97 protein-coding genes, 2 tRNA genes and 1 riboswitch (2 of these 100 only partly in view) are annotated in these 115,343 nt (G+C 67.5%); of the genes, 64 read left to right on the forward strand and 35 right to left on the reverse strand.

The window, feature by feature from the left end; all coding sequences use genetic code 11:
* Positions 1–189, reverse strand: partial view of a glycoside hydrolase family 6 protein gene (locus tag RCH12_RS02140; RefSeq protein ID WP_327015904.1) — the start only. Its footprint begins 807 nt before the window's first position; the window shows 189 of its 996 coding nt (coding positions 1–189); its start codon is at positions 187–189; its stop codon lies off the left edge, out of view.
* Positions 190–279: 90 nt separating this feature from the next.
* Here RCH12_RS02140 and RCH12_RS02145 point away from each other — a divergent pair, with 90 nt between their 5' ends.
* The 8 genes from RCH12_RS02145 to RCH12_RS02180 all read left to right on the forward strand — a co-directional run bounded on the left by RCH12_RS02145 (position 280) and on the right by RCH12_RS02180 (position 13,075).
* Complete coding sequence (locus tag RCH12_RS02145; RefSeq protein WP_327015905.1) at positions 280–1,755, forward strand: malate:quinone oxidoreductase; 1,476 nt, start codon at positions 280–282, stop codon at positions 1,753–1,755.
* A gap of 286 nt (positions 1,756–2,041) precedes the next feature.
* Positions 2,042–4,189 carry an intein-containing Rv2578c family radical SAM protein gene (locus RCH12_RS02150; protein ID WP_327015906.1) on the forward strand — a complete coding sequence of 716 codons (2,148 nt, stop codon included), beginning with the start codon at positions 2,042–2,044 and terminating at the stop codon, positions 4,187–4,189.
* Between the two features lie 318 nt (positions 4,190–4,507).
* A complete protein-coding gene (locus RCH12_RS02155) occupies positions 4,508–6,427 on the forward strand; it encodes a hypothetical protein (RefSeq protein WP_327015907.1) in 1,920 nt (639 codons plus the stop codon).
* Positions 6,428–6,485: 58 nt separating this feature from the next.
* On the forward strand, positions 6,486–7,850 hold the full coding sequence (locus tag RCH12_RS02160; RefSeq protein ID WP_327015908.1) for a sensor histidine kinase: 1,365 nt from the start codon (positions 6,486–6,488) through the stop codon (positions 7,848–7,850).
* Positions 7,847–9,184, forward strand: coding sequence for a hypothetical protein (locus RCH12_RS02165; RefSeq protein ID WP_327015909.1), 1,338 nt, complete (start codon positions 7,847–7,849; stop codon positions 9,182–9,184). The genes RCH12_RS02160 and RCH12_RS02165 overlap by 4 nt, the downstream gene beginning before the upstream one ends.
* 60 nt (positions 9,185–9,244) lie before the next feature.
* The gene (locus tag RCH12_RS02170) at positions 9,245–9,967 is read left to right on the forward strand and encodes a thymidine kinase (protein WP_088455154.1); all 723 of its coding nucleotides are present in this window, start codon (positions 9,245–9,247) and stop codon (positions 9,965–9,967) included.
* Between the two features lie 70 nt (positions 9,968–10,037).
* Positions 10,038–10,688: a response regulator transcription factor gene (locus RCH12_RS02175; RefSeq protein ID WP_103431518.1), complete on the forward strand. Its 651-nt coding sequence runs from the start codon at positions 10,038–10,040 to the stop codon at positions 10,686–10,688.
* Positions 10,685–13,075, forward strand: a complete 2,391-nt coding sequence (locus RCH12_RS02180) for an ATP-binding protein (protein WP_327015910.1) — start codon at positions 10,685–10,687, stop codon at positions 13,073–13,075. Before RCH12_RS02175 ends, RCH12_RS02180 begins: the two co-directional genes overlap by 4 nt.
* Here RCH12_RS02180 and RCH12_RS02185 read toward each other — a convergent pair.
* Positions 13,072–13,797, reverse strand: coding sequence for a CPBP family intramembrane glutamic endopeptidase (locus RCH12_RS02185; RefSeq protein WP_327016008.1), 726 nt, complete (start codon positions 13,795–13,797; stop codon positions 13,072–13,074). The genes RCH12_RS02180 and RCH12_RS02185 overlap by 4 nt on opposite strands.
* Positions 13,798–13,938: 141 nt before the next feature.
* Between RCH12_RS02185 and RCH12_RS02190 the strand changes: the two genes are divergently transcribed.
* The 6 genes from RCH12_RS02190 to RCH12_RS18540 all read left to right on the forward strand — a co-directional run bounded on the left by RCH12_RS02190 (position 13,939) and on the right by RCH12_RS18540 (position 21,982).
* Positions 13,939–15,381 (forward strand): polysaccharide biosynthesis tyrosine autokinase, encoded by a 1,443-nt coding sequence (locus RCH12_RS02190; protein ID WP_327015911.1) that lies wholly within the window; start codon positions 13,939–13,941, stop codon positions 15,379–15,381.
* 44 nt (positions 15,382–15,425) lie between these two features.
* Positions 15,426–16,028 (forward strand): arsenate reductase/protein-tyrosine-phosphatase family protein, encoded by a 603-nt coding sequence (locus RCH12_RS02195; RefSeq protein WP_327015912.1) that lies wholly within the window; start codon positions 15,426–15,428, stop codon positions 16,026–16,028.
* A 989-nt stretch (positions 16,029–17,017) separates the two neighbouring features.
* Positions 17,018–18,502: a sugar transferase gene (locus tag RCH12_RS02200; RefSeq protein WP_327015913.1), complete on the forward strand. Its 1,485-nt coding sequence runs from the start codon at positions 17,018–17,020 to the stop codon at positions 18,500–18,502.
* Between the two features lie 262 nt (positions 18,503–18,764).
* Complete coding sequence (locus tag RCH12_RS02205; protein WP_327015914.1) at positions 18,765–19,928, forward strand: hypothetical protein; 1,164 nt, start codon at positions 18,765–18,767, stop codon at positions 19,926–19,928.
* A gap of 34 nt (positions 19,929–19,962) precedes the next feature.
* Positions 19,963–21,120 carry a glycosyltransferase gene (locus RCH12_RS02210; RefSeq protein WP_327015915.1) on the forward strand — a complete coding sequence of 386 codons (1,158 nt, stop codon included), beginning with the start codon at positions 19,963–19,965 and terminating at the stop codon, positions 21,118–21,120.
* Positions 21,121–21,241: 121 nt separating this feature from the next.
* On the forward strand, positions 21,242–21,982 hold the full coding sequence (locus RCH12_RS18540) for a glycosyltransferase family 2 protein (protein WP_442784551.1): 741 nt from the start codon (positions 21,242–21,244) through the stop codon (positions 21,980–21,982).
* 150 nt (positions 21,983–22,132) lie between these two features.
* Here the strand turns inward: RCH12_RS18540 and RCH12_RS02215 are convergent, their stop codons facing one another.
* The 3 genes from RCH12_RS02215 to RCH12_RS02225 all read right to left on the reverse strand — a co-directional run bounded on the left by RCH12_RS02215 (position 22,133) and on the right by RCH12_RS02225 (position 25,349).
* Positions 22,133–23,053, reverse strand: coding sequence for an NAD-dependent epimerase/dehydratase family protein (locus tag RCH12_RS02215; RefSeq protein ID WP_327015916.1), 921 nt, complete (start codon positions 23,051–23,053; stop codon positions 22,133–22,135).
* A 32-nt stretch (positions 23,054–23,085) separates the two neighbouring features.
* Entirely contained in the window at positions 23,086–23,811 is a 726-nt protein-coding gene (locus RCH12_RS18545) for a glycosyltransferase (RefSeq protein WP_442784548.1), read from the reverse strand.
* Between the two features lie 473 nt (positions 23,812–24,284).
* Positions 24,285–25,349: a glycosyltransferase family 4 protein gene (locus tag RCH12_RS02225; protein WP_327015918.1), complete on the reverse strand. Its 1,065-nt coding sequence runs from the start codon at positions 25,347–25,349 to the stop codon at positions 24,285–24,287.
* A 947-nt stretch (positions 25,350–26,296) separates the two neighbouring features.
* Here RCH12_RS02225 and RCH12_RS02230 point away from each other — a divergent pair.
* The 8 genes from RCH12_RS02230 (at position 26,297) to RCH12_RS02265 (ending at position 36,357) form a co-directional block, all read left to right on the forward strand.
* Entirely contained in the window at positions 26,297–27,550 is a 1,254-nt protein-coding gene (locus RCH12_RS02230; RefSeq protein WP_327015919.1) for a glycosyltransferase, read from the forward strand.
* Positions 27,551–27,681: 131 nt separating this feature from the next.
* Entirely contained in the window at positions 27,682–28,713 is a 1,032-nt protein-coding gene (gene gmd, locus RCH12_RS02235) for a GDP-mannose 4,6-dehydratase (RefSeq protein ID WP_327015920.1), read from the forward strand.
* Between the two features lie 2 nt (positions 28,714–28,715).
* Positions 28,716–29,711 carry a GDP-L-fucose synthase family protein gene (locus tag RCH12_RS02240; RefSeq protein WP_327015921.1) on the forward strand — a complete coding sequence of 332 codons (996 nt, stop codon included), beginning with the start codon at positions 28,716–28,718 and terminating at the stop codon, positions 29,709–29,711.
* Positions 29,712–29,786: 75 nt separating this feature from the next.
* Positions 29,787–31,523: a DUF4012 domain-containing protein gene (locus RCH12_RS02245; RefSeq protein WP_327015922.1), complete on the forward strand. Its 1,737-nt coding sequence runs from the start codon at positions 29,787–29,789 to the stop codon at positions 31,521–31,523.
* Positions 31,524–31,619: 96 nt separating this feature from the next.
* Positions 31,620–32,165 carry a hypothetical protein gene (locus RCH12_RS02250; RefSeq protein WP_327015923.1) on the forward strand — a complete coding sequence of 182 codons (546 nt, stop codon included), beginning with the start codon at positions 31,620–31,622 and terminating at the stop codon, positions 32,163–32,165.
* 190 nt (positions 32,166–32,355) lie between these two features.
* Positions 32,356–33,669, forward strand: a complete 1,314-nt coding sequence (locus RCH12_RS02255; RefSeq protein WP_327015924.1) for a UDP-glucose dehydrogenase family protein — start codon at positions 32,356–32,358, stop codon at positions 33,667–33,669.
* Positions 33,670–34,446, forward strand: a complete 777-nt coding sequence (locus RCH12_RS02260; RefSeq protein ID WP_327015925.1) for an HAD-IIB family hydrolase — start codon at positions 33,670–33,672, stop codon at positions 34,444–34,446.
* 711 nt (positions 34,447–35,157) lie between these two features.
* Positions 35,158–36,357 (forward strand): O-antigen ligase family protein, encoded by a 1,200-nt coding sequence (locus RCH12_RS02265; RefSeq protein WP_327015926.1) that lies wholly within the window; start codon positions 35,158–35,160, stop codon positions 36,355–36,357.
* Positions 36,358–37,071: 714 nt separating this feature from the next.
* Here the strand turns inward: RCH12_RS02265 and RCH12_RS02270 are convergent.
* From RCH12_RS02270 to RCH12_RS02280, 3 genes are all read right to left on the reverse strand, one after another.
* Positions 37,072–37,251 carry a hypothetical protein gene (locus RCH12_RS02270; protein WP_327015927.1) on the reverse strand — a complete coding sequence of 60 codons (180 nt, stop codon included), beginning with the start codon at positions 37,249–37,251 and terminating at the stop codon, positions 37,072–37,074.
* 776 nt (positions 37,252–38,027) lie between these two features.
* Positions 38,028–38,408 (reverse strand): hypothetical protein, encoded by a 381-nt coding sequence (locus RCH12_RS02275; protein WP_327015928.1) that lies wholly within the window; start codon positions 38,406–38,408, stop codon positions 38,028–38,030.
* A gap of 52 nt (positions 38,409–38,460) precedes the next feature.
* Complete coding sequence (locus RCH12_RS02280; protein ID WP_165789096.1) at positions 38,461–38,610, reverse strand: hypothetical protein; 150 nt, start codon at positions 38,608–38,610, stop codon at positions 38,461–38,463.
* A 229-nt stretch (positions 38,611–38,839) separates the two neighbouring features.
* Here RCH12_RS02280 and RCH12_RS02285 point away from each other — a divergent pair, with 229 nt between their 5' ends.
* Positions 38,840–39,805: an LCP family protein gene (locus tag RCH12_RS02285; RefSeq protein WP_327015929.1), complete on the forward strand. Its 966-nt coding sequence runs from the start codon at positions 38,840–38,842 to the stop codon at positions 39,803–39,805.
* Here RCH12_RS02285 and RCH12_RS02290 read toward each other — a convergent pair.
* From RCH12_RS02290 to RCH12_RS02315, 6 genes are all read right to left on the reverse strand, one after another.
* Complete coding sequence (locus RCH12_RS02290; RefSeq protein WP_327015930.1) at positions 39,768–40,274, reverse strand: VanZ family protein; 507 nt, start codon at positions 40,272–40,274, stop codon at positions 39,768–39,770. The genes RCH12_RS02285 and RCH12_RS02290 overlap by 38 nt on opposite strands.
* 131 nt (positions 40,275–40,405) lie before the next feature.
* A complete protein-coding gene (locus RCH12_RS02295; RefSeq protein ID WP_327015931.1) occupies positions 40,406–41,890 on the reverse strand; it encodes a DHA2 family efflux MFS transporter permease subunit in 1,485 nt (494 codons plus the stop codon).
* Between the two features lie 75 nt (positions 41,891–41,965).
* Positions 41,966–42,039, reverse strand: a tRNA-Pro gene (locus tag RCH12_RS02300).
* 58 nt (positions 42,040–42,097) lie between these two features.
* Positions 42,098–44,635, reverse strand: a complete 2,538-nt coding sequence (locus RCH12_RS02305) for a transglycosylase domain-containing protein (protein WP_327015932.1) — start codon at positions 44,633–44,635, stop codon at positions 42,098–42,100.
* 66 nt (positions 44,636–44,701) lie between these two features.
* Positions 44,702–45,670 (reverse strand): metallophosphoesterase, encoded by a 969-nt coding sequence (locus tag RCH12_RS02310; RefSeq protein ID WP_103462074.1) that lies wholly within the window; start codon positions 45,668–45,670, stop codon positions 44,702–44,704.
* A complete protein-coding gene (locus RCH12_RS02315) occupies positions 45,667–48,150 on the reverse strand; it encodes a transglycosylase domain-containing protein (protein ID WP_327015933.1) in 2,484 nt (827 codons plus the stop codon). The genes RCH12_RS02310 and RCH12_RS02315 overlap by 4 nt, the downstream gene beginning before the upstream one ends.
* Positions 48,151–48,261: 111 nt before the next feature.
* Between RCH12_RS02315 and RCH12_RS02320 the strand changes: the two genes are divergently transcribed.
* The gene (locus RCH12_RS02320; RefSeq protein WP_165787876.1) at positions 48,262–48,429 is read left to right on the forward strand and encodes a hypothetical protein; all 168 of its coding nucleotides are present in this window, start codon (positions 48,262–48,264) and stop codon (positions 48,427–48,429) included.
* Between the two features lie 2 nt (positions 48,430–48,431).
* Complete coding sequence (locus tag RCH12_RS02325) at positions 48,432–48,902, forward strand: RidA family protein (RefSeq protein ID WP_327015934.1); 471 nt, start codon at positions 48,432–48,434, stop codon at positions 48,900–48,902.
* 58 nt (positions 48,903–48,960) lie between these two features.
* Here RCH12_RS02325 and RCH12_RS02330 read toward each other — a convergent pair whose 3' ends face one another.
* The gene (locus tag RCH12_RS02330; protein ID WP_327015935.1) at positions 48,961–50,166 is read right to left on the reverse strand and encodes an acyltransferase family protein; all 1,206 of its coding nucleotides are present in this window, start codon (positions 50,164–50,166) and stop codon (positions 48,961–48,963) included.
* A gap of 134 nt (positions 50,167–50,300) precedes the next feature.
* Positions 50,301–52,262 carry an acetate--CoA ligase gene (gene acs, locus RCH12_RS02335; protein WP_327015936.1) on the reverse strand — a complete coding sequence of 654 codons (1,962 nt, stop codon included), beginning with the start codon at positions 52,260–52,262 and terminating at the stop codon, positions 50,301–50,303.
* 700 nt (positions 52,263–52,962) lie between these two features.
* Here acs and RCH12_RS02340 point away from each other — a divergent pair.
* From RCH12_RS02340 to RCH12_RS02360, 5 genes are all read left to right on the forward strand, one after another.
* Positions 52,963–54,105, forward strand: coding sequence for a TadA family conjugal transfer-associated ATPase (locus RCH12_RS02340; RefSeq protein ID WP_327015937.1), 1,143 nt, complete (start codon positions 52,963–52,965; stop codon positions 54,103–54,105).
* Positions 54,102–55,166, forward strand: a complete 1,065-nt coding sequence (locus RCH12_RS02345) for a pilus assembly protein (RefSeq protein WP_327015938.1) — start codon at positions 54,102–54,104, stop codon at positions 55,164–55,166. Before RCH12_RS02340 ends, RCH12_RS02345 begins: the two co-directional genes overlap by 4 nt.
* A gap of 318 nt (positions 55,167–55,484) precedes the next feature.
* Positions 55,485–55,685, forward strand: a complete 201-nt coding sequence (locus RCH12_RS02350) for a DUF4244 domain-containing protein (RefSeq protein ID WP_327016009.1) — start codon at positions 55,485–55,487, stop codon at positions 55,683–55,685.
* Positions 55,666–56,067, forward strand: a complete 402-nt coding sequence (locus RCH12_RS02355; protein WP_327015939.1) for a TadE family type IV pilus minor pilin — start codon at positions 55,666–55,668, stop codon at positions 56,065–56,067. Before RCH12_RS02350 ends, RCH12_RS02355 begins: the two co-directional genes overlap by 20 nt.
* The gene (locus tag RCH12_RS02360; RefSeq protein WP_327015940.1) at positions 56,064–56,426 is read left to right on the forward strand and encodes an Rv3654c family TadE-like protein; all 363 of its coding nucleotides are present in this window, start codon (positions 56,064–56,066) and stop codon (positions 56,424–56,426) included. The genes RCH12_RS02355 and RCH12_RS02360 overlap by 4 nt, the downstream gene beginning before the upstream one ends.
* Before the next feature lie 59 nt (positions 56,427–56,485).
* Here RCH12_RS02360 and RCH12_RS02365 read toward each other — a convergent pair whose 3' ends face one another.
* Entirely contained in the window at positions 56,486–56,746 is a 261-nt protein-coding gene (locus RCH12_RS02365) for a hypothetical protein (RefSeq protein WP_103432653.1), read from the reverse strand.
* 261 nt (positions 56,747–57,007) lie between these two features.
* On the opposite strand from RCH12_RS02365, the gene topA reads away from it, so the two are divergent.
* The 9 genes from topA (at position 57,008) to RCH12_RS02410 (ending at position 67,996) form a co-directional block, all read left to right on the forward strand.
* Positions 57,008–60,046 (forward strand): type I DNA topoisomerase, encoded by a 3,039-nt coding sequence (gene topA, locus RCH12_RS02370; RefSeq protein WP_327015941.1) that lies wholly within the window; start codon positions 57,008–57,010, stop codon positions 60,044–60,046.
* Positions 60,047–60,066: 20 nt separating this feature from the next.
* Entirely contained in the window at positions 60,067–60,687 is a 621-nt protein-coding gene (tmk, locus tag RCH12_RS02375) for a dTMP kinase (protein ID WP_088455188.1), read from the forward strand.
* A gap of 362 nt (positions 60,688–61,049) precedes the next feature.
* Positions 61,050–62,294 (forward strand): DNA polymerase III subunit delta', encoded by a 1,245-nt coding sequence (locus tag RCH12_RS02380; protein ID WP_327015942.1) that lies wholly within the window; start codon positions 61,050–61,052, stop codon positions 62,292–62,294.
* A 47-nt stretch (positions 62,295–62,341) separates the two neighbouring features.
* Entirely contained in the window at positions 62,342–63,874 is a 1,533-nt protein-coding gene (locus RCH12_RS02385; RefSeq protein ID WP_327015943.1) for an alpha/beta hydrolase, read from the forward strand.
* A gap of 3 nt (positions 63,875–63,877) precedes the next feature.
* The gene (locus tag RCH12_RS02390; protein ID WP_327015944.1) at positions 63,878–64,510 is read left to right on the forward strand and encodes a TetR/AcrR family transcriptional regulator; all 633 of its coding nucleotides are present in this window, start codon (positions 63,878–63,880) and stop codon (positions 64,508–64,510) included.
* A 52-nt stretch (positions 64,511–64,562) separates the two neighbouring features.
* Positions 64,563–64,635, forward strand: a tRNA-Thr gene (locus RCH12_RS02395).
* A gap of 416 nt (positions 64,636–65,051) precedes the next feature.
* The gene (locus RCH12_RS02400) at positions 65,052–66,344 is read left to right on the forward strand and encodes an alpha-amylase family glycosyl hydrolase (protein ID WP_327015945.1); all 1,293 of its coding nucleotides are present in this window, start codon (positions 65,052–65,054) and stop codon (positions 66,342–66,344) included.
* A 236-nt stretch (positions 66,345–66,580) separates the two neighbouring features.
* Positions 66,581–67,066 (forward strand): aminoacyl-tRNA deacylase, encoded by a 486-nt coding sequence (locus tag RCH12_RS02405; protein WP_327015946.1) that lies wholly within the window; start codon positions 66,581–66,583, stop codon positions 67,064–67,066.
* Between the two features lie 102 nt (positions 67,067–67,168).
* Positions 67,169–67,996 (forward strand): SGNH/GDSL hydrolase family protein, encoded by an 828-nt coding sequence (locus RCH12_RS02410; protein ID WP_327015947.1) that lies wholly within the window; start codon positions 67,169–67,171, stop codon positions 67,994–67,996.
* A 9-nt stretch (positions 67,997–68,005) separates the two neighbouring features.
* Here the strand turns inward: RCH12_RS02410 and RCH12_RS02415 are convergent, their stop codons facing one another.
* On the reverse strand, positions 68,006–68,260 hold the full coding sequence (locus RCH12_RS02415; RefSeq protein ID WP_327015948.1) for a hypothetical protein: 255 nt from the start codon (positions 68,258–68,260) through the stop codon (positions 68,006–68,008).
* A gap of 53 nt (positions 68,261–68,313) precedes the next feature.
* Positions 68,314–68,484: a multidrug transporter gene (locus tag RCH12_RS02420; RefSeq protein ID WP_103432643.1), complete on the reverse strand. Its 171-nt coding sequence runs from the start codon at positions 68,482–68,484 to the stop codon at positions 68,314–68,316.
* A gap of 60 nt (positions 68,485–68,544) precedes the next feature.
* Here RCH12_RS02420 and RCH12_RS02425 point away from each other — a divergent pair, with 60 nt between their 5' ends.
* The 8 genes from RCH12_RS02425 to RCH12_RS02460 all read left to right on the forward strand — a co-directional run bounded on the left by RCH12_RS02425 (position 68,545) and on the right by RCH12_RS02460 (position 76,071).
* Entirely contained in the window at positions 68,545–69,531 is a 987-nt protein-coding gene (locus RCH12_RS02425) for a Gfo/Idh/MocA family protein (RefSeq protein WP_327015949.1), read from the forward strand.
* 517 nt (positions 69,532–70,048) lie between these two features.
* Positions 70,049–71,476, forward strand: a complete 1,428-nt coding sequence (locus tag RCH12_RS02430; RefSeq protein WP_327015950.1) for a D-alanyl-D-alanine carboxypeptidase/D-alanyl-D-alanine-endopeptidase — start codon at positions 70,049–70,051, stop codon at positions 71,474–71,476.
* 28 nt (positions 71,477–71,504) lie between these two features.
* Entirely contained in the window at positions 71,505–72,101 is a 597-nt protein-coding gene (locus RCH12_RS02435) for an isochorismatase family protein (RefSeq protein ID WP_327015951.1), read from the forward strand.
* 204 nt (positions 72,102–72,305) lie between these two features.
* On the forward strand, positions 72,306–73,136 hold the full coding sequence (locus tag RCH12_RS02440) for a DUF4397 domain-containing protein (RefSeq protein WP_103430385.1): 831 nt from the start codon (positions 72,306–72,308) through the stop codon (positions 73,134–73,136).
* A gap of 28 nt (positions 73,137–73,164) precedes the next feature.
* Positions 73,165–73,938 carry a class F sortase gene (locus RCH12_RS02445; RefSeq protein ID WP_327015952.1) on the forward strand — a complete coding sequence of 258 codons (774 nt, stop codon included), beginning with the start codon at positions 73,165–73,167 and terminating at the stop codon, positions 73,936–73,938.
* A 153-nt stretch (positions 73,939–74,091) separates the two neighbouring features.
* Positions 74,092–74,667, forward strand: a complete 576-nt coding sequence (locus tag RCH12_RS02450) for an RNA polymerase sigma factor (protein ID WP_240632366.1) — start codon at positions 74,092–74,094, stop codon at positions 74,665–74,667.
* On the forward strand, positions 74,654–75,520 hold the full coding sequence (locus tag RCH12_RS02455) for an anti-sigma factor domain-containing protein (protein WP_327015953.1): 867 nt from the start codon (positions 74,654–74,656) through the stop codon (positions 75,518–75,520). Before RCH12_RS02450 ends, RCH12_RS02455 begins: the two co-directional genes overlap by 14 nt.
* Positions 75,521–75,594: 74 nt before the next feature.
* Positions 75,595–76,071 (forward strand): hypothetical protein, encoded by a 477-nt coding sequence (locus RCH12_RS02460; protein ID WP_327015954.1) that lies wholly within the window; start codon positions 75,595–75,597, stop codon positions 76,069–76,071.
* A 17-nt stretch (positions 76,072–76,088) separates the two neighbouring features.
* On the opposite strand, the gene RCH12_RS02465 is transcribed toward RCH12_RS02460, so the two are convergent.
* Positions 76,089–77,318 (reverse strand): amidohydrolase family protein, encoded by a 1,230-nt coding sequence (locus RCH12_RS02465; RefSeq protein ID WP_327015955.1) that lies wholly within the window; start codon positions 77,316–77,318, stop codon positions 76,089–76,091.
* 105 nt (positions 77,319–77,423) lie between these two features.
* Here RCH12_RS02465 and RCH12_RS02470 point away from each other — a divergent pair, with 105 nt between their 5' ends.
* The 10 genes from RCH12_RS02470 to RCH12_RS02515 all read left to right on the forward strand — a co-directional run bounded on the left by RCH12_RS02470 (position 77,424) and on the right by RCH12_RS02515 (position 88,154).
* Positions 77,424–77,873, forward strand: coding sequence for a MarR family winged helix-turn-helix transcriptional regulator (locus tag RCH12_RS02470; protein ID WP_327015956.1), 450 nt, complete (start codon positions 77,424–77,426; stop codon positions 77,871–77,873).
* Between the two features lie 73 nt (positions 77,874–77,946).
* On the forward strand, positions 77,947–79,428 hold the full coding sequence (locus RCH12_RS02475; protein WP_327015957.1) for an NAD-dependent succinate-semialdehyde dehydrogenase: 1,482 nt from the start codon (positions 77,947–77,949) through the stop codon (positions 79,426–79,428).
* A 108-nt stretch (positions 79,429–79,536) separates the two neighbouring features.
* On the forward strand, positions 79,537–80,334 hold the full coding sequence (locus RCH12_RS02480; protein ID WP_088455207.1) for a TrmH family RNA methyltransferase: 798 nt from the start codon (positions 79,537–79,539) through the stop codon (positions 80,332–80,334).
* 158 nt (positions 80,335–80,492) lie between these two features.
* Positions 80,493–81,761: an ammonium transporter gene (locus RCH12_RS02485; protein ID WP_088455208.1), complete on the forward strand. Its 1,269-nt coding sequence runs from the start codon at positions 80,493–80,495 to the stop codon at positions 81,759–81,761.
* A gap of 110 nt (positions 81,762–81,871) precedes the next feature.
* Positions 81,872–82,489, forward strand: coding sequence for a hypothetical protein (locus RCH12_RS02490; protein WP_327015958.1), 618 nt, complete (start codon positions 81,872–81,874; stop codon positions 82,487–82,489).
* 9 nt (positions 82,490–82,498) lie between these two features.
* Positions 82,499–83,755, forward strand: coding sequence for a thiolase family protein (locus RCH12_RS02495; protein ID WP_327015959.1), 1,257 nt, complete (start codon positions 82,499–82,501; stop codon positions 83,753–83,755).
* On the forward strand, positions 83,755–84,567 hold the full coding sequence (locus RCH12_RS02500) for an SDR family NAD(P)-dependent oxidoreductase (RefSeq protein ID WP_327015960.1): 813 nt from the start codon (positions 83,755–83,757) through the stop codon (positions 84,565–84,567). Before RCH12_RS02495 ends, RCH12_RS02500 begins: the two co-directional genes overlap by 1 nt.
* A 215-nt stretch (positions 84,568–84,782) precedes the next feature.
* Positions 84,783–85,754 (forward strand): nucleoside hydrolase, encoded by a 972-nt coding sequence (locus tag RCH12_RS02505; protein WP_198414931.1) that lies wholly within the window; start codon positions 84,783–84,785, stop codon positions 85,752–85,754.
* Positions 85,755–85,913: 159 nt separating this feature from the next.
* On the forward strand, positions 85,914–87,248 hold the full coding sequence (locus RCH12_RS02510; RefSeq protein WP_327015961.1) for an APC family permease: 1,335 nt from the start codon (positions 85,914–85,916) through the stop codon (positions 87,246–87,248).
* Between the two features lie 63 nt (positions 87,249–87,311).
* Positions 87,312–88,154 (forward strand): alpha/beta hydrolase, encoded by an 843-nt coding sequence (locus tag RCH12_RS02515; RefSeq protein ID WP_327015962.1) that lies wholly within the window; start codon positions 87,312–87,314, stop codon positions 88,152–88,154.
* A gap of 50 nt (positions 88,155–88,204) precedes the next feature.
* Here RCH12_RS02515 and RCH12_RS02520 read toward each other — a convergent pair whose 3' ends face one another.
* The 6 genes from RCH12_RS02520 to RCH12_RS02545 all read right to left on the reverse strand — a co-directional run bounded on the left by RCH12_RS02520 (position 88,205) and on the right by RCH12_RS02545 (position 94,982).
* Positions 88,205–88,519: a transcriptional regulator gene (locus RCH12_RS02520; protein WP_088455215.1), complete on the reverse strand. Its 315-nt coding sequence runs from the start codon at positions 88,517–88,519 to the stop codon at positions 88,205–88,207.
* Positions 88,519–89,424, reverse strand: a complete 906-nt coding sequence (locus tag RCH12_RS02525) for a hypothetical protein (protein ID WP_327015963.1) — start codon at positions 89,422–89,424, stop codon at positions 88,519–88,521. The genes RCH12_RS02520 and RCH12_RS02525 overlap by 1 nt, the downstream gene beginning before the upstream one ends.
* Before the next feature lie 79 nt (positions 89,425–89,503).
* Positions 89,504–90,601, reverse strand: coding sequence for an AI-2E family transporter (locus RCH12_RS02530; RefSeq protein WP_327015964.1), 1,098 nt, complete (start codon positions 90,599–90,601; stop codon positions 89,504–89,506).
* Between the two features lie 39 nt (positions 90,602–90,640).
* Positions 90,641–91,108, reverse strand: coding sequence for a GNAT family N-acetyltransferase (locus tag RCH12_RS02535; RefSeq protein WP_327015965.1), 468 nt, complete (start codon positions 91,106–91,108; stop codon positions 90,641–90,643).
* Between the two features lie 10 nt (positions 91,109–91,118).
* Entirely contained in the window at positions 91,119–93,356 is a 2,238-nt protein-coding gene (locus RCH12_RS02540; protein WP_166789307.1) for a putative bifunctional diguanylate cyclase/phosphodiesterase, read from the reverse strand.
* Between the two features lie 183 nt (positions 93,357–93,539).
* Entirely contained in the window at positions 93,540–94,982 is a 1,443-nt protein-coding gene (locus RCH12_RS02545) for a helix-turn-helix domain-containing protein (RefSeq protein ID WP_088455220.1), read from the reverse strand.
* A 148-nt stretch (positions 94,983–95,130) separates the two neighbouring features.
* Between RCH12_RS02545 and RCH12_RS02550 the strand changes: the two genes are divergently transcribed.
* From RCH12_RS02550 to RCH12_RS02575, 6 genes are all read left to right on the forward strand, one after another.
* Positions 95,131–97,017, forward strand: coding sequence for a phosphoenolpyruvate carboxykinase (GTP) (locus RCH12_RS02550; RefSeq protein ID WP_088455221.1), 1,887 nt, complete (start codon positions 95,131–95,133; stop codon positions 97,015–97,017).
* 131 nt (positions 97,018–97,148) lie between these two features.
* Complete coding sequence (locus tag RCH12_RS02555; RefSeq protein ID WP_327015966.1) at positions 97,149–98,348, forward strand: ROK family protein; 1,200 nt, start codon at positions 97,149–97,151, stop codon at positions 98,346–98,348.
* A gap of 131 nt (positions 98,349–98,479) precedes the next feature.
* Positions 98,480–99,841, forward strand: a complete 1,362-nt coding sequence (locus RCH12_RS02560) for an extracellular solute-binding protein (protein ID WP_088455223.1) — start codon at positions 98,480–98,482, stop codon at positions 99,839–99,841.
* Between the two features lie 3 nt (positions 99,842–99,844).
* A complete protein-coding gene (locus tag RCH12_RS02565) occupies positions 99,845–100,795 on the forward strand; it encodes a carbohydrate ABC transporter permease (RefSeq protein ID WP_327015967.1) in 951 nt (316 codons plus the stop codon).
* 4 nt (positions 100,796–100,799) lie between these two features.
* Entirely contained in the window at positions 100,800–101,657 is an 858-nt protein-coding gene (locus tag RCH12_RS02570) for a carbohydrate ABC transporter permease (RefSeq protein ID WP_134409448.1), read from the forward strand.
* A gap of 14 nt (positions 101,658–101,671) precedes the next feature.
* Positions 101,672–104,743, forward strand: coding sequence for an alpha-mannosidase (locus tag RCH12_RS02575; RefSeq protein WP_327015968.1), 3,072 nt, complete (start codon positions 101,672–101,674; stop codon positions 104,741–104,743).
* Between the two features lie 100 nt (positions 104,744–104,843).
* Here the strand turns inward: RCH12_RS02575 and RCH12_RS02580 are convergent, their stop codons facing one another.
* From RCH12_RS02580 to RCH12_RS02595, 4 genes are all read right to left on the reverse strand, one after another.
* Entirely contained in the window at positions 104,844–106,787 is a 1,944-nt protein-coding gene (locus tag RCH12_RS02580; RefSeq protein ID WP_088455227.1) for an ABC transporter ATP-binding protein, read from the reverse strand.
* A 120-nt stretch (positions 106,788–106,907) separates the two neighbouring features.
* Positions 106,908–107,123, reverse strand: a complete 216-nt coding sequence (locus RCH12_RS02585) for a hypothetical protein (RefSeq protein ID WP_327015969.1) — start codon at positions 107,121–107,123, stop codon at positions 106,908–106,910.
* A 150-nt stretch (positions 107,124–107,273) separates the two neighbouring features.
* Positions 107,274–108,629 carry an MFS transporter gene (locus tag RCH12_RS02590; protein ID WP_088455229.1) on the reverse strand — a complete coding sequence of 452 codons (1,356 nt, stop codon included), beginning with the start codon at positions 108,627–108,629 and terminating at the stop codon, positions 107,274–107,276.
* A 127-nt stretch (positions 108,630–108,756) separates the two neighbouring features.
* Positions 108,757–110,415, reverse strand: a complete 1,659-nt coding sequence (locus tag RCH12_RS02595; RefSeq protein ID WP_134498784.1) for a sensor histidine kinase — start codon at positions 110,413–110,415, stop codon at positions 108,757–108,759.
* A 124-nt stretch (positions 110,416–110,539) separates the two neighbouring features.
* Here RCH12_RS02595 and RCH12_RS02600 point away from each other — a divergent pair, with 124 nt between their 5' ends.
* Positions 110,540–110,908, forward strand: coding sequence for a response regulator transcription factor (locus RCH12_RS02600; protein WP_327015970.1), 369 nt, complete (start codon positions 110,540–110,542; stop codon positions 110,906–110,908).
* A 3-nt stretch (positions 110,909–110,911) separates the two neighbouring features.
* Here RCH12_RS02600 and ribH read toward each other — a convergent pair whose 3' ends face one another.
* The 5 genes from ribH to RCH12_RS02625 form a co-directional block, all read right to left on the reverse strand.
* A complete protein-coding gene (ribH, locus tag RCH12_RS02605; protein ID WP_088455232.1) occupies positions 110,912–111,385 on the reverse strand; it encodes a 6,7-dimethyl-8-ribityllumazine synthase in 474 nt (157 codons plus the stop codon).
* Positions 111,382–112,644 carry a GTP cyclohydrolase II gene (gene ribA, locus RCH12_RS02610; protein WP_327015971.1) on the reverse strand — a complete coding sequence of 421 codons (1,263 nt, stop codon included), beginning with the start codon at positions 112,642–112,644 and terminating at the stop codon, positions 111,382–111,384. The genes ribH and ribA overlap by 4 nt, the downstream gene beginning before the upstream one ends.
* Positions 112,641–113,309 carry a riboflavin synthase gene (locus RCH12_RS02615; protein WP_134409451.1) on the reverse strand — a complete coding sequence of 223 codons (669 nt, stop codon included), beginning with the start codon at positions 113,307–113,309 and terminating at the stop codon, positions 112,641–112,643. Before RCH12_RS02615 ends, ribA begins: the two co-directional genes overlap by 4 nt.
* A 9-nt stretch (positions 113,310–113,318) precedes the next feature.
* Positions 113,319–114,431, reverse strand: coding sequence for a bifunctional diaminohydroxyphosphoribosylaminopyrimidine deaminase/5-amino-6-(5-phosphoribosylamino)uracil reductase RibD (gene ribD, locus RCH12_RS02620; RefSeq protein WP_241983714.1), 1,113 nt, complete (start codon positions 114,429–114,431; stop codon positions 113,319–113,321).
* Between the two features lie 80 nt (positions 114,432–114,511).
* Positions 114,512–114,643, reverse strand: a riboswitch (FMN riboswitch).
* Positions 114,644–114,718: 75 nt separating this feature from the next.
* Positions 114,719–115,343, reverse strand: partial view of a sugar-binding transcriptional regulator gene (locus RCH12_RS02625; RefSeq protein ID WP_088457859.1) — the 3' portion only. The gene runs 278 nt beyond the window's last position; only the last 625 of its 903 coding nucleotides appear in the window; the start codon falls outside the window, past its right edge; its stop codon occupies positions 114,719–114,721.

Raw genomic sequence — 115,343 nt, forward strand, 5'->3', positions numbered from 1 at the left:
GGCGGTGGCAGCCACCTGCGCGGTCGAGTTCGGGTTGGTATAGAAGGAGCGGCCGGCGAGAGGGTTGCCGGCGGCTGCGCTGGTGGCAGTGACCGCGAAGCTGCCGATGAACAGGCCGAGCGCCACGATGGGCGCAGCGAGTGCGATGATGCCCAGGGAAAGGCCGAGACGACTACCGGTCGAGTCCATTTTGCAACCTTATCGCCCGCATCCGGCGTTCGCAGCCGGGGGCTGCTGCGCCCCGGCGGAGCGGCCCGCGCGGCGGGTTAGAGTTAGAGCGTGAATTCAGAAAAGGTCGATGTCGCCCTGATTGGCGGGGGAATCATGAGCGCCACCCTGGCCACCCTGCTCGCCGAACTGCAGCCGGACTGGAACATCCAGGTCTACGAGCGCCTCGGTGAGCTCGCGCAGGAGAGCTCCAACCCGTGGAACAACGCCGGGACCGGCCACGCCGCGCTCTGCGAACTCAACTACATGCCTCAGGCTGCCGACGGCACCGTCACGGCCGAGAAGGCCGTCGCCATCAACGAGCAGTTCCAGATCAGCCGTCAGCTCTGGTCACACCTGGTGGAGACCGGGGTGCTGCCCGAGCCGGAGAAGTTCATCAACTCCACCCCGCACATGACCTTCGTGCACGGCACCGCCAACGTGGACTACCTGCGCAAGCGCATGGCCGTGCTCGCCGGTGAGCCGCTGTTCGCCGGGATGGAATACAGCGAAGACCCCGCCGTCATCGAAAAGTGGACCCCGCTGCTGACCAAGAAGCGCGCCGCCAAGCAGAAGATCGCGGCGACCCGCATCGAGTCCGGCACCGACGTGGACTTCGGCGCCCTCACCCGCTACCTGTTCGCCTCGCTCAAGAAGCGCGGCACCGACGTGCACCTCAACCAGCAGGTCACCGCAATCAAGCAGCAGGATGACGGCTCCTGGAAGCTCAAACTGCTCAGCCTGGTGGGTCGTTACACGAACACCGTCGAGGCCCGCTTTGTCTTCGTCGGTGCCGGCGGCGGCGCCCTCGCGCTGCTGCAGAAGAGCGGCATCCCCGAAATCAAGGGCTTCGGCGGCTTCCCGATCAGCGGCCAGTTCCTGCGCACCAACAATCCCGCCATCGTCAAACAGCACCAGGCCAAGGTCTACGGCAAGGCCGCCGTGGGCGCGCCGCCGATGTCGGTGCCGCACCTCGACACCCGGGTAGTGGATGGCGAGACCTCGCTGCTCTTCGGCCCGTTCGCCGGATTCAGCCCCAAGTTCCTCAAGACCAGCACCTGGTTCGACCTGCCTTTCTCCGTGCGCGCGCACAACCTCGTGCCGATGCTCGCCGTGGCCAAGAACAACTTCGGCCTGATGAAGTACCTGGTCGGCGAGGTTTTCGCCTCCCGCACGGCCAAGCTCAACGCACTGCGCGAGTTCATGCCCACGGCCAAGGCCGAGGACTGGGAACTGATCACCGCCGGCCAGCGGGTGCAGGTCATGAAGAAGGACGCCAAGGCCGGCGGCATCCTGCAGTTCGGCACCGAGGTCATCACCTCCGCCGACGGCAGCATCGCCGGGCTCCTCGGCGCCTCGCCCGGAGCCTCCACCGCCGCGCCGATCATGGTCGACCTGCTCAAGCGCTGCTTCCCGGGCGAGTACTCCCGCTGGGAGCCGCAGCTGCGCGAGATGGTCCCGAGCCTGGGCACCAAACTCTCCGACGATCCCGCCGCGGCCGCCGCCTCCCTGGCCGCCACCGCCAAGACCCTGCACCTCACCGCGTAGATCCTCTTCTGCTGGTCGAGCTCGTCCCGTCGGTCGAGCTGGTCGAGGTTGTCGAGCCCCGTGACCCGGCCTGCGCCACGCCCGCGGCCCGCATCCGCTGCCCGACTGCGAGCTATGCGGGTCAAGCGCCGCTATGCGGGTGGCGTGCCACCCGCATAGCGGCGCGTACCCCGCATACCGCCACGGCCGGCGGATGCGCCCCCAAGCCCGCCCCCGCCCCGCCGCCCACCCCGCGTGACACACCCACCACCTTGCATCCCACTCGAACATGTGTTCGACTGGATGCATGCGCTGGAGTGGACAGGAACTAACGACCGAGCAGGCCGGCGCGCTGCCCGGTCTGGCCCGGCTGAACAACCTGGTGCGCAGCGTCCGCACCCCCGAGTTCGACGGGATCACCTTCCACGAGGTGCTCGCCAAGTCCGCCCTCAACCGGGTGCCCGGCCAGAGTGCGATGCCGTTCGGCTGGACCATCAACCCGTACCGCGGCTGCTCTCATGCGTGCACCTACTGTCTGAGCCCGGAAACCCTCATCCTGATGGCCGACGGCCGCCAGAAACCGCTCTGGGAGGTGCGGGTCGGCGACGCAATCATCGGCACCCGCGCGGAAGGCTCCTACCGGCGATACGTCGAGACGACGGTCCTCGCTGCCTGGAACACCCGCAAGCGCGGCCACCGGATCACCCTCGCCGACGGCACCGAGATCGTGGCCAGCGGCGACCACCGATTCCTCACCGAACGCGGCTGGAAGTTCGTGACCGGCGCGATGAGCGGTATCGCGCAACGCCCGTACCTCACCACGAGCAACAAGCTCATGGGCTTCGGGCTCAATGGGCTCACCGAAACGACCCAGCCGCACTTTTTTGCACCCAACTACCGGCGAGGTTACCTGACAGGGATGATTCGGGGCGACGGCATGATGATCTCCCGGGATTATCCGCGTCGGGCTCGGGGCGGCAGCACGGTGCGCCTGTTCAGGCTGGCGTTGGCCGACCCAGAAGCGCTCAACCGCTCTCGCCTGTTTCTCGAGCAGGAGGACATTCGCACGCAGACCCGCCCCTTCGCCGTCGCATCCGATGCGAGGCGGTCAATCAACTCGATCTACTCCGGGAAGGCCGAGAATTACACTCGGATCACCGATCTCATCGATTGGCCGGAATCGCCGGACCCGGATTGGCATGCAGGGTACCTCGCGGGTGTCTTCGACGCGGAGGGATCGTGTTCGCAAGGGGTTCTGCGCATCAGCAACAAAGATGTCGCGATCCTCGACAACATCCAGCGGTCCATGGGCGCACTGGGAATCGATCACGTGCTCGAAGGCCCAAGGTCAAATGGTGTCCGCTGCGTTCGAGTGACCGGCGGTCTCCCGATGCGGTCGAGGTTCTTCAACTTGACCGGCCCAGCCATCGACCGCAAGCTCGCCATCACGGGCAGGGTGGTGAAGTCGGATGCCGAGCTGCAGATCATGGGGATCGACGACCTGGGTGTCACCATGGACATGATCGACATCACCACTGGCACCGGTGACTTCATCGCCAATGGCGTGATCAGCCACAATTGCTTTGCGCGCCCCACCCACAACTACCTCGACCTCAACGCCGGCAAGGACTTCGACAACGAGATCATCGTCAAGGTGAACGTGGCCGAGGTGCTCCGGAAAGAACTCGGCAAACCCACCTGGGGCAGACATCCGGTGGCCCTGGGCACCAACACCGACCCGTACCAGCGCGCCGAGGGCCGCTACCGGCTGATGCCCGGAATCATCGCCGCGCTCGCCGAATCCGGCACCCCGTTCTCGATCCTCACCAAGGGCACCCTGCTGCGCCGCGACCTCGACCTCCTGCACGAGGCCAGCCAGCAGGTGCCGGTGGACCTCGCCATGTCCATCGCCATCTACGACGACGCCCTGCAGCAGGCCGTCGAGCCGGGCACCCCGAGCACCAAGGCGCGGCTGGCCACGATCAGCGCGATCCGCGACAAGGGCATGGACTGCTCGGTGTTCCTGATGCCGATCCTGCCGTTCCTCACCGACACCCGCTCCCACCTCGACGAGGCCATGCGCCAGGCCAAGGCCGCCGGCGCCACCGGGGTGCTCTACAGCTCGCTGCACCTCAAGCCCGGGGTCAAGGAGTGGTACTCCCAGTGGCTCGAGCAGGACCACCCTGAGCTGCTGCCCAGGTACCGCGAGCTCTACAAGCGCGGCACCTACGCACCCAAGGAGTACCGCCAGTGGCTGGCCGAGCGCATCCAGCCACTGATCCGCGCGCACGGCCTGCAGCGCCGCACCGAGGACCCGGCCACCGGCGGCATCCTCTCCACGGCCCTTACCGCCTCGCCCGTCGGCGCCAGCACCGCCGCCCCCGGCAGCCCGAACGTCCCGCCCTCCCTGATCGCCGCCGAGCTGCCCCTGGACCTGACACCGACGCTATTCTGAGCGGCTGTCGCTCCAGCCGACCATCCGCAAGTCCCTCCGCCTGGCTCGAGTTGCTCAGGTCACGCCTAGCTGCCCGCTCCCTGCCCGAGTTATGCGGGTCAGACGCCGCTATGCGGGTGGCGGGCCAGGCGCATAGCGGCGTTTACCCCGCATGACGTCCCAACCAACGGATGCGGCGCCCCGCCGAGCCGCCAACCCCACGGACGATGGATATAGCGTCATTTGTTGCGGGCGCCAACGGCGATCGATAGGCTCTCGATCGCACCGGCGTCGGCGACTAGACAGCCTGCTGGGCACGGCGCTCAGAGATGGATCCGAATGTCGACGTCGTCGCGCAATCCGGTGGCCAGATGGACCCGTCTGAGCGGAGCCGTGCTCGCGTTAGCCGGCATGAGCCTGATCGCCGTGCCGCTCGTCGCGGCCGCAGACCCGGCCGGGCCAACGATGAACAGTGTCACGATCGAAGTGATGATCTTTGACCAGGATGCCCCGGTTCCCCTGGTCGGCAGCGTCGTGACGCTGCGAAATGAGACGAGCGGTCAAAACGCGGGCACAGGTAGGACCGGATCCGATGGCCGCGTCACGTTCGACGTCGATACGGCGGCCTCGTCGCAGTACTCCGCCGACCCGCAGTGGCCCGGCGGCAGCGACGACGATGACGCCCTGTGGTGGATGCGGGCGGAGTTCCGCGCCACGACCACGAACGTCGTGCCCATCAACATTCAGCACCCCTACCGATACCTCTCCGGGCGCATCACCGCGACGGACGGCACCACCGCGCTTTCGGACCTGACCGGCGGCGCCGCTGTCCTCAGCCGCGGAGACGCCATCCTGCAAACGATCCCACTGGCCGCCGACGGTACCTTCCGCACCCCCGCTGTGCCGACCCTCGACGCTGAGCAGTACCGGCTGAAGTTCACACCGCCGCCGGCCTACAAACTCGTCGACGGGCAGGACGCCGGCAGTGCGGCGTTCTCGCTGCCGGTTGACCCCGACGGTGCCACAACCTTCGACGTGTCGCGCCAGTTCTCTGTCGTGCCGCTCGTGACACCAGCGCCGACACAGACGCCGACGGACACCCCCACGCCGACTCCGACGGACACCCCGACCCCGACGGCCACCCCGACCCCGACCCCGACCCCGACGGCCACCCCGACCCCGACCCCGACCCCGACGGCCACCCCGACCCCGACGCCGACGCCTACGGCCACGCCGACCCCCACGGCCACCCCGGCCCCGGTCCAGTCACCCGGCGGAACGGGCACCGTGTTCTCCGGCGCGACCGGACTGAGCGGCAGCCTCAACGCCGTGTCCGAGAGTCAGCTTGAGGACCTGCTGGCCGCGACCGCCCAGGCTGGCAGCGGCAACACCGTCGGGCTCACCAACGAGACCGGCCAGGTGCTCGGTCTGGCGACCCGGCCGACAGCCGCGGACGAGCTGCAGCTGCAGGCCGTGGTCAGCAGGACCGCCAGCGCCATGCCCGGCGTCACCGTGACTGGCGTGCCCCTCGCCGCCGTTGATATCGAAGGGCTCATGCGGGAGGCTCAGCTCAAGCGTGTGAAACTGACGGAACAGAAGCTCTTCGACCAGATCAAGATCATTCAGGCTGGCAATGAGACCGCAATACGTCTCAACACCGCCAGGGCGCGCGTGGATGAATACATCAACAGCCCCAACCCCACCCGCTTCGCTGAGGCCGCGGCGGCAGTTCGAGCCGCCGGTCTAGGGACCGATCCGTTCCTGACGGCATCTCCGACCGATGCGACCGGGGCAGGGCGGGCCTTGAGCGCCACACTGAAGGGCCTCATCGACACGAACTCGAACAACCAGCAGATGGACATGCTCCGCCTGCAATCGTTGAGCAACAAGGTCAACGAGGCCTACGAGACCATGTTCAACACGATGAAGAAAATCCAGGATTCCCGCTCGAGCATCATCGGCAACCTGCGCTCAGAGCCCGTCGCCCTCGGCACAGTGCAGTGGGACAACGGCACGGTGACCGGCAACTTCGACCTGACCGCGGTTCCCAACGGCAGCCACCACCTCATCCTCAACTTCGCGGATCTGGGCGTGACTATTGTCGCCGACGTTACCGTTCAACGCGGCGCTCTCGCGGCTACTGGCGCGCAGGCGGGGGCGACGCCGGCAATCGGCCTCGGCATGCTGATCCTCGGTTTGGCCGGTGTCATCGGCGGGCCGCTGCTTCGCCGGCGCGAGCCGCGACTCGTCACGGCATAGCTGCAGCGGATGCCCACACCCGCGCACACCTGAGATAATCAGACGCGGAGAGGGCGCGATGTCACTTGGGTTACCCGACCACCTGGTCAAGGCCACGCTCAGCCGTGCCCTGGCCCGGGCGTCGCACTGGTTCGGCCTGGTCTGCCTGGCCGGCGCCCTGTTCTCGGTCCTGGCGCTGAGCGTGTTCCCGGTCACCGACTGGCTGCAGATCACCGTCGCCGCCATCCTCGGCATGGGCGCCCTGCTGGCAATCCTCGCCCGCTGGCGCACGGTGCCGCTCACCATCGCCTACCTGCTGGTCGGTGCCCTGTGCACCTACCTGTTCACCAGCGCGGTGCTGGGCATGCCCGGCGTCTTCCCGTCCTCGGACATGTTCCTGATTTCCCTACCCAAAATGGCCCTGATCATGGTCGGCGGCGCCGGCACCGGCGCGCTCGTCGGCGTGCTGTGGAGCACCCTGGGCTTCCTCCTCGCCGAGGCCGCCGCCACCCTCGCCATCTCGCAGACCCCCGTGCCCGACCGCCCCGACGTGTTCACCGTGGTCACCTATCTGTTCCTGGTCGGCGTGATGCTGCTAGACGGCCTCGCCCGCCGCACCGGACGCGCCGCCCAGCCCGCCATCCACCGCGCCGTGCAAGACGACGAGTCCCGCATCCTGCGCCACGACTTCGACGTGCGCGCCATCGCCCTCATGCACGACACCACCCTCAACCAGCTGGTGTCGGTGGCCCGCGCCAAACCCGGCCCGCTCAGCCGCGGCCTCGAGGCCGGCCTCCGCGAAACCCTGCAGACCCTTGCCGAGCGCGACTGGCTCACCCACGTCGACGAGCGCACCGCCGCCGCGGCGGGCAACGACGGATGGCTGTCCAGCGCCGTGTTCCGAGCCATCGACCGCATGCGCGACCGTGGTCTCGTCGTCGACATCACCGGCGACAAAGAGGCCCTGGCACGCCTGGACCCGCAGAGCGACAAGGAACTGGGCCTGGCGGTGCAGCAATGCCTGGTCAACGTGCTGCTGCACGCCGGCATCGTCACCGCCGAGGTGGTCATCGACGCCGACGGCCAGAACGTCTCGGTGATGGTGCTCGACGCCGGCCAGGGCTTCATGGAGTCCGAGACCGGCAACGACAGGCTCGGCCTGCGCCAGTCGGTGCGCAAACGCATCGAACGGCTCGGCGGCTCCGTGGTGATCTGGTCCCGTCCCGGCGCCGGCACCTCGGTGCTGCTCACCCTGCCCGCCCCGCCCATCGTGCCGAGCACCATCGCCGCGGCCGCCGAAGCCGCCGCCGAAACCGCCCCCGCCGCCGAGACGGCCCCGGCCGCCGAGTTGCCCCCGCCCGGACGAGTTGCCCCGGCACAGCAGGGCAACTCGACCGCAGCAGGGCAACTCGCGGATGCGCCCACCGACAAGGCCACCCCGTGACCGCCCACCGCGCCACGCAGCAGCGCCTCGACCCGCTGGGCACCCTCGCCGCCTGGCCGCTGTCGCCAGCGATCGCCTCGATCGTGCTCTGCTACTCGGTGATCGCCACCGTCCTGCAACAGGACCAGATCCGAAACCCCCTGATGGCCACCCTCGCCGTGCTGGCCATGGCCGCCGCAGCGGCCACCCTGGTGATCGGCACCCAACCGGCGCGGTCGCCGTTCGGCCGCCGGATCCACCTGATCATGGCCGGCTTCGCCCTGCTCGGGTACGTCTGCGAGCAGCTCAGCCGGTGGGGCGACAACCTGCTCGTCCAAGACGACTTCGGCCCGGTCTGCATCGGCTTCCTCCTCCTGGCGCTGGCCCCCTACCGGCCGTGGCGGGAGATCGCCCTCTCCGGCGCCGTCGCCAGCATCGTCGCCATCCTGATCACGCTCCCGCAAGCCGGCTCCTATGAAGTGCATGTCCCCGTCGCCGTGTACGCGATCGTCTCGGTTACCCAGATCCTCGCGCCCACCGCCGCCGGCGCCGCGTACTCGCGCCGCATCGTGCGCTCGATCCTGGCTTGGCAGACGGATGCCCGCCGCGCCATCGTCGCCCGCACCGAAGAAGCCCGCGGCCAGATGGCCCGGGCCGTGGTGGAGCAGCAGGTCTCCGCACTGAAGTCCGGCGTCATTCCGTTCCTCGCCGAGCTCCTCGAGCGTGGCACCGTCACCGCCCTGGACGTGGCGCAGGCCGGCCAGCTTGCCGCCGAGGTGCGCCGCACCCTGGTCGCCGAGATCGACCGCACCTGGCTGGACTCCGTGGCCACCCGGGAACGTGCCGCCCTGGCCGAGCGCGGTACCCCGGGCCTGCTCGTCGTGGCCGACCCCGAGCACCGCGCCACGGCGTTTCGCGCCGAACAGCGTGCCGCCACGGCTGCCCTGATCGGGGCCCTCTGCGCGGCGCCCGGCTTCGACCCGCACAGCCTCGTCGTGCAGATCACCGGCTCGAGTACCCCCACGCCGCCCCGGCCCGCCCCGGCCACCCTCACCGCCCCGAGGCCCACCCTCACCAAAACGGCACCGCCGACATCCGTCCCGGTCGACACCATCACCATCCAGGCCGCCCTCGACCTGCCGCCGCGCAAGGTGCGCGCGCTGCTGCGCCCCTACCTCGGTGTCATCCGGGTGGTCTTCGCCAACGTGCGGGTCACCGTGCGGCGCCCCTCGCTCACCATCGAGTTCGACGGCGCCCGCGACCCGCACCAGGTGGGCCCGCCCCGGGAGGCCCTGGCCACCCCGGCCACCCCCGCCGGGGTGCGCGCCAAGCAACCGCCCCGCCAAGTACGCTGAACCTCAAGAAACTAGACGTACAAGACGTACAAGACGTATAAGAGGGCGGTACCGGCGGTAATGGCGAAACTGTATTTCCGATACGGGGCGATGAACAGCGGCAAGAGCACCTCGATGCTCCAGGCCGCCTACAACTATGAGGAGCGCGGCCACCGGGTGCTGCTGGCCAAGCCGTCGGTCGACACCAAGGGCGACCGCGGCATCCTCTCCCGCCTGGGCGTCACCCGCGGCGTCGACTTTCTGCTGACCCCCGAGACGGATGCCTACGCCCTGTTCCAGCAGCACCGGCACGAGACCGAGGCCACCACCGGGCTCGACGTCAGCGCCCTGCTCGTCGACGAGGCACAGTTCCTCACCGAAACCCAGGTCGACGACCTGCTGCGCATCGCGATCCTCGAGAACATCCCGGTGCTCGCCTACGGCATCCGCACCGACTTCCAGACCGTGGCCTTCCCCGGCAGCCGCCGGCTGCTCGAGGTGTCGCACAGCCTCGAAGAACTCAAGACCATCTGCCGGTGCGGTCGCAAGGCCGTCTTCAACGGGCGAAAGGTCGACGGGGCGTTCGTCTTCGACGGCGACCAGGTGGCCATCGACGGCGTCGAGGTCACCTACGAGTCGCTCTGCGGCTCCTGCTACCTCGAGGAGAGCCACGGCGTGCTCAACAACCGACGCCGGGAGCCGGCGGAGCGAGGGCGCTCAATCGGCGTGGATTCGCACGAAGCGAGTCCGGCCACCGAGAGCGCCCCAGCTTGCCCCCCGGCAAGTTCCCCATCATCACCCTAGGGAAGCATCCGCGGCGGCAAAAGCCGTCATTTATCAGGGCACTCGATTCCGCACGGCAGAAGAGGCAGATATGCACAGGTTCCGCGTTGCGCTGATCGACGACCACGAGATCGTGGCGCGCGGGTTCGCCGGCCTGTTCGCCACCCTGCCCGACATCGAGGTGGTGGCCACCGTCGCCACGGTCGCCGAGCTGCTGGCCGAGGTGGGGGAGACCCCGGTCGACCTGGTGATCCTCGACCTGCGCCTCTCCGACGGCTCCACCGTCACCGGCAACGTCGACCGGCTGCGGGCCACCGGCGCGGCCGTGCTCGCGTTCACCGGCGGTGACGACGCGGGTCTCATGCGCGCCGCCGCCCGCAGCGGCGTGCTCGGCGTGGTGCGCAAATCCGAACCCACCGACGTGCTGCTCGACGCGGTCACCCGGGCAGCGGCCGGCGACACCATCGCCTCCACCGAGTGGGCGGCAGCGCTGGATGGCGACCCCGACCTCTCCGATGCCGGCCTGAGCCCCCGCGAGCGGGAGGTGCTCTCGCTTTACGCCGCCGGCGCCAAGGCCCCGCTGGTGGCCTCGCACACCGGACTGTCCGAGCTCACCGTGGTCGACTACATCCGCCGGGTGCGGTCGAAGTACGAGAGGGTCGGCCGGCCGGCGAACACCAAAATCGACCTGTACAAGCGTGCGCTGGAGGACGGCATCCTGCCGGTTCCCGGCCGCTCATGACCGCGCTGACTGGCAGCACGGGCAGCCCCGGCACGCTGCAGGCCACCGACCCGACCGTCCCGATTCCCATGGTCGCCGAGCGCCCGGCCCACACGGCCACCGCCAACCTCACCCAGCTGCTCTGCATCGCCGTGGCGGCCGCGGCCGGCATCTTCGGACTGCTCTCACTGCCGTCGTACCTGGCGCAGGCCTGGCCGAACTCCGCGTTGGCTGCGGCCGCCTGGGCCGCGTCGTTCGGCCTGCCGATCGCCCTGGGCCTGAGCGCCCGGTGGGGGTCGGCGCGCATCCTGCGGGGCATTGTCACGGCCGAGGCGCTCAGCTTCGTCGGGATCCTCGGCTTCTGGCTCATCGTTCGCGGCACACCCCTGCCCGCCGGCGCCGACATCCCCTGGGTGATCACCTTCACCGGGGTGCCGTGCGTGGCCGTGGCCGTCTTCGCCCAGCCGCGTCTGGTCTGGGCGTTCACGGTGCTCACCTCCACGCTCAGCGGCTTCGTGCGTTTCACCACTTCCGCCGAGGCCAACCCGGCCCTCATCGGCCTGGCCGACGGCCTGTACTCCCTGCTGCTGGTCAGCGTGTTCGTCGCGTTCACCCTGGCCGCCCGTCGCGCGTCGGCCCGCGTCGACGAGGCCACCCTGCTCACCCGGCAGGCCGAGGCGCACCGGGCCGCGCGGGTGGCCCGCCGGCAGGAGCGGCTGAGCATCGACGCGCTGGTGCACGACAGCGTCATCTCCACCCTGTTGATGGCGGGCCTGGGCCGCACCCCGCCGTCCGTGGTGTCCGGCCACGCGTCCAAGACCCTCACCCAGCTCGATGCGCTGCGCGCCCCGCCGCCGCAGCCGGTGCTGCTGGTCTCCGACGCCGCCGCCCGCATCGGCACGCTGACCCAGCAGATCGCCCCGGATGCGGTGGTGCGCGTCGACAACCCGGCCCGCGCCGGCCAGGAGGCCGGCATCGAACGCACCGTGCCGTCGGCAGCGGTGACGGCCATCCTCGGCGCGGTCGGCGAGGCCCTGCGCAACTCGGTCAACTCGGCCGCGGGGCATGACCCCGCCCGGACGGTGCACCGCCGTGTCACGATGCTCTCCACTACCGACGGCTTTCAGGTCACCGTCAACGACGACGGCGTCGGTTTCGACCCGGCCCTGGTTCCGCCGGAGCGGCTGGGCATCGCCGAGTCCATCCTGGGCCGCATGACCCGGTTGCCCGACGGCGCCGCCCACGTGCGCTCCACTCCCGGCCGTGGCACCGACGTAGTCGTGGCCTGGGCCCCCGACCGCGAGCCCGCGAATCGCACGCCAAACCGACCAACGCCACCCCCGTCGGTCGAGCCTGTCGAGACCCCATCGGTCGAGCCCCATCCGTCGGTCGAGCCTGTCGAGACCCCCACCTTCCTCTCCCGCTCCCTCGACCTCACCACCCCCATGGCCCGCCTCATCCTGGCCCTCTTCGTCTTCGTGCACGGCCTGCTCGCCGTCATCAACATCGTCCCCGGCCGGCCGCTGGCCCTGATGCTCGGCGCCTACGTCGCGATCGTGCTCTCCGCCATCACCCTGATGCGCCCCATGAACCGCCCCTTCCCCCGCACGCAGGTGGCCGTGGCCCTCACCCTCAGCGGCGTCGGCGCCATTCTGATGTTCGGCTACCTGCCCGCCCACGACGAGGCTCCGTTCGCGCACTGGCACCTCGGCGCGATCACCCTGATCCTGGTGGTGCTCGCCGCGCGCGGCCAGATCCGGTCGGCCTGGATGGGCTACGCGGTGCTGGCCCTCCTCACGGTGGGCTGGGCGGTCGAGACCGGCCAGTCGGCCATGGTCGGGGTGGACCTGGTCAGTCGGCACGCCGGCACCCTGCTCGCCGGCAGCCTCTTCGTCGTCGGGCTCGGCCGCTCCGAACGCGACCTGCGGGTGCTCACCCAAGACGACCTGGCCCGCGCCCGGCAAGACGCCACCACCGTGGCGGCAATCCGTGAGCGCAAAGCCCAGCTGCGCCGGGTCAACGCCCTCGCCCGGCCCACCCTGCTGCGGCTCGCCGAGCCACACGCCCTCGCCGCGGATGAGCGTGCCCAGTGTCTGCTCGTCGAGGCCAGCCTCCGCGACGCCATCCGCGGCCGCTGTCTGTTCGTGCCCCCGGTCATCCACGCTGTCCAGGCGGCCCGGCAGCGCGGCGTGGAGGTCACCGTGCTCGACGACAGCGCCGACACCCCGCCCGAGCAGCTCGAGACCCTCGCCCGCACCGTCGCCGATGTGCTCGACACCATCGAACACGGCCGCGTCACCGTGCGGGTGTTGCCGGCCGGCCGAGCGGATGTGGCCACCCTCGTGATCGAGTCCGGCACCCACCGCATCCTGGGCGTCGGCCCCGACGGTGCCCTGCGCAGTCCCTAAAGCAGCGCTGGGACGACCACGAGCGCGTTGAAGGTCACATGCGCCACGATCGCCCCGCCCAACCGCCCGGTCAGCACGGCCAGCGCTCCAGCACCCAGGCCGAACAGGAACGTGGACAGCCCGATCACCACCGTTGCGGTCATCGAGCCGGTGTTGATCACGTGCACGAGGGCAAACACCACGGCGCTCACCACCACGGCCGTGCCGCCAGCGACCGCCGCTGACACACCCCGGCCGGAGGTCGCGCCCTGCACTGAACGCAGCACCAGCCCGCGAAAGAACATCTCCTCTATAAGAGGAGAGAGAACCACAGGCGCCAGAAACACCAGGAACCACCACCACAGATCCCGCACCGGCTCACCCAGAGTCGCCCCGGCCGAACCCATCTGCCCATAGCCGGCGATCTCCACGATCGTCGCCAGCACCCGAGCCACGACGCCCACGGTGAGACCCCACAGCAGATCGAGCGGGCGAAAGCGCAGTCCGATGTCCCGCACCAACGACCGGGTGCCAAACCCGAAACAGAAAATTAACACCGCCCCCAGAAACGGAACCCACGCCACGAGGTAGCCGAGCAACGTGCCCAGCTGCTGATCAAGAACGGCACCACGGGAGAGCAGGCTGTTTAGCCCTGCCACCAGCAGAACGGCCGCGACGACGCCGGCTGCGGCGATCTCCACGCCGAAGCGCGGCTGCGGTTCACGGTCAATCGCTGGAGTCATGAAGCCCAAACTATCGGTTCGAGGGGTTGCGTTTTGAGCACTTCGGTGGATGGACACCGGCCCGCGTATGGCACCATAACTATGGGGGCGAACGATTCCGGCCTCGTACCTGTACGGCAAGCACCAAGGAAAGGCCGCTGAGTGGAACTTCGCGACTACATTCGTATCCTGCGCAAGAGCTGGGTGCTGATCGTCCTCCTCACTCTTGTCGGTGTCGGCGCCGCTGCCGCGTTCTCCTTGGTGCAGACGCCTAAGTACAGCGCCACCGCCAAGGTTTTCGTTTCCACCCAATCGGGCGGGACGACCAGCGAGCTGGCACAGGGCAACACCTTCACCGTGCAACGGGTCAAGACTTACGCTGACCTAGTCGCCACACCCATCGTGCTGTTGCCGGTTATCGGCACACTTGAGCTGGGAATTCCAGCAGACGAGCTAGCGAAGCGAGTCACGGCCTCAGCGCCCCTAGACACGTCGATCATCGACATCACGGTCATCGACACCAACCCGGTTCGGGCAGCGGACACGGCGAACGCCATCTCCCAGAGCCTCACCGCGGTCGTTGAGGACATTGAAACCCCGCTCACCGACGACGCGATCTCCCCGGTGAAGCTCACCCGGGCGCAGGAATCCACCGTCCCCTCGGTACCAGTCAGCCCGAACATCCCGATGAACATCGCTTTGGGAGTCTTGGTTGGCCTCGCGCTCGGCCTCGGCCTGGCGATTCTGCGCGAGACCCTCGAAACCCGTATCCGCAACGAGCACGATGTAGAGGGCGTCACCGATGTGGCCATTCTTGGTGGCATCGTGTTCGACCCGAAGGCGCAGGATCGCCCCCTCATCGTGCATGTCGACCCGCGCAGCCCCCGCGCCGAGTCCTTCCGCACGCTGCGCACGAATCTTCAGTTCCTCGACGTCGGTCGCGCCGACCGCAGTTTCGTCATTACCTCCTCGATCGAGAGCGAGGGCAAGAGCACGACGGGCGCCAACCTCGCGATTGCCCTGGCAGATGCCGGCTCCAAGGTGCTTCTCATCGATGCCGACCTGCGTCGCCCCAAGGTCGCCGACTACATGGGTGTTGAAGGCGCCGTCGGCCTGACCGACGTACTGATCGGTCGTGCCGAGCTCGACGACGTCATCCAGCCATGGGGCCGCGCGCAGTTGTTCGTTCTGCCCGCCGGCCACGTGCCGCCCAACCCGAGCGAGTTGCTGGGGTCGGCCCGCATGACCCACTTCATCGGTGAGTTCAACCGTATGTTCGACGTGGTCATCTACGACACCCCGCCGTTGCTGCCGGTCACCGATGCCGCGATCCTTGCCAAGAACGTCGGTGGCGCGATCATCGTCGTCGCCGCAGGCCGCACCCAGAAGAACCAGCTCAAGGGCGCCATCTCCTCGCTTCAAAACGTGGGCGCTCCCATTTCCGGTCTGGTCCTAACCATGCTCCCCACCAAGGGCCCGGACGCATACGGCTACAACCGCTACGGCTACGGGTATGGCTACGGCTACGGTGACGACATCACCACCGACGAGCCCACCCGCCGGGAGCTGGCTAAGAGGGCGAAGATCAAGAAAGCCAAGGGATAGTCATGGGCGAGCAGCAGCCACACGCTCCGTTTACGGTTCTAGTCGTGTGCACCGGCAACATCTGCCGGTCGCCCGTGGCCGAACGGCTCCTGCACGCTCAGCTCGAAGGTGCCGGAATTCCGGCACGAGTCGTCAGTGCCGGCACTCAGTCGATGGTCGGCCACGACATGACCCCCGAGGCAGCTCAGCTGGCGCAGCACTACGGAGCCGACCCCCTCGGCCACCGCTCCCAGCAGCTCACCGAACAACTCATCGCTGACGCCGACCTAGTCGTCACGGCAACGCGCGAACACCGCAGTGCCGTGGTCTCCCTGCACCCTCGCGCCTCGCGCTACACCTACACCCTCAACCAGCTGGTTCGCCTACTTCCGGCAGCCCTCGAGCCCGCCACCTCGTCGGTAGAGCCCCACACGTTGGTCGAGCTTGTCGAGACCCCGCACACCGATCCCGCCACGACCCTGCGTGCCCTCCTCGTAGAAGTAGCCGCCACCAAAGGCTTCTCCCCGCCCCCGCCCCACCCCGACGACGACGACATCGAAGACCCCTACCGTCAGTCCGCCGAGGTCTACGCGCGAGTCGGCAACGTCATCCACGCCACCGTCACATCTATCACCAAAGGCTTCGCCACCGCGGTGGGTCGCCGCTAGCCCATGTCTCGCCCACCCCGTTTCAACCCCCACAAATCGTCCCGTCGTCGAATCTGGATCTACGTCGCAGTCATCGCATTCGTTGTAGTCGACGCACTCCTCATCGGCTGGGCACTAAGCGCTCGTAGCGCACACACCGCGGCTGAGCCATCCCAACCCATCCCCACTTTTGCCCCTGGCGAGGCAGAATCCACTCCAGTTCCCCAGGCCGCATCAACCATTGCGATCCCCTCGACCCGGCTGCTCTCGGCCCTGGATGGCAACACCGCTTGGCGGGCAACCACGGGGGAGTGCCCCACCGCGTCGGCTGCTCCCGAACTCTCCAGCGATTCGGGTGCCACCTGGCAGGGCACCGACGCTACGAGCGACGTGCAGGTCACGGCTCTACAGGAACTCAATGTGATCTCTGACACGTCGGTTGAGTTAATCGGCCTTTCAGACGTAGCCTGTGCTCCGCAGTTCGTCAAGTCCTTCGTCGCCGGGGATGACTACTCCGACTACCCCGACCAACTCGCCGGCCAGTGGTACGTCGACCCGGCCGATCGTTCCGTCGTGCACACACCCGCAGGCGATGCCGCTGCACCATGTCCCGCGGTTGTCGCTATCGCGCCGCGCACCGACACATCCGGCTCCAGCGTGGTCCTTTGTAGGGACACCCAGGTCTACATAACCGAAGACTCGGGTGAGACGTGGAGCAACCTAATGCAACTCCCTGGTGCAGTTAATCTGGCCGTAACCGAAAGGGGGTACGTTATAGCAGCGGTCGGTCTCCCGGAATGTGCGGGGGTGCAGCTGATCGCCCTCTCGGTCGAACCCATGGCGGCCACCCCGAAAGGCTGTCTCCCGGTAGATGCATCAGCGGAGGCAATGCAGGGCAAAGTTGCGGTATCTGAATCGGCCGACACCCTTTGGATCTGGGTTGGGGATTCAGTGCGGCGATCCACTGATGAAGGAATATCGTGGCAGTGAGTCGGGTCACACGGGGGAAAATGAGTAAGCCAGCACCGGACGATATTTCAGTTGGCACTGAGCGCACGGCACGCAACTGGCGTGATGTGTATGCCGCTCGCCTTGTGATCACCGACTTGCTTGTGCTTATTTGGGTGGTTTTCGGGGTACAGATTGCATGGTTCGGTGTTTCGTTTGCGGACGTTCGCTTTGGCGGCAACTTAACTCAGATCGCCGTTAGCTACACGGCCATCTCCGTCACAATAATTGCCGCGTGGATGCTCATGCTTGGAATCTACGGCAGTCGCGGCTACCGAGTCCTGGGAACCGGTCCGCAAGAATACCGTCAGATAGCAGATGGTACAGTGCGTCTTTTCGGTCTCGTGGCGATAGTCTCGTTCCTCTTCCAGATTGAATTTGCCCGCGGCTACATACTCATCGCCTTTCCTCTGGGTCTGGGGGTACTTATTGCATCACGCTGGATTTGGCGGATTTGGCTTGGGGCACAGCGCCTTGATGGGAAGTATTCCTCACGGGTCCTGCTCGTCGGATCGATGGAATCTGCTGAACATCTCGCTCGGGAGTTAGCGACACAGTCGGCTGCGGGCTACCTGGTCGTCGGGGCTTGTGTGCCGGGCGCAGGAAATGTCGAGTTCCTTTCCGGGACGACCATTCCCGTTTTCCTCGATATCGACAAACTTCAAGAGGCAATGTCCTCAGTCGGAGCCGACACTGTCGTGGTCAGCAGCAGTGAGGGGCTGCCACCTCAGCGCATGCGTGAATTGAGTTGGAGCCTTGAGCCGGGTCGCCAGCATTTGGTTGTGGCACCGAGCCTGACTGACATCGGTGGACCGCGTATCCACACTCGCCCGGTTGCCGGACTACCGCTGATTCACGTTGAGACGCCCCGGTACGAGGGGAAGAGACAATTTGCCAAAAGGGCATTCGACATAGTCGCTTCCAGTGCACTTATCTTATTATTTTCCCCCTTTATGGCTGGGATCGCGATCGCTGTTCGAATGAGCACACCTGGTGATGTCTTGTTCCGACAGGAACGCGTGGGCATCAATGGGACGCGCTTCACTATGCTGAAGTTTCGGTCAATGGTCACGGACGCCGAAAGTCAATTGTCTAGTTTGCGGGATCAAGACCGGACCGAAGGCAACTCGGTTATGTTCAAAATGAGGGATGACCCCCGGGTTACACCAATCGGCAAGTTTCTTCGCCGCTACAGTCTCGATGAACTACCGCAGCTATTTAACGTCTTCGGGGGAAATATGGCCTTGGTCGGGCCAAGGCCACCGTTGGCCTCCGAGGTGAGTGAGTACGAATCCCACGTTCACCGGCGCTTCTTAGTTAAGCCGGGAATCACTGGACTATGGCAGATTAGCGGCCGCTCGAACTTGTCCTGGGAGGACACCGTGCGACTTGATCTGTACTACGTCGAGAATTGGTCAATAACGGGAGATCTAGTCATCCTCTGGAGGACGGCCAAAGCCGTCCTCGGGCGGGTTGGAGCCTTTTGAACTGGGAATATGGAGCGTTGCCAACTTCGCCAGTGTCTTTCGTCACCATGTGGGATCGAAAAGTTCTAAAACCAGATGTTGGTCACCACGGGGAGTGGGTTTGGCAATGACGGTAGCGCCGTTAGAACAGCCCCGCTTCGGTAGCGTGGGGTGGAGTGTCGTGGTGCGAGGGATTTCGTTCCCGATAACAGCAGTCTGCACCTTCGCAACTACGGCGATTGCAATTCGATATGCGGGGGGTACGGCCTACGGTGCGATTGCGGTGATCTCGACGTTGTCCCAATTGCTGCCGTATGCTGACCTTGGTATCGGCGCGGGGGTGATGAATGCGGTCTCGACGTCTAAGAACGGTGACAGGGATCGTATCGGAGCCGTAGCGTCGGCTATCCGATGGCTGATTATCCCGTTTGCTGTCTTAGTAGTTGTTGGAGCACTTGGGGCCACATTATTCTCCTGGAGCAAGCTCCTCGGGATTGAAGCCTCTCAGATCGAAGGTCTGGATTGGGCTACAGCATTCGCACTGATTTTCTTTGCGATCGGAATCCCGCTTGGTGTGGGGCAACGGGTGCTAGTTGGGCTCTCGCTAAACCCATTGGCTGTGGGACTAAGTTCGCTTGTATCGATCGTGACGTTGGTCTCCACGTTAGTGATTGTTTGGACAGGCAGCCCGATTGCTGCGTTGGCGGTTGCCCCGGCACTTGGATCCCTACTGAGTGCAGGCGTGGCCTGCTTCGTTGGATTGCGGCTAGTTCAATTCAAGTTTTCGTACATCGTTCGGGTTCGCGAGTTCAGGTCGCCGGGGTTGATCTCTCAGGGAATTTCGTACCTCGTGTTGATTGCGGCCTTGGCCGCTGCCCTTCAGGGCGGACGAGTCCTCCTTGCACAGGCCAGCACGCTGAACGAGGTGGCGTCATATTCGTTGATGATGCAGCTGTATCTCCCGATCTGGTCATTCTTCTCAGTTGGAGGGATCGCCCTCTGGCCTATCTTCGCAAAGCTGCGCATGGACCCTGGTGCAAGACAGATGCCCGCGGTCGCGAAAATGGCTAGGTACTTCTCGTTGGCTGCAGTAGGTGGGGGTCTCGGAATCATATTCTTGGGCGCGTGGGTTGCTGACTTAATTTCGGCGGGGGAAATTCGTCTGGGCCCCACGCTCCTTGTCGTTTGCGCAGCTTTTCTCGTCGTGCAAGCCATTCAATTCGTGCTTGGCATGGCGCTCACGTCACCAGCAGACCTTCGTTTTCAAGCTGTGTGTGCGGTCCCCATGTCTGTCGTTGTGATCACGCTAATCTCTGTCACCGCATCACAGTGGGGAGCGGTTGCCCCCTTCTTGTGGGCTGCGGTGGGGGTGGGGCTGTTCCAAGTGCTGCCCAATGCGATTCGCATCCGGTGGAATGATGCACGCCAGGCGCAGACGACTGTGTAGTCGCGGAATGACCGACGAGGGAAAGGTGTGGTCCATGGCATACGAGACCGAGAGTTTCAACCGCAGCGAAAGAGGGAACCGGGTGGCAATGGTCCGCCATGAGCTGCCTAAGCCGTCGGAACCTTTCATCACTGATCAGACGCTCTATTTCGCAAAGTATCAGCCGGTGTTCGTGGCGCGAGCACTGTCAGGTTCCGCACTTCCTATGGAAGCCAGGGCGGTCGACATGGCCGGAATGAGCGCATGGAAGCGATACAGCTACCCAGTACTTGTCAATCCGACTCCGCTGGTAGAGATCCTTCGTCGGGAAGAAGCCGACGTCGTGCATGCTCACTTCGGGCCTGAGGGAGTGTACTCACGCACGGCAGCAAGGCGATTGGGGCTCCCGCACATAGTCTCCCTCTACGGATATGACATGACGGTGACATCGAAAGCGTTGTTGGTGACTAGGCGTGCTTCGTTTGTGCATTATGCCCTCCGGAGGCGGCAACTACTCCGGGGCGAGTCCACATTTATTTGCGTCTCAGAGTACATACGCAACAGGGCGGTTGAATTCGGATTGGATCCGTCGCGTTCTGTCGTCATTCCCGTCGGAGTCGACACCGTCGCTTTTGCCCAAACGCCGGTACCCGCCGAGCCCCATGTGGTTCACGTGGCGCGACTCGTCGAAAAGAAGGGGACGCGGGATCTCATTCAGGCGTTCAAAACCGTTAGCCAGAAGATCGCCGGCGCGCGCCTGATAATCGTGGGCGATGGGCCTCTGCGGAGCGAGCTTGTTGCATTGGTCGAGAGGCTGGGTCTGTCTCGGTCAGTTGATTTTCGCGGAACTCTTGCTCGGGCTGAATCCATCGATGAGATACGTAAGGGAGCAGTATTCTGCCTGCCCAGCGTTACGGCCGCTAACGGCGATCAGGAAGGGTTGCCTCAAGTAATCCTGGAGGCTGGGGCGCTCGGCCGCCCAGTCGTAGCGACATTTCACAGCGGCATTCCGGAGGGTGTTGTCGAAGGGCTGAGCGCTCTGCTTGTCCCGGAGGGAGCTCCGAAAGACCTCGCATCTGCGCTCATATCTGTTCTGTCCGATAGTGGTGCCGGTCAGCGGATGGGAGACGCCGGTCGAAAATTTGTCGTGGAAAACTATGACTTGCGTTCGCAGACGGCAAAACTCGAGGCCGTCTACGAATCGCATCGATAAGGCCTGCAATGCTGAATTCGAGATACAGCACCAATCCTGGAAAATGAACGAGGACCTAGACATGAATGCTCAGCTACTTGTGGTTGTCCCGACACTCGGCACCCGACCTAGATGGTTGATGATGGCAGTGCGGTCGATTGCGGAGCAGCCGGACGTCAGAGTTCGAATCCGGATCGTGTCACGATCTGCGATCGTACCTATCGACAGCGATCCGACTTGGGCTCCAATCGAATACGTCGTTCACGAGGAGCGAGGTCTTTCCTCTGCGATTAATCGGGGTCTCCAGGGAGCTCGAGAGGAGTTCGTGACTTGGCTTGGCGACGATGACCTTCTGTCTCCGGGGTCCCTAGCTGCAAGCCTGAGGTCCCTTGTTAGCAGTCCGGGGGCGCCGTTCGTTTATGGTCGGACCAGGTATATCGACGCGAACGGGGACACAATTGGTTTTTCGAGGCCTACTCGGTTCGCACAGGAATACTTGAGATTTGGAAAGAACTTCGTTCCGCAACCAGGCAGTATCCTGCGGGCATCGGACCTCGAACGAATCGGTGGGCTGCGACTTGACCTAGCGAATTCCATGGACCTTCATATGTTCATCAATTTGAGGAACCTCGCTAGAGGCGTCTATCGTCCGGTGGAGCTCGCTGCCTACAGGCTTCACAACGACAGCATCACGGTTGCCAAAGGCCTAAACGAGGAAGCTGAAGGCGTTCGACGCTCGCATTTGGGAAGAGTCGCTGGGATGACACGCGCGATCTGGAGGCCGGCCACCAGGCTTATCGATCGCCTGCTTGACAAAGCAACCAGGGTTTTGCCCTATCCCCCGATCCCACGGCGGGGTTTTTCTGAATACACGAAGCCATAGGAGTCGCCGTCTGCGGAGACGTTCGTAGGCAACTTACTCACGAGTAAGGCACGGCAGCACACGAAACCGCCCGGTCGTGGCTTGTGCCAGTGCACTGATCTCAATCCTCTGTAAGCGGTTTCCAGACGGCTGTCGTGATCCGCTTCAGAGTTACGGGAGCATTCCGGACAGGGGCAATTGCTGCAACGTATTAGCGATGCCCGTGTGCAGCGACGTTAAGTTGGTATCGCGGAATTCGTCGTGAAACCTATCGGTGTTCAGGATGACCTTGGAAACGTATGTTGCCGGCGAATCCCGTCCGACTATCTTGAACTCACGACCCAGGACCTCGCCGATAACCGTTAGAACTTCATTTACTGAAGCTCCATGTCCGCTACCCAGGTTGTACATCGAGTGCCTTGGCTCGGTATCACTCATCAGACCGATCATCCTGACTAAGTCCTCGACGTAGAGGTAGTCGCGCACCATTGAGCCGTCCCCGAGCCGGACGACGGGGTTGCCGGCGGCAATCTGTTTCAACGCAATTGGAATTAGCCCTTGACCACGGTTGCCCGTCTGTCGCGGACCATATGGGTTTGAAATCCGCAATACAACCGACTCAAGGCCCTCCGTTACTCTGAAATACCGAAGGTAGTTCTCAATTGAGAGCTTGCCTATGCCGTAAGGGGAAATTGGCAGGGTAGCGTCCTCCTCCTTGTATTCGGTCAGAGACTGATCACCGTAGATTGCACCACCAGTGGAAGCGAAATAGACCCGTCGGACACCCACTTGAACGCACGACTGAAGCAGCGCGATGGATTGTGCGACATTGGTTCTGACATCCATCGTGGGATCTGCTTGCGCAGTTGCCGGAGTTGTAGTCGATAAGAAATGATAGACAACGTCTTGCCCGAGAACTGCCCGCTTGAGGTCGGCATCGTTTAGAAAATCTCCGGCCATTGATTCGACTTGGTCAGAAACGTACGACCGGTGCTGCGAGCTAAAACGATCAAAAGCTCGGACGGTGTGCCCTCGACGGACCAGTTCATCGACAAGGTGTGAACCGATAAAACCGTTGGCTCCGATAATCACGCATTTCGTCATTTTGCCGCCGCCATCTGGGTTCAGGATATCTGCTTGTTGTCATTGGATAGAAGTGTGCGGTAGGCCGAATTCCACGCCGCTGCCACGTTGGATGATCCGTAGTTCGATTGCGTGAGCTTCTGACCGTCGGCGCCCAACTGTCTACGAAGACGATCGTTGTCGAGTAACAACCGCAACCGCTCGAGCTGTTCCTGACTGGTGGACGCGATAGCGGCGTGCGTCATGTCCAGCAATGGCATGCCCTCGAACGCCACCGGCGTCCCCAAAACGCAGAGCCCGAGAGCGAGCGACTGTACCGCTCTGTTCTTGAGGCCGGTGCCGAACCGGTCGGGGAGGATAACGATATCCGCGCTCTGGAGAACCCCAACGTAGTCCTCTGCCCAAGCCAAGATCTCAAAGTCAAGTCCGCTGACCCAGCCCTCGATCTCCGCATCGGCAGGCACCCGCCCTAACAAAATGACCTTGAAGCTGCGATCTCGCACCTGGTAAAGAACTTCCTTGCAGAGCAACCCTAGAGCGTGCCGCATCTGCGGTTGACGGAAGTCTCCGTATACAACAATCCGCAAGCAGCTGTCTCGCGCCTCACTAGTTGTCGTCGTCGAGAGCGCTCGTTGTTCGATGTCAACGGGAATTGCTACGGGGATACTCCAGGTCGGCACGTGACCGAACTCGTCCCTCAAGTAGGAGGCGTCGGCCGGAGACACAACATGCAGTGCGCCGGAGAATCCGTCGAGGTGCGATTCCATTGCGTGGTGGAGGTGAGCCGTGACAATCGACCTTAGTTTTCGAACGGAGCGTTGCTGCTGGGCAAGGCGCCGGTGTCTCAAGGAGCCAGGGTCAACCAAGCTCATCACAAAAGGTGCTGACTTGATATGACGTGCCAGGCCACACGCGCCAACTCCATCAAGATGTATGACATCGAATGATGAGTTGTTTAGAAGGCCGATGAGGCCTCTAACCGATGATCTTTGTAGCGCTGCCGGGAAGGCCGAGAGATTCAGGCCGAGGATCAAAGATGGGCCGGCCGACCGTATGAGTGCATGTAGAACCCCGACTCCAGTCTCAGCTCGAAAATCGATTTCGGAGAACGCACTCGCATCCTTCACGAATCCCAAGACAGTGACATGGTGGCCACGAGACGCGAGGCTAGCGGCGTGCAGAACAGTTGCTTGATGAAGCCCTTCGCGGGGCGGAAAAGTGATGTCGGAAAGAACGAGCGCTATGCGCATGAGAGTTCCTCCTCCAAGGCGGCGATCAAACCATCTGCCATGGTCTCTGCTGAATAATGGGCGCTTGCATTCTTAGATATCGCGTCGCCTTTTTCGGCCCAGTGAACCCGATTTTCCAACACGTTCCTCATTGTGCGCGCTAAGTCGGCGACGTTTTGAGACTCAAACGACAATGCGTTGATGCCCCAATCAGCCGCCTCGATCTCCGGAGAATGGGGCTCGGGGACGGAGATGATCATCGGTACGCCAAAGGTGAGGCTCTGTGTAATTGACAAGCCGACGTATCCTGGCGAGACGCTCACGACTGAGCGGGCATAAATGCTTCGGATAGAGGCATAGTCGTCGACGTGACCCAGGGCGGACATTCTCTGCGTATGTGAGGACGCCATCAGGCGTTTGCGCACCTCCCCTAGCGCCTCGCCATCGCCGACCATAAGGAGTTCGACGTCCGGAAAATCCCCGGCGATCAACTCAAACGCCTCGACGACGTCGAGAATGCGCTTCTCATAGGTCATTCGCCCCACGTAGACGATTGAATTGCGGGTTGAACCTGGCTCGAAACCGAACTCCCGGTGTGCATAAATTGCGTTGGGTGCGGGCGTGACTCTCTTTCCCGGATGTTTGTCTCTCAGCTCAGCGGCCTGTGTATTGGTGTACGTAACTAAGGAAGTTGCAAGGCTGCGCATTGCATTTCGGATCGAGTCGGAACGTGACGCGCGACCCGAGCGAGGCCATGCGTGACCCCAGAGTATGGTCTTGCGGTGAAGGGCACGCCGGGCAAGGAGTAGCAACCAAACTTGCGGCATCCGGGGGTTCAGGTCCAGTAGTAGTACTTTGCATGAAATAAAGCGCCAGAATGGTAGGCCTTGAACCAGGAGGTGCTTGGGGAAGTAGTAGTTCTGGACTCCCTCAAAGGCCATATCCTGATGAGCGATGGTTCGTATGGAGGAGCCAGGGGGTGCCTCTCCCGCGTAGATGTCTAGTCGTTGTCCGAAATGCGCTTGGACCAATAGGAGCGACTTGAGTCGATAGGCGCCCATAGAAGCGAAGCTCATGATGATGGTTGGCCGCCCGGGCTGACTAACGCTAGGCAACCGTGGAGACCTCCTCCGCTTGTATCGGCGCGTCAAGTGAGGAACCGAGTCCCGACAACTTCACAGCGGTGTCCTGACACGATCGAATTCTCGGGCACTATTCCTCTCACGACTGTCATCGGAAGGGCCATGGAGGATCGGCCCACGTTGCTCCCCGCAAGGACCACACATTTAGCTGTAATCCAGACACCCGCCGCGATGTGGATGGGTGCCGTAGAAAGTGCCATATCCGTTCGGTATGCGTGGGAGCCTGTCGTGAGAAACGTGTCTTGAGAAATGGACACGTCGTGCCCTACGTAGACGTGATCTTGGTTGTGAAACCACACTCCTTCACCGACCCAGGAATTGCTGCCTATGTGCAACTTCCAAGGGAACTTGACGCGGGTGCGAGGGCGAAAAATCACGCCATCCCCGATGTCCGCGCCGAATAGCCTGAGAGCCCTAGTCCGGACGGACGAACTGATCTGCCAGGGATTTGTCACGAGCAACAGTTCGACTATTGCCCAAAGGTAGACGATGCCAGCGGACCTGTCCCATGCTGTTCGCTCACCGGGCGCCTGCGCGAGCCGAATCACCGGGGTACTGGCATCTGCCTGGTTTGACGCGGTCACTGGTGGTTCATCCCCAAACACTGGTACTGCGGTACAGGCTAAACGCCTGGCGGACCCAGTCCGTAAAGGCAATCCTAAGGCCCACCTGCGACCGCTTTACATCTCTGACACGAGACGTTCACATTACGCGGGCACGCGTTGGAGCGGGTATATCTGCCCGAAACACGAGAGACATCCATGCGTTACCAATCGGCACTTTCGCGAAAATAATCACCGGTACTGTAAGGGTGCCTCTACCAAACGGGGCCGGATGGGGCCGCCACTTCGTCCGTAGGCTCAATCAGAGAGGCGGACCTGTTGGTTGACCAGCCTCGCCCAAAGATCCTGGTAATCGGTCTGAACTACGCGCCCGAGATGACAGGGATCGCCCCCTACACGAGCGGACTCGCACGGGGCCTTCGCGGCGGCGGGCAGCAGGTTAGAGTTCTGACGGCGAATCCGCATTATCCCGAATGGAAAGTCCATTCCGGCTATGGAGGTTTCCGGAATTCGACAGACGATCAGGGCGTATTGGTTACGCGCCTCGCTCACTACGTTCCCGCTAGGCCGGAGGGAATTAAACGGTTGGTTTCGGAGCTCTCCTTCGGGCTCCATGTCCTCTTCGCGCGCTGGTATGAGCCAGACATCGTCGTGATGGTCTCACCGGCGTTGTTCGCTACGGCGTTGGCTATGATCCGTGCTAGATGGGGCCGTCGCAAACCGATTGTCAACGTGTGGGTGCAGGATATTTACAGCCTTGGAATGTCTGAGACCAGCACGGGCGGTGGTCTGGCCGCGCGACTCATCACGTGGGTTGAGAAAACGACACTTGCTGCTGCTGCGGGTGTAGTGGTCATCCACGATCGATTCGGCGAGTACCTTGTTGGCAGACTCGGTGTGAGCGCGGAGCGGATTGAAGTCGTGCGCAACTGGACCCACGTTGGTGCCGGGAATTCAACAAATGTGCCTGCCACCAGGGCGCTGCATGGCTGGTCTCCCAACGAAACCATTGTGTTGCATGCCGGCAATATGGGCGTCAAGCAGGGCCTCGAAAACGTAGTCCATGCTGCCCGGCTCGCCGACGAACAGAACCGCCCCGTGCGCTTCGTGCTGCTGGGCAACGGCAGTCAGCGCGATGAGCTCCAAGCGCTCGGCGCGACAATCACCCGGTTGCAGTTCATCGCCTCGCTTGACGAGGCCGGCTTTCAGGACGCACTCTCGGCCGCCGACGTGCTCCTCGTAAATGAGAAGCCAGGCGTGTCGGAGATGGCGGTTCCCAGCAAGCTCACCTCATATTTCAATGCGGCCCGCCCAGTCATCGGGGCAACCGACCCGGGCGGGCTAACTGCCAGTGAGATTGAATCCGCCGAAGCTGGCCGAATTGTGCTCGCAGGTGACCCTCAGGCCCTTCTGGACTCTGCGTTGGAGCTGGGCTCCGACCCAGAACTGGCTCGAAGCTTGGGCGAGAACGGGTTCCGCTATCGCACCGATGTGCTCGGAGAGGCCGCAGCAATCGACCGGTTCGCGAGTTGGCTCCGCACGCTCATGAACCGTTCGCTCACGCATAGATGACGCACCCGGGTACCCCCCTGTTTGCGTCGCCGCACCCGACTCCATATGCTCGGCCTTGAAGCGAAACAGCCCGGCATCGACGACGGACGTCATGTCCGATCGCTGTGTGCCCGACACCCCTGGGGGATCAATTGACTAAGCGCGCGCTCATTACCGGTATTACTGGCCAGGATGGTTCCTACCTCGCGGAGCTTCTGCTCGCCAAGGGGTACGAGGTACACGGTCTGATCCGTCGCGCATCGACGTTTAACACCTCCCGGATCGACCACCTCTACGTGGACCCGCATGACCCGTCGGCGAAGCTGTTCCTGCACTACGGCGATCTTTCCGATGGTTCCCGCCTGGTGACGTTGCTGGCCGAGATTCAGCCTGACGAGGTCTACAACCTCGCCGCGCAGTCGCACGTGCGGGTGTCCTTCGACGAGCCCGAGCACACCGGTGACACCACCGGCATGGGCACCATCCGGCTGCTGGAAGCGGTGCGGATGGCGGGCATTCACCCGCGGTTCTACCAGGCGTCCAGCTCGGAGATGTTCGGCGCGACCCCGCCGCCGCAGAACGAGGACACCCCCTTTTACCCGCGTTCCCCGTACGGAGCCGCGAAGGTCTATTCCTACTGGGTGACCAAGAACTACCGTGAGGCGTACGACATGTTCGCCGTGAACGGGATCCTGTTCAACCACGAGTCCCCGCGCCGCGGCGAAACCTTCGTAACGCGCAAGATCACCCGCGCCGTCGCTGCGATCAAGGCCGGCACCCAGGACCACGTGTACCTGGGCAACCTGGACTCGATCCGGGACTGGGGCTACGCCGCCGAATACGTCGAAGGCATGTGGCGGATGCTGCAGGTCGACGAACCCGACGACTTCGTGCTTGCTACCGGTGGCAACTTCACCGTGCGGGACTTCGTGGAGACCTCCTTCAGCCACGCCGGTCTGAACTGGGAAGACCACGTCAAGTTCGACGAGCGCTACCTACGCCCGACCGAGGTCGACGCTCTCGTCGGTGACGCGTCCAAGGCACAGGACAAGCTCGGCTGGAAGGCCGAAGTCGACACCGCCGAGCTGGCCCGCATCATGGTCGACGCTGACATCGCCGCACTCGCATGCTCCGGTCGGCCGTGGATCGACGAAGTCAAACTGACCAGCTGGGGAACCAAGTAACCATGACCGACGCAGCGACGGACACCCGCGACCAAGTCGACTTCACCCCGGCAGCCCTCGACCGGGACGCCCGGTTCTACGTCGCCGGGCACCGCGGCCTGGTCGGCTCCGCGATCTGGCGGCGCCTGGAAGCGGAAGGTTTCACCGACCTCGTCGGCCGGAGCTCCGCCGAATTGGACCTGAAGGACCGCGACGCGGTGTTCGCGTTCTTTGCCGAGACCACGCCGCGTTACGTGGTGCTGGCCGCGGCGAAGGTCGGCGGGATCCTGGCCAACAACACCTACCCGGTGGATTTCCTCAGCGACAACCTCCGCATCCAGGTCAACGTGCTCGACGCCGCCCTCAAGTACGGTGTCGAACGCCTGCTGTTCTTGGGCTCGTCGTGCATCTACCCGCGCCTGGCCCCGCAGCCGATCCGGGAAGACACGCTGCTCACCGGACACCTCGAGCCCACCAACGACGCATACGCGATCGCGAAGATCGCCGGGATCCTGCAGATCCAAGCGATCCGCCGCCAGTACGGCCTGCCGTGGATCTCGGCGATGCCCACCAATCTCTACGGTCCCGGCGACAACTTCTCGCCCAATGGGTCGCACGTGTTGCCGGCGCTGATTCGCCGGTACGACGAGGCCGCGCAGTCCGGTGCGGCGAGTGTCACCAACTGGGGGACCGGCACACCGCGGCGGGAGTTCCTGCACGTGGACGACATGGCCGAGGCCTGCCTGCACCTGCTGGAGCACTACGACGGCCCCGAACAGGTCAACGTCGGCACCGGCAGCGACGTCACCATCCGCGAGATCGCCGAGACCATCGCGCGTGTCGTCGGCTTCACCGGCACTACGGAGTGGGACACCGACAAGCCCGACGGCACCCCGCAGAAACTGCTCGACGTGAGCAAACTCGCCCAGGCCGGCTGGACCGCAAAGATCGGCCTCGAAGACGGACTCCGCAGTACCGTGCAGTGGTACCGCGACCACGCGCATAGCCTGCGCGAATAGTCGATGGAACCTAGCTCCGCACTCCGCCCGCGGGACCGGGCTCGCAAGCGAGCCCACCGCGGCCGGAGGAAGATCGTGCTGCTGTCTATTTTGTCGGCTGTAGTGGTGGTTCTCGGCCTTACTGCGTGGGTTGGAGTGCGGGCGCTGCTCGCACGTGGTGAGCTGGAAGCGGCAATTCCTCTCGCCATGACGATGCAGAACCAAGTGGTGTCTGGTGACGGCGCATCGGCCAAACTTACCGGGGACAAGCTCGGGATCAGAGCCTCCTCCGCAGCCTCGTTAACTAGTGACCCGATTTGGCGGGCGTTTGAAGCTCTCCCTGCGCTGGGCCCAAACCTCGCGGTAGTGCGCGAGCTTGCTGCAGTGGTGCATGGCCTCGCCGAAGACGCAGTCGTCCCTCTTGCCGAGGTGGCAATTGCTATCACTGTCGACGATTTCCGTCCCGTAGACGGCAAGATTGACCTGCATCCCCTCATAAAGGCGCAACCGTCGATAGCCGATGCGACCGCAGCGATTCTTGCGGCCCAGAGTCGGGTGGAGGCGATCGACACGGCGGGGACCCTGGGTGAGGTGGAGGACGCGGCCGGTCAGCTGCAGTCCGCGGTCGATGAAGCGGCGACTGCAATCACGGCGGTCGACAGGGCGGTGAGAATCGTGCCAGCCATGCTCGGTGCCTCAAGCCCAAGGAACTACTTGCTGCTTGTGCAGAATCCTGCGGAACTGCGAGCGAGCGGGGGCATCGTAGGTGCTGTCGCACTGATCCATACCGAGAGCGGCGCGATTCAGCTTTCTCAGCAGACCTCGGGGGCGAGCTTTATGCGCCACGACAAGCCTGTGCTTGAGTTGCCCACCGAAACGAGGGGACTCTACGGAGATATCACAGGGCAATTCATGCTCAACGTCGGGCTCACCCCGCACTTCCCACTCTCGGCCCAGCTTGCCCAAGAAATGTGGCGTCTAAAATACGGAGTTCAGCCCGATGGGGTCCTTTCCATCGACCCGGTCGCACTCTCGTATGTGCTCTCCGCGACTGGGCCCATCACGTTGCCGACCGGCGACGTGCTCAATTCCGACAACGCCGTGCGTCTTTTGCTAACGGACGTGTATGAGCGCTACGAAGCCCCGGAAGATCAGGATGCGTTCTTCGCGGCAGCGGCAGCGGCCGTCTTCTCCGCAGTGGCGTCAGGCGACGTCGACCCAGTTGCACTTATTGAGGCTCTCGGGAAGGCCGGAAGCGAACGCCGGGTGCTCGTATGGAGCGCGGCGGAAGCGGATCAGAGCGCCCTGGCGGACACGACACTCGCCGGTGACCTACCGGTGAGTAGCCAAGACGCCCAGCGGTTCGGGCTCTTCCTCAATGACGCCACCGGAGCCAAGATGGACACCTATCTTGACGTGAACACCCGTATTGGCCAGGCCGTGTGCCGAAAGGACCAGCGACCCAATTACTCCGTCGAGGTCACGTTGACTAACACGGCGCCAGCGGACTCCGAGTCGACCCTGCCGCGCTATGTCACCGGAGGGGGCGTCTTCGGGGTGACCCCAGGAAATATCAAGACGATCGTCTCGGTCTACGGGACGCCCGACGTGGAAAATCAGGGAGTGTCCAAGGACGGTGTGGAAGTGCCGCATCACCCGGGAACCGATGACGGCTACCAGGTGAGTGCTCTCAGTGTGGAGCTCGCGCCCGGTCAAACGACCGTACTCCGATACGACTGGCTCGGTGGCGAAGCGATCAAGAACCGTATCGAATTGCACATGACACCCGTAATTCACAGAAATGAAACACAAAAACTGGAAATTACCTGTTAACGTGCCCTAGTCTAGGGGAAGCCTCAATCGAGGTCCGCCCCGTTCGGGGCACGCCAGTGTCGGCAAATTTGTTCGTAACAAGCAGGGGGTACCACCATGGTAAAAAAGACCTTCGCGACGATCGCGCTAGCGGTTCTCGCGGTTCTCGCAGTTCCGGCCGCAGCTAACGCTGCCGGCTACGTTCCGGCAGACGACGTCGTCGTCTCCGGCACCATCGCTCCGGGTGCAACGGTCGCCGTTGCGTTCACCGATGGAGCCTTCACCCCCGGCGAATCGGTTTCGTTCGCCGTGACCGGGTCTGGCACCGCCACCCTTTCCGCCGTCAAGGCAGCCACGGTCTCGCTGACCAAGTCGGCAACTTCCGCTGGCGCTGCCAGCGTCAACGTGGCCCTCCCGGCCGACGCCACCGGCACCTACACCACCACCGCGACCGGACTCACCTCCGGCACCGTCGGCACCGCAGCGATCACCCTGCCGACCGCTGACGCGGGCGCGGGTTCCTCCGCGACCGATGGCGGCCTCGCCAGCACCGGTTACGATGCTCCGATGCTCGCCATCTGGGCCGCCGCCGGCGCCCTGCTGCTCGGTGTTGCTCTGATGGTCGTACTGACCGTCGTGCGTCGCCAGCGCGCCAACGCGTAGTCGCATTCCGTAAGGCTAGAGGCACCACCTTCCGACACTGCGTGAGGTAGCTAGCCATGCACCACAGAAGGCCCCGAACTTTTCGTTCGGGGCCTTCTTTTTGAGAAGCCCAGTCCGCGCTTCTTATCGCCCGCAGCCCGCCGGGCACCTTAGGTGCTGCCGGTAGGCTCTTTCATATGGGGATACAAGCATGAGAATTTCTGTCATCGGCTGTGGCTACCTCGGTGCCGTGCACGCTTCGGCGATGGCCGAGTTGGGGCACGAGGTCGTCGGCATCGACGTTGACGAGGCCAAGATCACGGCCTTGAGCGAAGGTCGCACCCCCTTCTTCGAGCCTGGCCTGCCCGAGGTGCTGACCTCGGCCATGGCCTCGGGCCGGCTGCGGTTCAGCACCAACATCGCGGATGCGGCCGGTGCCGAGGTGCACTTCGTCGCCGTCGGAACCCCGCAAAAAAAGGGTAGCCACGCGGCGGACCTGACGTACGTCAACGCGGCCGTTGAAGCTCTGCTGCCGCACTTGAACGTGGGCGACCTTATTGTGGGCAAGAGCACGGTCCCGGTGGGTACAGCGGCCCGTCTCGCCGCGGTCATTGAAGCTTCCGGTTCGGGAGCCACGCTGGCCTGGAACCCCGAGTTCCTGCGCGAGGGATTCGCCGTGCAGGACACAATCGCCCCAGACCGCCTCGTTTATGGGGTGCCTGAGGGGCTGGCCGGAGACCGTGCCGTGGCTCAACTCAACGAGGTCTACGCGTCCGCCATCGACACTCAGACCCCGCTCGTCGTGACCGACTATGCCACCGCCGAGCTCGTCAAGGTCGCCGCGAACGCGTTCCTGGCCACGAAGATCAGCTTCATCAACGCCATGGCCGAAATCGCCGAGGTCTCCGGCGCCGACGTCACCCAGCTCGCCGACGCCATCGGCTACGACACCCGAATCGGCCGACGCTTCCTCAACGCCGGTGTCGGCTTTGGTGGCGGCTGCCTGCCCAAAGACATTCGTGCCTTCACCGCCCGGGCTGAAGAACTCGGCCGCGGCGAATCCGTCGCCTTCCTCAAGGAGGTTGACGCCATTAATTTGCGCCGTCGCCAGCGGGTCGTAGACCTAACGGTCTCCGCCCTCGGTCGTCCGGTCTACAACGCCAAGGTCGCCGTGCTCGGGCTCAGCTTCAAACCGCACTCCGATGACGTGCGCGACTCGCCGGCCCTCGATGTTGCTGTACAGCTGCGCGGTCTCGGCGCCGACGTGGTCGCGACCGACCCGCAGGCCATCGAGAACTCCCGTTCGCGCCACCCGCAGATCACGTATTCCACCAACATCGAAGAGACCCTTCGCGGCGCCGACGCCGTTGTTCTTGTCACCGAGTGGCCGGAATTCAAGTCGATCGATCCGTCATGGGCCGCCGAGCTGGTGACCACCCGCACGATTGTCGATGGCCGCAACACCCTCGACGCCGCAGCCTGGCGAGCCGCCGGCTGGACCTACTACGGATTGGGCCGACCCTAAATGGCATTGCAGCACCCGCGCCTAGTCGCTTTTGACCTCGACGACACTCTGGCACCCTCGAAGTCACCGATCGACCCGCGCATGGCTAAATTGCTCGTACGGCTCCTTGGAGTGGCTGAGGTTTGCGTGATTTCCGGTGGGCAGTTCGCGCAGTTCACCATGCAGGTCATCGACAACCTCACCGACGTTGACGAGTCCGCGCTGGCGCGCCTGCACCTCATGCCCACCTGCGGAACTCAGTATTACCGCCACCGCGCGGGGGAGTGGGAGCAGGTCTATGCCGAAAACCTCACCGACGACCAGAAACAGCGTGCCCTCGCCGCCGTCGAGGCCACCGCGCGTGACCTCGGTTACTGGGAAACCGAGACCTGGGGCCCGATCCTCGAGGACCGGGGCTCTCAGATCACGTTCTCGGCTCTTGGGCAGGCCGCGCCAGTGGCCGCGAAGACCCAGTGGGACGTTGACGGTGCCAAGAAGACGGCCCTTCGCGAAGCCGTGCAGTCACAGCTGCCTGACCTCGAGGTGCGCTCCGGCGGTTCCACTTCCGTGGACATCACGCGGCGCGGAATCGACAAGGCCTACGGTATGACGCGACTGGCCGAGCTCACCGGCATCCCGCTTGAAGACATGCTCTTCGTCGGCGACCGGCTCGACGAGAACGGAAACGACTACCCGGTGAAGGCTCTCGGCGTTGACTGCGTCTCGGTGGAGAACTGGGAAGACACCGCGGCATTCCTCGACCAGCTCATTCCTACGTTGATGACCGTCTCGCCTTAGGTGGGGTCTTTGGCGGAGGGTGCTCGATTGAATCTTCGAGCAGGTGTTCGTCGATGTGGGCATACATCGTGGTGAGAGGCGCGGAAACCTCGCGCTGCAACCACCGACGCAAGCCAACAAAACGGGTTGAAGACATGGGCACATCCTCTTCGGGGAGCATGTTCTTGCCGCGCCGGCAGGTCCGGCGCGTGACAGCGGCGGGGTAAGCGCCGTGATCGGTGTCAAGATACTCCGGTGGCGCCGGGAGTGCGACTCACGGAGAGAGCTGTGCGGTCAAGCCGCTAGCCTGTGCGTGGAGTAGGTCAATGCGTTCGCCTAGTCGGAGGTCTGGGCTGCCGACGGCGCACTGAGCCCAGGCGTGCAATTCGAGTTCCTCGACACTTTCGTTGGGCACCGCACCAGCACCAACTGCGCGATAGCCAATGCAGAGGCCATCTGGCGGCTCGAGCAATAGCGGCGCCTAGCAGGGAGGGACCGATACTGCATGTGTTGATTTGCAGGGGGCCCGTCGAACCTTGACGAACACGACTTATCCTCCTCGCGCCAAACCATAGACTGGCCTTACGTATCTGATCAATTTGGGTGGGCATGACGGCAACTATTAGTCGACCAACGAGTCTGCGACTCCGCGATGGAGCAGGTGCTCATGCCCCGCGAACGTCGTTCGACCCGCTTAAAATACTCATCGTTCTAACTTTCGCATGGGCCGTCGTGCCGAACGTAGTGCAGTTCCACCTTGGGTACAGGCCATCTGCCCAGCTCGGCGAGAGTTACTCTCTGGTACCCATAGCGAGTCTGTCGAAGAGCATTCTGCAATTCGCGGTCTATGCCTTCTCTGCTCTTACGGTGCTGCAGGCTTTGATCGGCCGCACTCACTACAGGAAGTGGTTTCTCGTCTATCTGGCACCGTGGGTGGCGCTGAGCCTCTCCTCGCTGCTCGCAACGCAAAGCTTCACTGCCACGAGTCTGGTCTACGTCGCAATGGGGCTCGGGATTGCCAACCACGAGGACAAGATGGCTCTACTCCGCGCCCTTGGGGGCTTGACGGCACTCCTGGCGATGGTGAGTTTGGTCATGGTCGCAACAACGCCCAATGCGTTGATGAGCCAGGCCCACCTAGCTGATGCTAAGGCGCTTGTCGGCACCTCCCTTCTGAACGGGCCGTTCTCTCACCCCAACACCCTGGGGCAGACGCTCGCCATTGGATTCCCTTTCGTGCTGATGATCAAGAGGCGTTGGATGAGAATCCTGGGTGTCGCCAGTGTTGCGTTGGCGTTGGTCTGGGCATCGTCCCGAACATCGATCCTTGCGGTGGTGATCGCGGTGGTCGTGGGGCTCGGCTGGGTTGCAGTCAAGCAGCTCGGGCGTTTCGAGAAGGTGGCCGTTGGGCTACCACTACTCACCGTCTACGCTCTCATCGTGCCGGTGGCCATAGTACTGGTGGGCATCGCCGGACCTGATTCATTTTCGAACAGGGGCGTTATCTGGGAAACCAGCCTCAACCTATGGGCTGATCGACCCGTCTGGGGGTGGGGCTCGGATGTGTACGGGAGCCTCTCCCAGAGCATGCGTAACATCGGTGTGTTGGCGTTCCACGGCCACAACATGCTCGTGAACGCGTTGGCAGTGGGCGGTCTGGTCAGTGCCGCAGCCCTCCTGGTGCTCTATGTCGTGATCATCAGGAAGTCGTGGGTGCAGGGCTACCGCGAACACAACATTGCTGTCTCCATGTTTGCCGTTGTCTTCATCTCCATCGGGTGGTTCGAAGTCCCAACGACTTTTTATACTCTCGGCGCTACCTCATGGGTCGCGTGGGCAGCGGTCGGACTCGTCCTCGCCCTGCCCCGGGCTTTGTCAGTCCCAGGCGGGCCCGATCTGTTGCCTGCAACACTTGACGGACGCCGCACCTAGTATTTGCGTAGAGCGCTGCATGGCGTTCATGCCTTACCCACTTCCAGTGGCCACGTCCGGCAGCAAGTCCCGGGCGTTCCCACGATCTGTCAGAGCGGCACCGCCCACGATCGGCACGTAGATCGATCTTTTTGGTTCGTATCATCGTTCAGCTGGGCGTAAGCAAGGTTTTGCATGAAGGCGGTGCACCGCTCGACTCGGTACTTCGCCTTGCTGCCGTGCTCGCCGGGTCCGCCCTCGTCGCAGAGCTTCTGCACCGGGCGGTCGAGGCGCCAAGGACCAGGGCCGGGCGTCGCCCTTGCGGCTCAACCGAAGGCGTCCGACGGCGCTCCTGTGGGTGGCAAAGCGCTCACGTTGCGCTGTCGTGGTTCGCAAGCCCGTATGCTCCGATCGAATACGATAGCGAAGCACAGCAAGGCGTGACCGACGAGCGACTGACCCGAACTCCAGAATCCCGCCGGGGACACACCGTTATAGAAGTTCTTCTAAGGCCCGCCGCCTAGGTGACATAATCGTCGTCTGGAACACCTTTTTGCCGCGACGCTTGAGGGGGGACCACCACGCCAGGGCGTTCGCCTGGACCGTGGCGAGGTGGTCGGTCGTTGATGCCGTACTCGCAAATCGTACTGGCGCACGAGCCGTTGGCGAGGCCAAGACGAGCCTTTGAGTTGCCTTGAACTGCTCGGAAGAGTGCGCCAAATTGAGCGCGCCGATCTACGCGTTGTGCGGTGCCCAGGCGATGTACTGGTAGCCGCCGGTGGAGTTGGACCAACCGGTCTCTGAGCGGATGCTGACTCCGGTGATGACGGTGGACTTGTTGGTGTTATTCGAATCCCAGCCGATGATCGCGGTCGGGCCGTGGCCGCTCACGAAGTCGTTGGTGCCCTTTTCCACGGGTTGACCGTGAGGGTAAGGTCGCCCGGATTTTAGTCCTCCTTCCAACCGTTCACCGAGAGCGGACCGCGAGCGAGCGGCAGGAAGGTGCCCACCTGCGTGAAGTAAGTGCGTTCGGGGAAGTAGGAGCCGACCGGCTGCGAGAACGACACGTCGATCGGGTCGATGATGGCGATGCCGAAGGCCGAGATTGTCGTTACTCGACTGGCCCGCGAATGACCGGCACCATCGTCCCGCAGGGTTGATCCAGTCCAAAATGATGGACGCCGTGATGGCGATCGGTCCGGCCGAGCCCTTTGGCGTGCCGTTCGCCGCTGCCAGGAATGGCGATGATGGCGTACACGAGGCGGATCTGCGTGGCGTCCGTGTAGAGCTGCTCGATGCGCTGGAATGTCTTGCCGGTAAGCGCCGAGTGGGAGTTGGGGTGCGTGGGGCGTCCCGCGCAGATGGGCGCGGGGAGCGCACCGGGCAGAGCGCGCCGGCATACTTCGTCTTTGCGTCGGCGGCGGCGGCGGCCATGCCGACCGTTACAACGTCCATCAGATCGCTCCCGTCACGCCGTAAGCGCTACAGCTGAACGTCCTGGTGATCCCCGAACGGGTCTGCGTGTTAACTGCGCCGTCACCGTTGTAAGTGAACGTGGTGAGGATGCCGTTCTCGTCCTGGAGGACACCGACCCGTCACCGTTGTAGGTGACGGCGAGCGTCGGGTTCGATGCTGCAAGCGTGGCAGTGTGCGTGGAGTTCCTCTGCCGCCTAATCGGAGACCCGAGCCTACTACTCTGTGAGGTCGGCCGCGACGCGTTCGCTCTGGTCTGGGCAACTCTTGGCGGCGGACTGCTCGAGCACGCGGTGCGCGAGCTCCACCCGGGATTCCTCGGAGAGACCCTCAGTGGCGTAAGTGGCCAGCACCTTGTCGACGGCGTCGTTCAGGTCGAGATCGGGTCGCTCGGCCAGGTTGGTGCAGACCACCTGGCTGTAGAGGCTCACCATAGTTTTGGTCTGCTTGTCGAGCTGCTGCGGCTCCGTGAGCGCTGTAGCGGTCGGGGTCGGTGTCGGTGACGCGGTTGGCGTTGCTTTGCCCATCGTGGTGGCAGCGGTGCAGCCCGAAAGCAGGATGACGCCGAGGAGAACGGTGGCCGGGGCTAGAAGACGCATTCGGCGAGTCTACCCACTGGGTGAAGACAGATGGCGGTGCGGCCGAGGGACGTCACATCGTTTGATAGGCGGCTACGGCGAGAGCGGCCACGCCGACACCGGCGATGATGATGACGAAGAGGCGAACGGCGAGCATCCCGTTGCTGTGTTCCAGTCGTCGGTACCAGCGCCTGAGCCGACGAGTCCGTCGGCGGATTCCCATGCAGCGAATCTAATGGACCAAAGGGCAGTTTGCACCCGCTAGTTTTCCCCCCAATTCGGGCGTGACTCGAACGCGGATCACTATCCGGGCCTGAACCGGCGGTCTATGGTGTGCGCACCGTTACCCGACCGGTCCGCAGGAGGCAACCCGAATGCCCGAAGTGCAGAATGCTCTAACGCGCCCTCAAGCTCCGCCACCGCCCCGCCACCGAGGCTGGCGGATCGTCTTTGTGCTGTTCAGCGTGTTCACTGTGGTGGTGCTGGGGGTCGCGGCGGTGACGGTGTGGAACCTGTCGCGCAGTTTCGAGTCGGTGGAGAAGATCAGCGAGGCGTTCCCGGCCGATGAGGTTGCGCGACCGCCGGTCGCGACCGGCGCCGCCGCATCCGCGATGAATTTTCTGTTGCTGGGCTCCGACAGCCGAGGCGACAGCACCGGGTCGATCGCGAACCTCAGCGGGCAACGCTCCGACACCATCGTGATCGTGCACGTGCCCGCAGACCGCAAGACCCTGTCGGTGATGTCAATTCCCCGGGACAGCTGGCTGGAGATCCCCGGCCACGGCGAAGCGAAGATCAACGCGGCGCTGTCATACGGCGGGGTGCCGTTGGCGGTGCAGACGGTGGAGGGGCTGCTGGGCTCACGGATTGATCATGTGGCGGTGGTGGACTTCGCCGGGTTCGCGGCGCTGACGGATGCGCTGGGCGGGGTGGACATCGACAATCCGATCCCGTTCGAGTCCTACCACCTGGCGGGGCGCACCTTCCCGCAGGGACTGCAGCACCTCAACGGCACCGAAGCGCTGGCCTTCGCCCGGGAACGGTATGCGTTCGCCGACGGCGACTTTCAGCGGGTGCGCAACCAGCAGCTGCTGATCAGCGCGCTGCTCAGCGGGCTGATGCACAAGTCGGTGCTGGGGAACCCGACCACGATGGGCGCGGTGATCGACGCGGTCAGCCCCAACCTGGCGATCGATGAGGAGCTCTCGGCCACCGACCTGGTGAGCCTGGGGGTGGAGCTGCGGGACGTGCGGGAGGGGGACGTGAGCTTCTTCACCATTCCTACCGCCGGCACCGGGACGTCTGCGGACGGGCAGTCGATCGTGAATCTGGACTGGGCGGCGCTGCCGGCGCTGCAGGAGGCGTATCGGAGTGATTCTCTCAGCGGGGTGCTGCCGGCGGTGCAGGCGGCGGGGTGAGGGCGAGCCGGGGGGAGCGGGCGGTGACGGCGGCTAGCAGGGTCAGGGCCAGGAGGGCGCCCAGGGCGGCGCCGGCGGTGTTGGCGAGCACGTCGAGCGGGGTGGCGAAGCGGGCGGGCAGGAAGATCAGCTGGCCCAGCTCGATCAGGCTGCTCGCGGCGAAACCGGCCAGAATGGCGACCCACCAGCGTGCCGAGCCCAGCAGAACCACCCCCAGCAGCCCCACAGGCAGGAACAGGGCGATGTTCGCGGTGAATTCGACCAGCGCGTAGTTCACCCAGTCCGGCACGCCGTGGGCGTGCAGGCGGGCCAGCAGGCTGGCGATGCCGTGGGAGGCGCCCCGATCCACCGGGGTGGGCCAGAACGCGATCAGGGTGAGCGTGAGCAGGTACCCGGCCGCCAGCCAGCGGGCGGCCCGGCGGAGGGTGGCGTGGCGTCGATCGGCCAGGGTGGGTGCCAGAGCGCTCACGTGACCTCCCAAGGGCTGCGGGTCATGGCCTCCGGCACGGTTCAGAGCGGGAGGTCATCACCGTCAACGGACCAAGCACCCAGAGTAGCGAGGCGAGGCTGGGAGGCCAAGGTGCGCCGGCCGGATGGCGCTCAGCGGCTGCCGTGTACCTCGACGCGCTTGGGCAGCAGGAACACCAGCAGCAGGGCCACCACGCTCAGCCCGGCACTGACGGCCATGGCCAGGGTGGCGCTGTGGGTGAAGCCGGCGGCGACGGCATCCGCGCCGGGGCCGGCCACCACCAGGGTGCCGAAGAACACACTGCCCACCACGGCGATGCCCGCGGCGCTGCCCACCCGCTGCATCACGCCGATCACGCCGCTGGCCGCGCCGGCCTCGGTGGGGTCGACGGTGGCGACGATGAACGCCACGTTCGGCGCGATGAAGCAACCGCTGCCCAGGCCCGCGATGAACAGCGGCGGCAGCAGGGTCCAGTTGGTGAGATCGGCGGGGGCGGTGAGCAGCAGCACCAGCCACACCCAGATCAGACCCACCGTGACCAGGGCCACACCACCGACGAGCACGGTGCGCCCCAGGCGCTCGGTGAGCCGGTTGCTCTGCGACGCGCCCAGGATCGAGCCGATCGCGAACGGGATCGAGACCAGGCCGGATTCCAGCGCGGTGTGGCCGAGGCCCGCCTGCCAGAGGATCGAGATGGTGAAGAAGATGCTCGTGAATGCCGCGAAGTAGACCAGGGCCAGGATGACGCCGCCGGTGAACGCCGGGTGCGAGAAGAGGTGCGGCGGCACGAGCGGGCTGCTGCCGCGTTTGGTCAGGGCCACCTCCCAGGCGCCGAACGCCACGATGAGCAGCACCCCGGCGGCGAGCACCAGGTAGGTCCAGAGCGGCCAGCCGCGGTCCTGGCCCTCGATCAGCGGCACCAGCAGGGCCACCAGGCCGGCGGAGAGCAGCAGCAGGCCCACCCCGTCGACGCGGGCAGCGGCCGGAGCGCCGGGCGCGGAGGCGGTGCCGGTGCCGGTGGGCAGCAGGATGGCGGCGGCGATCAGCGCGACAATGCCGATCGGCAGGTTCACCCAGAAGACCAGGCGCCAACCCTCTTCCACGCCGAACGCCTCGATGATCAGGCCACCCACGATGGGGCCGAGCGCGGTGGAGACGCCGATGACCGACCCCATGATGGCGAATGCCTTGCCGCGGGACGCCGCCGGGAACATCAGCTGGATGACGGCCGTGACCGCCGGCACGAACATGCCGCCGGCCAGACCCTGCACGACGCGGGCGATGATCAGCTGTAGGTCGTTCTGGGCGAGCCCGCAGGCCAGGCTGGCGACGGTGAAGAGTGCCAGGCCGGTGAAGAAGACCCACTTGTGGCCGATCCGGTCGCCGATGCGGCCGGCGGGGATGAGGGCCAGACCGAACGCCAGGGCGTAGCCGGAGATGATCCAGGACAGGGTCGCCTCGGAGGCGTCGAGGCTGGTGCGGATGCTGGGCAGCGCCACGTTCACGATCGTGGTGTCGAGCAGGGCCATGAACATGCCCGCCATCAGCACGATGAGGGCCTGCCAGGCGCGGCGGGACACCTTGGTGTCTGGGGCGGAAGCGGGGGAGTCGGTCATGTCGTGGCCTTTCGAACGCCGGCAACTGGTGAGAACAGAAAAACCCCCACTCGCTTGAGTGGGGGTTTATTTCTGTCGGGGTAACAGGATTTGAACCTGCGACCTCGTCGTCCCGAACGACGCGCGCTACCAAGCTGCGCCATACCCCGATGGTCCTGTGGACCTCGACAAGTATAACCCCATCGGGTACCCGGGTTTGGACCAGGCCTAGCCGGGCGGGGCGGCCTTGCCGACGACCACGGTCACCGTGCCGCCCGGTGCGGTGGGGGTGCCGGCGGCCGGGGCCATCGAGAGCACCTTGCCGTTCTGGCTCGCGTCGGTCACCGGCTGCTCGCTGGCCACCACCCCGAATCCGCTCAGCGTGCCCTTGGCCTGGTCGAGGGACTGCCCGACCACGTTCGGCAGCAGAATCTGAGAGCCGTTGCTGGAGAACACCGTGACGGTGGCTCCGGTGCTGGTGCTGGCGCCGCCGGCGGGGTCGCTGCGTGAGACGGTACCGGCCGGCAACTCCGAGTCGGTCACGCCGCCGTCGAGGAAGCCGAAGCCGGCGGCCTCAATGGTCTCGCGGGCCGCATCCACGCTCTGACCGCGCACGTCGGGCACGGTGACCTGCACCCCGCGGATGAGGTTGTTGGCGGCTTGCTCGAACTCGTCGCCGCCGTACTTGGCATTGGCCACGCTCATGATCTCCGGCCAGATGCGGTGCCGGGCGGTAGCCGCGGAACCGCTGTCGAAGTCGAGGCTGCGCTGGTTGTTGTCTTTTCCGGTGACGCTGACCACGCCCACGACGGTGGCGACCTCGGTGCTGGCCCCGCTCATCCAAGTGTCGTTGGAGCCGTCGGTGGTTCCGGTCTTACCGATCATCTCGACCCGCGGTGAGGTGTTGCGGTACGACTGCCCGGCGGAACCCTGGGTCATGACCCGCTCCATGGCGTACGCCATACCGGCCGCCACTTCGGGCTCCACCGACGCGGTGCAGGTGGACACGGGCGCGGGAATTTCCACACCGTCCGCCCCGATGATCCGGTCGATCACGATGGGGGAGCAGGTGACGCCCTTGTTGGCGATGCCGGCGAAGGCCACGGCCATGCTCAGCGGGGCGACCTCGTTGGTGCCGAGCACCGAACCGGCGCCCTTCTGCAGCGGGTCGCCATCCGCCCGGTGCACCCCGAACGACGTGGCCATGTCGCGGATCTTGCAGAGGTCCAGCCGCTTGGCCATGCCCAGGAAGCCGGTGTTGATTGAGTCGATGGTCGATTCCAAGGCCGAGTAGTTGCGGCCGGCTTCGTTGGAGTCGTTGCGCGGGTTGTAACCGGGGAAGCTCTGGGCGCCGTCGCAGTAGTCCTGGAAGGTGCCCCAGTTGGACTTGCGTGCCGAGTCAACGCGCTCGCCGAGCGGGTGGCCCTCCTTGAGCCACTCGGCCAGGGTGAAGACCTTGTAGGTGGAGCCGGGCTGGAAGCCCAGCGAGCCGCCCTGGTTGAAGTCGGTGTTGTAGTTGATGCCGGTGTACTCCGGGCCAGGAGCAACCTCCAGCTGGGTGTACAGCTTGTTCTGCGCCATCGTGAGCACCCGGCCGGTGCCCACTTCAACGCTGGTCGCCACGGCGCCCACGTCCCAGCCGTCGTAGGTCATCGGCACATTCTCGGCGATGGCCGCCTCGGACGCCATCTGCAGCTCGATGTCGAGGGTGGTGTAGATCTGGTACCCGCCGCGACGGAAGTTCGTCATGCGGGTGTCTTCGTCTGCGCCGAAAGTGGGGTCGGTCTTGAGCTGGTAGGTGACGTAGTCGCAGAAGTATGCGGCGCCACCGGCGGTCTGGCAGCCGGTGCTGGGCTCGGTGATGGCCGGTTCGATCGGGCTGGCGACGGCGGCGTCGTAGTCGGCCTGGTTGATCTTCTTGTGCTTGAGCATCTCGCGCAGGATGTAGTCGCGGCGGTCCTTGTTGGCGGCGTACCCGTTCGCGGCGCCGTTGGTCTCGCTCTCGGGCTCGTCCAGGCGGAACTTCTCAGGGTTGTTCACGATCGCGATGAGGCTCGCGGCCTGCGGCAGGGTGAGGGTGGCGGCGGTGGCCGAGAAGTAGTACTCGGCCGCGGCCTGGATGCCGTACACGGTGCCGCCGAAGCCGGTGATGTTCAGGTAGCCCTGCAGGATCTCGTCCTTGCTGTACTCCTTCTCCACCCCGATGGCCAGCCGCATCTCCTTGAGCTTGCGTTCCTCGGTGGGGTCGGTGGCCTCCTCGAAGCAGGCCTGAAGCTCGTCCGGGTCGGGCATGACCTCGCACTTTTGCACCAGCACGTTCTTGACGTACTGCTGGGTCACCGATGAGCCGCCCGAGGTGGGCCCGCCGGTGAACTTGGCCAACGCCGCCCGCATGGTGCCCTGCAGGTCGATTCCGCCGTGTTCGCGAAACCGGGGGTCCTCACCGGCAACGACGGCGTCCTGCACGAACAGGTTCATGGCCGCCAGAGGAACTTCAACCCGGTTCTGGTCGTAGAACGAGGCGAGCTCGTAGGGGACTCCGCTGTTCGGCACCGCATAGATGGTGCTCACCTGCGACAGCTCGTCGATCTTGAGGTAATTCGGCAGGTTCTCGAAGGCGTTGATGGTGCTGCTCGCGGCCAGACTGGAGATTGCAAGCGCCGGGGTGATCCCGACGGTAATCAGCAGGCCGGCGACCGCGCTCATCGCCACGAATCCGACGAGTCCCCCGATGACGCCGGAAAAAGTTCTTTTGGTTTCCCCCATAAGAGCGAGCCTAGGGGATCGCCGGGGGACCCGGACGAGCCAAGCCACCCCAGAAGGGGGTCGTGGCTACGCTGCGGTGAGGGTGAGCAGGGTCGCCTCCGGCGGGCAGGCGAAGCGCACCGGCGCGTAGATCGAGGTGCCCAAACCCGCGGAAACATTGAGGTACGCGGTGCGCAGCCCCACACTCCACAGGCTGAGCCCCTTCACCTGACGGCGGGGAATATCACAATTGGTTACCAAAGCGCCGAACTTCGGCACGCACACCTGACCACCGTGGGTGTGCCCGGCCAGCATCAGCTGGGCGCCGTGGTTGATGAAGGAGTTGAGTACCCGCTGGTACGGGGCGTGCACCACACCCACGGTCAGCGTCGAGCGCCGGCCGGCCGGTTCTTCGGGGTCCGGCCAGGTCTCCTCGGTGAGCGGGTCGTTGCCGCGCATCTCGTCGATAGCGCCGGTGATCAGGTCGAGCCGGTCCCGGCGGATGTGCGGGTCATCGACCCCGAAGATCTCCAGGTGGGTGCCGTTGATGTCCAGCGCCTCCGCGGCATTGTTCAGGTCGGTCCAACCGAGGTCGGCGAACACCCGGTGCAGGTCGTCGGTGTCAAGCTCGACGTGCCGGCTGCGCAACATCGACGGGCCGCCGAAGTACTTCAGCGGGTTCTTCGGCTGCGGGCCGAAGAAGTCGTTGGAGCCGTTCACGAAGATGCCCGGGATGCCCTTGAACGGTTCGAGGGCGTACTCCACGCCCGCGATGCCGTCTTCGTGACCCAGATTGTCGCCGGTGTTCACGACGAGGTCGGGCTTCAGCGCGGCAAGACCGCGCACCCAGTCCTGCTTGTCGCGCTGCCACGGGGCCATGTGCAGATCGGAGAGGTGCAGCACCGTGATCGGGTCGGACCCGGGCGCGAGCACCGGAACCGTCACCTCACGCAGGGTGAACCGGCGGCGTTCCACGAGGGAACCCCAGGCGAACGCCGCCAGCCCCGCCGTGGTCACGGCGGCGGCGGAGGCGACGATGGCGCGTGCGGCGCTCAACCTGCCGCTCCCATCTTGCCCACCACGAGGGCGACCGAGCTGCCCCGGGATGCCGGGGTGCCGGCGGTCGGGGTCATCGCGATCACCTTGTTGTTCTGGTTGGGGTCGGTGACGGCCTGGTCGGTGGTCGTCACGGTGAAGCCGGTGAGCGTTCCCCTGGCCTGATCGAGGCTCTGGCCGGTCACGTCGGGCAGCAAAATCTGGTTGCCGTTACTGGAGAACACCGTGATCGTAGCGCCGTTGCCGGCCGACGCGCCGGAGGCGGGGTCGGTGCGGGCCACGCTGCCGGCGGGCAGCTCGGAGTCGATCACGCCGCCGTCGGCGAACTCGAAGCCGGCGCCCTCGAGCGCGGCCTGGGCATCCGCCATCGACTGGCCACGCACGTCGGGCACGGGCACCTGAGCGCCCTGGATGACGTTGGTCGAGGCCTCAGAGAACTCGTCTCCGCCGTACTTGGCGTTGGCGACGCTCATGATGTCCGGCCACATGCGGTGCCGGGCGGTGGCCGCGGAGCCACTCTCGAAGGCGTAGTCGCGGGACCGCTGGTTGGCCTCACCGGTGACGGCGACGACGCCCACAACGGTGGCGACCTTGCTGCTCGCGCCGGTCATCCAGGTGTCCTTGGCTCCGTCGGTGGTTCCGGTCTTGCCGATCATCGGCACCTTCGGGTAGGTGGAGTCGTTGGACTGGGTTGCGGAGCCCTCGGTGAGTACCCGCTTCATGGCGTACGCCATGCCGGCGGCCACGGATGGTTCAACCGACTGCTTGCAGGTGGAGGTGGGCGGTGCGATCTCGGCGTCGTCCGGTCCGACGATGCGGTCGATGACCACGGCCGAGCAGGTCTTGCCGGCGTTGGCGATGCCGGCGAAGGCCACGGCCATGCTCAGCGGGGCGATCTCATTGGTGCCGAGCACCGAGGAGGCACCCTTCTCGAGCTCGCCGCCATCCGCCCGGTGCACCCCGAAGGACTCAACGGTGTCGCGGATCTTGCAGAGGTCAAGCTTCTTGGCCATTCCGATGAAGCCGGTGTTGATCGAGTTGATGGTCGACTGCAGGGCGGTGTAGCCGGTGCCGGGCTCGTTCGCGTCGTTCTTCGGGTTGTAGCCGGGGAAGGTCTGCGGCCCGTCGCAGTAGTCCTGGAAGGTGCCCCAGTCGCTCTTGCGGGCCGAGTCGACGCGTTCGTTGAGCGCGTGACCCTCCTTCAGCCACTCGGCGAGGGTAAAGACCTTGTACGTGGAGCCGGGCTGGAATCCGCTCGAGCCGCCCTGGTCGTAGTCGGTGTTGTAGTTGACGCCGGAGTACTGGGCGCCGGTGGCCTGCACCTCGGGGTCCTGGCTGTAGGTCTTGTTCTGCGCCATCGTGAGCACCCGGCCGGTGCCCACCTCAACGCTGGTGGCTACAGCGCCAACATCCCAGCTGGCGGTCTGCGGCACGTTCTCGGCCATGGTGGTCTCGGTGGCCAGCTGCAGGTCCAGGTCGAGGGTCGTGTAGATGTCGTAGCCGCCGCGACGGAAGTTCATCATGCGGGTGTCTTCGTCTTCGCCGAAGGTCGGGTCGCTCTTGAGCACGTGGGTGACGTAGTCACAGAAGTAGGCGCTGCCGCCGGCGGTCTGGCATCCGGTGCTCGGCTCGGTGATGGTGGGCTCGATCGGGGCCGCGATGGCCACGTCGTACTCCTCCTGGGTCACCTTCTTGTACTGCAGCATCTCGCCCAGGATGTAGTCGCGGCGTTCCTTGTTGGCGGCGTACCCGTTCGCGGCGCCGTTGGCTTCGCTCTCGGGCCGGTCCAGACGGAACTTCTCCGGGTTGTTCACGATGGCGATCAGGCTGGCCGACTGGGACAGGTTGAGGTTCGCCGCGGTGGTGTTGAAGTAGTACCCGGAGGCCGCTTCAATGCCGTACACGCTGCCGCCGAAGAGGGTGATGTTCAGGTAGCCCTGCAGGATCTCGAGCTTGCTGTATTCCTTCTCAACACCGATGGCCAGACGCATCTCCTTGAGCTTGCGCTCGGGAGAGGTTTCGGTGGCCTCGTCGTAGCAGGCGTCCAGCTTGTCCTGGTCGTTGAGCACCTCGCACTTTTGCACGAGAACGTTCTTGACGTACTGCTGGGTGATGGATGATCCACCCTGGGTGCCGCCGCCGGTGACGGTGGACAGGGCGCCACGAATGGTGCCCTGCAGGTCCACGCCGCCGTGCTCCTCGAAGCGGGGGTCCTCGCCGGCGACCGCGGCATCCTGCACGTACTGGCTCATGCTCGTGACCGGCACTTCGACGCGGTTCTGGTCGTAGAACGACGCCAGCGCGTACGGGGCGCCGTTGCCGTCGATGGCGTAGATGGTGCTCTTCTGGGAGAGCTGGTCGACCGTGAGGTAGTTGGGCAGGTTCTCGAACACGTTGATCGTGTTGGTGGCCGTCATGCCCGATACGGCGAGGGCGGGGGTCACGGCAACGGTGACGAGGACACCGGCGACGGCGCTCATCCCAATAAAGCCCAGGAGGCCTCCGAGCGCTCCACTAACCGTACGTTTTTTGGCAGACATACAATTGAGCGTAAGGGACACAACCTGAAAAATCGCCTGAATCGGAGCCGCATGACTGCCTGGGAATACCTCACCACCCCGCTGATGATCCACAACACAGCCGCCATCCTCAACAACTGGGGCTCGGAAGGTTGGGAGCTTGTGCAGGTCGTCACCGGCCCGGAAGGTGGACTTGTCGCCTACCTCAAGCGCCCCGTCGCCGGCTCGACCGGCGCCTGATCGTGTCGCAGATCGAGGCCCGTCTGGCCGAACTGGGCATTGAACTCCCGACGGTGGTGCCGCCCGTGGCCTCGTACGTTCCCGCCGTGGTGAGCGGGTCGCTGGTGTTCACCTCCGGCCAGCTGCCGATGGTGGCCGGCGTGATGCCAGCCACGGGCAAGGTTGGGGATGGCGAGGGCTTCGTGTCGGCCGCGGACGCCCAGGGCTACGCCCGGCAGTGCGCGCTGAACGCGCTCGCCGCCATCCAGAGCGTGATCGGCTCGCTTGACCGGATCACCCAGGTGGTCAAGGTCACCGGGTTCGTCGCATCCGCCCCGGACTTCACGGGCCAGCCCGGCGTGGTCAACGGTGCCTCCGATGTTCTCGGCGAGATCTTCGGCAGCATCGGTGTGCACGCCCGCTCCGCGGTGGGCGTGGCCGTGCTGCCGCTGGACTCGCCCGTCGAGGTGGAGCTGACCGTCTCCTTCGCTTGATTTCACCGTCGCGAGCTGTGACTTAAGCACCTTCCCAGAGCGTTTTTCGGTGCTTTTCTCACAGCTCGCGACTTTGTCGTACAGCCTCGGGGCGCGGATGCGCGGCCGAGAACCTGGCGCCGACCCGACCCGCCAGCGTCTGCGCGGGCAACTCCACCCATCGGTACATCAGCTGGGCAAGCACCAGGCTCAGCGGCACCGAGACCAGCGCGCCCCACCACCAGTGCTCCGGCCCGAACAGCTGCGCGAAGGTCACCACGATGGGGAAGTGCACGAGGTACAGGCTGAAGCTGATGGTTCCGAGCCAGGCCAAGAGGCGCCCGCTGAGCATCCGCTGCACCGGTGGCCACAGCGCCACGGTCGCCACGATCAACACCGCGCCCGGCACCCGCAGCGACAGGCCCACGCTGTTCCACGGCTCGGTCAACGCCGGCCGCAGCAGCCAGTACGCGATGAGCAGCACCGGCCCGAGCACGGCGATCGCCGCCCAGGCCAGGGTGCCGCCGCGCCGACTGACCAGCCGGGTCGACCAGGCCAGGAGTGACCCGTGGTTGGCGGCGAGCAGGGCACCCAGGCCGAACGCCGGCAGGTACATCAGCGGCTCGATCTTGAGCAGGTACCCCGCGGTGGACGTGGCCAGCAGCAGCGCCACCCAGGCCAGGGTCCACCGGCGGGTGGCCACGGCGAAGATCACGCCGATGGGCAGCAGCAGCGAGAACCACATCTCCCAGGCCAGCGACCAGAGCGGCGGGTTGACGTCGGGCCGGCCGGTGAAGCCCAGGATGCTGGCTTCGCGCAGCAGGTTGCCGATGCCGAGGTCGGGGCTGCCCTGCTTGGCCATCCACGCGCCGCCGGCGCCGGTGCGCGGCACGAGCAAGATCCACGCGGCGGCCAGGCCCACCGAGACGACCACCGGGATGGCCAGCCGGACGATGCGGCGCGGGTAGTACGCCAACCAGTCGTAGCCGGGTGCCTCCGCAGCCGGCCGGGTCCACTGCAAGCGTCGCAGCGGGGTGAGCACCAACACGAACCCGCTGAGCACGAAGAACACCAGCACGAACTCCGGGCCGGCGAAGAGGATCTTCAGCGGCGACAGGGTGACCCACCAGGCGGGGGAGAACACGGCCACGTCGGCGCTGGAGGTGTACGCGGCCGAAATCGACGGCGCGGTCATCGACACGTGGTGCACGAGCACGATCACGGCGGCGACCCCGCGCAGGGCGTCGAGTCCGCCCATCCGGGTGCGGGAGTTATCTCGAGACATTTGGCCCACGGTATGGGGCGTTCGTGAACGTTTACTCCGAGCGCACCCGCCCGAAGGCTCGCGAACTGTGAGAAAAGCACCTTCCCGGGCGTTCGGAAGGTGCTTAACTCACAGTTCGCGAGCGAGGAGCGCGGCTAGCGCATGCTCTCCGAGATGATCTGCATGATCGAGGTGTCGGCGAGGGTGGTGGTATCGCCGATCTCGCGGCCCTCGGCCACATCGCGCAGCAGCCGCCGCATGATCTTGCCCGAGCGGGTCTTGGGCAGCTCGTTCACGATGTGGATCTCCCGCGGCCGGGCGATCGCCCCGATCTGCAACGTCACGTGCGCGCGCAGCACGGCGCTGATGTCGGCGTGCGACGCCGCATCCGTCTGGCTGAACTTGATGATCACGAACGCCACCACGGCCTGCCCGGTGGTCTCATCGTGCGCGCCCACCACCGCGGACTCGGCCACCATGGGGTGCGCCACCAGCGACGACTCGATCTCGGCGGTGGACAGCCGGTGCCCGGAGACGTTCATCACGTCATCGACCCGGCCGAGCAGCCAGATGTCGCCGTCGCGGTCGAGCCGGGCACCGTCGCCGGCGAAGTACAGCGGACCGTTCGGGGCATCCTGGAACTTCTCCCAGTAGGTCTCGATGAAGCGCTCCGGGTCGCCCCAGATGCCGCGCAGCATCGACGGCCACGGTTCGGTGACCACGAGCAGGCCGCCGTTGCCGTGCCCCACGTGCTCGCCGTCTTCACCGATCACGTCGATGGAGATGCCGGGGATGGCGACCTGCGCCGCGCCGGGCTTGGTCTCGGTGAGGCCGGGCAGCGCGGAGATCATGATCGCGCCGGTCTCGGTCTGCCACCAGGTGTCCACCACCGGGGTGACGTGGTTGCCGATCACCTCGCGGTACCACATCCACGCTTCCGGGTTGATCGGCTCACCGACAGAGCCGAGCAGGCGCAGGCTGGTCAGGTCGAACTTCTGCGGCTCCTGTCGGCCGATTTTCATGAACGTGCGGATGGCGGTGGGCGCCGTGTACAGGATGCTCACCTTGTGCTTCTCGATGATTTCCCACCACCGGCCGGGGTGCGGGGTGTCGGGGGTGCCCTCGTAGAGCACCTGGGTGGCGCCGTTGGCCAGCGGCCCGTAGACCACGTAGCTGTGGCCGGTGATCCAGCCCACGTCGGCGGTGCACCAGAACACGTCGGTCTCGGGTTTGAGGTCGAAGACGTTCTTGTGGGTGAAGGCCACCTGGGTGAGGTAGCCGCCGCTGGTGTGCAGGATGCCCTTGGGCTTACCGGTGGTGCCGGAGGTGTAGAGGATGAACAGCGGGTTCTCGGCCGGGAACGCCTGCGCCTCGTGCTCGCCGGAGACGGCGGCGAGCTCCTCGTGCCACCACTTGTCGCGTTCGTTCCACTCCACGTCGCCGCCGGTGCGGTTCACCACGAGCACGGTGCGCACCGAGGAGTCGCCGCTGGCCAGGGCCGCGTCGACCGCGGGCTTGAGCGGGGTGGCCCGGCCCTTGCGGTAACCGCCGTCGGAGGTGATCACGACCACCGCTTCGGCGTCGTCGATACGGGAGCGCAGGCTCTCGGCGCTGAAGCCGCCGAAGATCACCGAGTGCACGGCGCCGATGCGGGCCACGGCGAGCATCGCCACGACGGCCTCGGGGATCATCGGCAGGTAGATGGCCACCCGGTCGCCGGCGCGCACGCCGAGGCCGAGAAGCACGTTCGCGGCACGCTTGACCTCCTCGGTGAGCTCTGCATAGGTGATCGAACGGGTATCGCCCGGCTCACCCTCCCAGTGCAGCGCCACCCGGTCGCCGTTGCCGGCGAGCACGTGCCGGTCGAGGCAGTTGTACGCCACGTTGAGCTCGCCGTCGTCGAACCACTTGGCGAACGGCGGATTGGTCCAGTCGAGGGTGCGGGTGAACGGTTTGTGCCAGTGCAGGAGGTCGCGGGCCTGCTCGGCCCAGAAACCAAGCCGATCTGCTGCGGCATCCGCGTAGAGAGCCTCGGTCGCCACTGATGTCGCGGCAAACTCCGGAGACGGCGGGAATCGGCGGGTTTCGTGGAGAAGATGGTCGATTTGCACGCTCATGATGGTTCGCTCCTTTGCGAGTTCAGGCGGTGGCGGGGCGCCGCGGCGGACCCGTCCCTGAACCCTACACGGCGGATACGCCCGTTCCGAGGACAAATTTGCCCGGAAGAACGGCCGGTTTTCTGCTCTGGATATTTTTGAAATCGTGCTCTCACGGGCTCATATTTTCGTGTCCTCATTTAGGGGGACCCGGAGGACTTGCGGATCTGATTTTCCCAAGTATGCTTATCAATGTCTGAACGAAAGTTTTGACCTGTGGTGTGTTGGTTCCCCCCAATCAACGCACTGCCGAGGCGGCACCTGTTCCCCCCAATAGGTGCCGCCCCCCTCTTTTAACAGCACGCTCTGCGCCTCTCAACGACGCACCCGTGCTTTCCCCGCCCGGCTCTGGCGCCCCCCGCGTGAACCGTGCAAACTGCGTGACCCGCTGTACCGCAATATCGCTGTATCGGCCCCCTCCAGGCAGAACCGTTGCCCGGCCGGACAACTGCGCCCCGCACACCGGGCGCAGAAGTCCGTCCGGGCAACAGTTGTCTCTGCACCCTGCCCGCTCCCGCCTCGTCGGTCGAGCTTGTCGAGACCCCGTGGCGCGCGTGTGTGCCGTGCACCGCCGCTCCTCCACAGCCCCGTCCTCACCGACCACCGCACACCACCGGATGCGCCACGGTGCCCGCACCCGCCCGCCCGCTAACGTGCCCGCATGCCAGAGCCCTTCGTCGCGGTGCCCTCCTTCCTCAACCGGTCCAGCGCCCTCACCGTCAGCACCGACCCGAATCGGGTAACGTCCGGGGGAGAGCGGCCGCAGCCCTCCTATCCAGACACGTGGCTGGACGCGGAGACAGACCCACCTCGCGACCGCGCCCTTGACCGCAGCCTCGACCCCATCCCGCCGCTACCTCCCCGCACCGACCTCTCCGTGCTCGGTCCGCTCAGCCGGTTCGCCCGCGACCCCGCCGTCACCGACCTCTTCGTGAACGGGGATGCCGGCCTCTGGCTCGACGCCGGACGCGGGCTGGTACCCGCGCCGGACTGGCACGGCGACGAGCGGAGCATCCGTGACCTGGCGGTGCGGCTGATCGCCCTGGGCGGCCGGCACATCGACGAAGCCAGCCCCTGCGTCGACGTGCGGCTGGCCGACGGCATCCGGGTGCACGCCGTGCTGCCCCCGGTGTCGAGCACCGGCACGCTGCTGTCGATTCGGTTGCCGCGAACCGAGCGGCTCAGCCTCGACGCCCTCGCCGCCGGCGGCCTGTTCGGCCACGGTGAGGACGCGGCCGCCCAGCTGGGCCGGTTGCGCGCGGCGGTGCTCGACCGGGAGCACCTGCTCGTGACCGGTGCCGCCGGCAGTGGCAAGACCACCCTGCTCGCCGCGTTGCTCGGCGAGGCGCCCGCGGCCGAACGCATCGTGGCCATCGAGGACGTCGCCGAGCTGCGCATCAACCACCCGCACGTCGTGGCCCTGGAATCCCGGCAAGCCAACCTCGAGGGCGCCGGCCGCATCGGCCTGGACAGCCTGCTGCGCGAGGCGCTGCGGATGCGTCCGGACCGGTTGGTGCTCGGCGAGTGCCGGGGCGTGGAGATCCGTGAGCTGCTGGCCGCCCTGAACACCGGCCACGACGGCGGCGCCGGCACCCTGCACGCCAACTCCCTCACCGACGTGCCCGCCCGGCTAGAGGCGCTCGGCGCGCTCGCCGGGATGAGTCCGGCGGCGGTGGCCCGGCAAACCGTGAGCGCGATCGGGCTGGTGCTGCACCTCGAGCGCCGGGGCGGCCGGCGGCGCCTGGCGCAGGTGGGCCGGTTCACCCTCGACGCCGCCGAGCGTCTCGCGACGGTGCCCGCGTGAGCCGCCGAGGCGCCGCTCCGCCGCCGCCGATCGAGGAGGTGGCCCGCATCGCCGAACGGCTGGCCGTGCTGCTGTCGGCGGGGGTGTCGCCGGTGTCGGCCTGGGACTACCTGCTGCCGCCCGGGCCGGCCGGCCGTGCCGAGCCGTTTGACCCGTCGGTGGTCGACCGTGCCGGGCCACCGGCGCCGCCGGCGGCGCGGGGGACCCGCCGCGTGAAGGCCCGGGCCGATGCCGAGCGGGCGCAGCACAGCATCCTGGCGGCCGCGGGACGCGCCGCCCGCAACGGCGACGACGTGGCCGACGCCATCGCGGACGCGGCCGCCGGGCTCCCTGACCAGCTGGGCGACGCGTGGCGGGCCCTCGCCGCCGCGTGGGACGTCGCCACCCGGGCCGGTGCACCCCTGGCCGGGTGCCTGCGCGACCTGGCCGCCGCGTTCCGGGAGCTCGGCCAGCTGCACCGCGACCTGACCGTGGCCCTCACCGGCCCGCGCGCCACGGCCCGACTGGTGATGGTGCTGCCCCTGGTGGCGCTGCTGTTCGGCAGCCTGATGGGCTTCGACACGCTGCGCACCCTGTTCCTCACCGGCCCAGGGTTGGCCTGTCTCGCCGCGGGGTGCCTACTGATGGTCGGCGCCGCCCGCTGGAACCGGTACCTGGTTGCCGCCGCCGGCCGCCAAGGGCCCGCGCCGGGACTAGAGCTCGACCTCACCGCCATCGGTATGGCCGGTGGCGGGTCGCTCGACCGGGCCCGCGCCAGCGCGCGGCGCAGCGCCGAACGGTTCGGCCTGCGCGCGATCGGTGTGACCGACTCCGCCGACGTGGTCATCGAGCGAGTGCTCGACCTCTCGGCCCGAGCCGGGGTGCCGGCCGGTGAGCTGTTGCGCAGCGAGGCCGCGCAGGCCCGGCGGGATGCCCGCACTGCGGGCCACCAACGCGCCGAAACCCTTGCCGTGACCCTGATGATCCCGCTAGGAGTGTGTGTGCTCCCGGCGTTCATGCTTGTCGGTGTCGCCCCGCTGCTGCTCAGCGTGCTCGTCGCCACCCTCGGCAGCGTCGAGTGACGGTGCTCGGGTGCTCCCGCCCTGGTGAACTCGGGCGCTCCTCCACAGGCTGCCGTTTCGAACTTTTGTGCACCGATGGGCTGCCGTCGTTGATGCGCCGGGTGTCGCCGCGACAGGCTGGCTGCACTCGCGCCGCTTGCACCGCGTCTTGTACGCGAAAGGAGATCCATCATGACCACCCTCAGCAGCCCGCCCGCCCCGCCGACAGAGCATCACCCGCAAGCCGAGGAGAGCACCGGAAGCGCGGCGGCCGCCGACCGTGCCGCCGCTCCGCTACGGCACGATCCCAGCGCGGGTACCGGAATACCCAACGCACTCGTGCGCACCCGCGCGGTGCGGTCCAACAGCATTCGCGCCCTCCTGCGGTCGCGTGACGATCGCGGGGCGGCCACCGCCGAGTACATCGTGGCTACCATGGCGGCCGTCGGGTTTGCCGGCTTGCTCATCGTCATCCTGCGCGGTGACGAGGTGCGCGGCATCCTCACCGAACTGGTGCGCAGTGCGCTCACGGTGGGGTGACCGAGCCGCGGCACGGCTGGCACACCGACTCCACCGGGACCGGGGCAGCGTCACGGCCGAGTTCGCGGCCGTGCTGCCCGCCGTGCTGGTAGTGCTGGCCTGCTGCCTGGGTGCCGTGCAGGTGGTCGGGCAGCAGGTACGCATTACGGATGCCGCCGCCGACGTGGCCCGGCTGCTGGCCCGGGGCGACGGCGCGGGTCCGGCATCCGGGCTGCTGGCCGCGGTGGCGCCCGGCACCGCGCTCGCCGAGGAACGCCAGGGGGAGTTCGTCTGCGCCCGGCTCAGCGCGCCGAGCGCCTTCGCGCCGTTCGCCGCCGCGGGCCTCACTCTCGCCGCCCGGTCCTGCGCTCTCGCCAGCGACACTGCGAGCGACGACCCGTGACGCGCCCACCCATCCGCCGGCCTACCTCTGCTCGCGAGCGGGGATCCGGTTCGGTGCTCGCAGTCGCGCTGCTCGGCACGCTCGTCACGATGACCGCCGTGCTCGTGCCGCTGCTGGCCCTGCTGCCGGTCAGTCAGTCCGTGCAGGGTGCGGCGGATGCGGCGGCGCTCGCCGCGGCCGACGTCGCCTCCGGCCTCATGCCGGGCGTGCCCTGTGCCACGGCGGCGCGGGCGGCGGAGCTGAACGGGGCCCGCCTGGTCACCTGCTCGGTGGACGGCCTGATCGCCACCGTGGCGGTGTCCCGCACGGTGGGCGCATTCCCGATCGGTTCCCGGGCGCGGGCCGGCCCGGCGCCCTAACGATGGTCAGGCCAGTCTTCGAGCTCGCCGCCAGAAGTGCAGCATCCCCGATCGCCGGGCTAAGTGGTCGCCGGGGGAGTGTCGAAGAGCGCCTCGAGGTAGCGGTAGTCCACGGCGGAGGGCTTGTCGGGATGCTCGGTGGAATCGAACTCGAGACCGGCGGCGCGTGCATAGAGGTACCGCTTGCCGGCTGCGTCGGCGGGTATCTCGATTCGCGGCCGGGGATCCCCGGATTCGAGGAACTCGGTGGTGACGGTTTTTCCTTCGAGGGGGCCGTCCGTCAGTTTCGCGGTGTACGTGCCCTGCGCTGCAGTAACCATGTCTCTATTGTGCGGCTGTGCTCCGCGGAGGCAACCCCTAATCCGCAAACCGAGGCTCACCGGCCGCGTGTCGGGCGATGCCGCCGCGAATTCCGCGAACACATGTGCACACTCGTTTCAGCCTTGCCCTGCGCCGTGAGCGAGCTACCGTGGAGTCAATTCGGGGCACTCCCGCGCCGTCACCGTCGGCGCGCACTCGATTCCTGTGTGTATGGTGTGGCTTGGTCGTTTCACAGACCGTTACCTATAAAGAGGAGTCTGGTGCCAGGCACTAAGAAGCTGGTCATTGTCGAGTCGCCGACCAAGATGAAGTCGATCGCCGCCTATCTGGGCGACGGATACGAGGTTTTGTCGTCGGTCGGGCACATCCGAGACCTGATCGAGCCCAAGAATCTGCCGCCGGAACTCAAGAAGGGCCCGCTCGGCAAGTTCTCCGTCGACGTCGACAACGGCTTCGAACCGTATTACGTGGTCTCCGACGCGAAGAAGAAAACCGTCAGCGACCTCAAGCGGGCGCTGAAGAACGCCGACGAACTCCTCCTCGCAACTGATGAGGACCGCGAAGGCGAGGCCATCGCGTGGCACCTCCTGCAGGTCCTGCAGCCCAAGGTTCCGGTCAAGCGGATGGTGTTCCACGAGATCACCAAGGACGCCATCATCGCGGCCACCCAGAACACCCGCGACCTCGACACCGCCCTCGTCGACGCGCAGGAGACCCGGCGCATCCTGGACCGCATCTACGGCTACGAGATCTCGCCCGTGCTCTGGCGCAAGGTGGGCCCCGGCCTGTCCGCCGGCCGCGTGCAGTCCGCCGCCACCCGTCTCGTCGTCGACCGCGAACGTGAACGCCTCGCGTTCGTGTCCGCCGGCTACTGGGACCTCATCGCCCAGCTCGTTCCCGGCGCCTCCGCCGAGAACGGCTTCCAGGCCAAGCTCGTGCGCCTCGGCGGCGAACGCATCGCCACCGGCAGCGACTTCGACGACACCGGCAAGCTCAAGCCCAAGGTCGTCGCGGCCACCCTCGACGAGGCATCCGCCCTCGCCCTGGCCGACGCCCTCAAGGTGCCCGGCGTGCCGATCACCGTCACCAAGGTCGCCTCCAAGCCCTACCGCCGCAGCCCCGCCGCGCCGTTCACCACCTCGACCCTGCAGCAGGAGGCCGCGCGCAAGCTGCGCTTCACCGCCCGGCAGACCATGAGCGTGGCCCAGTCGCTGTACGAAAACGGGTACATCACCTATATGCGTACCGACTCGCCGTCGCTGTCGCAGCAGGCGATCACCGCCGCCCGTAAGCAGGCCGCGTCGCTGTACGGCGCCGAGACCGTGCCCGCGAACCCGCGCCTGTACAAGGGCAAGAGCAAGAACGCGCAGGAGGCCCACGAGGCCATCCGCCCGTCCGGCGACACCTTCCGCACCCCGTCCTCGCTGTCCAGCTCGCTGCGCGGCAACGACTTCAAGCTCTACGACCTGATCTGGAAGCGCACCGTCGCCAGCCAGATGGCGGATGCGACCGGTTCGACCGCGTCGGTGACCATCGCCGCGGGCCCCACCGGCCAGGCCGCGCACCCCGCCGCCTCCGAGGCACTCGCCGAATTCGCCGCCAGCGGCACCGTCATCACCTTCCGCGGTTTCATGCTCGCGTACGAGGAGTCCAGGGACGAGGAGCGGAACGCCTCCACCGACCCCACCGAGTCGAAGCTGCCGCCGCTGGAAGAGGGCCAGACGCTGACCCTCGTCGAGGTGGAGGCCAAGGGCCACGAAACCACCCCGGCCGCCCGGTACACCGAGGCCAGCCTGGTGAAGAAGCTCGAAGAGCTCGGCATCGGCCGCCCCTCCACGTACGCGTCGATCATCTCCACCATCACCGACCGTGGCTACGTCACCCCGCGCGGGCAGGCCCTGATCCCCAACTGGATCGCCTTCTCCGTGGTGCGGCTGCTCGAGGAGTTCTTCACCGACCTGGTGGAATACGACTTCACCGCCGAAATGGAAGACGACCTCGACCGCATCGCAGGCGGCACCGCCGACCGGGTGGACTGGCTGACCAGCTTCTACTTCGGTTCGGAGAAGCACCGCGGCCTGCGCCAGGTCGTCGACAACCTCGGCGAGATCGACGCCCGCTCGATCAACTCGATCCACATCGTCGATGACATCACCCTGCGCATCGGCAAGTACGGCCCCTACCTCGAAGTCGCCGACCCCACCGCCGACCCGGATGCCACCCCCCGCCGGGTGAACATCCCGCCGGATCTGGCACCCGACGAGCTCACCCCTGCCAAGGCCCGTGAACTCGTGGATGCCCCGGTCGTCACGGACCGCGTCATCGGCGTGAACCCGGACAACGGCAAGGAGATCGTCGCCAAGGACGGCCGCTTCGGCCCGTACGTGACCGAGCTCGAGCCGCCGGCGGACACCGACGGTCCCGGCGAGTCCATCGACCCGCTCACCGGCGAGGTCACCTCGCTGGCCGACGCCGGAGCCCCGGCAGCCGCACCCGCTGCCGCCGCCAAGCCCAAGCGCAAGACCCCGGCCAAGAAGGCCGCCGCCGCGGTGAAGCCGCGCACGGCGTCGCTGTTCAAGTCCATGGACCTGGCCACCGTTGACCTCGACACCGCGCTGGCGCTGCTGAACCTGCCGCGCGTGGTGGGCCTGGACCCCGAGACGCAGACCGAGATCCTCGCCCAGAACGGCAAGTTCGGCCCGTACCTCAAGAAGGGCGTCGATACCCGGTCGCTCACCAGCGAAGACCAGATCTTCGAGATCGACCTGGCCGGCGCCATTGAGTTGTACGCGCAGCCCAAGTACGGCGCCCGCCGTGCCTCCAGCGCGCTCAAGGACTTCGAAGAGCCCGACCCGGAGAGCGGCAAGGCCATCAAGATCAAGGACGGCCGGTTCGGCGCCTACGTGACGGATGGCATCACCAACGCAACCATCCCCAAGGCCGAGAGTGTTGACGAGGTCGACTACGAGCGCGCCGTGCAGCTGCTCGCCGACAAGCGGGCCAAGGGCCCGGCGGTGAAGAAGTCGCCGGCGAAGAAGGCTCCCGCCAAGAAGCCGGCGGCCAAGAAGCCCGCCGCGAAGAAGGCCCCGGCCAAAAAAGCCGGCGCAGTGAGGGCCGGTGCGGTGACCAAGACCGCAGCCAAGCGGGCCCCGGCCAAGAAGACCGGCACGTCTGCGGCCACCCCCGGCGTGCGCGCCGAGCGCACCCCGGAGCAGAAGGCCGCCACCGCCGCGAAGGCCGCAGCCACCCGGGCGGCCAACGCGGCCGCGAAGGCAGCGCAGGCGGCCGCGCAGTCGTGACGGATGCCGTGACGGATGTTGTGAAGCCCGGCCTGTTCATCACCCTCGAGGGTGGCGACGGGTCGGGCAAGAGCACCCAGGCGCAGTTGCTCGGCGAGTGGCTGCAGGCCCAGGGTCGCACCGTGGTGCGCACCCGCGAGCCCGGCGGCACCGAGGTGGGCGTCGCCATCCGCGAGATCGTGCTGCACCACCGCGGTGAGGTGTCGCCCCGTGCGGAAGCCCTGCTGTACGCCGCCGACCGGGCCCAGCACATCGGCACCCTGGTGCGCCCGGCACTGGCCCGCGGCGAAATCGTCATCCAGGACCGCTACCTCGACTCCTCCGTCGCCTACCAGGGCGCCGGCCGGGTGCTCGGCGGCACCGAGGTGCGCGACCTCTCGCTCTGGGCGGTCGAGGGCCTGCTGCCGCACCTCACCCTGCTGCTCGACCTCGACGAGACCGCCGCCCGCGGCCGCCTCGACGCCGCCGACAAGGTCTTCGACCGGCTCGAGGCCGAGAAGGGCGAGTTCCACGCCCGGGTGCGCGCCGCGTTCCTCGACCTCGCCGCGGCCGAGCCCGACCGTTTCCTGGTGCTGGATGCGTCGCTGCCGGTCGACGAACTCGCCGCGCTCATCCGCGCCCGCGTCGCCGCCCTGCTCTAGGGCGTCCCGCACACATACCCGCCCCAAGCGCCCCGACTTGCCGCAAATCCCCCTTTCGCCCGCCAGGAAGGGGCATCTTGCGGCAAGTCGGGAGATTCAGCATCCGTGACTTGCGTGAAAAGTCCCTTGTGCCGACGCCCGGGGGGTGTTTTGCGGCAACTGGGCGGATGTGCGGAGCCGCGAGATGCCCGTTGACGCCCGTTGGAAGGCATCCAGCGGGCCTCAACTGGCAACTCGATGCGCTGCGCGCGGGTGAGATGCCAGTTGGTGCCGCTTCAGGAGCAGCCAAGGGGCTTGAACTGGCATCTCGGCGAGGGAGGCACCCGCACCCGGCTGTCACCGGCGCCGGGTAGCCTTGACGAATGGCAGTGTGGGACGACCTGACGGGTCAAGCAGATGCGATCGCCATCTTCCGTGCCGCCGCAGAGCGCCCGGGAGCGGTCGCCACACTCGAGCGCCCCGACGCCGACACCCATGCCGTCCAGTCGAGCGCTACCGCTACGGATGCCGCCACCGCGACGAGCGCCGCCGCCCGCAGCACCTCCTCCTCAATGACCCACGCGTGGCTGATCACCGGCCCGCCCGGCTCCGGCCGCTCCAACCTCGCCTTCGCCTTCGCGACCGCGCTGCTGAGCCCCGGCACGCCGCAGGGCGACGAGTCCACCCAGAGGCTTGTCGACGCGCGCACCCACCCCGACCTCACCGTGCTCAGCACCGAGGGCGTCATCATCAAGATGGATTCCGTCAAGGAAGCCGTGGCCCGCTCGCAGTACTCCCCGTCGGTGGGTCGCTACCGCGTGGTGGTCGTCGAAGACGCCGACCGCATGGTCGAGCGCACCTCCAACGTGCTGCTCAAGGCGCTCGAGGAGCCGCCGGAACGCACGGTGTGGATCCTCTGCGCCCCCAGCGAGGCCGACCTGCTGCCCACCATCCGCTCCCGGGTGCGCACCGTGCGTCTGCGGGTGCCGAGCATCGACGCGGTGGCCGAGCTGCTCATCCGTCGCACCGGCGTGGAGCCGGCCGTCGCCGAACGGGCCGCCCGTGAGGCGCAGAGCCACATCGGCATGGCCCTGCGGCTCGCCACCAACGCCGAGGCCCGCGCCCGCCGTGAGGAGACCCTCCGCGCCGCCCTCGGCCTCACGGGGGTGTCCACCGCGGTCAACGCCGCTGCCCGACTGCTCGCCATCGCCGGCGATGACGCCAAGGCGATCACCATCGAGCGGGATGCGGCCGAACGCGAGGGTGTGCTGCGCTCGCTCGGCGTGGAACCCGGCCAGTCGGTGCCGCCCGCGCTCCGCAGCCAGATCAAGAACCTCGAAGACGACCAGAAGCGCCGCGCCACCCGCAGCCTGCGCGACGGCATCGACCGCATCCTGGTGGACCTCACCTCGCTGTACCGCGACGTGATGATGATGCAGCTGGGCCGGGACAGCACCATCATCAATCTCGAGCTGCTGCCCGAACTGCGCCGCGCCGCCGGGGCGTGCCCGCCGGCGACCACCGTCGCGACGATGGATGCGATTGCCCTGGCCCGGCAGAGAATTGAAGCCAACGTGGCACCGGCGCTGGCCCTCGAGGCCATGCTGGTGTCGATGATCCGACGGTGACGGCAGTCGCCGCACATGCACAGGATTCACCAGAGAAGAGGAACCCAGTGACCCAGCGCACTCGCGTATTCACGACCATGGCGGCCGCGGTGGCAGTGACGCTCGGCCTGACCGGCTGCGTGACGTGGTTCATGCCCCAGCCCGCACCGTCGACCTCCACGCCCACCGGCGAAAAGGTCGATGCGCCGCTGGATCCGTTCTACAGCCAGGTGCTGCAGTGGTCCGACTGCGACAACGGCATGCAGTGCAGCACGGTGTCGGCTCCGCTGGACTGGGAGGACCCGGCCGCCGGCTCGGTCGACCTCGCCCTGGTGCGCCAACCCGCCACCGGCGACCGGCTCGGGTCGCTGCTGCTCAACCCCGGCGGGCCCGGCGGTTCCGGCTATGAATTCGTCAAGGCATCCGTCGACTACGCGACCGATGCGGCCCTGCAGGAACGCTACGACATCGTCGGGTTCGACCCGCGCGGGGTCGGCAAGTCCTCGGCCGTGGCCTGTTACGAACCGGCGCAGATGGACGAATACCTCTACGGGATCGCCGACGCCGAGCGCGGCAGCGACGCGTGGGTGCAGGAACTGGAGGCCAGCGCCACCGACTTCGCCGCATCCTGCAGCGATGAGACCGGGGCCCTGCTCGGCCAGGTCGACACCCGCAGCGCCGCCCGCGACCTCGACCTGATGCGCTCGGTGCTCGGCGACGCCCAGCTCAACTACCTGGGCTTCTCCTACGGCACCTTCCTCGGTGCCACCTACGCCGAGCTGTACCCCGACAAGGTCGGCCGGCTCGTGCTCGACGGCGCCCTCGACCCGTCCACCAGCAACTTCGAGGTGACCAGCACCCAGGCGCTGGGCTTCGAGAACGCCCTGCGCGCCTACCTCACCGACTGCCTGGCGGGCTCGGCCTGCCCGTTCGACGGCACCGTCGACGACGCCATGGCCACCATCTCGGCGCTGCTGGCGTCGGTGGATGCCAGCCCGATCACCGCCACCGATGGCCGCCAGCTCGGCGCGAACGCGTTGCTCACCGCGATCATCTACCCGCTCTACCAGGCGACGGCGTGGACCAACCTCAGCGACATGTTCGAGGGCGTGCTGCAGGGCAGCGCCGACGGGGCCATGCAGTTCGCCGACGGCTACAACGGCCGCAACCCCGACGGCAGCTACCGCGACAACTCCACCGAGGCCTTCACGGCCATCAACTGCCTGGACTACGCCTACAACGACGACCTCACCTCCATGCGCGCCGAGGCCGCCCAGATCGAGCAGATCGCCCCCACCATCGGCAAGTACATGGCCTACGGCGACATCTCCTGCTCCAGCTGGCCGCACGCCTTCGCCGGGGAGCGCCAGGCCATCCACGCCACCGGCGCGGCCCCGATCCTCGTCGTGGGCACCACGAACGACCCGGCCACCCCCTACGTGTGGGCGCAGAACCTGGCCGAGCAGCTCGACAGCGGGCAGCTCGTCACCTACGAGGGTGAGGGTCACACCGCGTACAACAAGTCCAACGCCTGCGTCAACGACACCGTCGACAGTTACCTGATCGACGGCATCGTGCCCGCGGCCGACCCGATGTGTTGACAGATGGGCGCAGCTGACGAACCGGGCCTGCGGGAACGGAAACGCCTGGCCACACGCCGGGAGATCCAGCGTGCCGTGCTCACCCTCTGCGCCCAGCGGAGCATCGACAAGGTGACCGTCGAGGAGATCAGCCGGGTCGCCGCCATCTCGCCGCGCACGTTTTTCAACTCCTTCGCCTCAAAGGACTCCGCCCTGGTCGGCGACGAGCTGGAGTTGGCCTGCGACGAGGACATCGAGCGGTTCGTCGCCGGCGGACCCTCCGACGTGATGGCCGACCTGGCCGGGCTGATCAGCCGGAGTCTGCAGAACACCGACGGCGACCGGGAGATCCACGAGCTGCGCCGCGCGGTGATGAAAGAGAACAGCTACCTCTTCACGATGCGGATGGCCACGCTGCGCAACTTCGAAGCCGGCCTGCAGCACATCGTCGAGCGCCGGCTCACCGCCGACGCCCCGCACCTCGCCGAGGACCCGCGGGCCCTCGCCCAGCGGGCGCTGCTGGTGACCCTGATCGCCATGGCCGCCACCCGGCATGCCTGGCGGTGCTGGGCCGAAGCGGATGACTGCACCCCGTTGTCGGCCTGGGTCGCCAAGTCCTTCCGTGAGCTGTACACCGTGACCTCCCCGATCGACTAAGCTTGGATGCTGTGTCGCCGCGCGTCTTTCGCAAGGAAGTGTTCGGTCTCACGCCGCCTTAGCTCAGTTGGTAGAGCGATTCACTCGTAATGAATAGGTCATCAGTTCGATTCTGATAGGCGGCCCTCGCTTTCTCCGCAGCTCCCTCCCATCCGTTGGTCGCGCTTGTCGAGACCCCGCGACCCGGTCTGCGGAACGCCCCCGCCCTCATCCGCACGCGTCGGCGCACCCGCGACCGCTCACGGCGCCTCCTGTGGCGCGGCGCGTCCGCTATAGCGGGCGCGAGAGGCGGCAGGAGGTGCGGTGACGAGGGCGAGTGCTGGGCCGGCGCCAATCCCGCAGGCTCTCAACGCCCATGCTGCAATCTGGGTCAGATTGCACGGTCCAGTTCGGGGCCCAAGACCGGGCAGAGCGCGAGCCGGATGCTGCAATCGTGCCGGAGTGTTCGCCTAGGGGGTCGTTGTCGCGACCTGCACCACGCGCATCCAGACGATGGCAACCGGCACCGACCACCACGGTTCAACAGCGATAGGGTCGAGGCGTGCCGAACTGGACCGAACATGTGATCTGGTGGCACGTGTATCCGCTGGGCTTTGTCGGTGCCGACACCACCGGGCAAGACCGCACGCCCACGCACCGGTTGCGGCAGATCGAGTCCTGGCTGGATTACCTGCTCGATCTCGGCGCGAACGGCCTGGCCCTCGGCCCGGTCTTCGTCTCCCGCACTCACGGCTACGACACCACCGACTACTTCGAGGTTGACCCGCGGCTCGGCGACACCGCCGACCTCGACCACCTCATCGCCGAGTGCCACCGGCGCGGCATCCGGGTGATGCTCGACGGTGTGTTCAACCACATCGGCCGGGAGTACGCCCCGCTGGTCACCGCCCTGGCCGACCCGGCCGCGCCCGAGAACGCCCTGTTCCGCCGCACGCCGGCCGGCGAGCTCGTGGGCTTCGAGGGGCACGACGCCCTGGTCACCCTCAACCACGACAACCCGGCCGTGACCGAACTCGTCACCACTGTGATGACGCACTGGCTCGACCGGGGGATCGACGCCTGGCGCCTCGATGCCGCCTACGCGATGCCCGCCGCGTTCTGGGCCGGCGTGCTGCCGCGGGTGCGCGAGCGGCACCCCGACGTGTACGTGATGGGTGAAGTACTGCACGGCGATTACGCCGGCTTCGTCGCCGCATCCGGGGTGGACACCGTCACCCAGTACGAACTCTGGCAGGCGATCTGGCACGCGCTGAACGAGCGCAACTTCTTCGAACTGGACTGGGCGCTCACCCGGCACACCGCGTTCCTCGGCGCGTTTGTGCCGTACACCTTCATCGGCAACCACGACGTGACTCGGCTGGCCAGCCAGATCCAGGACGAACGCCACCACCCGCGCGCCCTGGTGCTGCTGCTCACCCTGGGCGGCACCCCGGCGATCTACTACGGCGACGAGCGCGGGCTGCGCGCCGTGAAGGAACAGCGCGCCGGCGGCGACGACGCCATCCGCCCCGCGTACCCGGCGAGCCCGGCCGACCTGCCGTCCGCCGATCAGGATCCCGTCGCCGCGGCCACCTTTGTGCTGCACCAGGAGCTGATCGGGCTCCGGCGCCGGCACCCCTGGCTGCACACGGCCACGAGCCGGCCGCTCACCCTGACCAACACGGGGTACGTGATCGAGGCGACCGACGGCATCCAGCGTCTGGTGGTGGCGCTCAACCTCGGTGACGAGGCCCTTGCGGTCGCCACGGATGCGGCCGAGCGGCTGGCCGGTGCGGCGGACGCCAGCCCGGCCGGCCACACGGTGCCGCCGCACGGTTGGGCGATCTTCGGCTGATCACGTTCACCGGCCCGCACCCGCTCGGGCCGATCCGGGCCGACTCGGTCTGCGCGGTCGCGGCACACTTTAGTTCTGGTGGCGCGCCCTCTTCCCCGTGGCACAGCTTCTAACCCGGGCCACGAGGAACAACCCGGGCCGCGAGGAACAACCCGCGCCGCGAGGTACAATCCGCGCCGCGAGCATCCGTGGGCCGGGCGGCCTCGGCACCCCCACCCGCGTGGTTGACTTTGGTCATGGCTGACACAGGGCGCGAACGGGTCGAAACGGATGCGCGGGCGCGCGGACTCGACATCGACATCGTCGAGCGCCCCGCCGCCGACAGCCTCGAGAGCGCTGCCCGGCTGCTGGGGCTGGAGCCGGCCGGCATCGTCAAGTCGCTCGTGGTGAAGCGTCACGACGGGGACTACATCTTCGTGCTGGTGCCCGGCGACCGGCAGATCAGCTGGGCCAAGCTGCGCGCCGTGGTGGGCGTGAACAAGCTGTCGCTGCCGCACGAAGACCTCGCTCTGGCTGCGACCGGGTATTCGCGCGGCACCATCACCCCGCTGGGCAGCAGCACCGCCTGGCCGGTGTTCGCCGACGAGCGGATGCGCGGCGCCCGGGTGGCGATGGGCGCAGGGGAGCACGGCTACTCCGCGTTCGTCGACGCCGACGCGCTCATCGCGGCCTACGCGGCCACGGTGGCCGACATCACCGACGAGATCAAGCCGCGCACCTAGGGCCGGCCCCACTCGCGAACTGTGAGAAAAGCCCCGAAAACTGCCTTGGCTGGTGCTTTTCTCACGGTTCGCGGGCTTGCGGCGGGCTCCTAAGCTGGGTGCATGGCAGAAGAGAGCGCCCCGACGAGTCCGCCCGCCGAAGGGCGCCGTCGGCGCCTGGTGCTGCTGGCCGCACTTCTGGTGCTTGTGATCGGCGGCATCGCCGCGGTGGTGGCAGCCGTGGTCGGCGCGGGCGCCGCATCCACCGCGTCGCTGGTGCCCACCTTGCCCCCGGCGACGCCGGCGCCCACCGCGTCCGCCCCGCCCACCGCATCCTCAGCGCCCACGGACGCGCCGCCGCCGCAGACCGACCCCGCCGTCGCCGTGTTCCTCGGCGATTCGTACACCCAGGGCTGGGGCGCCTCGAATCCGACCATGAAGTGGACGACCCTCGTGGCCTACGCCGCCGGTTGGACCGAGGTCAACGAGGGCCAGGGCGGCACCGGGTACGTCACCATGGCCGGGGTCGCCAGCTGCGGCCAGGACGACTGCCCCACCTACCCGGACCGGGTGGCCGACATCGTCGCCGCCGCCCCCGACGTCGTCGTGATCGCCGGTGGCCAGAACGACCGGTGGGCGCTCGCCACGGACCCGGAGTTGGTGCAGGCCGCCGTCGACAGGACGTTCAGCCTTCTCCGGGAGGGCCTGCCGAACGCCCGGCTCATCGCGGTGGGGCCGTCGACCGCCGAGCCGGCCACGGCCATGATCACCGATCTGGATGGCTGGGTGCGCGCCGCCGCGGACCGGGTCGACGCCGAGTACGTGAGTCTGCTCGACCCCGTGGTCATCCAGAGCGACATGGTGGTCTCCGACGGGGTGCACGTCAATGACGCCGGCCACCGGGCGATCGCGGACCGGGTGCTGGACACGGTTCTGACCCGCGCCGACTGACGGCGCCGGCTAGCGCGGCAGACGCCGGTCTTTGACCAGCAGCACCACGAAGACGTAGACGCCCACCAGCTGCCAGAGCGCTCGGAAGACCAGGTCGGTCGGGGAATTGCGCACCGCGAACTCGGGCCGGACGGCCGGCTGCGGTGGCTGGATCGGTAGCGGGGTGTCGAAGCGGGGCTCGGCCCGCCGTGGCGGGGTAAGCATGCGAGGCACGTCCCGCTGCTGCGGGGTCGTGCGCCGGGCCAGAAGCAGATTCTCGCTCACGGTCGTCAGCGTATGCGACCGCGATGACCGCTCGGCAAACGTCAGGTGACGGCTTACTCCTCGGTCTTGCCGGGCCGCACCGCGGCGGTGTCGGCCACATCGATGCGCTTCACGCCATCAGACTGTTCGTCCACGGTCACCCGCGGGGCCGCATCCGCTTCGCTGGCCTTGGGGGCGGTGGTGAGCTGGTCGTGGCGTTTTTCGTCGAAGGTCATTTCACTCATGACCGGCACAATAACATGCCGTTCTGGTGTGCGGCCGAGTGGGTTCGCTAGGCTCGCAGCATGACTGATGCACTCCGCTGGGGAATCCTGGCCACGGGCGGAATCGCCCACCAATTCGCCGGGGACCTCGTGAAGAACGGCTTCACCGTGCAGGCCGTCGGCTCCCGCAGCCAGGCATCAGCGGATGCCTTCGCCGCCGAATTCGGCATCCCCACCGCGCACCCCAGCTACGAGGCGCTCGTGGCCGACCCCGAGGTCGACATCATCTACGTGTCGACCCCGCACCCGTTCCACGCGGCCAACGCCACCCTGGCGCTGGAGGCCGGCAAGCACGTCCTGATCGAGAAGCCGATCACCCTCAACGCTGCCGAGGCGCGCGCCGTGGTGGCCCTGGCCGAGAGCAAGAACCTGCTCGTGCTCGAGGCCATGTGGACCCGCTTCCTGCCGCACATGGTGCGCATCCGCGAGATTCTCGCCGCCGGCAGCCTCGGCGACGTGCGCTCCCTGATCGCCGACCACACCCAGGACCTGCCCGACGACCCCGCCCACCGCATCAACTCGCTGGCACTGGGCGGCGGCGCGCTGCTCGACCTCGGCATCTACCCGGTGTCGTTCGCGTCGGCGCTGTTCGGCCCGCCCGAGACCGTCCTCGCCTCGGCCACCTTCAAGGCCACCGGGGTGGATGCCCAGATCGCCACGATCTTCCATTATCCGGGCGGCCAGATCGCGTCGCTGCTCTCCGCGAGCGACACCAAGGGGCCCAACACCGCCAGCATCCTCGGCACCGTGGGTCGCATCGACATCGACGAGGTCTGGTACTCGCCCACCTCGTTCCGCGTGTACAACAGCGCCAACGAGGTCGTCGAGACGTACGAGACGCCCGCAATCACCGGCCGGGGCATGCACTTCCAGGCCGCTGAAGCCGAACGGCTCGTGGCGGCGGGCCTGATCACCAGTGACCTGCTGACCACGAGCGAATCCGTACAGATCATGGAGACCCTCGACGCGATCCGCGCCCAGATCGGCTTGGTCTACCTCGGCGACTAGGGCTGGGGCGCGTAACCGATCTGTCCTGTGCGGTCGCGGCATGCTTTCTTCCTCGTGGCTGGTCTTGTTCACGGCGGCACACCCTAGAACCCGTGCCGCCGGGACTAACGCGTGCCGCCGGGACTAGCGCGTGCCGCCGGGACTAGCGCGTGCCGCGAGGGCGGGCATGGCCCGGCGGAGGTACGGCGCGGTCGGCGGTCCCGAGTTGCTGTCGCGGCATGCTTTCGTCCTCGTGGCTGGTCTTGTTCTCGGCGGCATGCCTTAGAACCCGTGCCGCCGGGACTAGCGCGTGCCGCGAGCACTAGCGCGTGCCGCGAGGCGGGGCGTAGACCGACGGAGGTAACGTGCGGTTGGATGGTTCGCGCTGCTGTCCTGGCGCACTTGTCTTTTCCACGGGCGCGCACCCAACCCGCGCGCAGCAACCCGTGCCGCGAAGCCTCAACCGACCAGCGCGGATGCGCCAGCCCGGACCCGGCGCTCTTGCCGGGCTCCCACCCCGGCTCGGTAACCTTCGTTGGTGGATACCCCCGAACCGTCCGTGCCTGAGCAGACCACGCGCACACCCCTGCGCCTGATCGTCGCCGCGGCCGTGGCCCTCGTGCTGCTCGGCGGGGGCGCCGTGTGGGCGGGCACGGCCAGCGGCAACGCCAAGCCGGTCGCCGTGGCCGCACCCGACGCATCCGCCGCGCCCGCGCCCACGCCCAGCCCCACCCCCGCCCCGACCAGGCCCGCCCCGACCCTCGCCACCGTCACCGCCCCGCTGCGCACCTGCTCGGTGGCCGGCCTTGCCGAGGACGAGCGGCTGGGCGAGTTCCAGGCCCAGGTGGTCAACGCCGAGACCGGCGAGATCCTCTTCGACCGGGGCGGCAGCACCGCATCCCGTGCGGCCAGCGTGCTCAAGGTGCTCACCTCCGCTGCCGCGCTGAGCGTGCTCGGCCCGGACTACCGCGCCACCACCACCGTGGTCGCCGGCAGCGAACCCGGCCAGGTGGTGCTCGTCGGCGGCGGTGACCTCACCCTCTCGAGCACCCCCAGCGGCGACGAGTCCTTCTACGCCGGCGCCGCGCACCTCGACGATCTCGCCGAACAGACCCGGGCGGCGATGGGCGGCACCGCGATCACCTCCGTGCTGCTGGACTCCAGCTACTTCGGCGACCCGGCCTGGGAGCCCAGCTGGGACCGCAAGGAACAGACTCAGGGGTACATGCCCGAGATCACGGCCCTGCAGGTGGACGGCGACCGGGACAACCCGTACAACAGCACCTCCGCCCGCAGCGACGACCCGGTGGCGCGGGCCGGCGCCGCGTTCGCCGACGAGCTCGGCGGCGACCCCGCACTCAGCGTCGGCACCGCCCCGGCCGGGGCCAGCCAGCTCGCCGCCGTGCAGTCCCAACCGGTGTCCAGCCTGATCCAGCAGTCCCTGATCGTCTCCGACAACGCGCTCGCCGAGATGCTCGCCCGCCTGGTGGCCGTGGAGAGCGGCACCGGCAACACCTTCGGCGCCATCCAGCCCGCCGTGCTCGCGGGACTGGCCGAGTACGGCATCGACACCACCGGCATCCGCATCAGTGACGGCTCCGGGCTCAGTGACAACAACGCTGTGCCACCCGGCTACCTCACCAAGCTGTTGCAGAAGATCAACGCCCGCGAGGGCAGCCTCGGCGTGATCTTCGACGGTCTGCCCGTCGTCGGCGGCAGCTCAGGCTCGCTCTCGTACAGCGACCGGTTCAGCGGCGACAACGCGGATGCCGATGGCGCCGTGTTCGCCAAGACCGGCTGGATCGACACCGGCTACACCCTCGCCGGCATCATCAAGGCCGGCGACGGCAGCACCCTTACCTTCGCCGTATACGCGCTGGGTGATGTGGGTGATAATGCGAAGCAGGCGATCGATACCATCACGACAGGGTTTTTCCGCTGCGGAAACAACCTCTCGAACACCTAAGTGACATTCAACCGACAGGAGTGCATCCGTGACCCGCGCACTGATCATCATCGACGTTCAGAACGACTTCACCGAGGGCGGTGCCCTCGCGGTTGACGGCGGGGCCGCCGTGGCCGGGGCGATCAGCGCCCTGCTGGCGGCGCATCCGAACACCTACGGGCACATCTTCGCCTCCCGTGACTGGCACGACGCCGAGGGCGGCAACAACGGCCACTTCGCGGTGGATGCCGAACCGGACTTCGTGGACACCTGGCCGGCGCACTGTGTCGCCGACACCACCGGCGCGGAGTACCACGCGGCTCTGACGCTGCCGGAGTCGACGGTGCACATCCTCAAGGGGCAGGGCCAGCCGGGCTATTCGATCTTCGAGGGCGTCGACGGGGCGGGCGAGAAGTTCGGCGAGCTGCTCATCGCCGCCGGCGTGACACATGTGGACCTGGTCGGCCTGGCCACCGACTTCTGCGTGCGCGCCTCGGGGCTCGATGCCCTCGAGCACGGCCAGCAGGTGCGGGTGTTCACCGACCTCATCGCCGGGGTGGCGCCGGAGTCCAGCGAGCAGGCCCTGGCCGAACTCGCCCACGCCGGTGCGGTGCTGGCCACCTCGGAGGTCGTCGAGCAGGCCTGAGGCGCGCATCCGCATCCACCGGCGACGTGCCGGAATGTGCCCCTTCGCGAGCGTCGAAGGGGCACTTTGGTGCAACTGGATGCGAAGCCCGCTGCTTGAGAAATTTTCTCGGCAGGGTGCATCCGAATGAGGGGGTCCTCCAGAAGTAACGGGTAACGGGAAACCGACAGGTTCCCGATCTCGTTCCACTGACTGGAGGAAACCATGCGCAAGACCATCACCGTCGGCATCGCAGCCGGCGCCCTTGTCGCCCTGGCGGGAATCGCCCCGGCGAACGCCGCCACCGACGTCGCCCAGCTCTCCGTGCTGCACGGGGTACCCGGCCTCACCGTCGACGTGTACGTGAACGACGCCCTCACCCTGGACAACTTCGAACCCGGCGACATCGCCGGCCCGCTCGAGCTGCCCGCGGGCACCTACACCGTGGCGATCACGGCATCGGATGCCGCGGACGCGAGTTCGCCGGCCATCGGTCCGGTCGACCTCCCGTTGGAGGCGGGCAAGAACTACACCGCCGCCGCGCACCTCGACGCGGCCGGGGCACCCACCGCGACCCTGTTCACCAACGACATCAGCACCGTCGGCGCCGGCGAAGGCCGACTCACGGTGCGTCACGTCGCCGCGGCCCCCGCCGTGGACGTGCTCGCCGGCGGCACCGCGGTGATCACCAACCTGAGCAACCCCGACGAGTCCATGCTGACCCTGCCGGCCGGCACGGTGTCGGCCTCCGTGGCCGCGACCGGAACCACCGACCCGGTGATCGGCCCGGCCGACGTGAACGTGGCCGAAGGAACCAACACCATCGTGTACGCCTGGGGCAGCCTGACCGACAGCAACCTGGCCCTCGCGGTGCAGACCATCGATGGGCTGCACTCCAACCCCGACGGCGTCCCCGCCGGCAGCGCTGGCCTGGTGGCAACCAACCAGCCCGGTAACAGCTCCGGCCTGTGGTTCGGCGGAGCGGCCATCGCCCTGGTGCTGATCATCAGCGCGGCGGCGGTCTATGGCACCCGGCGCGCCGAGGCGCGGCAGTAACGGGCCGTCGACAAGGAAGGTGCGGGTCATGGTGAGCCTGTTCGGGTGGCCCACTGTGACCCGCGCCGTGGTCGGTCCGGTCCTGGCGGGTGGGCTGATGCTGGGCCTGCTCAGCGGATGCGCCGCCCCGTCCTCGGGGATCGGCGGCACTGATCCTGCCGCCGGTGGGTTCACCGGTCTGGGCGGTCCCGCCTCCGCCGGGCTGCCGGGAGGACTGCCGTGGGCCGGCCGCACCGGGCAGGAACCGTCAATCTCGGCTCCGGCCCGGGTGCCGTCGCCGGCTCCGATTCCGCCGCCGGCGGTACCGGATGTGCCGCGCCGGTCCGCGGACCTGGCCGGGCTGGCCGGCCCGGTCAGCGCTCCGGTACGGGTGCGGGTGCCCGCGTTGGGCATCGACATGCCGATCGAGGCCGTCGGCCTGGCCGAGGACGCGGCCATGGCCCTGCCGGCGAACCCCGCCGTCGCCGCCTGGTACCGGTACGGCGCCGGCCCCGCCAGCCCGGCCGGCGCCACCGTCGTCGCCGCGCACGTGGATTCCCCCGTCTACGACATCGGCCCGTTCGCCCTGCTGGCCGACGCTCCGGCGGGCACCGAGATCGTGTTGGAGACTGCCGACGGCGGCGCGCACCGGTACACAGTGGCATCCGTCGACAGCGTGGAAAAGCCGGCGGTACCGTGGGCGAGCGTGTTTGACAGGTCCGGTCAGCCGCGGCTCACACTGGTGACCTGCGGCGGCGAGTTCGACTACGACGCCCGACGGTACCTGTCCAACGTGATCGTGACGGCGGTGCCGGCGCCATGAACGTGAGTCGGACCCTACCGCCCGAACGGGGCGTGCGTACAGAGGCCGGGGGTGGTTATGCTGGTCGCACTCGCGGGCCGGTTCGATCGGGTCGTGAGTGCTGAGATGGACACCCGCACCACACGGTACCGATCCCGGAGGCAGCACGTTGACGTGAGCACCCCCTTTGCGAACAGCACCGACGATGATCGTGACCAGGCCCACCTGATCGCGGGGTTTCGCGCGGGCGACGAACACGCCCTCGCCGAGGCCTACGCGCGCTGGTCGTCGCTGGTGTACACCCTGGCGGTGCGCTCGCTCGGCGACACCGGTGAGGCCGAAGACGTGACGCAGAAGGTGTTCATCGCCGCGTGGCGCGGCCGGCACGGGTTCGACGAGGGTCGGGCGGCGTTGCCCGCCTGGATCGTGGGCATCGCCCGGCATACCATCGCCGACGCGCACGACGCCCGCGCCCGGCGGCGGCGCCTCGAACAGTCCCTCGTGGACGAGGCCGACCTGTACACGGTTGATGAGTCCGCCGACGTGGCCGAGCGGCTGCTGATCGGCGAGGAGCTCAACCGCCTCGAACCGGTGCCGCAACGTGTGATGCGACTCGCGTTCTACGAGGACCTCACCCACGTGCAGATCGCCGATAGCCTCGGATTGCCGCTCGGCACCGTGAAAAGTCATATCCGCCGCAGCCTTACCCGCTTGCGCACTCGATTGGAGGCGAACGATGACGCATCTTGACCGCGACACGCTCGCCCTCGTCGCGCTCGCCGAGCTCGACCTCACTCCCGCCGAACGCGAGCACCTGGCCGCCTGCCCGGGCTGCGTCGGCGAGCTGGATGCGCTGCGCCGCACCGTCTTGATCGGCCGCAGCGCCGGCAGCGTCGAGCTGGTCGAACCCGCGGATGCCGTCTGGGGCCGCATCCACTCGGCCCTCGGCTTCTCCGCCGCGGTGGCTGCGCCGCCGCGGCTGGCGGAGGTCGACCTCGCGGCGGCCGGTCTGGCCGGCGGGGACCTGGCCGGCGGCGACCTGACAAAGCACACGACCCCTGGTGTCGGACCTGCCGCGGGCGCCGCGAGCGGGACAGAGCGCCCTGGCGCCGAACCGGCAGGAGAGCCGGCGCCCGTTGTGCAGCTGGACCAGCACCGGCGCCGTCGCGTCTGGCTGCCCGTGGCCGCGGCGGCCTGCGCGGTCGGCATCGTCGGCGGCATCGTGGGCGGGGTCTGGTGGCAGTCGACCCGCGAACCGGCCGCGGAGACCGTACTCGCCCAGGCACAACTGGACGCGCTGCCCGGCTGGACGGCCAGCGGTAGTGCCTCGGTGGAGGAGTCCGCGGACGGGCGCCGCGAGGTCGTGGTGGACCTGGCCGACGATGCCGGCAACGAGGGGCTGCGCGAGGTGTGGCTGGTCACCGCCGACGCCACCGGGCTGGTCAGTGTGGGGCTGCTCGACGGCGCGACCGGCCGGTTCAGCCTCCCGGCGGACCTCGACCTGGCCGAGTTCCCGGTGGTGGACGTCTCGGCCGAACCCGCCGACGGCAACCCGGCCCACTCGGGTGACTCGATAGTGCGCGGCACCCTGACCGGCCTGTAGCCCGCACCGCGACTGATGTCGCGCCACCCGGGCGGGGGATTGTGACCCGCACGCCGGGGGATCAGGATGGCGATATGGCGTCCCATCCCGCATCCGTTCGCCCCGCCGTGCCCGGCACCGACCGGCCCCGGCCACGTCGCCTGTGGTGGCTGGCGCTGCTGGTCATGGGCTGGTTCAACCTGTTGTCAGCGCTGGGCGGCGGGCTCGGCCTGATCGTGGGCAACGGGATGGGGATGCCGATGAGCTGGCTCGTCGGCACCCCGTTCGACTCCTACGTGATCCCCGGGTTCATCCTGCTGGTGGTCATCGGCGGCACGCAGGCGCTCGCCGTGCTCGGGCAGCACGGGCGGCAGCCCTGGTACACCGCCGCGGCCGGGGTCGCCGGCTTCGGCATGATCATCTGGATCTACGTGGAGGTCGCACTGCTGCCGGTGTATTCATTCCTGCACACGCTCTATTTCGTGTCGGGGACGTTGCAGCTGATTGCCCTCCTGCTGTGCCTGGGCATCCTGCCCTCCGACCGTCGCGTCGCCGCCGAGCCCCTGGAGTGACGCACCCGCCGTCGTGATCAGACGGCGGCTGTTCCGTTCCGCCACACCGAACGGATGGAGAGCGTGTCGGAGATGTTGGTTGTCGGGTCCCCGTCGACGAGCAACAGGTCGGCCCGCAGACCCTCGGCAATCCGGCCGCGGTCGCTGAGCCCGAAGCGTCGGGCGGGGGTGGATGTCGCCGCAGTGAGGGCCTGGGTGGGGGTCAGCCCGGCCTGCACGAGGAGCTGGAGTTCGTGGTGCACGCTGGCTCCGTGGGCGAGTCCGCCCAGGAACGGCACGGCAACGGATGCGTCGGTTCCCACGATCAGGTCGACATCGGCCTCGTGCAGGGCCTTCACCGACGCGAGCACGTCACCGAGCCGGCCCTGCGGGTAGCGGTCGAAGCTGGCCTGGATGGTGGTGAGCCATTCGGGGCTCAGCTTCGTGTGTACCCGGGGGTCCCCAGCGAATTCCGCGCCGCTGATGCCCATCATGGATGCGTTCAGGACCACACAGGCGACCACGAAAGCACCCGATTCGGCGATGGCATCGATGATCTCCGGGGTATGCGGGCGGTCCATGAACAGGTGCGCCAGCCCGTCAATGCCGGCGTCGATGGCCATCCGGGTGGCGTCGACGGTGAGCGCATGCGCAACGGTGAGCGCGCCAAAGCGATGTGCTTCCGCGACACCGGCGTCGAGGGTGGCCTGATCCAGGATGGGCAGTCCGGGGTGGCCCTCGACGCTGCCGTCGTCGACCATGAACTTGATGTAGTCCGACCCGCCGGCCAGCAGCTGGGGGATGAACGCGACGGCCTCGGCCGGCGTCGTGGAGAACGGCATCACGAAGGCCGGGGCTCCGTCGGCCGGCTCCGGGTCGTCGTCGTCGGTGGGGCGGTCGCCCTTGGGGAAGAGCTCGCTGGGGTGGCCACCGGGGGGAGTGATCCCGAAGCCGGCCGAGCGCACATCCGCCAGCGTGTCGTCGGCGGAGATGTGCGCGCGATTGAACCTGGTCGACGTGCCCTGCATCTCCAGCTCGGTGGTCACGCCGAAGGCCAGAGCGAGCCTGAGCGAGTCCGGCGAGGTGTGCACGTGAGCGTCGATCAGGCCGGGGAGCAGGGTCGCGCCCGTCGCATCGACGATCTGTGCCCCGGCCGGGACGGGCCCGCCGACGCCGACGATTGTGGACCCGTCGATGATGACGGTCTGATTCTCGGTGGTGTTCTCACCGTCGAAAACACGTGCATGGATGATGGCGGTGACGGACACGAGGTCTCCTTTGATGTTCTGCGGCAGCTCAAATGGATGCGCACTCACAAGTATGTGCATAACAGCATGGATATGCAAACACGCATGTAAGGCTAGACTCGGGGTGTGGATCCGAACAAAACCCCAGACGCTCTCCTCGATGACGTCGGTGCCGCGTTCTCGCGCCTGCGCCGCCGCACGAATCAAGCGCTGACCGACCACGGTATGACCAAGCGCGACCTCACCCGCAACCTCATCATCAACGTGGTCGACGAAGCAGACGGGGAGATGACTGTCGGTGCCGTCGCCGACCAGCTGAACGTGGATCCGTCGGTCGCGAGCCGCATGGTCACCGACTGCATTGATTCCGGCTACCTCCAGCGCGCCGCATCCGCTGCCGACGGGCGCCGGACCGTGCTGAGACTGGCGCCGGCAGGTGTCGAGCTCCGCGATCGTTTCAGCCGCCTGCAACGCGAGACCTTCGAACAGATCACCTCGGCCTGGACCGACGCCGATCGTCTCGAGCTCGCGCGGCTCCTGACCCGGTACGCCGACGACAGCGGTCGGTACGCCTGACAATCGCCGTCGATTCGGGGTCCGGCCGGGGCACCCGAGTAGATTGAGGTCGACGACTTCACAGGAGGCATTTGTGGCGCACGTAACCGAAGCAGAACTACTCCAGCACGTCCCCAACGAGCTGTTCATCAACGGGCAGTGGGTGCCCGCCGCCGACGGGAACACCCTTTCCGTGCACGATCCGTCCACGGGCAAGGTGATCAAGACCATCGCCGACGCCGGCGTCGCCGACGGTCTGGCCGCCCTCGACGCCGCGGTCGAAGCCCAGGAGGCCTGGGCCGCCACCCCGCCGCGGGTGCGCGGCGAGGTGCTGCGCCGCAGCTTCGAACTGCTGCAGGAACGCAAGCACGAGTTCGCGCTGCTGATGACCTTGGAGATGGGCAAGCCCCTCGCCGAGGCCTACGGAGAGGTCGGCTACGGCGGCGAGTTCCTGCGCTGGTTCAGCGAGGAAGCCGTGCGCATCACCGGCCGCTACGGCACCAGCCCCGAGGGCACCGGGCGCATGATCGTGTCGCAGCACCCGGTCGGACCCAGTTTCCTGATCACCCCGTGGAACTTCCCGCTGGCTATGGCGACCCGCAAGATCGCGCCAGCGCTCGCGGCCGGCTGCACCGTCGTGATCAAGCCCGCCGAGCTCACCCCGCTCACCACGCTGTACCTGGTCAAGCTGTTCGAGGAGGTGGGCCTGCCCGCCGGTGTGGTGAACGTGCTCACCACCTCTACGTCGGCGGCCGTGTCCGCGCCCATCATCGCCGACCCCAGATTGCGGAAGCTGAGCTTCACCGGCTCCACGGGCGTCGGCCAGAAGCTCATCCAGCAGTCCGCGCAGAACGTGCTGCGCACCTCGATGGAGCTCGGCGGCAACGCCCCGTTCCTGGTCTTCGAGGACGCCGACATGGACCGCGCCGTCGAGGGCGCCCTGGCCGCGAAGTTCCGCAACGTGGGCCAGGCCTGCACCGCCGCCAACCGGTTCATCGTGCAGGCATCCGTCGCCGAGGAGTTCGCCCGCCGGGTCACCGAGGCCGTCACCGACTTCACCGTGGGCCGCGGCACCGAGACCGGCGTCAAGATCGGCCCGCTGATCAACGCGGATGCCGTGGCCAAGGCCGACACCCTCGTGCAGGACGCCCTCGGCCGCGGCGCGACCCTACTCACCGGCGGGCGCGCCCTGGACCGGGCCGGCACCTTCTATGAGCCCACCGTGATCAGCGGGGTGAAGCCGGGCAGCGCCATCCTGCGCGAAGAGATCTTCGGACCGGTGCTCTCGATCGTGCCCTTCGACGACGAAGACGATGCCGTGCGCATCGCCAACGACACCGAATTCGGGTTGGTCAGCTACGTGTACACCCAGGATCTCGCCCGCGGGCAGCGCATGATCGAGCGGCTGCAGACGGGCATGATGGGGCTGAACATGGGCGTGGTCTCCAACGCGGCCGCCCCGTTCGGCGGGGTCAAGCAGTCCGGCCTCGGCCGGGAGGGCGGTTCAGAGGGCATCCACGAGTACCTCTCCACCAAATACACCCTCACCCCCGACCCCTTCGCCGACTACGACTAGACAAGATCTCGCGAAAGCGGTCACACGGTCACCTCAGCGGGCTGAGGCAACCAGGTGACCGCTTTCGCGCACGGTTTTGGGCGGGGTGGGCGTCGGTAGGCTTTTGGGGTGCCGATAATCGAGATTCATGAGCTGAGCGACCCACGGTTGGCCGACTACACCCAGTCCACGGATGTGGCGCTCAAGAAGGCGCGCGGCACCGAACACGGCCTGTACATCGCCGAGTCCGCGCTGGTGCTCGAGCGGGCGCTGCGGGCGGGGCACCGGCCGCGGTCGGTGCTCACCCTGGCGAACACCCTCGACGAGGCCCGGGCTCTCGTCGGCGACGACGTGCCGGTGTTCGTGGGCGCGGGGGAGCTGCTCACGGAGCTCACCGGTTACGTGCTGCACCGTGGCCTGATCGCCGCGATGCACCGGCCCGTGTTGCCGGACCCGGCGGCGCTGCTGTCGGATGCCCGGCGCATCCTGATTCTGGAGAACGTCACCGACCCCACCAACGTCGGTGCCATCTTCCGCTCCGCCGGCGCGATCGGCGCTGATGCGATCCTGGTCACCCCGCGCTGCTCCGACCCGTTCTACCGTCGGGCCATCCGGGTGTCGATGGGTACCGTGCTGCAGGTGCCGTGGACCCGGGTGGGTGACTGGCCCAGCACCCGGCGGCTGCTCACCGAGCACGGCTTCCACGTCGCCGCCCTGGCGCTCACCCCGGATGCGGTGAGCCTGCGCGACTTCCACGGCGACCAGCACGCCAGGCTGGCGTTGCTGCTCGGCGCGGAGGGGGAGGGGCTCACCGACGAGGCGCTCGCCGCGGCGGACGCCGTGGTGCAGATCCCGATGAAACACGGCATCGACTCCCTTAACGTGGCGGCGGCCAGCGCCGTCGCGATGTGGGCACTTTCCAGCTGACTCTCGCCGACCTCTGAGCCTCACGTCATCTGTTGTTTACACAGGGGCGCTCTCTGCAACGTGTTCGAAACAGAGCTTTGCCGAGGGTGTAACACAGCCCTGTCAGGGTATGTCTTACCCGACGCGAGCCGCTGCGTCCGTGCAGAGAGGTTTTTCCAATGGATCAAGGCAATACAGCTTTCTTGCTGATTTCCGCAGCGTTCGTCCTGCTCATGACCCCAGGACTCGCGTTCTTCTACGGGGGGCTGGTCAAGGCCAAGAGCGTCATCAGCATGATGATGATGAGCTTCGGCGCCCTCGGGCTGATCGGCGTGCTCTGGGTCATCTACGGCTACGCGATCGCGTTCCCGGCATCCGAAGGCACCGTCGCGCCGTGGGCGATCGACTGGTCCAACATCGGCCTGACCGCCGCGCTGGAAACCCCTGAGGGCGCGATGTACCCGCCGCTGGCCTTCGTCGCGTTCCAGGCCACCTTCGCCATCATCACGGTCGCGCTGATCTCCGGCGCCATCGCCGACCGCGCCAAGTTCGGTTCCTGGATGATCTTCGCCGCGATCTGGGCGACGGTCGTCTACTTCCCGGTCGCCAGCTGGGTCTTCAACTTCGGCCTGGCCGAGGACGGCAGCTTCTCCTACGGCGGCTGGATCACCCACGGCCTGCAGTCGGTCTTCGGCCTCGGCGCGATCGACTTCGCCGGTGGTACCGCGGTGCACATCAACGCCGGTGCCGCAGCCCTCGCCCTCGCCCTGGTGCTCGGCAAGCGGGTCGGCTTCCAGAAGGGCGTGCACGTTCCGCACAACCCGCCCTTCGTGCTCCTCGGCGCCGGTCTGCTCTGGTTCGGGTGGTTCGGTTTCAACGCCGGTTCCGAGCTGGCCGCCGACGGAACCGCGGCCCTCGCGTTCGTCAACACCATCGCTGCACCCTCTGCCGCCCTGCTCGCCTGGCTCGTGGTCGAAAAGATCCGCGACGGCAAGCCCACGTCGGTCGGTGCCGCATCCGGCGCCGTCGCCGGACTCGTCGCAATCACCCCGGCCTGTGCCTCCCTGCAGCCGATCTGGGCCATTGTGCTCGGTGTCCTCGCCGGTGCGGTCTGCGCCATCGCTGTGGACCTCAAGTTCAAGCTGGGCTTCGATGACTCGCTCGACGTCGTGGGCATCCACCTCGTCGGCGGCCTGATCGGCACGCTCTACCTCGGCTTCTTCGCCAACGGCACCGGCCTGTTCCTGGGCGGCGACGGCACCCAGCTGCTCGTCCAGGCCATCGCGGCCTTCTCCGTTCTCGCCTACTCGTTCGTCCTCGCCTTCGGCATCGCCTTCGCGATCGAGAAGACGATCGGCTTCCGCGTGAAGAACGAAGACGAGATCGCCGGCATCGACTCCGTGATGCACGGTGAAGAGGGCTACGTCCTCGTCGACAGCAAGGCCTGAGTACCGGTCCTTCGTAACACCGAGATGTGCTGGATGGTTGAAATGCGAACCATCCAGCACATCTTTGTGTCGGCTCCCGGCGGGCCGGGCCGGCCCGACCGTGACGACCGATGAGCATCCCGGCAGAAGAGGATGACGGCGTGGAGGCGGACCAGTCTCCGCCCCGCGTCATCCGGTTCGCCGACCTGCCCCGCCAGCCCCTGGACCAGGGGAGGGGTAGCGCCCGCGAGATCTGGGCCGATCTTGACCACGACCTGACGCTGCGCTGGCAGCTCCGCGTGGTCGAGATCAAAGACTCCACCGGCCTGCTGGTCGGACCCATTGGCACCCACCACTATGTGGTCGGCCTCGCCGGCCCGCAAGTTGCGGTGCGCAATAACGAATCGAACCGGGTCCTGCGCCGCGCGCACGTCATGCCGGTGCGCTCCGCCACGGTGTGTTTCGAACGGCCCAAACTCAGGCCGCCAGGGGCGAGTTCCCTCGTCGTCCTGACCTTCGCCGGCGCCGCCGAACCGCCCGAGTTCAGCATCCGCACGCTAACGCCCCAGGCCGAACTGCCTGCCGGGGCTCAGCTGCTGCTCGCGTTGCGCGGCACCGTGCGGGTGAACGGGGCCGAGGCCGCGCCCGGGTCGGCGCTGCTGCTGGATGCGACCCGGAGCCATCGTCCGCAGGGCGTGTCTGCGCACGTGCTCACCGTGCATCGGCCGGGATCTCACCAGGACCCATAGGCTGGAGCCATGAGCAATGATGCTGTCATCGTCGATGTTGTCCGCACCCCGTCCGGCCGGGGTAAGCCCGGCGGTGCGCTCTCCGGGGTGCACCCGGCCGACCTGCTCGCCGGGGTGCTGAAGGACCTGGTCAACCGCAATAACCTTGACCCGGCCCTGGTCGACGACGTGATCGGCGGATGCCTCACCCAGGTGGGTGAGCAGAGCACCAACATCACCCGCACCGCGCTGCTCAGCGCCGGGTTTCCCGAATCGGTGCCCGGCACCACCATCGACCGGCAGTGCGGCTCCAGCCAGCAGGCCGCCACCTTCGCCGCGCAGGGTGTGCTCGCCGGCAGCTATGACATCGTCATCGCCTGCGGGGTCGAATCGATGAGCCGCATCCCGCTGGGTTCCGCGGGCGGACCCACCCCGGCCGGCGGCTCCGACGCGGCCGGCCGCTCCGAAGGCTGGGGCTCGCCAGCATCCGCGATCATCAGCCAGGACCCGCACGGCCGCCTGATGCACGCCCGCTACCCGCAGGGCCTGGTCGGTCAGGGCGTCTCCGCCGAGCTGATCAGCGCCAAATGGGGTCTCACCCGCACCGAACTCGACACGTACGCCGCCCGCTCACACCGGCTCGCCGCCGAGGCCGCCGCGCGAGGCGACTTCGATGCGACGCTGCTGCCGGTCACCCTGCCCGACGGCCGCCAGGTCATCGGCGACGAGACCATCCGGCGGCGCAGCACCGTCGAGACCCTCGCCGAGCTGCCGCTGGCATTCCGCACCGACGAGCTCGCCGCCCGGTTCCCCGAGGTGGACTGGCAGATCACCGCCGGCAACTCCTCGCCCCTCACCGACGGCGCCTCCGCCGCCCTGATCATGAGCGCCAGCCGCGCCGCCGCGCTCGGCCTCACCCCCCAGGCTCGGTTCCACAGCTTCGCGGTCACCGGCAGTGACCCGCTGCTGATGCTCACCGGCGTGATCCCCGCCACCCGGCGCATCCTGGCCCGCACCGGCCTCGGCATCGACGACCTCGCCGCCTACGAGGTCAACGAGGCCTTCGCCTGCGTGCCGCTGGTCTGGCAGCGCGAACTGCGCGCCGACGTCGAGAAGCTCAACGCCAGCGGCGGCGCGATCGCCCTCGGTCACGCTTTGGGGTCCTCGGGCACCCGGCTGCTGGGCACCCTGCTCGGCACCCTCGAGTCCGGCGGCGGTCGCTACGGCCTGCAGACCATGTGCGAGGGCGGCGGCATGGCCAACGCCACCATCATCGAACGACTCTGATGCGCATAAACGGATGCTCCGCACTCGTCACCGGCGCCGCCTCCGGCCTCGGACTGGCCACCGCGCGGGCCCTGCACGAGGCCGGTGCACACGTCGTGCTGTTCGACCTCGCGAGTTCGGCGGGCCCAGAGCGGGCGGCCGAGCTGACTGCGGCGCCAGGTTCTGCACCGCGGTCGCCGATATTCCTGCCGGGGGATGTCACCGTGGAGACCGATGTGCAGGCCGCGGTCGAGGCCGCCGGAGCCGTGGCCCCACTGCGGATCGTGGTCAACTGTGCAGGCATCGCGCCCGCGGCGCGCACCGTCGGCCGGCAGGGCCCGATGGCCTTGGCCGACTTCGAACGGGTGCTGCGGGTGAACCTCCTCGGCACTTTCAACGTGGTGCGCCTGGCTGCCGCGGCCATGCAGGCCACCGAGCCGGTGGACGCTGTGGGAGCAACCGCGGCGGGTGGCACCCCGGAGCGGGGCGTCATCGTGAATACGGCATCCGTCGCCGCGTTCGACGGCCAGATCGGTCAGGCGGCCTATGCCGCATCGAAGGGCGGGGTCTCGGCGATGACCTTGCCGTTGGCTCGGGAGTTCGCGCGCTCGCTCATCCGGGTCGTGACCATCGCGCCCGGACTGTTCGACACCCCGTTACTGCAGGGCCTGCCCGCCGAAGCCCGGGCGTCGTTCGGCGCCCAGGTGCCGCATCCGGCCCGGCTCGGCGACCCCGCCGAGTACGCCGCCCTGGTGCGCCACATCGTGGAGAACCCGATGCTCAACGGCGAGACCATCCGCCTGGACGGCGGCATCCGGATGGCGCCGCAGTAGCCGCACCGGTTCTCGTGGCACGCCGTTGTCCCGGCGGCACGACGCGAGTGCGGTGGCACGTGGCATTTCCGGTGGCAGGTGTTCTCCCACCTGCCGCGATCCCCAACACGTGCCGCGGGATCGACCCCGTGCCGCGACCCCGAACACGTGCCGCGAGCCGCACCGCCGCGACCACTACACTCGTCAGAAATACCCCCTCAGGGAAGGTGCCGGCGTTGACCTCATTCGAGACCGAGCTGCGCCGGGTCGTGCAACCGCGCGCCCGAGTGATCATCGACAACGACTTCTCCGGCGATCCCGACGGCCTGGTGCAGCTGGCCCACCACGTCCTGTCGCCCTCCGTGGAGATCCGCGCGATCATCGGGTCGCACCTCAGGCCCGGCGACCCGTTCGACCCGTCCGAGCAGACCGCCGACAACGCCGCAGAGGCCGCCCGCACCGTGCTCGAGCTGCTCGGCCGCGCCGGCACGATCCCCGTGCTGGCCGGGTCCAACCTGGGCATGACCGACCCGCTCTCGCCGGTTCGCTCCGCGGCTACGGATGCGATCATCGCCGAGGCCATGCGCACCGACACCGATCTGCCGCTGTTCGTGGCCTGCGGGGCCGGGCTCACCGAGATCGCCAGCGCGTACCTGTTCGAGCCGCGCATCGCGACCCGGCTCACCCTGGTCTGGATCGGCGGGCCGGAGCACGACGGCCTGGCCGTGCCGCCGCCCGGAACGCACGGCCCGGAATACAACCTGGCCATCGACATCTCCGCCGCCCGGGTGATCTTCGACTCCTTCATGCCGATCTGGCAGGTGCCCCGGGATGCGTACCGGCAGGCGCTTTTCTCCTGGGCCGAGCTGCTCACGGATGTTCGACCGCACGGCGCCATCGGATCGCACCTCTACGACGCCCTCGCGGGGGTTGCCGCGATAGTCGGCGCCGACGGCCCGCCGCTCGGCGAGACGTACATCCTGGGCGACAGCCCGCTCGTGCTGCTGACTGCGCTGCAGTCCTCGTTCGCGGCGGACCCCTCGTCGAGTGCGTACGTCACCCGCACGGTGCCGCGCATCCGCGCCGACGGGTCGTACGACTTCATCCCGCGGCAGGGTCCCCGGCCGATGCGGGTGTACACCCGGCTCGACCTGCGGCTGTTGTTCTCCGACTTCACCGCCAAGCTCGCCGCCCACGCCGCGGGCTGACGGACCCGCGTCGCCGCCAACTGTTCCCCGTGCGGACAATTGTGGCCGGCACACCGGCCACAATTGTCCGGTGCGGAAACAGTTGCCCGCAAAGCTGGGTCGATTTCGTGCGGTCTTTTCGGTAGCCATGGGATGGGCGGCGCGGGTTAAAGTATCGGAATGACACAGCAAAACGCCAGCACCGACCCGCGAGAAGGCGCAACCCAGCCAGCACTCAGGCGCAACATCTCCGGCAAGATGTTGTACCTGTTCATCCTGGGCGATGTGCTGGGGGCGGGCATCTACGCGCTGGTGGGCCAGATCTCCGGCGAGGTCGGCGGCGTGACCTGGGTGCCGATGCTCGTCGCCCTGGGCCTCGCCCTGCTCACCGCGGCGTCCTACGCCGAGCTCGTCACGAAGTACCCCCGGGCGGGAGGCTCCGCGGTGTTCGCGGAACGCGCCTACAAGAAGCCGCTCATCGCGTTCCTCGTCGGCTTCTGCATGCTCGCGGCCGGCGTGGTCAGCGCCGCCGGCCTCGCTCTCGCGTTCGCGGGAGACTACCTCGGCACGTTCATCGACATTCCGCCGGTGCTCGGCGCGGTGCTCTTCCTCGCCGCCGCCGGGTTGCTCAACGCCCGGGGCATCAAGGAATCGGTGCGGGCGAACCTGGTGATGACAGTCATCGAGACCACCGGCCTGGTGCTCGTCGTCGTTGCGGTCGCCGTGATGTTCTCCGGCGGCGGGGGAGACCTCAGCCGGGCGGTCACCTTCGAATCCACCGCGAACCCGGTGATTGCGGTCTTCGGTGCCGCGCTGCTGGCGTACTACTCCTTTGTGGGGTTTGAGACCAGCGCCAACGTGATCGAAGAGGTCAAGAACCCATCGCGGGTGTACCCGAAGGCGTTGTTCGGCGCGTTGGCGACGGCCGGCATCCTGTACCTGCTGGTGGGCACGGCGGCATCGGTGGCCGTGCCGGCCGCCGACCTGAAGGAATCCACCGGTCCGCTGCTCACCGTCATCCAGGCAACGGGCGTGGGCATCCCGGCCTGGCTGTTCAGCCTGATCGCGTTGGTGGCGGTTGCGAATGGTGCGCTGCTCACCATGATCATGTCCAGCCGACTGGCCTACGGGATGGGTGTGCAGGGCTTACTGCCGTCGGTGTTCGCCAAGGTGCTGCCGGGCCGGGGCACACCGTGGGTGGCGATCGTGATCACCACGGCCCTCGCGATGGTGCTCACCGCCACCGGGAGTATCGCGACGCTGGCAGAGACCGTGGTGTTGCTGTTGCTGCTGGTGTTCCTCAGCACGAACATCGCCGTTCTTGTCCTCCGCCGGGAGAAGGTCGAACACGAGCACTTCCGGGCCTGGAGCGTGCTGCCAATTCTGGGCGCGCTTTCCTGCCTCGTTCTGCTCACGCAGCAGAGCGGTGAAGTCTGGCTGCGCAGCGGCATCATCGTCGCGGTCGGCTGCCTGCTCTACGCCGCAACGAAGCTCGGCCGCCGCGCCCGGTCCTGACCCCGCGGGTCGCGAGCGTGTCGAGTGGCCGCCGGTACGGCAGCAGCTGGGAGGATCAGAGCCATGGATTCCCTGACGATTACCGGCCCGTACTGTGCCATCCCGATTCGTGTCTATCGCGCCGCCGCCGGGTCGGAACAGAGCCCGGCACTGGTCTGGGCGCACGGGGGTGGCTTCGCGTGGGGCGACCTGGAGATGCCCGAGGCGCACTGGGTGTCCCAACAGCTCGCGGCGCGCGGCATCACCGTGATCAGCGTCGGATATCGGCTGGCACCGGTGTCGGCGGCCCTGACTGACAGCGAACCGGCCCGCGACGGGGTGCTCTTCCCGGTGGCGTCCGAGGAGGTCGCCGCGGCCTTCTGCTGGGCCGCCGATCAGGCGACCGCGTACGGCATCGACGCCGACCGGCTGTCGTTGGGCGGGGCGAGTGCGGGAGGCGCCCTCGCCGCGGGGGTGGCGCTGCGGCTGCGGGACGCCGGCGGCGCACAGCCGGCGTCGCTGCTGCTGGTCTACCCGCTCGTGCACAGCGTCCTGCCGGAACCCAGCACCGAACTCGCGCAGAAGATCGCGGTGCTGCCCGCTGACGCACGGTTCGAGCTCGACGATGTGCGGGCGATGAACCTCAACTACGTGGGCGACCCAGCCGGGCTCGACAATCCCTATGCGTTCCCCGGCGGTCACGATCTGGCCGGCCTGCCGCCCACGCTCGTCCTGAATTCCGAGCACGACAGCCTGCGCGCGTCGGGGCAGGCCTTTGCGGCGGAACTCGCGCTGGCCGGCGTCGATGTCACGGTCTGCCAAGAGCCGGGAACCCGGCACGGCCACCTGAACGAGCCGGAGAACCCGGGCGCCCAGGCCAGCCTCCGGCGCATGACTGCCTGGCTCGAGGGCTCGTTGGGGTCATAGTCCGTCCGGCACTGGCCGTGCCGCGGCACCCCCGCTCGGCGCTCGCGAGATCAGGGCGCCGGCCGCAGCCCGGCGGCGATGGCCTGCAGTGCGTCGACGTGGGTGCGCATGGCCGCGATCCCGTCGGACGTGGCGGTGATCCAGGTGCGCGGCCGGTTACCCACGTAGCCCTTGCGCACGGCGAGGTAGCCCGCCGTCCCGAGCGTGCTGATGGCCTTGCTCAGCGCCGAATCATCGGTCTCGAGCAGGTCGCGCAGGGTGCCGAAGTCAATCTCGACATCCGGCCGGAGCGCCGCCATCACCGAGAAACGCAGCGGCGTGAGCAGCGCGTCATCGAGGTTGTGGCGGGGGTGGTGTGCCGCCATCAGACCGCCCAGATGGGTGCGGGCCGGAACGCCGCGACCACGAGCGGGGCCGCGATGAGAATACCTCCGACGGTGCTGACGAGGCCGAGGTCCCAGGTGGTGCGGGACAGCACCACGGACAGGCCCAGCATCAACAGGTAGGTGCAGCCGAAGGCGGCCCATTGGGTGCGGCCCCAGTCTTCCGTGAGCCGGTCCAGGCCCACGCGGGTGGTGCGGGTGGCGAGTATGGCGAGAAAGAACGCGGCAGCCGTGACGATGCCGGCGACACCGAATGGGGTTCCGGTCAACATGCCGATCGCGCCCAGCCACAGACCCAGGATGACCGTGACGGCGCGGTCGGTCGGGCTCAGGAGGCCCGATAGAGCGGGCTCTGGGCGATGAACTCCGGCCAGCCTGGCCTGCTGCGCTGAGCGAATCGCCAGAACGACCACCGGTACCGCGGTAAAGGCCACAATCATCAGCGCGACGGGCCACTGCACCGTGGGCGCCAGGAACGCCAGGTAGAGGAGGGCGAGGAACGGGAGAACGCTGGCCATCGAATAGCCGAAGCGGCGTCGCTTCGACCCGGGCCGCCGCGGCCGACGCTGGCTCTGCGTGAGTCCGTCGGTCAGGGTGCCGGCAGCGAGGAACCCCGCGAGCACCAGGAACCCCACGTTGAGCCCGTCGCCGGCGGTGTGCACGACTCCAGGAATGAGGCCCGCGCCGTCGAAACCGCCGAGGCCGGAGAGTGCGAAGGCCAGCGAATACGCCAGAACGGCCACGGCCATCCAGGCGTCGACGATTGCCTGGGTGCGGGCATCGATGGCCTCACGAACCCGGTCGCCGACCGCGTCACTGGCCTGCAGGAGCTTCGCCGCCGCAGCCGCGCCTGGCTGTGCGCTGTCACTCGTGTGCTGGTTGCTCATGATGTCCCCCCGATTACCGCGACGGCCCTGCCGCACTGTCAATGTAGCATTCACTTGCCAGTTAGCAAGTGGATGTTACTCAGCTGAGCGCCTTGGCGGGGATGACCACTTCCTTGAGGATCAGCAGAATGCCGGCCGCGACGGGGATGGCGACGAGCGCCCCGGGCAGGCCGGCGAGCGTGCCGCCGGCGAGGGCGGCGATGAGCACGATGGAGCCGGGAACATTGACCGCCTTGCTCATGACCCTCGGGGTGAGAATGTACGCCTCGATCTGCATATAAATGAGCATGGCGATCAGCACGACAAGCGCCGCGGTCGGCGAAACGAACAGCGTGAGGATCGTCATGAACGCCGTCGTCAACACCGTGCCGATCAGGGGGATCAGGGTGATGAAAAACGCGGAGACCGAGATGACCAGCGCGAACGGGTTGCCGACCAGGGTCAACAGGATGAGGCTGAAGGTGGCGTTGAGGAACGCCAACACCACCATGCCGCTGAGGTACCGGCCGATGTTCTGCATGATTCGCTCGGCCAGCCCCACCACCCGTTCGCGGTGCGACGCGGAGACCAGGGTGTAGATCGCCGCTTTGGAGGAGTCCAGCGTGGCTGTGAAGTAGATGGTCAGGATGAAGATGAACGTTGCCGTCGAGATCGCACTGATCACCGCGACGCCGACTTGCAGGAGACCGCCGCCGATCCCGGTCCAGGTGGCCGGGTTCGTGAGGAAGTCGACCACGCCGGAGTAGATATTCGTGAGCAGTCCGCCGCTGCCCGACGACGCCTGCTGGAACCAGTCTTCGGCGCGCAGATCGGCCAGCATCGCCGGCAGGCCGTTCACGAAGGCGACGGCCTGGCCGATGACGAGCGGCAGGACCAGCGAGAGCATGCCGACGATGACCAGCACAAAAAGCAGGTTCACAGTGAGGATCGCACCTCCGCGCTTCATGCCGCGACGTTCGAACCACCGCACCAACGGATCCAGGCCGAGGGTGATGAACGCGGCAGCGAACACCGAGAAGACCACGGTCCCGATGCCGGCGACGGCGGCGGCGATTACCAGAGCCGCCAGCACGCCGAGAGTGGCGACGAAGGCCCATCGAAATGGATGGTTGGCGAAGGCGTTCGCACCGGTTCCGAGGCGTTCGCGGAGCCGGTCCTTCCGTTGCAGTGTGGTCACGGCGTCAACCTACTCCCGTGCCCGGGCACCGGTCGGCGTTCAGCCGCCGGCGAGATCGAGACGCATGAAGGTGCTGTGCGGGTCGAGAACGTAGTCCGCGAACGGGGCGCACTCGGTGAAGCCGTGCCGGTCGTAGAGCCGCCTGGCCGGCGCGAAAAAGTCCTGGCTGCCGGTCTCGAGGTAGAGCCGTTCGTATCGGCGGTGCCGGGCCGCGTTCACGATCTCGCCGAGGAGGGCCGCGGCGATGCCCCGTCCGCGCGCTGCCGGCGCGGTGCGCATCGACTTGATCTCACCCTCGGTGGGGGTCAGCTGTTTCAGGGCCCCGCATCCGAGCAGGACGCCGTCCTCCCGGGCCGTCCAGAACGAGACCTCCGGCGCCGTCAGTGCCGAGTGGTCCAGGGCGTGCACGCTCTCGGCCGGTGAGGTGGCGAACATGTCGGCCAGGTGCTCGTCCAGCAACAGCAGCACGTCCGTCCGGGTCGGGGTCTCACGCGCGATCTGAATCATAGCCAATAACCTACCGGCCCCCACGAGGGGTGAACAGCGTGGCCGTGAGGCCGGTCACAACGGCCACCTCGCGGCTGGCAAGCCAGGCATCCAGTTCGGCTACCGGCACGGGCGGGGAAATGAAGAAGCCCTGCGCGACGTCGCACCCGTGGCCGGCGAGGTCTGCGTAGGCGACGCTGCTCTCGACACCTTCGGCCACCATCCGCAGGCCGAGGCTGTGCGCCAGATCGATGGTCGAGGCCACGAGCGCGGCCGCGCGCGGATCGTCGGCCATCGGCATCACGAAGGACTTGTCCAGCTTCAGCTCGTCGATGGGCAGATCACGGAGATACGCCAGGGAGCTGTAGCCGGTGCCGAAATCGTCCACGGCGATCCGCACCCCGAGGTCACGCAGCCGGGTGAGGATGGCGTGTGCCCGTTCCCGGTCTCCCATCAGGAAGTCTTCGGTGATCTCGAGCACCAGAACTGAGGGAACCAGCCCGCGCGCGGCGACCATGTCAGCGATCCGATCGGGCAGTTCAACGTCGACGAGTGAGCTTGCCGAGAGATTGACCGCCACAGACAGCGTGCGCCCTTGCTCCTGCCAGCGAGCAGTCTGATCCAGGGCCTTCTCGAACACGATCTGCGTCATCGCCGGCATCAGCCCGGCCTCCTCGACGAGTGCGAGGAAGGCATCCGGATAGAGCAGCCCGCGCACCGGGTGATCCCAGCGCACGAGGGCCTCAACGCCCCGGACGGTGCCGTCAGCGAGATCGACCTTGGGCTGGTAGTGGAGCAGCAGCTGGTCTTCGAGCAGCGCCGTGCGCAGCTCCGCCAGGGTGCGTAACCGCTCGTCGCCCTGGCCGTCGTCGTCGCGGTAGACGTGGTGCCCGCCCCGCGTGGACTTCGCCCGGTACATGGCCATGTCGGCCTTGCGCAGCAGCAGGGTGAGGTCCTGGCCCTGCTCGGGGTGGAGGGCAATTCCGATGCTGGCGTGGGCCTGCAGGGTGATGCCGGCCAGGGTGAACGGTTCGGCCAGTGCCGTGCGCAGCTTCACGGCGACGCTCTCGGCCGCGGCGACATCGCATCCGTCGAGGTGGATGGCGAATTCGTCCCCACCCAGTCGGGCCAGCAGATCGGCCTCGCGCAGCTGCGCCGACAGTCGCCCGGCCACCACCCGGAGCAGACCGTCGCCAACGTCGTGTCCGAGGCTGTCGTTGACCTCCTTGAATTTGTCGAGATCAAGCAGCAGGAGCGCACTGCGGCGTTGCCGATCGGCGGCCAGCCGAGCGGGCACCTCGGCGTACAGTGCGCGCCGGTTGGGCAGGCCGGTGAGCTCGTCCGTCATGGCTTGGCGGTGCATGTCCGCGAGCCGGATCCGCTGCCTGAACACCAGGGGAACCGCGGCCAGCACCAGGGTCAGGCTGGCGAGCGCCACCGCGAGCGGCGGGACCTCCACCTCGCTTGCCAGGATCAGGACACCCAGCCCGGTGGCCGTGGCCAACGCCGGCACGGCCTGCGCGGGAATCGACCACGCCGGGACGGGTCGCGTCCTGTCGGCGCGGGCGGATACGTCGATCCAGCACGCGATAAAGGCGAGGCCGATTGCCCAGCCCATGTCGAGTGGGGTGCCCACGACGTACAGGTCGGTGAGTTCCAGCAGGGCGTAGGTGACGTCGGTGGCGGCAAACGTCATCAGGCCCAACACGAGCAGGATCCATCGGGGACCCGCGTTCCGCCCCTGGGAGGCCCCGACCCCGACGAAGACGGCCACGAGCAGCAGGTCGGCCAGGGGATACGACACCGCGACCGCAGTGGCCAGCGAGGCCGGTCTGTCTGCGACGGGGCCCAGGATGGGATTCAGCAGCACCGCCAGCACGGCTGCCGCGGCGACGCTGCCCAGGGCGCCGTCCAGCGCAACGGACCAGGCCATGTCCCGCGCTTTCCGGCGCACCAACACCACCAGCGCAGCCATCATCAGGGGGCAGAAGGCCAGGAACCCGATGTCGGCGAGCGACGGGTACGGCAGCGTCACGCCGAAGCCTGCCGAGAGCACAAAATAGATGTTCCCGACCGCCCAGGAGGTCACCGCTGCCGCAGCGAGCACCAGCTCCAGCTGGCCGAACCGGGTGCGGTGGAGGGCCCGCACGCAGACGAAGATGGGAACCACCATTGCGAGCAGCCCCAGCCACCCGTCGACGAGCGGGCTGAACTCGGTGTCACGTCGGAGCAGGATGGCGACGGAGAACGTCGCCAGCAGGAGCGCCATGATCCAGATCGGCCACGAGGCGAACCGCCCACCTGACCGTGTCTGTTCACCCTGCGCCGCAGATGTAGTCGCCGCCATCGCCGCCCCCAGACTTCGTCTACTCACGTTAGCCGTCACATGGTGCTTCCAGGGACACTCTCGCCAAACCCGACGACGATGGGGGCATCCGGGGCGCGCCGGGCGCTATTGGTCGGCGTGCTCCTCGAGGAACCTGTACACCTCGGTGTCGTCGACGCCGGGGAAGGTACCGCTGGGCAGCGGCGAGAGCACGTGCGCGTGCAGCCGGGCGCTCGGCCAGGCCTGGCCGTCCCAGCGGGCGGCGACCGCGCCCGACGGGCGCCGGCAACAGGACTCGTCGGGGCAGCGGGACACCGCCCGCTGCGTGGTCTCCCGGCCGCGGAACCACTTGGCCTGCGCGAACGGGGCGCCGACGCTGATCGAGAACTCGCCATCCGAGGTGCTGCCGGTCTGGGTGGCGCACCAGAAGGTGCCGGCCGGGGTGTCGGTGTACTGGTAGAACTCGGTGGTGCGGTTGGTGTGCGTGAACGCGCTGCGGGCGCTCCACTGCTTGCAGACCAGCTGGCCTTCGATCGACCCGGTCACGTCCGCGGGCAACGGCAGGCCGTCGTTCTCGTAGCCCTTCTGCAGCGCGCCGTCGCCGGTGACCCGCAGGAAGTGCACGGTCATGTCCAGGTGGGTGGTGGCCAGGTTGGTCAGCCGCAGCGCCGCAGCCTCGTGGGTGACTCCGAACGCGTCGCGCAGGTCTTCCACCGAGAGCACCCGCTCCCGCTTGGCGTTCTGCAGGAACGTGCGAGTGGCCTCCAACGGCATCAGGCAGCAGGCGGCGAAGTAATTGATCTCCAACCGCTGCCAGAGAAATTCGGCGTAGCTGGCCGGGCGCTCGTGACCGAGCAGCCGGTGCCCCATCGCCTGCAGCGCCATCGACCGCAGCCCGTGCCCGCCCGGGATCGACGCCGGCGGCAGGTAGATGCGGTGGTTGGCCAGGTCGGTCACCGACCGGGTGGAGTGCGGCAGGTCGTTCACGTAAATCAGGGTGAAGCCCAGCTGCTCGGCCATCACGCTGACCTCGCGGTGGGTGAGCGCGCCGGAGACGTGCCCGGAGGCGCGCACCCGCTCCTCGGCGAGTTTTTCGATGTCGGACATGTAGTTGCCGCGTTCCCGCATCCGTTCGCGCAGTTCGGTGTTGGCCCGGCGGGCCTCCTCCGGGGTGGCGATGGCCTCACTGGCCCGACGGGCGAGCTCGCGGTGCAGGCCCACGAGAGACTCGATCGCCGGCAGCGGCATGCCCTTGGTCACCTTCACCTGGGGCAGGCCGAGCGCACCGTAGAGCGGGTTCTTCTGCGCCCGGGCCAGCTCGATCTCCAGGGCCGCCCGGGTGTTGGGCGCCTCACCGCTGAGCAGGTCGGCCAGCGGCACCCCGAGGGCCTGCGCTAACTGCTGCAGGACGGACAGCTTGGGCTCGCGCCGGCCGTTCTCGATCAGGGAGAGCTGACTGGCCGCCAGACCTACCTGCTCACCGAGCTGGTCCAGGGTGAGCGCGCGCTCGCTCCGAAAGTGACGGATGCGATGACCCAGGGTGACGAGGTCGGAGGCCGGCGTTGGCATTCCTTAAGCATACGTAAAGAACCGTGGTTCTTAACGACTGTTTTCCGGTTCCTGACCCCGATTCGGTCGCATTCTTAATGCACAGGACGAAATTAGCGCTCCTGCCCCACTCTTCCCGCCCCGTCCGAATCCTGAGGAAGGCCAGACCATGACCGTCACCCACCCCGTGCGCAGCGACATCCGCGCCCACACCTTACACGCGACCCAGACCTCGGCCGCCACCGTCCCCGGTGTACCCACGGGTACCACCGACCCCGCCCTGCGGGCCTGGGTCGACGAGATTGCCCGCCTCACCCGGCCCGACGCCATCGTCTGGTGCACCGGCACCGCGCAGGAGGCCGACGGCCTGTCCAAACAGCTCGTCGACGAGGGCAAGCTCATCAGGCTCAACCCGGAGTGGCGGCCGAACAGCTTCCTCGCCCGCACCAGCCCGACCGACGTGGCCCGGGTGGAGGACCGCACCTTCATCTGCTCCACCGACCCCGATGACGCCGGCCCCACCAACAACTGGGCGGAACCGAAGGCAATGCGCGCCGAACTGAACGGCGTCTTCGCCGGCAGCATGCGCGGCCGCACGATGTACGTCGTGCCGTTCTCGATGGGACCGCTCGGCGGCCCCATCTCGCAACTCGGCGTGGAGATCACCGACTCGCCCTACGTGGTGCTGCACATGGGCATCATGACGCGGATGGGCGCTGCCGTGCTGCGCCTGATCGAGGCGGGCGCCCCGTGGGTGCACACCGTGCACAGCGTTGGCTTCCCGCTCGTGGACGGTGCCGGCATCCGCCGGGCCGATGTCACCTGGCCCAGCAACGACACCAAGTACATCGTGCAGTTCCCCGAGGACCGCGAGGTCTGGTCGTTCGGCTCCGGCTACGGCGGCAACGCCCTGCTGTCGAAGAAGTCGTTCGCGCTGCGGATCGCGTCGGTGATGGCCCGTGATGAGGGCTGGCTGGCCGAGCACATGCTGCTGATCAAGGTCACCTCACCTGAGGGCGGCACCTACCATGTGGCCGCCGCGTTCCCCTCGGCCTGCGGCAAGACCAACCTGTCGATGCTCAAGCCCACCGTTCCGGGCTGGACCGTGGAGACCATCGGCGACGACATCGCGTGGCTGCGCCCCGGCGACGACGGCCGGCTCTGGGCGATCAACCCCGAGGCCGGGTTCTTCGGCGTGGCCCCCGGCACCGGTGAGACCACCAACCCCACCGCCGTGCAGACGGTGTGGGGCAACACCATCTTCACCAACGTCGCCCTCCGCGACGACGGCGACGTGTGGTGGGAGGGCCTGACCGACACCCCGCCCGCGCACCTCACCGACTGGGAGGGCAACTCCTGGACGCCCGACAGCGGCCGGCCGGCCGCGCACCCCAACTCCCGATTCACCGTGCCGGCGGCGCAGTGCCCGTCGATCGCCGACAGCTGGGAATCCAGTGGGGGAGTGCCCATCGACGCCATCCTGTTCGGCGGCCGGCGCGCCACCAACGTGCCGCTGGTCGCGGAGGCCCGCAGCTGGAAGCACGGCGTGTTCATGGGCGCCACCATCTCCTCGGAGAAGACCGCCGCCGCCGAAGGCACCGTGGGAGAGCTGCGCCGAGACCCCTTCGCAATGCTGCCGTTCTGCGGCTACAACATGGCCGACTACTGGGCGCACTGGCTGCGGGTCGGCCGCGGACTGGGCGTCAAGGCGCCCGCGATCTTCCAGGTCAACTGGTTCCGCAAGGGCGAGGACGGCAGCTTCCTCTGGCCCGGCTTCGGCGAGAACTCCCGGGTGCTCGAGTGGATCATCCGCCGGGTCGAGGGCAGCGTCGACGCCGTCGATACCCCGATCGGGCGGATGCCGGAGCCCGGCGCCATCAACGTCGACGGCCTCGACGTGACACCGGATGCCCTCGAGCAGCTGTTCCGCATCGACCCGGCCTCCTGGCTGGCCGAGTGCGACCTCACCGAGGAGTTCTTCGGCCGATTCGGCGGCCGGGTGCCGGCCGCGCTGCGGTCCGAGCTCGCCAGTCTGCGCTACCACCTCGCCACGTAGGCGCGGCGGCTCTGCGCTCATTGTGCGCCGGGTGACCGAATAGGATTCAGTCATCCCGAGGTAAGCAATGAGGTGAATCCGTGGTTCCAAATGGCGATCTGCGGGCGCGGCGTGGCACGAATCTGCCCCGGATGGGCGACTTCAATGCCGCCGTCGTGCTCGACGCGATCCGCCGCTCGGTCAACGGCCTCAGCCGGGTGGAGCTCGGGCACTCCACCGGGCTGTCCGCGCAGACCGTCTCAAACATCTGTCGTCGGCTGATCGACCGGGACATGGTGCTCGAAGCCGGCAAGGCCAGCAGCGGTCCCGGCAAGCCGCGCACGATCCTGAAGCTGAACCCCGGCGGCGTATACGCCGTAGGCGTGCATCTGGACCCGGCGGTGATGACCTTCGCCATCCTCGACCTCACCGGCGCCGTCGTGCACCGATCCCGCAGCGCCACGCCCGCGGCCAGCGACCCGGACCACGTCGTCCGTCACATCGCGGAGGAGATCGAACGGCTGATCCGCGAGGCCGGGGTGGACCGCGCGAAGATCGCCGGGCTCGGCGTCGCGACGCCGGGGCCGATCGATCCCGAGCGCGGAACGGTCGTCGATCCGCCACACCTGCTCGGCTGGCACCTGGTGCCGCTCCGCGATGCCCTCGCGCAGGCGACCGGCTTCGAGGTGATCGTAGACAAGGACGTCACCGCAGCCGCCGTGGCCGAGATGTGGGCGGGCGGGCCCAGCGGGGTCGGCAGCTTCGTGTTCTTCTACCTCGGCACCGGCATTGGGGCGGGTTTGGTGCTGCGGGACGAGGTCGTGCGCGGCAGCTCGCACAATTCCGGAGAAATCGGCCACATCATTGTCGATCCGGACGGTCCGCCGTGCGGCTGTGGGCTTCGGGGCTGTGTCGCGGTCACCTGCACCCCGCAGAGCCTGGTGCGGGCGGCCGTGCGGCTCGGCGTGCTGACCGCCTCGCAGCCGAACGCGGATGCCCGAGAGACCGATGTGCAGTTCTCGGCCCTGTGCGAGCTTGCCGAGGGCGGGTCGGATGCGGCGTTGGCCGTCCTGGAGCAGTCCGCCGGCCGGGTCGCGAAAGCGGTGTCGGTGCTCACGAACCTGCTCGACGTCGACCGGGTGGTGTTCGGCGGGCCCTACTGGTCGCGGCTGAGCCGGGTGTACCTGCGCCGGATACCCGGCCTGTTGGACGAGCTGACGGTCGCCAGGAGCATCCACCGAATCGAGGTGGCGGGCACGGGAGTCGGCGAGGACGTCGGCGCTGTCGGCGCCGCCTGCCTGGTGCTGGACCACACGCTCGCACCGCGTGCGGCCCGTCTGATCCTCGGTTAGTCACAGCTCGGTAAAGGTGCCGTCAGGCTCTTGTGCGAGTTTATCCATTCGATTTAGTATTTCCGTATGCCACCTGCCGGTAACTGGGCCGGTCAGCGTTTGGGGGGCACGAGCTGGAGCAAAGGAGCACCATGCATCGCAACGCAAAACTCGCCCTGTCCGTGTTGGCGGCAACCTCGATGGTTGCGCTGGCGGGCTGTACGGCTGCCGGAGGCGACGCCGACGGCGACAGCCAATCACTGAAGATCGTGTACCAGAAGACCGATTCCTTCACGGCTCTGGACGAGCTGTTCACTAAGATCAAGCCGGAGTTCGAGGCCGCGAACCCCGGGGTCACCGTCGAACTCGAGCCGATCCAGGCCAACGACGACGATTACTCCACCAAGCTCGCGCTCTCGCAGAAGTCCGCCGAGACCGCACCCGACGTGTTCTACGAGGACACCTTCCGGCTGCGCTCCGACATCGACGCGGGCTACCTGCTCAACATCGACGACCAGCTCGCCGACTGGGACGAGTGGGCGCAGTTCAACGAGGGAGCCAAGGCCGCCGGGATGGGGGATGACGGCAGCGTTTACGCCGTCCCGCTGGGCACCGACACCCGGGGCATCTGGTACAGCAAACCGGTCTTCGCCGCCGCCGGCATCGAGCTGCCGTGGCAGCCGGAAACCTGGGACGACATCCTGACGGCCGCCCGCGCCATCCAGGACACCCAGCCCGACGTGGTGCCGTTCAACATGTACGCAGGTAAGGGCACCGGCGAGGGCACCGTGATGCAGAGCTTCTACGAGTTGCTCTACGGCACCGGAGACACCCTCTACAACGAGGACGACCAGAAATGGGTGGTCGAATCCCAGGGGTTCAAGGACTCCCTCGAGTTCCTGGAGACCCTCTACGCGGAGAAGCTCGCCCTCGATCCGTCCGAGGCGCTGGACCCGAACGTGTGGAAGAAGGTCTTCGGCGAGTTGTTCCCGCAGGGCAAGCTCGGCGGCACCGTCGAAGGTTCCTACACCCCGTCGTTCTGGCAGACCGGCGGCTCCTACGAGTGGCCGGCGTACACCGAGGACATGGCCGTCGCGACGTTCCCCACCCAGAACGGTGAGGAACCCGGAGGTGTGAGCATGTCGGGTGGCTGGACCCTCGCGGTGGGGGCGAAGACCGCGAACGCGGACCTCGCGTTCGATTTCCTCGCCCTGGCCGTCAGCCAGGAGAACGCCCTCTGGTACGCGATCAACAATTCCCAGATTGCCGTGCGCACGGATGTCGCCAGCGAACCGACCTACCTCGCCGCGAACCCGTTCGTGGCCGACGTGACCGAGCTGGTGGACGTGACCCACTACCGCCCGGCAACGAGCGACTACTCCAAGATCTCCGCCGAAGTGCAGGCGGCCACCGAGGCCGTCATCACCGGGCAGATGAGCGTGGATGAAGCGGCGGCCGCGTACGACACCGCCGTGGAGGGCATCGTGGGCGCCGACAAGGTCACCACGAAGTAGTCCATGACCGCCAACACCGTTTCCCGCCCTCCTCGTGAGACCGTGACCGGGTCGGGACCCTCGGGTCCCGGCCCGCGCCGGCGGCCACGGGGACGCACCCTGACCCGGGTGCTGCCCCTGGCGCCGGCCGTCGTGCTCCTCGCGATCTTCCTGCTCGGGCCGGTCATCTGGTCGTTCTACGGGTCCTTCACCGACGCGGCCCTCACCGGCGCGAGCGCACAGGACCCGCAGTGGGTGGGCCTGGACAACTACCTCACCCTGTTCACGGACCCGGTCTTTCCGCTGTCGCTGTGGCTGACCTTCGTGTTCGTGGTCGCCTCCGCCATCGTCGGCCAGAACTTCCTCGGGCTGGGCATCGCCCTGCTGATGAACCGGGCAAGCAAGGTGGTCAGCGCCGTGGTCGGCACGGCCGTCGTCGCGGCCTGGGTGCTGCCCGAGATCGTCGCCGCCTTCGTCGCCTACGCCTACTTCAGCGAGGACGGCACCCTGAACCAGGTGCTCGCCGCGGCGGGGATGAGCGGACCGAACTGGCTGTACAGCTTTCCCATGCTCTCGATCATCCTGGCCAACGCCTGGCGGGGCACCGCGTTCTCGATGATGGTCTACCGGGCGGCGTTGAACGATGTGCCGGTAGAGGTGACGGAGGCCGCCATGATTGACGGCGCCGACGGCATCAAGCGCCTCACCTGGATCACCATCCCGATGATCAAGAACAGCATCGCCACCAACCTGATGCTGATCACCCTACAGACGCTGTCGGTGTTCACCCTGATCTGGGTGATGACCGCGGGCGGACCCGGAAACGAAAGCACCACCCTGCCGATCATGGCGTTCCAGGAGGCATTCAAGTTCGGTGACATCGGCTACGGCACCGCCATCGCGACGGTCATGCTGCTCATCGGTGCCGCTTTCTCGCTTGTCTACATTCGGGCGCTTCGCCCAGAAAAGGTCTGAGCCGATGACCGTCAGCACCCTCGCCACCTCGGTGGCCTCGCCGCGCAAGGCCACCGCCGCGATCCTGGCCAATGCCGTTCTCATCGTCATCGCACTGTGCTTCCTGCTGCCGCTGGCCTGGCTGGTCCTGGCCTCCCTCGACGTGAAGGCCACCTACCAGACCCAGATTCCCGAGCAACTGTCCGTGGACAACTTTGCTGCGGTGTTCAACCCCGAGCTGACGTTCCTGCCGCTCTGGAACAGCCTGCTGCTCTCCGGCGGCGCCGCCGTCGTCACTGTGCTGGCGTCGGTGCTGGCTGCCTACCCGCTCTCCAGGTACACCATGCGCTTCAACAAGCCGTTCATGTACGGGGTCCTGTTCGGCACCTGCCTACCCATCACCGCAATCATGGTTCCGGTGTACAGCCTGTTCGTTCGCCTTAATCTGCTGGACTCGATTCCTGCCACGATCTTCTTCATGGCGGCGACCTCGCTGCCGATGGCCATTTGGATGACCAAGAACTTCATGGACTCGGTTCCGGTCAGCCTGGAGGAAGCCGCCTGGGTCGACGGGGCGTCAGCGATGAACGCCCTCCGGCGCATCGTTGTGCCCCTCATGCGCCCCGGACTGAGCGTGGTGTTCATCTTCGTGTTCATCCAGGCCTGGGGCAATTTCTTCGTGCCGTTCGTGTTGCTGCTCTCGCCGAGCAAGCAGCCGGCCGCTGTGAGCATCTACAGCTTTTTCGGCCAGTACGGTGCCATCGCGTACGGTCAGCTCGCCGCGTTCTCCGTGCTGTATTCAGTCCCGGTGATTCTGCTCTACGTCCTCGTTTCCCGCGGCATGGGCGGGTCATTCACCATGTCAGGCGCGATCAAGGGTTAGGAACGGTACCAGTCATGCATGATGACAGCACGCTCGTGGAATTGCGGATCAGCCGGTTCGTCCGGGAACGGCTCCGACCAGCCCTCAACCGGGCCGCCGTGCCCCTCGCCATCGAATCGTGGGATGCTCCGGGTGAGCCCGTACCCTTCATGGACGCCATCCGCCAGGACTACAGCCCGTTCGGTACCGGCCGAACCTGGGGGCGGCCGTGGGGAACGACCTGGTTGCACGTCACCGGCAGCGTTCCGGCCCAGTGGCCGGTCGACGACTCCCTGCGGGTCGAACTCCTGGTCGATCTCGGCTTCAGCAAGGCGACGCCGGGGTTCCAGGCCGAAGGCCTGGTCTGGTCCCCGGACGGTGTCATCCTCAAGGCGGTCGAGCCCCGCAACCGCTCCGTCCCTCTGACGGTGGGACCCGGTGGGCGCATCGACCTTTACATCGAGGCGGCCGCCAACCCGGATGTCACCTCCGGCTTCACCTTCGTCGCCACCGATAAGGGCGACCCCGCCACGGCCGGAGCCACCCCGATCTACCGGCTTCGGCAGGTGGACGTGGTGCTCAAGGACCAGACCGTGTGGGAGCTCCTGCAGGATTTCTGGACCCTGACCGGTCTCATGCGTGAGCTTCCCACGGGTCTCGCCCGGCGGGCGGAGATCCTACGGGCGCTGGAACGCAGCATCGACGTCGTGGACCCTGACGACGTCGCGGGCACGGCGTCCCGTGGACGCGCCGCGCTCGCCGAAGTGCTCGCCCGACCGGCGAACGCGAGCGCCCACCATCTGCACGCCGTGGGCCACGCCCACATCGACAGCGCCTGGCTCTGGCCGGTGCGGGAGACTGTGCGCAAGGTGGCACGCACCTTCTCCAATGTGCTGGCCCTGATCGAGGCGAACCCGGACTTCACCTTCGCCGCGTCATCCGCCCAGCAGTATGCCTGGCTCAAGGAGCACTACCCGGAGCTGTTCGCCAGGGTCAAGGCGCAGGTCGCGGCCGGCACGTTTGTGCCGGTGGGTGGGATGTGGGTGGAGTCGGACACCAACATGCCCGGTGGTGAGGCGCTGGCTCGCCAATTCGTCGCCGGGAAGCGTTTTTTCATGGAGGAATTCGGCGTCGAGCCGCTGGAGGTGTGGCTGCCCGACTCGTTCGGCTATTCGGCGGCGTTGCCGCAGATCGTGGCGGCGGCGGGGTCGCGGTGGTTCCTGACCCAAAAGACCTCCTGGAACGAGACCAACCTGATGCCGCACCACACCTTCCGGTGGGAAGGCATCGATGGCACCCAGATTTTCACCCACTTCCCTCCCGTCGACACGTATAACGCGGAGTTGTCGGGGGAGGAGCTGGCGCGAGCGGAGCACCAATATGCCGAGAAGGGGTCGGCCAACACGTCGCTCGTGCCATTCGGATGGGGGGACGGCGGCGGCGGACCGACCACGGAGATGATCGCCGCCGCCCGCCGAACCGAGTCGCTGGAAGGCTCGCCGACGGTGGAGCTGTCCAGCCCGCGACGCTTTTTCGAGGCGGCCGAGGCCGAGTACCCCGAGCCGCCGGTCTGGCTCGGCGAGTTGTACCTCGAGTTCCACCGGGGCACCTACACCTCCCAGGCTCGCACCAAACGCGGCAACCGCCGCAGCGAGCACCTGCTGCGCGAGGCCGAACTGTGGGCGGCCACGGCATCCGTGCGCTCGGGGGTCGCCTACCCCTACGATCTGCTCGAGCAGACCTGGCACACCGTGCTGCTGCAACAGTTCCACGACATCCTGCCCGGCTCCTCCATCGCCTGGGTGCACCAGGAAGCCGAACGCAACTACGCCGCCGTCGCCGACACCCTGACCGACCTGATCGAGACCACTGTGCGGCAGCTGTGCTCCACCGGCGACAGCACAGTTCTCCTGAACGCGGGCCCGTACGCCCTTGACGGCGTGGCGGGGCTGGCGGGCGCGGATGCCGCCCACCCCGATCCGGCGGCGCCGGCGGCTGACGTCACCCTGACCCGCACGGCGGCCGGCCTCGTCCTCGACAACGGACTCGTGGCCGTCACCATCGACGCCGACGGGCTCTTCAGCTCGGTGTGGGACGTGATCGCGCACCGCGAGCTGGTGCCGGCGGGTTCCCGGGGCAACCTGCTGCAGCTGCACCGGGACACCCCCACCCAGTGGGACGCCTGGGACATCGACGAACACTACAAACGCAACACCGTGGACCTGACCACGGCGGAGTCCGTCGAGGTGATCCTGGACACGCCCGACCGGGCCCGCGTGCGGGTGACCCGTGCCTTCGGGACCTCCCGCGTGGTCGAGGACATCACCCTGTCGGCGGGGTCGCCGGCGGTGGATCTGCACTTCGATCTGGACTGGCACGAACGGCAGAAGCTGCTCAAGCTGGCCTTCCCGCTCGACGTGAACGCCGACCGGGCCGCCTCGGAGATCCAGTTCGGCCACGTCTTCCGGGCCACGCACACCAACACCTCCTGGGATGCCGCCCGGTTCGAGACGGTGGCGCATCGGTGGGTGCACGCGGGCGAGCCCGGCTACGGGGTGGCCGTGGCCAACGACTCCACCTACGGACATGACATCAGCCGGTCCCCGGACGGCGCCGGCCGGTCCGCGACCACGGTGCGGCTGTCGCTGCTGCGCGCGGCGGTGTTCCCCGACCCCGCCGCCGACCAGGGCCGGCATGAGCTGCGGGTCTCCCTGCGGGTGGGCTCCGGCATCCCCGAGGCCGTGGCCGAGGGCTACCGGCTGAACCTGCCGCTGCGCACCGTGACCGGGGTGGCCGACGCTGTCGTCGAGCCCCTGCTCCGGGTCGACAACCCGGCCGTGGTGATCGAGGCGGTCAAGCTCGCCGAAGACCGGAGCGGGGATGTGATCGTGCGGCTGTACGAGGCGCACGGCAATCGGTCGACGGCGCGGCTCATCCGGCATTTCGAGGCGACGGATGTGGTGGAGACCGACCTGCTCGAGCGCCCGCTGGCCGAGCCCCGCGTCGAGCTCGCCGCCGGGGCGCCGCTCCCGGTGGAGTCGCACGCCCTCACCCTCACCCTGCGCCCGTTCGAGATCGTCACGCTGCGCTTCATCCGCCGCCGGTAACTCGCGAAAGCGGCCACGTGGTCGTGTCGCGGGTGCGGAGGCAGCCACGTGCCCGCTCTCGCGGGGAGAGCGGACCTCGCGGAAGACCTCGCGAGTGCTGTTAGACCAGCAGCTGGTGCTTGGCCAGGTCGCGGTACAGCGGGGTGGAGAGCACCAGCTCGGAGTGGGTCCCGGTGCCGACGACCTCGCCGTGGTCCAGGACCACGATCTGGTCAGAGTCGACCACGGTGGAGAGCCGGTGCGCGATCACGATCAGGGTGCGGTCCACCGCCACGGCGTCGATGGCCTCGCGCATCAGCTGTTCGTTCATGCCGTCCAGGCTCGAGGTGGACTCGTCCAGCAGCAGGATCGGCGGGGCGGCGAGCAGCGCCCGGGCGATGGCGAGGCGCTGGCGTTCGCCGCCGGAGAGTTTGACGCCGTCTTCGCCGACCGCGGCACCGAGGCCGGCCGGGTCGCGGTCGAGCACCTCGCCGAGGTTCACGGCGTGCAGCACGGCCACGCACTGCTCGTCGGTGGCGTCCGGCGTGGCGAGGGTGAGGTTGTCGCGCAGCGAGCCGGCCAGCACGGGGGCGTCCTGCTCCACGTAGCCGATCTGACCGCGCAGGTCGGTGCGGTCCAGGCTGCGGATATCGAGGCCGCCGAGCCGCACCACGCCGGAGTCGGCGTCGTAGAACCGCTCGATCAGCGCGAGGATGGTGCTCTTGCCGGCACCGGACGGGCCCACCAGAGCGGTGCGCAGACCGCGGGGGGCACTGAACGAGACGCCGCGCAGCACCGGTGTCGGGGTGGCCGGGCCGACAGCAGGGGCCGTCGTGTCGGGGCCGGTGAACTCGGTGGTGGCGTCGGGGGTGCTGCCGTCCTCGGCGGCGAGGACCGCCTGGGCGACCGGGCCGGGGCGCACGGCAGCCAGCTGCTCGCCGGTGGCGGCATCCGTCGTGGCGAGCACGGTGGGGGCGTAGTGGAAGCGCACGTCCTCGAACGAGATCGCCGGCGCCTCCGGGTTGACCTTGGCGTTCGCGGCACCCACCACGATGGCCAGCGGCGCGATGTCGCGGTCGAACTGGTCTTCGCTGGGCAGGTCGATGATCTCCTGGATGCGGCCGAGGGCGCCGAGCGCCGAGTTGACCGAGGTGATCGCGCCGAAGAACTGGCCCAGCGGCATGATCATCATGAACAGGAACAGGATGAAGGACACCAGGTCGGCGATGGTGATGCTGCCGTCCGCCACCCGGAAGCCCCCGACGCCGAGCACCACGAGCAGCGACACCTGCAGCGCGATGCCAGCGATCGGCACGACCAGGGCCGAGACCTTGGCGACCTTGATGCCCATCTGCCAGGCACCCTCGGCGTCCTTTTCGACCACCGCGATCTCGCGGGCGGTGGCGTTGGCGGCGCGCACCGTGCGTACGGCGCTGATGGCCCGTTCAACGCTGGCGGCCAGGTCGCCGACCTTGGTCTGGGCGGCCAGGCTGGCGGTGCGGATGCGCCGGGACAGCAGCACCACGGTAACCACTGACACGGCGATCACGAGCACCGTCAGGCCCAGCAGCACCGGGTCGATGATGAGCATCGCGATGATGGCGCCGATGAAGGTGAGCGACCCGCCGATGGCCTCCACGGCGCCCTGGGTGAGCACGGCGCGGAGCAGGGTGGTGTCAGAGCTGACCCTGGAGACCAGGTCGCCGGTGCGGCGGGCGTCGAACTGGCTGATCGGCAGGTTCAGCATCCGCCCGATCAGGCGGCGGCGGCTGGAGAGCACCACGCCCTCGCCGGTGCGCTGCAGAAGGTAGTGCTGGTATCCGCTGATCAGGGCGGAGACCACGACGAGCGCGACGAGCCCCGTGACGATGTTGTCCAGCGGGTCGCCGGCCTCGACGAGGGTGATCACCTGGCTCACCAGCAGCGGCTGGGCCAGGCTCGCGGCGGCGCCGAGCACGCTGAGCACCACGACCACGCTGAGCACGGCCCGGTGTTCGGACAGGTAGGGCAGCAACTGGCTGAAGGAGGCCCGCGGCCCTTCGGTCGGGGCGCCGCGGCGGCCCATCCGGGAACGTGTCCTGGGTGCGGGGGTGTCGGACGCGGGGGTGCTGGTGCCGGGGGGTGTCGTACTCACCAGTCGAGCTTAACCGGCGCCCGCGCGGATGCGGGCCTCGCCGGGTGCAGGCTAGCCACGGCCGTACTTCTTGTGTACGGCCTGCCGGGAGACCTCGAGGGCCAGGGCGATCAGCTGCCAGGGCGCATTGGCGTTGCGTGCCCGCCGCACGGCCAGGGCCTCGGCGCGGTCGAGTTCGCCGCGCATCCGCTTGATTGCCCGCAGTGTCTCGATCGGGTCGCCTGAGCCGGCGTCGCCCACCAGTGTTCGTCCCGTGTCAGCCAACATGTGTCAACCGTAATTGACAGATCCCATTCGTGTCAACTCAAATTGACATCCGATTGCGCGAAAGCGGCCATGTGGCTACCTCAGCGAACTGAGACAGCCACATGACCGCTTTCGCGAGCTCTAGCGCGAGCGTGGGTCGAGCCGCGCGGGTCAGCGCTCGAGGTCGAGGTCGCGGGTCTCGCGGCTGAGGTAGAGCGCCACCAGGGTGATCAGGCCCATCACCGAAAGGTAGATGCCCACCCAGAACGGGCTGCCCTCGCCGAGGGTCCACAGCCACACGGCGATGAACGGGGCCACGGCCGCACCGAGGATCGAGCTCATGTTGTACGCGAACGCGGAGCCCGTGTAGCGCACGTGGGTGGGGAACAGCTCGGGCAGCAGCGCGCCCATCGGGCCGAACGTCATGCCCATCAGGGTGAAGCCGAGGATCAGGAAGATCATCACGCCGAGGAACCCGGCGCCCAGCAGTGGCACGAACAGGAACCCGAACACGACGATTCCCGCGGTCACCCAGAGCAGCGTGCGGCGGCGGCCGAACCTGTCCGCCCACGGCCCGGAGGCGAGGGTGAAGATGCCGAAGAACACGACGCCGCCGATCATCATCAGCACGAACGTGGTGTAGCTGTAGCCGAGGCCCGCCACCGGCGCATCCGTGGCGGCACGGCCGTAGCTGAGGCTGAACGTGGTCATCAGGTAGAACAGCACGTAGGTGGCCAGCATGATGAAGGTGCCCAGGATGAGTTCACGCCAGTTGGACTTGAACACCGCGGCGAGCGGCAGCTTGGCGACCTTCTTGGTGGTGACGATCTTGGTGAACGCGTCGCTCTCCACCAGGCGCAGACGCACCCAGAGGCCCACGATCACCATGACGGCGCTGAACAGGAACGGCACCCGCCATGCCCACTCGAGGAACGCATCCGACGGCCGGGTCGGGTCGTCGGAGGGGAGCAGCAGCGCGATGAGCAGGAACAGGCCGTTCGCGATGATGAAGCCGAGCGGGGCGCCGACCTGCGGGAAGGTGCCGTACCAGGCGCGCTTGCCCTTGGGGGCGTTCTCGGTGGCCACCAGGGCCGCGCCGCTCCACTCGCCGCCGAGGGCGAAGCCCTGGGCGAGGCGCAGGATCACCAGCATCGCCGGGGCGAGCCAGCCGACCATGGCGTAGGTGGGCAGCAGCCCGATCAGGAACGTGGCGATCCCCATCGTGAGCAGCGCTCCGACCAGGGTGGCCTTGCGGCCTTTCTTGTCGCCGAAGTGGCCGAAGAACAGGGCGCCGAGCGGCCGGGCCACCATGGCGGCGCCGAACACCGCGAAGGAGGCGAGCAGGGCGGCGGTCTCGTTGCCGGACGGGAAGAACAGGTGCGGGAAGACCAGCACAGCGGCGGTGGCGTAGACGTAGAAGTCGTAGAACTCGATGGTGGTGCCGATGAGGCTGGCCAGGATGACGCGGCTGCGAGGATTCGTGGGCGCGGGGGCGACGGATGTGGCCGCCGCGGTGGATGCTGACATGAGTGTGGGCGCTCCGAATGAAGGAAATGGCGTGGCTGAGTCTGGGCGCGAGACGGCGGTCAGTCGTCTGGGGCGGACGGGTTGACGCTCAGAAAGACGGCGGCCGCTTGTGGCGGCCTGATTCACCCTACATTCGGGTGGTCGTGCTGGGCGAATCCGTTCCGGTCGTGGTGCCCGACCGGAGCGGCGAGACGCGGGGGAGGGCCACGGTGACGTGGGTGCCGGTGTGGCCGTCCGACTGCAGGTCGATGGTACCGCCGAGCCTGTCGACGAGTCCCTTGGTGAGGGGGAGCCCGAGCCCGGTGCCCGCCAGCAACTCGGCGCTCGCCGATCTGAAAAACCTGTCGAAGACCCGCTCGATGTCCTGCGGCGGGATGCCCACCCCGTTGTCGCTGACGGTGAGCAACATGCCGTCGGTGTCGGTCGTGCAGCCGACCCAGACCTGCCCGTGCGGAGGAGTGAACTTGACGGCGTTCGAGACCAGGTTCGTGAGCACCCGACGCAGGTCGGACGCCGAACTGCGCACATCGAACGGTCCGGCGCCGAACTCGGCGGTCAGGCTCACCCCGGCGGCGTGCGCCTGCGGGGCCTGCTCCTCGACACATTCGGCCACCAGTGCCGCCAGGTCAACGGCCTCGTCCTGGCCGGTGTCGGTGTGGGTGCTCATTTTGGAGAGGTCCAACAGGTCCTCCACCAGTTGCGCCAACCGATGCGAGTTGCGCACGATCACCCGGGTGAAGCGGGCCTGATCGGCGTCGAGAGTGGTGTCCTCGAGCTCCTCGGCAAAGCCCAGGATGCTCGTGATCGGGGTGCGCAGCTCGTGGCTGACCGACGAGACGAAGTCATCCTTCTGCCGGTTGAGCTCGCGCAGGGCCTGCACCACCTCCCGTTCCCGGCTGAGGACGTCGTCGCGCTGGGCCAGCTCGGCGGCCAGCAACAGCATCGAACTCGCGAAGGTGACCAGGAAGATTTGCACGTACGGTCCGCTCGTGCCGGTGGCGCCGCTCTGCGCGGCGCTGAAGTAGCCGATCCCGAGCGAGGTGAGCCCCGACGCGACCATTGCCGTGCCGCAGACTTCCCAGGCCACGATCCGGATCCCGAACCTGAAGGCCGCCCAGGTGAGTAGCGGCAGGATGAGGAAGGAGATCGGCAGTGACCGGCCCGGCCCGTACACCACTCCGAGCACCAGCATCATGGCGCCCACCTGGATGAGCAACTCCAGGCGACGCTCCGCCCGCGCCTGGCTACGGCGCACCAGGGCAAGAGGGACGAGCACAAAAACGGCGAACGCGTGCGAGGGGATGGCGGCAAGCAGCACCTGGCCGAACGAGGCGCCCTCGAACAGCGTCACCGTGCTCGCGGCGACGAGCCCGATCGCGACGGCGCCACACAGAACGGCGATGGTGAACCGCAGCACGTCCCGCACGGTGTCCAGGCGGGCCGGTTCGTCGCGGCGAGCGACGATGGCGCTGAACACCCAGGCCTCGAGGGCGTTGGCAAGACCGAAGCCGAGGGCAACCGGCAGGGGACGGCCGCCGCCGAGGTTCGCGGCCACGGTGACCACGGTGACCAGTATCGCCACCACGGCGCGTTCCCGGCCCCTGGCCACACACATCGCGAGCACGGCGGCGGCCGCGGCGGGCCACCACTGGGCGACACCGGTCGGCGAGGGCGGCGCCGCGAGGGAGGCCCTGCCGAGGCCATAGGCCACCAACAGAAGCACGAGGATGGCCGCGTAACGCCAGCGGCGCGGCGCGGCCCACAGCGACACGACAAGATTGTTCACTCGCGTGGTGCCTTCCCCGTGAAGCCGACCGCGGCGCGATTGGATATTGTCAACTTAGTGTGTCGTGTGCCCAGTGCGGGTGACACGCGCTGAAGATAGACCGCCGAACCAGGGGACACGCCGTATGTCACGCATTTTGATCGTCGAGGACGACGAAGACGTCAGGGCCCTGATCGGCCACAAACTGCGCCGGGCCGGGCACGAGGTGTCCGAGGCTGGCGACGGTGAGGAGGGCCTCGCGGCCGCCCGCGCCGGCTCGCCCGACCTGATCGTGCTGGACTGGATGATGCCCAAGCTCACGGGCATCGAGGTGTGCGCGCAGGTGCGGGCCGACACCGCGGTGACCCAGCCGCGCATCCTGTTGCTCACCGCCAAGTCGCAGGACAGCGACATCGCGCTGGCCCTGGCGACGGGCGCGGATGGCTACCTGATCAAGCCGTTCCGCGCCAACGACCTGCTCGAACGGGTCACCGCGCTCCTCGAATCCCGCTAGGGCCTAACGCTCGCGGAGGGCCTTGAGCACCAGGGCCGTGGCCAGCGCCGCGGTGGCGGCCTCCTCGCCCTTGTCCTCCTTCGAGCCGGGCAGTCCGGCCCGGTCCAGGCCCTGCTGCTCGTCGTCGAGGGTGAGCACGCCGAAGCCCACCGGCTTGCCGGTGTCCAGCGCCACCCGGGTGAGGCCGTCCGTTGCCGCCGCCGACACGTACTCGAAGTGCGGGGTGCCGCCGCGGATGATGACCCCCAGTGCCACCACAGCGTCGGCGCCGTTCTCCAGCGCCACCTTGCTCGCCACGGGCAGCTCGAAGCTGCCGGGCACCCGCACGAGCGAGAACGTCGCCCCGGATGCCTCGAGCACCCGGGTGGCTCCGGCGATGAGACCGTCGGTGATCACGTCGTGCCAGCGGCCGGCGACGATCACCACCTCCAGTCCGGTGCCGTCGACGTCGATGGCGGGGGATCCTGCTCCACTCATAGTGCGAGTCCTTTCACGATCTGGTGTGCTGAGATTTCGTGACCCATCCGGTCACGCTTGGCGGCGAGGTAGTCCTCGTTGTGGCTGCCAACGCCCACGACCAGCGGCACCCGTTCGGTGACTGTCACGCCGTAGGCCTGCAGCTGGCGCACCTTCTCCGGGTTGTTGGTGAGCAGCCGCACCGAGCCCAGGCCCAGTTCGTCGAGGATGGCGGTGGCCGCGCCGTAGTCGCGGGAATCGGCCGGCAGGCCCAGCGCGAGGTTCGCGTCGAGGGTGTCCAGGCCGTCCTCCTGCAGCTTGTATGCGCGCAGCTTGTTGATCAGGCCGATGCCGCGACCCTCCTGGCCGCGGAGGTACACCACCACGCCGCCCTCGCGTTCGATGGTGTCCAGCGCGGCCTGCAGCTGCGGCCCGCACTCGCATTTGAGCGAGCCGAAGGCCTCGCCGGTGAGGCATTCGGAGTGCACCCGCACGAGGGCTCCGTCCTGCGGGCTGCCCGAGACGATGGCGACATGGTCGGCCCCGGTCATCCGGTCGCGGTACGCGCGAATCTGGAACGAGCCGTGTTCGGTGGGCACCGTGGTCTCCACCTCGAAGTCCACCCGCGGCGATTCGCGGATCGGGCTGACCGAGGCGAGGTCGTCGTCGCAGTGGAACTCCTGCAGGTGCGCGATGAGGTCGGCGATGGTGATCACCGGCAAGCCCTCCCGCTCCCCGAGGAGGAGCAGTCCGGGCAGGCGCATCATCTCGCCGTCTTCTGCGACGATCTCGGCGATCCCGGCGACGGGAGTGAGCCCGGCCAGCTTCATCAGGTCGACCGCGGCTTCGGTGTGGCCGTCGCGTTCCCGCACTCCGCCGTCCATGGCCCGCAACGGCAGGATGTGGCCGGGCCGGTTCAGGCTGGCCGGCGTCGAGCTGGGTTCGGCGAGCACCCGCAGGGTGTGCGCCCGGTCGGCCGCGCTGATGCCGGTGCTCAACCGGTCGGCAGCGTCGACGGTGACGGTGTAGTTGGTGCCGCGCGGGTCCTCGTTGTTGAGCACCATGACGGGCAGGTCGAGGGTGTCGGCGATGTCGTTGGTCATCGGCGCGCAGATGAAGCCGCTCGAGTGCCGCACGGTCCAGGCGATCCACTCCTGGGTGGCCAGTTGGGCGGAGATGATCACGTCGCCCTCGTTCTCGCGGCCCTCGTCGTCGGCGACGATGACGGGCTTGCCGAGCCGGAGTGCCGCCAGTGCGGTGGGGATGTCGGCGAGGCTCATGGGGTGCTCCTTAGAACTGCGGATGGTGCGGATGTTTCGGTCGAGGGGGCTGCGGCGCTCGCCGCGAGGGCGAGCATCCGTTGCACGTGCCGGGCGAGGATGTCGGTCTCCAGGTTGACCCTGTCGCCCACCGTCAGGCCGCCCAGAGTGGTGGCGGCGAGGGTCTCGGGGATCAGCGACACCTCGAACCACTGGTCGGGCTGGGCGGCGGCGGAGATGCTGCTCACCGTGAGGGAGACCCCGTCGATGGCGATGGAGCCCTTGTCCACCACCAGCGGCGCCAACGCCGGATCGAGGCTGAACCGCACGACCCGCCAGGCATCGCCGGGCACGACGGCCAGCACCGTGCCGGTGCCGTCGATGTGGCCCTGCACAATGTGGCCGCCGAGCCGGCCGCCCACCAGAGCGGCGCGTTCGAGGTTCACCGGGGTGCCCGCGGTGACGCCGGCGAGGGTGGACATCGACAGGGTCTGCGCCATCACGTCGGCGGTGAAGGTCGAATCGGTCTGCTCCACCACGGTGAGGCAGACACCGCTCACCGAGATGGAGTCGCCGTGCCCGGCGCCGTCGACCGCGAGCGGGCCGCGGATGGTGAGGCGGGCAGCATCCTTCGTTCGCTCGATGCGCTCGACGGTGCCGAGCTCCTCAATGATTCCGGTGAACATGGTGGTCCTTCAGCTCGTCTGTGTGTCGGGGCGTGTGCCGGGGTGTGCCGCGGCGGCCCGGGTGGTCTGGTCGGTGGGGCTGGTCTCGGCGGTAGTGGCATCGGTGTCGGCCGGCCGGGCGACCAGCAGCAGGTCCTCGCCGAGGTGCTGCAGCTCTCCGATCCGCAGCCGGCGCTGGGCGTCGATGCCGGTGACGCCGATGTCGCCCAGGGCCAGCCTGTCGCCGCCGAGCAGGGTGGGCGCCAGGTAGACGAGGTACTCGTCGACCAGGCCGGCCCGTACGAAGGCGCTGGCCAGGGCGGGGCCGCCCTCCACGAAGACCCGGCGGATGCCGCGCTCGTGCAGCTCGGCCAGCAGCGCGGCGACGTCGTGCCCGGCCAGGAACCACGGGGTGAGCGGGTGCCGGTGCACGGCGGCGTCGGCCGGCACCGGGCGGCGCCCCACCACCACGGGCCGCGGCTGATGCGGCAGCAGGGTGCCGTCGGCGGCGCGGGCGGTAAGCGACGGGTCGTCGGCCAGGGCGGTGCCGGTGCCCACCAGGATCGCGTCCGCGCGGGCGCGGCGCTCGTGCACGTCCCGCCGGGCGGCCGGGCCGGTGATCCACTGGCTGGTGCCGTCGGCGGCGGCGGCGCGGCCATCCAGGCTCGACGCCCACTTCACGGTCACGAACGGGCGGCCCAGGCGCGCAGAGACCAGCCAGTCGGCCAGGAAGGCCGCCACCTCGTCGGCGAGCAGGCCGCCGGTCACGTCGATGCCGGCCGCGCGCAGCCGGTCGCCGCCGCCCGACGAGTGCGGTCCGGGGTCGGCGACGGCGTAGACCACCCGGCCGATGCCGGCGTCGATGAGGGCCAGTGCGCACGGCCCGGTGCGACCGGTGTGGTTGCAGGGTTCGAGGGTGACCACGGCGGTGGCGCCGCGGGCATCGGCCGGGTCGAGCCGGGCGAGTGCATCCACCTCGGCGTGGCAGGTGCCTGCGCCGCGGTGCCAGCCCTCGGCGATGATCTCGCCGGCCGGGCTGAGGATCACGCAGCCGACCCGGGGGTTGACCCCCTCGGCCGGGCCGTTGCCGGCCAGCTGCAGGGCTCGGCGCATCGTGCGCTCGAGCGTGTGCTGCTGGTGCATTCCCTGTCCCGTCGTTTGGGCGCTCCGGGAGGGGATTTCGCGTACGCGAAAACCGTCGACGGTCCACAACGAACCATCGACTCGTGCGCCTCCCATCCGGACTTTAACCGTCGGTGCTGGAGTTTCACCAGCTCAACCGGAACCCGAAAAGCAGGTTCCAGCTCGCGGACTTTCACCGCCGGTTCGGATTCTCACCGACCCCGGAGCACGTATCTACTGTCAGTTATATCTCAACGCGTACCGGTCCGGCGTATTCCCGGCGTAACCCGGCGACCTCCGCCGCTGGGTCAGGCGTTGGCGACCAGGGCCCGGGCGGTGCTCTCGTCCACGAACAAATCGGTGATCAGGTCGGCTTTCAACGCGCCGCGGAGGCTGGCAAGCTTGGCCGTTCCCGACACGACGCAGAGCCGTCGTGGGGTCTGCCTGAGTACCGTGAAGTCCGGGCCGGTGCCTCGGGCGTTCAGCTGGATGCCGTCGGTGGACCCGTCGGCCCGGTAGAAGATGGTGGCCACATCGCCCACTACCTCCGAGCGGCTGAGCGAGGCGTAGTCCGCCTCCTCGAGGTAGCCGCCGGCGTAGACGTGGCTGGGTACCTCGGAGAACGGCGAGCCGAGGCCGAACAGGGCCACGTCCATCCGGGACTGCATCTCGAGCAGCCGGCTCACGCTGCGTTCGCGCCAGAGGGCCTGCTTGGTGGCCGGGTTGTCGAAGAACGCCGGCACCGGGAATTGGTGGACGTGTGCGCCGAACGCGTAGCCGAACCGGCCGAGGATCTCGCTGGCGTAGCTGAGGCCGGTGGTGCGCATATTGCCGGCGCCGTTGAGCTGGATGATCTGCGACCCGTGGGTCTGCTTGGGTGTCACGTGACGGCTGATGGCGTTCATCGTGGACCCCCAGGCGATGCCCATCACC

The organism is Cryobacterium sp. MP_3.1, assembly GCF_035984795.1.
Lineage (GTDB): Bacteria > Actinomycetota > Actinomycetes > Actinomycetales > Microbacteriaceae > Cryobacterium > Cryobacterium zongtaii.

Bases quoted from the DNA above. Each gene is read 5' to 3' on its own strand.
- RCH12_RS02550 (WP_088455221.1), top strand. From the start codon at position 95,131: ATGACCGTCACCCACCCCGTGCGCAGCGACATCCGCGCCCACACCTTA.
- RCH12_RS02330 (WP_327015935.1), bottom strand. From the start codon at position 50,166: ATGTCTCGAGATAACTCCCGCACCCGGATGGGCGGACTCGACGCCCTG.
- ribH (WP_088455232.1), bottom strand. From the start codon at position 111,385: ATGAGTGGAGCAGGATCCCCCGCCATCGACGTCGACGGCACCGGACTG.
- RCH12_RS02420 (WP_103432643.1), bottom strand. From the start codon at position 68,484: ATGAGTGAAATGACCTTCGACGAAAAACGCCACGACCAGCTCACCACC.
- RCH12_RS02440 (WP_103430385.1), top strand. From the start codon at position 72,306: ATGCGCAAGACCATCACCGTCGGCATCGCAGCCGGCGCCCTTGTCGCC.
- RCH12_RS02175 (WP_103431518.1), top strand. From the start codon at position 10,038: ATGCACAGGTTCCGCGTTGCGCTGATCGACGACCACGAGATCGTGGCG.
- RCH12_RS02535 (WP_327015965.1), bottom strand. From the start codon at position 91,108: ATGATTCAGATCGCGCGTGAGACCCCGACCCGGACGGACGTGCTGCTG.
- RCH12_RS02560 (WP_088455223.1), top strand. From the start codon at position 98,480: ATGCATCGCAACGCAAAACTCGCCCTGTCCGTGTTGGCGGCAACCTCG.
- RCH12_RS02500 (WP_327015960.1), top strand. From the start codon at position 83,755: ATGCGCATAAACGGATGCTCCGCACTCGTCACCGGCGCCGCCTCCGGC.
- RCH12_RS02515 (WP_327015962.1), top strand. From the start codon at position 87,312: ATGGATTCCCTGACGATTACCGGCCCGTACTGTGCCATCCCGATTCGT.
- RCH12_RS02255 (WP_327015924.1), top strand. From the start codon at position 32,356: ATGAGAATTTCTGTCATCGGCTGTGGCTACCTCGGTGCCGTGCACGCT.
- RCH12_RS02600 (WP_327015970.1), top strand. From the start codon at position 110,540: ATGTCACGCATTTTGATCGTCGAGGACGACGAAGACGTCAGGGCCCTG.
- RCH12_RS02210 (WP_327015915.1), top strand. From the start codon at position 19,963: ATGGCATACGAGACCGAGAGTTTCAACCGCAGCGAAAGAGGGAACCGG.
- RCH12_RS02180 (WP_327015910.1), top strand. From the start codon at position 10,685: ATGACCGCGCTGACTGGCAGCACGGGCAGCCCCGGCACGCTGCAGGCC.
- RCH12_RS02615 (WP_134409451.1), bottom strand. From the start codon at position 113,309: ATGTTCACCGGAATCATTGAGGAGCTCGGCACCGTCGAGCGCATCGAG.
- RCH12_RS18545 (WP_442784548.1), bottom strand. From the start codon at position 23,811: ATGGAATCGCACCTCGACGGATTCTCCGGCGCACTGCATGTTGTGTCT.
- RCH12_RS02570 (WP_134409448.1), top strand. From the start codon at position 100,800: ATGACCGTCAGCACCCTCGCCACCTCGGTGGCCTCGCCGCGCAAGGCC.
- RCH12_RS02280 (WP_165789096.1), bottom strand. From the start codon at position 38,610: ATGGGAATCCGCCGACGGACTCGTCGGCTCAGGCGCTGGTACCGACGA.
- RCH12_RS02545 (WP_088455220.1), bottom strand. From the start codon at position 94,982: ATGCCAACGCCGGCCTCCGACCTCGTCACCCTGGGTCATCGCATCCGT.
- RCH12_RS02200 (WP_327015913.1), top strand. From the start codon at position 17,018: ATGAGTAAGCCAGCACCGGACGATATTTCAGTTGGCACTGAGCGCACG.
- RCH12_RS02520 (WP_088455215.1), bottom strand. From the start codon at position 88,519: ATGGCGGCACACCACCCCCGCCACAACCTCGATGACGCGCTGCTCACG.
- RCH12_RS02405 (WP_327015946.1), top strand. From the start codon at position 66,581: ATGGCTGACACAGGGCGCGAACGGGTCGAAACGGATGCGCGGGCGCGC.
- RCH12_RS02380 (WP_327015942.1), top strand. From the start codon at position 61,050: ATGGCAGTGTGGGACGACCTGACGGGTCAAGCAGATGCGATCGCCATC.
- RCH12_RS02525 (WP_327015963.1), bottom strand. From the start codon at position 89,424: ATGAGCAACCAGCACACGAGTGACAGCGCACAGCCAGGCGCGGCTGCG.
- RCH12_RS02565 (WP_327015967.1), top strand. From the start codon at position 99,845: ATGACCGCCAACACCGTTTCCCGCCCTCCTCGTGAGACCGTGACCGGG.
- RCH12_RS02275 (WP_327015928.1), bottom strand. From the start codon at position 38,408: ATGCGTCTTCTAGCCCCGGCCACCGTTCTCCTCGGCGTCATCCTGCTT.
- RCH12_RS02540 (WP_166789307.1), bottom strand. From the start codon at position 93,356: ATGGCGCTCCTGCTGGCGACGTTCTCCGTCGCCATCCTGCTCCGACGT.
- acs (WP_327015936.1), bottom strand. From the start codon at position 52,262: ATGAGCGTGCAAATCGACCATCTTCTCCACGAAACCCGCCGATTCCCG.
- RCH12_RS02590 (WP_088455229.1), bottom strand. From the start codon at position 108,629: ATGTCAGCATCCACCGCGGCGGCCACATCCGTCGCCCCCGCGCCCACG.
- RCH12_RS02315 (WP_327015933.1), bottom strand. From the start codon at position 48,150: ATGAGCGCCGTCGCCGGTGTCCTCGTCACCGTTGCCGTGACCCCCGCC.
- RCH12_RS02240 (WP_327015921.1), top strand. From the start codon at position 28,716: ATGACCGACGCAGCGACGGACACCCGCGACCAAGTCGACTTCACCCCG.
- RCH12_RS02365 (WP_103432653.1), bottom strand. From the start codon at position 56,746: ATGGTTACTGCAGCGCAGGGCACGTACACCGCGAAACTGACGGACGGC.
- RCH12_RS02580 (WP_088455227.1), bottom strand. From the start codon at position 106,787: ATGGGCCGCCGCGGCGCCCCGACCGAAGGGCCGCGGGCCTCCTTCAGC.
- RCH12_RS02585 (WP_327015969.1), bottom strand. From the start codon at position 107,123: ATGTTGGCTGACACGGGACGAACACTGGTGGGCGACGCCGGCTCAGGC.
- RCH12_RS02260 (WP_327015925.1), top strand. From the start codon at position 33,670: ATGGCATTGCAGCACCCGCGCCTAGTCGCTTTTGACCTCGACGACACT.
- RCH12_RS18540 (WP_442784551.1), top strand. From the start codon at position 21,242: ATGGCAGTGCGGTCGATTGCGGAGCAGCCGGACGTCAGAGTTCGAATC.
- RCH12_RS02250 (WP_327015923.1), top strand. From the start codon at position 31,620: ATGGTAAAAAAGACCTTCGCGACGATCGCGCTAGCGGTTCTCGCGGTT.
- RCH12_RS02455 (WP_327015953.1), top strand. From the start codon at position 74,654: ATGACGCATCTTGACCGCGACACGCTCGCCCTCGTCGCGCTCGCCGAG.
- RCH12_RS02410 (WP_327015947.1), top strand. From the start codon at position 67,169: ATGGCAGAAGAGAGCGCCCCGACGAGTCCGCCCGCCGAAGGGCGCCGT.
- RCH12_RS02340 (WP_327015937.1), top strand. From the start codon at position 52,963: ATGCCAGAGCCCTTCGTCGCGGTGCCCTCCTTCCTCAACCGGTCCAGC.
- RCH12_RS02320 (WP_165787876.1), top strand. From the start codon at position 48,262: ATGACTGCCTGGGAATACCTCACCACCCCGCTGATGATCCACAACACA.
- RCH12_RS02445 (WP_327015952.1), top strand. From the start codon at position 73,165: ATGGTGAGCCTGTTCGGGTGGCCCACTGTGACCCGCGCCGTGGTCGGT.
- RCH12_RS02510 (WP_327015961.1), top strand. From the start codon at position 85,914: ATGACACAGCAAAACGCCAGCACCGACCCGCGAGAAGGCGCAACCCAG.
- RCH12_RS02225 (WP_327015918.1), bottom strand. From the start codon at position 25,349: ATGAGCTTCGCTTCTATGGGCGCCTATCGACTCAAGTCGCTCCTATTG.
- RCH12_RS02460 (WP_327015954.1), top strand. From the start codon at position 75,595: ATGGCGTCCCATCCCGCATCCGTTCGCCCCGCCGTGCCCGGCACCGAC.
- RCH12_RS02160 (WP_327015908.1), top strand. From the start codon at position 6,486: ATGTCACTTGGGTTACCCGACCACCTGGTCAAGGCCACGCTCAGCCGT.
- RCH12_RS02155 (WP_327015907.1), top strand. From the start codon at position 4,508: ATGTCGACGTCGTCGCGCAATCCGGTGGCCAGATGGACCCGTCTGAGC.
- RCH12_RS02185 (WP_327016008.1), bottom strand. From the start codon at position 13,797: ATGACTCCAGCGATTGACCGTGAACCGCAGCCGCGCTTCGGCGTGGAG.
- RCH12_RS02150 (WP_327015906.1), top strand. From the start codon at position 2,042: ATGCGCTGGAGTGGACAGGAACTAACGACCGAGCAGGCCGGCGCGCTG.
- RCH12_RS02490 (WP_327015958.1), top strand. From the start codon at position 81,872: ATGAGCATCCCGGCAGAAGAGGATGACGGCGTGGAGGCGGACCAGTCT.
- ribA (WP_327015971.1), bottom strand. From the start codon at position 112,644: ATGAGCCTCGCCGACATCCCCACCGCACTGGCGGCACTCCGGCTCGGC.
- ribD (WP_241983714.1), bottom strand. From the start codon at position 114,431: ATGCACCAGCAGCACACGCTCGAGCGCACGATGCGCCGAGCCCTGCAG.
- RCH12_RS02555 (WP_327015966.1), top strand. From the start codon at position 97,149: ATGGGCGACTTCAATGCCGCCGTCGTGCTCGACGCGATCCGCCGCTCG.
- RCH12_RS02295 (WP_327015931.1), bottom strand. From the start codon at position 41,890: ATGACCGACTCCCCCGCTTCCGCCCCAGACACCAAGGTGTCCCGCCGC.
- RCH12_RS02390 (WP_327015944.1), top strand. From the start codon at position 63,878: ATGGGCGCAGCTGACGAACCGGGCCTGCGGGAACGGAAACGCCTGGCC.
- RCH12_RS02170 (WP_088455154.1), top strand. From the start codon at position 9,245: ATGGCGAAACTGTATTTCCGATACGGGGCGATGAACAGCGGCAAGAGC.
- RCH12_RS02485 (WP_088455208.1), top strand. From the start codon at position 80,493: ATGGATCAAGGCAATACAGCTTTCTTGCTGATTTCCGCAGCGTTCGTC.
- RCH12_RS02495 (WP_327015959.1), top strand. From the start codon at position 82,499: ATGAGCAATGATGCTGTCATCGTCGATGTTGTCCGCACCCCGTCCGGC.
- RCH12_RS02305 (WP_327015932.1), bottom strand. From the start codon at position 44,635: ATGGGGGAAACCAAAAGAACTTTTTCCGGCGTCATCGGGGGACTCGTC.
- RCH12_RS02425 (WP_327015949.1), top strand. From the start codon at position 68,545: ATGACTGATGCACTCCGCTGGGGAATCCTGGCCACGGGCGGAATCGCC.
- RCH12_RS02575 (WP_327015968.1), top strand. From the start codon at position 101,672: ATGCATGATGACAGCACGCTCGTGGAATTGCGGATCAGCCGGTTCGTC.